Genomic DNA, 115343 nt, shown 5'->3' on the forward strand with positions numbered 1-115343 from the left:
AAAAAGCCCGCATTTCTGCGGGCTTCTTTAATATGGCGGAGGAACAGAGATTCGAACTCTGGGATGGTTTCCCATCGACGGTTTTCAAGACCGTTGCCTTAAGCCACTCGGCCATCCCTCCGGGGATTTTTTTGTTGCGTCACTCTGCAAGAGTGAATGGCGGAGGAGGAGAGATTCGAACTCTCGGATGGTTTCCCATCGACGGTTTTCAAGACCGTTGCCTTAAGCCACTCGGCCACCCCTCCGCAATGAGGCGCACTATAAACATCCCCCATAACGATGTAAAGCCTGCAATGAATCGTTCGGCTGAAAAACAGCCAAATTCTATTTTTTCGGCGTCAATTTCGCCATTCTGCTCAGCGAAACAGCAATTTATCGCGTAAAGATGGGTAAAACGCCTTTTCTGTCTTTCAGGCGCTGCGTATCCTCGTGCCATATTTGGTGTTTCTCTCTTTAAGGAGCGCATGATGGAAAGAATTTTTAGCTCGTCGCAGCAATCGTTAGTCAGCACCCACAAGGTGCTGCGCAATACTTATCTGTTACTTGGCTTTACGCTGGCCTTCTCGGCCGTCACAGCCACACTCAGCACCGTGTTTGCCTTGCCTTCACCGGGCCTGATTCTGATGCTGGTCGGCTTTTATGGCTTGATGTTCCTGACGCATAAACTGGCTAACAGCCCGGCAGGTATTCTGGCGGCCTTCGCTTTCACCGGCTTCCTCGGTTATTGCCTTGGCCCAATCCTGAGTTCGTTCCTCACTGCGGGCATGGGTGATGTGATCGCCATGGCATTAGGCGGCACAGCGCTGGTGTTCTTCGGTTGCTCAGCATATGTACTGACCACGCGCCGCGATATGTCATTCCTGAGTGGCATGATGATGGCCGGCTTTGTCGTGCTGCTGGTGGCGGTAGTTGCTAACATCTTCCTGCAACTGCCTGCGCTGCATCTGGCTATTAGCGCCCTGTTCATTCTGTTCTCTGCCGGTGCCATTCTGTGGGAAACCAGCAACATCATTCACGGCGGCGAAACTAACTACATTCGCGCCACCGTGAGCCTGTATGTTTCGCTGTATAACATCTTTGTTAGCCTGCTGAGCCTGCTGGGCTTCGCTAACCGCGATTAAGCTGCTGCAATAGTGATTAAACCCCGCTTCGGCGGGGTTTTTGCTTTTTATGGCCGGGCGAATTTACAATGTGTTGATTAACGCGATGAGGAATGACTGTGAATTTTGCCGGTAAAGAGATTGCCACCGATGCGGAAGGCTATCTGAAAAATAGCGCGGACTGGAGCGAGCCGCTGGCCGCCGCCATCGCAGAGCAAGAAGCGATCGTGATGAGTGACGCGCACTGGGAAGTGGTGCACTTTGTGCGCAACTTTTATCAGGAATTTAATACGTCGCCGGCGGTGCGCATGCTGGTAAAAGCCATGGCGCAAAAGTATGGCGAGGAGAAAGGCAACAGCCGCTATCTGTTCCGTCTGTTCCCGGAAGGCCCGGCAAAGCAAGCGACCAAAATTGCCGGATTGCCAAAACCGGCGAAATGCTTGTAATCAGCCGGTAGTGAATCGGGTCGGCATTTGCGTGGGCTGATGCGGCTCCACCAGCACTTTATCCACCCGCGCGCTACGCGGCCCACCCGCTTTTAACCAACTGATTAATGCATCGACCTGTTGCGCCTCACCGGACGCCAGCACTTCAACGCTGCCGTCCGCCAGATTGTGCGCATAACCGTTGAGATTCAACTCTCTGGCCTGCGCTTGCGTGTGGTAGCGAAACCCCACGCCCTGCACGATGCCGTGCACCCAAATTTTGCAGCATGTGGTTGCCATTGCGTTCTCCCATCACCTTGCGTTGCAATTTGCCGCCATCCGCCGGAAAATGGCGCCTCATTTTTTCAGGTAAGCATAGCAAACTATGACCGTTCGATTGATTCTCGCAAAGGGACGTGAAAAATCCCTGCTCCGCCGCCATCCGTGGGTGTTCTCTGGTGCCGTTGCACGTATGGAAGGTAAAGCCCAGTCTGGTGAAACCATTGATGTCTGTGACAGCAATGGCAAATGGCTGGCTCGCGCCGCGTATTCTCCGCAATCACAAATTCGCGCACGCGTCTGGAGCTGGCAACATGATGAGTCAATCGACATCACCTTCTTCGTGCGCCGCTTTGAGCAAGCCCAGGTGTGGCGTGACTGGCTGGCAAAACGTGATGGGCTGGACAGCTATCGCCTGATTGCTGGCGAGTCCGATGGCATGCCGGGCGTCACCATCGATCGCTTCGGCAACTTCCTGGTGATGCAGCTTTTGTCTGCCGGTGCCGAATATCAGCGTCCGGCCATCGTCTCCGCCTTACAGCAGTGTTTCCCGGATTGTGCTATTTACGATCGCTCAGACGTGGCGGTACGTAAAAAAGAGGGACTGGAGCTGGCGCAAGGCCCGGTTTCGGGTGAACTGCCGCCACCGTTGCTGCCGATTACTGAACACGGCATGAAGCTGCTGGTGGATATTCAGGGCGGTCATAAAACCGGTTATTACCTTGATCAGCGTGACAGCCGTTTTGCCACGCGTGGCTACTCAGAAAATGCACGCGTGCTGAACTGCTTCTCTTACACTGGTGGTTTTGCGGTTTCTGCCTTGATGGGCGGCTGCCGTGAAGTGATCAGCGTTGATACTTCGCAGGACGCACTCGACGTGGCGAAACAGAACGTTGAGCTTAATGGTCTTGATGTGTCGCGCGCCCAGTTCGTGCGTGATGATGTGTTCAAACTGCTGCGTCGTTATCGCGACAGCGGCGAAAAGTTCGACCTGATCGTCATGGATCCGCCGAAGTTCGTTGAGAACAAGAACCAGTTGATGGGCGCGTGTCGCGGCTATAAAGATATCAATATGCTGGCCATTCAGCTGTTGAATCCGGGCGGCGTGTTGCTGACATTCTCCTGTTCTGGCCTGATGCCAACCGATTTGTTCCAGAAAATCATCGCTGATGCCGCCGTGGATGCCGGTCGTGATGTACAATTTATAGAGCAGTTCCGTCAGGCAGCCGACCATCCAGTGATCGCCAGCTATCCTGAAGGGCTTTATCTGAAAGGTTTTGCCTGCCGCGTGCTGTGACTTGAAAACGCTGTCCCTGCCTCCATATTGGATGCAGGGCAGTCTTTTGGGAGGTCACAATGATTACGACTAAATTTGGAATTGGACAGCAGGTCCGACATCGTCTCTCCGGGGTGCTCGGCGTTATCGTGGATGTCGATCCGGAGTTTTCGCTTGATGAGCCAGAAGTTGATGATGTCGCTGCCAGCGAAACGCTGCGCGCCGCGCCCTGGTATCATGTGGTGATGGAAGATGAAGAAGGCGATCAGGTACATACCTATGTCGCTGAAGTTCAGCTGGCGGGGGAAACCTCCTTCGAACACCCCGAACAACCTTCAATGGATGAGCTGGCCGCGTCAATTCGGCAACAGCTGCAGGCACCCAGCCTGAGACATTAATCAAACGGCGACTCAGGTCGCCGTTTCTGTTTTAGTGCCTAATCCCCAGCCGAGGAATTTCAATTTTTGGACAGCGATCCATTATCACGGTCATACCCGCATCTTGTGCCAGCACCGCCGCCTGCTCATTAATCACGCCCAGCTGTAACCACAACGTATCCGCACCAATGGCGATCGCTTCCTGCGCTACGCCCCACGCCGCTTCGGCGTTGCGAAACACATCCACCATATCCACTTTTCCGGGTACATCCGCCAGCGTGGCATAGGCGGTTTGGCCAAGAAGTTGCTGTCCCGCCAATTTAGGACTCACCGGAATCACCTCGTATCCCTGATCGAGCAAGTATTTCATTACGCCATAGCTCGGGCGATCGGGACGATCGCTGGCGCCCACTAACGCGATACGTTTGGTTTTAGTCAGCACATCGCGAATCGTTTGATCATTCATCTTTTTTCTCCTGGTTCATTCGCTTAAGTGTAGATGGCATTGCGCATTAGGCTGCAACTGCCGGGCACCAGAACTTTGCGCAGGAGCACGAATAAATATGTAAAAATGTAAATTTACTGCCATAATGTAATACTTTGCTACACATAATCGATTTACCCCCTTCTGCCGGGAGTTGAAATGAAGCTGTCTTTAACTGCTACGGGTTTACTGCTGTTGCTCGTATCAGCCTCATGCCAGGCCATCACTCTCAAGCTCGATCCCGAGATCGAACTGCTGGTGCTGGACGGGCGTAAAATCTCTGGCTCACTGCTGAAAGGCGCTGGCAGCCTTGAGCTGGATCGTGGGCAGCATCAATTTCTGTTTCGTGTGGAAAAACCGGGCGCTGACGCCGCGCACTTTCAATCGGTGCCGATGATTGTCACTTTTAGCGCCAATGCTCATTCGGTGGCAATTCGCTTGCCTGCGCTCACTAATCGTCGTGAACGTACCACCTTCGACAAAACCCTCAACTTTCAACTGATTGATGAACGCGGCATAGAAATCACCAGCCTGCGCGACCATTTGCCGAAGCCAGGTGATAACGATTTCGAAAAGGCGATGGTGAATTATAATCGTGATGCCCACGCCGCTTCGGTTCCGCGTTTTGCCTTACATTCGCTGAACGCCAGCGAGGCGCAGTTGAATCTGGATTACGCCTGGCAGGATGTTAGCGATCTTCCCTCTTTACATGGCTGGTTCAAGCGTTTTGATGCCGCCACACGTCTGCGTTTTATTAGCTGGATGAAAACCTTACGCGCAAGTTGATAGTGATGAAACGCCAGGGGTAAACTCCTGCATTAACACATAATGCATGAGAAGAAACAGGAAGCCCTATGGAGCAGACCGTTCGTACCCTTCAGGTTCAGAAACATATCGCCCTCGTTGCACACGATCACTGTAAAGCCTCGCTGCTGGAGTGGGTGCAAACCAACCAAAGCACGCTGCAACAGCATGTGTTGTACGCTACCGGCACCACCGGCAATCTGATTAATCGTCATACCGGATTGGATGTTAACGCCATGCTAAGCGGCCCGATGGGCGGCGATCAGCAAGTGGGTGCGTTGATTTCGGAAGGTAAAATTGATGTGCTGATTTTCTTCTGGGATCCGCTGAATGCGGTGCCGCACGATCCAGATGTCAAAGCGCTGCTGCGCCTCGCCACGGTGTGGAATATCCCGGTGGCCAATAACCGCACCACCGCAGATTTTATTATCCAGTCACCGAAGTTTGCCCAACAGATTGAGATTCAGATTCCAGACTATCAGCGTTACCTCGCCGAACGCCTGAAACCTTAATCATCAGGCCTTACGGCTTTGTGGCACACCTAATTCGCGCAGGTGCTCGGCAAATACCGAAGGCCGATCTTTATCGAACATCAGCCACACCTGCTGGCGCGCACGCGTCATCGCCACATACGCCAGCCGTCGCTCCTCTGCATCCGGGAAATCTTCCGGCTGCGGCAGCAAACCCTCTTCCATGATGGATTCCCGCGCTTGTGCCGGGAAACCGTCGCGTCCCTGATGCAGCCCCAATACAATAACAAAATCCGCCTGTTGTCCTTTGCTGGCATGGATCGTCATGAAATCCAGCTTTAACTTTGGCCAGCGCGTTTTAGCTTTATCGAGGATTGCCGGCCGCAAATGGTGGTAACGCGCCAGCAGCAGTACGCGCTCTTCGGGTTTGGCATAACCGCTCAGCTTATCGAACAGCGCTTCCAGTTGATCCTGCGGCAGCAAAGTCACCGATTTTTTATTGCCTTTGCTCAAGCTGTTCAGCGGCTTGCGCAGCTGATGCGGGTTCTGTTGTACAAAGCGATTGGCTATCTCACCGATGCGATCGTTAAAGCGATAGGTGGTATCCAGCACGCAGCGATCGCCATCGCCGAAATAGTGATGGAACGCGGTGGTCAAACTCATTTCGGCACCGCTAAAGCGATAGATTGCCTGCCAGTCATCGCCCACCGCGTACAGGCTGGTTCGCTTGTTTTGCTGACGCAGCGCCGTCAGTAGTGCGGCTCGCTGCGGTGAGATGTCCTGAAACTCATCGACCAGAATATGCTTCCACGGGCTGATAAAACGCCCTTTCTCCAGAATGGCAATCGCCTGATGAATCAGCCCGGAGAAATCGACCGCGCCCTCCTCTTTCAGCGCGCTTTTCCATGCCTTTAACAGTGGCGCCATCAGTTTGACACGCTTGCTGAAATTATCGCGCTGCGCTTCTGCCACATCCGCGATCATTGCCGCCTGCGCGCCGCCGTGCATGCGCATCAAGCCCAGCCAGCGCTCCATGCGCGATGCGATGCGCTGCGCCAGTTTGTCATCTTGCCAAAAGGGACCTTCGGGAATCTCCCACTCCAGCTCATCCTGCAACCACTGACGCCAGCCGCTGGCCTGCGCTTTTTTGCTGTTACACTGCTCGCGCCAGGTCTCTATCAGCAACTGTCGCCGCGCCTTGCTGTCGCTTTCCAGCTTGCTGATCACCGGTTGTTTGTTACTGCCTTCGCGGATGATATGCATCGCCAACGCATGGAAGGTACGCGCCTGAATCGCGCTTTCACCAAGGCGCGTTTGAATACGGTCATTCATCTCTTCTGCCGCCTGACGACCAAACGCCAGCAACAGAATTTGATCCGCTTGCGCCAGCTTGCGTTTTAGTAGCCAACCGGCGCGCGCCACCAGCACCGAGGTTTTGCCACTGCCCGCCCCCGCCAGCACCAGCAGCGCGTCTTCGCCATTCACTACAGCTTCGCATTGCGATGGATTGAGCGGCGTGGTTTCAACGGTGGAGAAGAATTCGTGATAGTCGCTGAGGATCTTGCTGGTCCATTGGCGATTGCGTTGGCGGATCGCCGCTTCACCTTGCTCCAGCCATTGCTGGCAGAATTCCCAGCGCTCACGACAGTTATCAAACTCGGCAATACGCGCGAGAGGCAACGGCAAGGCAGAAAACTGGCGTGTAATGCTCTCTTTTACCGCGCTCAGCTCACTGCGTTTCAACCAGCGATCCTGCTGGGTGAAGGCGAGAATTTCCTGCTCCAGCGCGACCAGCACCTCCGCGCTCACCTCGCTCATCTCCTGGCTCCACTGCTGCCAGGCGTGCTGCAAGTAGTGGAAAAAGCGCTGCGTTTCCTGCCATTCGGTACCATGCAGGCGCACCACTTTCTCATCTGGCAGCAGAAACTCCAGTTCGCCCCATACCATGCCGCGTTTACAGGCAATGTTGAGCAACTGGTTAAACGGAATCAGATATTCATGGCGATCGCCACTGACTTCCACGCCGGCGGCCAGCAAGCGCACCCGATTATAGGGATGCTGTGCCAGACGTTTACCCATTGATGTTGCTTTCAGTTCCATGTCCGCACCGTCATGTGGAATTCGATATCGCGCAGTTTACCTGTCAGACTCTTGGCGCTCCAGCCTTAAAACAGGCTAAACTTGGCGCCACATATTGCGGATTGCAAAAGGAAAAACACGTTTATGCGTACCGTACTCAACATTCTTAATTTCATTCTCGGCGGCTTTTTCACCACCCTTAGCTGGTTGTTTGCCACGCTGGTGAGCATCGTGCTGATTTTTACGCTGCCGTTGACGCGTTCCTGCTGGGAAATTACCAAACTGTCTCTGCTTCCCTTTGGCAACGAAGCGGTGCATGTCGATGTGCTGCGTCCCGACAGTAAAAGCCATGTGATGAATACCGGCGGCACCTTCCTTAACATTTTCTGGCTGATACTGTTTGGCTGGTGGTTGTGTCTGGCGCATATCTCGGCCGGTATCGTGCAGTGTCTGACCATCATCGGCATTCCTGTTGGCATCGCCAACTTCAAAATTGCCGCGATTGCGCTGTGGCCGGTTGGCCGTCGCGTGGTCTCCGTTGAAGAAGCGCAGGCTGCGCGTGAAGCCAATGCGCGTCGCCGTTACTGAGGCCGTTCAATGATTCATGACGCCTTGCCAGGCTGGCGACGTTATCTGTTTAACAGCAGCCTACGCTATTTGCTGCGCATCTTCTTTGCCTTAACCGGATGCGCGGCGGTGCCGTGGTGGCTGCACCAAATCGAGTGGACCATTCCGCTGACGCTTGGCGTGGTCGCCGCGGCGCTGGCGGATCTCGACGATCGCTGGATTGGGCGCGTGCGCAACCTGTTGATCACGCTGGTATGTTTCTGTATCGCGTCGGTGTCGGTTGAACTGTTGTTCCCCCATCCGTGGGGATTTGGTTTGGGCCTGGCGCTTTCCAGCTGGGGCTTTATTTTGCTCGGTGCGCTGGGACAGCGTTATGCTACCATCGCCTTTGGTGCGCTGCTGATTGCGGTTTACACCATGCTGGGCATCGGCTTGTTCCCACAGTGGTGGATGCAGCCAGCGCTGCTGTTGATCGGTGCCCTTTGGTACAACTTGCTGACCTTTGTTGGTCATTTAATGTTTCCGGTGCGCCCGGTGCAGGAACAGCTGGCAGGCAGTTTTTCCCAGCTGGCGCGCTATCTTGAAGCCAAAGCAAACCTGTTTGATCCCGATGGCGACGATCAGGATGACGCTACGCTGGTTGCCACGGCGATGGTCAACAGCCAGTTGGTGGCCCAGCTCAATCTCACTAAAAGCACCATTCAAAGTCGTTTGCGTGGCGACCGCGGTTCACGCAGCACGCGTCGCAGCCTGCACTACTATTTTGTCGCGCAGGATATCCATGAACGCGCCAGCTCCTCGCATCTGCAATACCATTTGCTGCGTGATAACTGGCGTTACAACGAAGTGCTGTTCCGTTTCCAGCGTCTGATGAACATGCAAGCGCGCGCGTGTCGGCAACTGGCGGAGACCATTTTGCTGCGTCAGCCGTGGCATCACGACAGCCATTTTGAACGTACCTTTGAACGGCTGGAAACCGCGCTGCAACGCCTTCAGCAGAACGAGCCGCAGGATCCACACATTCATGCACTGTTTTGGCTGCTGCGTAATCTGCGTGCCATTGATGCGCAACTGGCATCGATTGAGTCAGAGCAGATGCTGGCCGAACCGTCCCCGCAGAGCGATCACCATCTGTCACGGGAAGGGCTCAGCGGCTGGGCGGATATCCGCTTACGCCTGAGTCGCCATCTCAGCCCACAATCTGCCCTCTTCCGCCATGCAGTGCGTATGTCGCTGGTGCTGTGTGTTGGCTACGCCTTCATTCAAATCACCGGCGTCGATCGCGGTTACTGGATCTTGCTGACCAGCCTGTTCGTCTGCCAGCCCAATTACAACGCCACCCGACGACGCCTAGCCTTGCGTATTGGCGGCACCTTAGCCGGCATCGCCATCGGCCTGCCGGTCTTGTGGTTGGTACCTTCGATTGAAGGTCAGCTGGTGCTGATTGTGCTGAGCGGCGTGCTGTTCTTCGCTTTCCGCCAGATTCAGTATGCGCAGGCCACGTTGTTTATCACCTTGCTGGTTCTGCTGTGCTTCAATTTGCTCGGCGAAGGGTTTGAAGTGGCGCTGCCGCGCGTGGTGGATACCTTGCTTGGCTGCGGCCTGGCGTGGCTGGCCGTGGCCTTTGTCTGGCCCGACTGGCGTTTTCGCAAAATCACCGCCGTTGCCGATCGCACACTGGATGCCAACTGCCGCTATCTGGATGCGATTATGGAGCAATACCACCAAGGCAAGGACAATCGTCTAGCTTATCGCGTGGCACGTCGCGATGCGCACAACGCCGATGCAGAGCTGGCGTCGGTGGTGTCCAACATCAGTGGCGAACTCAAGCTACAACAACCGCTGCGTGAGAATGCGTTTCGACTACTGTGCCTGAACCACTCTTTCCTCAGCTATATCTCGGCGCTGGGAGCGCATCGCGAACAGCTGGCAGATAGTACCTTGCTGACCTTACTGGATGACGCGGTCTGCTTCATAGAAGATGTGCTGCAGATCGATCAGGTTACGGATACGCAAGCCACAGAGATGCAGCAGGCGCTAATGCAGCGCATGAGCGAGATGAAAAACAGCCCGGATGCACGCGCACCATTAGTGATTCAGCAATTGGGATTGTTGGTCGCGCTGCTGCCCGAAATTGCCCGTCTACGCCGCACCCTCGTCAACGATTAAGGCTGCTGATGCTCCGCCGCCGCATGCTGGCGGAGCATTTTTAAATACCATGCGTAGAGCTCTTGCCGGATGGCGCTGGGTAATGCCGCCTCATGATGTCCTGATATTGCACCTTCCAGCGCCAGCAGCGTTTTTAACCCTATGTGCTTATTCACCGCGCGTAGTTTCAGCCAGCTTTGTCGCGATCCTGTTTCACACAGCAACCGCACCGAACTGATCCCCACCTTATGCAGCATCAGCTCAAGTCGCAGGCTTAAATTCGGCAGATCTTTCAATCGCAGCGAGACAAGTCTGGTAGCCGCTTCCTCCTGTGCGGCGCGCAATGAGCTAGCCGATAACTGCAATAATTGTTCGGGGTTTTGCCATAACTGTGTATCTACTTTGAAGTAGCTTAAGGTCACCGGCACACCACGCTTGCGGTAAATCAGCGGTTCCAGTGAACGCTGTGCGTTATAGACGTGAAGCGCCTCGCTGGCTCGGAGATAAAGCGCATCTTCATTGATATAAGCAAAAATCACCTTCTCAATAGTCAGCGCATACCCCCCAAATTGCGTGCGTGATTCAATTTTACCTAATGCCGCCAACTGCGCTTTCGATTGCTCAACTACCGGGTTATATCTCTTCATAACGCCCCCTCCAATGGATTCCATGCGCGGGAAATTTCCTATAAAAGCTCGCAGATTCATCTGGTTAGAAGATAAAAAAAACGATTTAGCTGTTCAATGAATAAAAGCAGGAGTGCGGGATCTTGTGCAGAAATTGCGAGGCGTTTTCAGAAATTGAGGTTGATCTTTATCCAGGAAGTCATTACTGTACATCCATACAGTTCATTACTGAGTGATTAAATTATGCGTACTCATTTCTCTGGCCCTGCTGATCGTTCACATCGTTTCGCTTCACCTGGCTTAGCGCAACCTTCGCTGGGTGGAATCACAGAACTGCGCTCCAGCGAACAACCCGAAATGATGCAACTTATGCTGCTCCCGGTACTAAAACAGCTGAGCGAGCAATCGCGCTGGCAGCTGTGGCTCACTCCGGCTCATAAGCTCAATCGTAGCTGGATGCAGCAGTCGGGATTACCGTTAGAAAAGAGTATGCATATCACCGAATCTGAGCGTTTTAACACCGTTGAAAGTATGGTGAAGGCATTACGTACAGGTAATTACAGCGTCGTTCTTGCCTGGATTCCGTACGAATTGAGCGATGAAGAGCGTTTAGAATTAGAACAAGCCGCGGCGGAAGGTGAAGCGCTCGGTCTGATTTTGCGTCCGCAGGGACGTCAATATGCTCATTCCAGACAACCCAATGCGACAAAAATTCCCTCAGATTTGTTTCATTAAGTAAATCCAGGAATTTTCTCAGCATTTTTTTTGCAAAAGTTGCATCTAAGCTACTGATTCTTTTCCCGCCAGCTATGACAATGGCTTAGACGCTTTTTTGTTTTCTAATACCGAAGATTTAGCCATATGATTTGTTAAAATGTGTGTATAAATCGCTGTTTTTTTGCTGCCCGGCGTCACATCATACTTGTAAGTTTCCAATCTCGTTGTAGACTTTAGCTCGCCAGGGTGCTCAATAACCTCCGTTTTTTCGGTAGAGTCAAAAGCGAGCGTTTAGACCCGGCGAAGGATTAACACAAAGAGCAACCTTTTTGCTCATTGCCTATTTGGATGATAACGAGGCGCAAAAATGAAAAAGACAGCTATCGCAATTGCAGTGGCACTGGCTGGCTTCGCTACCGTAGCGCAGGCCGCACCAAAAGATAACACCTGGTACACCGGTGCTAAACTGGGCTGGTCTCAGTATCATGATACTGGTTACTACGGTAACGACTACGTGAATAACGACGGTCCAACTCACGAATCTCAGCTGGGTGCTGGTGCTTTCCTGGGTTATCAGGCTAACCCGTATCTGGGCTTTGAGCTGGGCTACGACTGGTTGGGCCGTATGCCTAACAAAGGCAACGAAGTAAACGGCGCGTTCAAAGCACAAGGCGTTCAGCTGGCTGCTAAACTGAGCTACCCAATTACCGAAGACTTCGACGTCTACACCCGTCTGGGTGGTATGGTATGGCGTGCTGATTCTACCCAGTTTAACAGCAACACTGGCAATCGCATCAGCGACCACGACACCGGCGTTTCTCCGCTGGCTGCTGTTGGTGTTGAATACGCACTGACCAAAAACTGGGCAACTCGCCTGGACTACCAGTGGGTTAACAACATCGGTGACGCAGGTACCGTTGGTGCACGTCCAGACAACAGCATGCTGAGCGTAGGCCTGTCTTACCGTTTCGGTCAGGATGAAGATGCAGCGCCAGTTGTAGCTCCGGCTCCGGCCCCAGCTCCAGTTGTTGAAACCAAGCGTTTCACTCTGAAGTCTGACGTTCTGTTCACCTTCAACAAATCTACTCTGAAGCCAGAAGGTCAGCAGGCTCTTGATCAGCTGTACAGCCAGCTGAGCTCAATGGATCCGAAAGACGGCTCTGTTGTAGTACTGGGCTTCACCGATCGCATCGGTTCAGAGCAGTACAACCAGAAACTGTCTGAGAAGCGCGCGCAATCTGTAGTTGATTACCTGGTATCTAAAGGTATCCCTTCTAACAAGATCTCTGCACGCGGTATGGGCGAATCCAACCCAGTTACTGGCAACACCTGTGACAGCGTGAAAGGCCGCAATGCCCTGATCGACTGCCTGGCGCCAGACCGTCGCGTTGAAATCGACGTGAAAGGTATCAAAGACGTTGTAACTCAGCCACAGGCTTAAGTTATCACGCAGTAAAAAACCCCGCTAAGGCGGGGTTTTTTTATGGCTGAATGTAATGAGAACGAAAAGGATTCTACTCTTTTTCCGAGCCACCATTTCCGAGGATCGCCTGCAGATCTTGCTTCAGCGTAGACATCTGGCTGGCGTACTTCTCTTTGCGTTCAGCATCTTCAATTAACTGAACTATGGTTTCTGACAGCGTATTACTGCGACGCTGCGCCAATCCTGCCAGACGCTGCCACACCAGATATTCCAGATCGATCGATTTCTTACGCGTGTGCTGATGCTCAGCATTAAAGTGACGTTTACGACGTGCACGTATCGTCTGCTTGAGACGATTCTCCAAATCGGGATGAATGTGCTGGGCGATCCACTCGTTAACCTCAACCGGGCTGTTTTCCATCGACAACAATGTATCGACCGCAGCTTGCGCCGCACTAAGCTCAAGATGACGGGTGATCAGTTCACCCTCCCGATGCTTTTTCACCAGGTATTTCCACTTCCATCCACTTTCAAGATTTTCGAGTTGCTGGTATTTCATCGGAATCTCATCGTGATCACGTAACAAACTAAGAATAACAGCTTTTTTCCTGGATGCAGCAAGGAAAAACATGTTGCAGCCGTCACAATCCGGGCCGGAACTCCGCCGTGATTAACCAGGTTGATTCCTGTATAATCGCGCTTTTCCTAAATCAGACTAATGCGAATATTTTGACCAGCACTCAAATTACGTGGCAAGCCCTGCAGCCGGATAGCGACCGCTACCAATCCATTTTCTCGAACGTCTCACTGGAAGATTGCGATAGTCTTGCCGCGGTTCAGCCGCGTCTGCTGAATGCGCTGGCGCATTTGCATCATCAAACCCTGGGTTTTCCGCTGCTGCTGTTACGCAGTCAGGAAAACAGCGATTACCTGGCCTGCATCGCCGATGCGGCGCAACGTTTCCAGCCGGATGAGATTTCTCTTTACGGTGGCGACTATCATGTGATGGGCGATACCGTCAGTCTTCTACCGCCAACCGATATCAATCGCCCCTTCACCAGCCAGGGCGGCGTGCATTTCGCCGACTGGATTGAAGCTGAACAGTTGTTCGGTTGCGTACGTCAATATAAAGACCGTGTGCAGCCTGAACCGGGCTTACTGCATCGCGCCAATGGCGGTACGTTAATTCTTGCGGTCAACACTTTACTGGCACAGCCGCTGCTGTGGCTGCGTTTGCGTAAGTGTATTGAGCAAGGTCGCTTCGATTGGTATTCACAGGATGAGCGTCAACCATTGCCTGTCGCCATTCCCCCGCTACCGCTGCAACTGCGTCTGGTACTGTGTGGCGACCGTGATGCACTGGCCGCTTTCCAGGAAATGGACGTCGAAGTTCATGAGATGGCGCTGTATAGCGAATTCGAAGAGAGCTTACAAATTCTCGACGAAGATGACATGACGTCATGGTGCCAGTGGACGCTAACGCAAGCCGAACAAGCCGGATTAGCGCAGCCTGAAGCCGATTTCTGGCCATTGTTGATCACCGAAGCAGCACGCATGACCGGTGATCAAGACACGTTGCCGCTTTGCCCGCGCTGGCTTCGTCGCCAGCTGCAAGAAGCGGCGCTGCATGGCGACAGCATCAATGGCGAAGCGTTGAAAGAAGCGCTGGAAGCGCGCCAATGGCGTGAAGGCTTCCTCGCCGATCGCATGCGTGATGAAATCCTGCTTAATCAGATCATGATTGAAACCGAAGGCGAAGTGGTTGGGCAAATCAACGGCCTTTCGGTGGTTGAGTTCCCAGGCCATCCGCGTCCGTGGGGAGAACCTTCGCGCATTACCTGTGTGGTACATCCGGGCGATGGCGAGTTCACCGATGTGGAGCGCAAAGCCGAATTAGGTGGCAACATCCATGCGAAAGGCATGATGATTATGCAAGCGTACCTGATTGCCGAGCTGGAGCTAGAGCAACAGCTGCCCTTCTCCGCTTCACTGGTGTTTGAACAATCCTATTCCGAAGTGGATGGCGACAGCGCCTCGCTGGCCGAGCTCTGTGCGTTAATCAGTGCGCTGGCTAATCAGCCGGTTGACCAGCAGATTGCGGTGACCGGCTCAGTTGATCAGTTTGGTAACGTGCAGCCCGTCGGCGGCCTGAACGAAAAAATTGAAGGCTTCTTCCAAATCTGTCATTCACGTGAATTGACCGGCAAGCAAGGTGTCATTTTCCCTGCCAGTAACGCGCGTCATCTCAGTCTGAATCAGGATGTTGTGGAAGCGGTTAAGGCCGGACAATTCCATCTTTGGGCCATTGAGAGCGTAGATGAAGCGTTGCCGCTGCTGACCGGCATTGCCTGGCAGAGTGAAAGCGGCGAATCTCTGCTTAGCACCATTCAGGAACGTATTACCCAGCTGAACCAGCAGGAAGCTCGCCTGCGTCCGTGGCCACTACGTTGGCTCAACTGGTTCAACCACAGCTGATAACATTGCTCAGCGTACAACTGTTCGCTAATATTCGGGCTTCACTAAAAGAAGGCATATTGAGAACATGGTAGATAAACGCGAATCCTATAGTAAAGAAGACCTGATTGCCTCGGGTCGCGGCGAACTGTTTGGCGAAAATGGACCGCCGCTTCCATCCAACAACATGTTGATGATGGACCGCGTGGTCAAAATGACCGAAGACGGCGGTAAATTCGATAAAGGTTTCGTCGAAGCCGAACTGGATATCCGCCCTGACCTGTGGTTCTTTGACTGCCACTTCATTGGCGATCCGGTAATGCCGGGTTGCCTCGGCCTCGATGCGATGTGGCAGCTGGTAGGTTTCTACCTCGGCTGGCTGGGCGCAGAAGGTAAAGGCCGCGCGTTGGGCGTGGGTGAAGTGAAGTTCACTGGACAAGTCCTGCCTACCGCCAAAAAAGTGACCTATAAAATTCACTTCAAACGTGTGATTAACCGTAAACTGGTGATGGGCGTGGCAGATGGCGAAGTCTTCGTTGACGGGAACCTGATTTACTCTGCGACCGATTTGAAAGTGGGTCTGTTCAAAGACACCTCAGCTTTCTAATCCTTCCAAATGAAAACCTCCGCACGCAGCGGAGGTTTCTTCCATAATGTTAGACATCCAGCAGTGCTAGGCCACCGCTGACCTGTCCTCCATGGCTTGACGCCAACCTCCCAACCAGTGAGACCGTGCATCGATCAATTGATAAGGGCATATCTCTTTCGAGCGGCCCGTAATACCGGCTTGGTAGCCTCGTGAATGTGCTCGTTCCAGGCGGTCTCTCTTCTGTCTCTTCATGCCTCGTTTCCCTCATTTCAGGTCTGGTGGAATCTGGGTGGAAAGAAAGAGTGGCGATATAATGTTCAACCACAGTAATGTTCTAACCCGATGCAGAAGAAAGGTCAATGCGCAAAATTCACGCCAATGTCATGTTTTTGACGTTAAAGTGCCATGTAGAATTGTCAGTTGATTGTCTATCTGGCTGATTAGGCAATAAAAAAAGCCCCTGATTTGACTGCGATCACACTACATTAAATCAAGGACTTAGCATAAGCATCGAACAAATCTTAATTTAGCGAAACCACACTATTTGCGATTTGTTGTGCGGTTTGCTGCCAACCGAGAGCCAGAGTACGTACCAGCGCATCATAGCCATCTTCGGTTTGCGGCAGCGTCAGATTAAAGCCATGTTTGATTAGGCGTCCTTGATGCTGCAGTAACCATTCGCCACTCACCACCACTTGTCCATCGTAGCGTCCCTGGAAACCGGTAACGTTTACCGACAGCGTATCGTGCGTGTCGCCCAGCGGCGCACCGGCAACCAGGCGGCTAGGTAGCGCTTTACTGAGATTACTGATCAACGTTTGCTGCAACTGTTGATCGAGCGGACTGGCCCACAGGTTATTAGCTGCAATCACGTACTTCACATCGCTGGTCTGATAGACCAGGCCGTTGCCCGCCATGTAATCCGGTACCGTCACTTGCTCAACCCAAATCATCGGTTGGCCAGTGCCCGCGGCACTTTCAACGCGCGCCACATTGCTGCCCGCAGGCAGCTGATAATAGGTATTTTCAATGGTGCTGCTGCAGCCTGCCAGCAGCAACAGCGCCCCGATAATTAGCCCTTTTTTCACTGTTTCGCCCTCTTTGGCTGTGGATCCTGGCCCGGCTTGGCCTCAAACACCAGCGCATTACTTTTGCTATTCAGCGTTTTCAGCACTGGCTGCAGTTCTCGCAATACCTGATCAAGCCGCTGCATATCGCCCACCAGCTTGCTGTAAGCCGGTGAACCTGGCTGCAGCCCTTTCATGCTGCGGTTCAGTTCGCGCAGGGTTTGCTGCATGTCTGAAGGCAGGCTTTTCATCGCCGGATTCGCCGTGACCTGATTAAGGTTATCCAGCGTTTTCTGCAGCCGCTGCAGGGTGCGCTGGCTCTCTTTCAAGGTACCTGTGGCTTCATTCAGCACTGGATTAAGTGGCAAGCCGTTGATCTTATCCAGCGCCGCCATCAGTTTCTGCTGAATCTGCGCCAGGCCGCCGCTGACGGTTGGAATCACTTCCAGGCCAGCCACCTGATTCGGGCCTTGATACGCCGGTGCGTTATCGTAGAAATCGAGGTCGATAAATAGCGCGCCAGACAGCAGGTTGCCGGTTTTCAGCGTCGCACGCAGACCGCGTTTTTTGCCATCCTGCAGATGCTGCTCAAGATTGAAATCTCCGCCCAGGCGATTAACAAACCGATCCGGCTCAATGCGAATCAGCACCGGCACACGATAATCCGTATTCAGCGCCTGATTCACGCCCGGAATCATATAAGGCACTTGTGACACCGTACCCAAACGAATGCCGCGGAACTCAACCGGTGCGCCAACCTGCAAGCCGCGAATCGAATCGGTGAAGAACAGCAGGAAATCAGTATGAGCACTGTAGAGCGAATCCTGGATGCTGCGCTGATCGTCGTACAGATGGTATTCCGCCTTGTTCTCCGCCGCCCGGCCCAGCTCAGCGCCGTCCGGCACATCAAAGCTGACGCCGCCGCTGAAGAGCGTAGTGAGCGATCCCATCTCTACGCGCATGCCTGATGCAGACATATCGACAGCAATACCGCTGTCTTTCCAGAAACGCACGTTGGTGGTGATCAGGCGATCGTAAGGCGCCGAGATAAACAGCTGATAAGTCATCATGCGTTTATCGGTATCAAAGTTGCTGGTTTCCACTGAACCTACGCGATAACCGCGGAACAGCACCGGATCGCCCGCATTAAGCTGACCGGCTTTTTTGCTGTCGAGCGTTATGCGAATGCCTTTGGCATCCGGCGGCGCCAGCGGCGGTGCATCCAGCAGTTGATAACGTTCCGGCTTATCGCCCTTCGCGCCCGGCTGCAGCTCGATATAGGCACCGGAAAGCAGTGTGCCCAATCCGGTAATGCCTTCGCGACCAATTTGCGGTTTCACCACCCAAAATGCGCTGTCGCCCTGTAGCAACTTTTCCATGCCCGAATTAAGACGCGCTTTAATTTCTACATGGTGCAAATCGTCGGTCAGAACCGCGCTTTCCACCACACCGACGTTGACGCTGCGGCTCTTAATGGTGGTTTTACCGGCTTCGATGCCTTCCGCATTTTCGGTAATCAGCGTCACTTCCGGGCCCTGATGGCTGAAGTGATAAAAAAGAATCCATCCGCCGATTAACAGCGTGACGATAGGTACAATCCAGACCGGCGACCAGCGTTTAATCTGGTCGACCTTAGCAGTCCCGTGATGGTTGTCCGTCAAGACGCGGCTCCTTACGTTCAGTTTCTCGTTGTCGATCCCACAGCAGGCGCGGATCAAAGGTCATTGCGGCAAACATGGTGAGGATGACCACCATGGCAAACAGCAGCGCGCCCGGCGCAGGATACACACTCATCAGCCGCCCCATCCGCACCAGCGCAGAGAGAACGGCGATTACAAACACATCAATCATTGACCAACGGCCAACAAATTCAACCACCTCATAAACCACGTGCATCTTTTCATCATCGCGCCCACCGCGTCCGCTGCCGTGCCAGCACAGCCAGGCAATCGCCAGCATTTTCAGCGAAGGCACCATGATACTGGCGATGAAGATCACCAGCGCCACCGGCCACGAACCGTCGCTCCATAGCAAAATTACTCCGGCCATAATGTTCGAAGGATATTGCGAACCGAGCGTTTCGGTCACCATGATCGGCATGATATTTGAGGGAATGTAGAGCATCACCGAGGTGATCAGCAGCGCCAGCGTCCATTGCAAACTGTGCTTGCGGCGCGCATGCGCCTTCACACCACAACGCGGGCACGCCAGTTGGTCAGCGGGCAGAATCGCGGTACAACACGGACAGCTACGCAAACCTTGCTTCAGGCCGCTAACACCGGCCAGCGGCGTTTTCGGCAGCGGCGGTAACGGATTGATGCGGTGCCACACCCAACGGCGATCAACACACTGAAATGCGCGCAATTGCAACACGCAGAACAGACACCACGGCCAGAAACTGCTGCCGAGGCCAATCTCACCATACGCCATCAGCTTAACGAAACTGACCAGCACGCCAGCCATAAAAATTTCCGCCATGCCCCAGCTACGCAGCTGAAACAGCACGCGCGCCAACCCAAGCCGCAGGCTGTGCGGCATGCGGACGTTATTGACCAGCAGAATAATGGTGATCATGCAGAAGGCAGGAATGCCCTGCACAAACAGCAGAAACAGCGTTGCCAGGCTGCGGTAATCTTCGCGATCCATCACCTGGGGGATTTCGAGCAGCGATATCTGGCTGCTCAATCCCGCGACGTGCATATTGATGAAAGGAAACAGATTGGCCAGCACCAGCATGAACAGGGCCGAAAAGGCGTAGCCGGTCGGACGTCGACGCGGCTCCTGCCAGTTGGCTTGCAGCGTGGTGTGACAACGCGGGCAACGCGCACGGCTGCCAACCGGTACAGCGGGCAGCTTTACTGTTAAATCACACTGTGGACAAAGACTCCACTGATGCGCTTGATCCGCTGCACACATGCTGACTCCTTCCGATTACGCGCCGTTTTTCAGTGCTTCCAGCTCTTCCCAGCGTTCGAACGCCACTTCCAGCTCCTGCTCGGTTTGCGCTAACGCATCCAGAACCGGCTGGGTTTTATCGTGTGGCTGGCTGAAGAAATCTGGATGACTCATTTTAGCCTGCAACTCACCGATGCGGGTTTCCAGCTGCTCCAGTTTTTGTGGCAGCTGTTCCAGCTCACGTGCCAGGTTATAGCTTAGCTTGTTGGCCGGACGTTTGGCGGCGTCACTTTTCTCAGCGGTTTTCACCGGTGTAGCCGGTTTAGCCTGCGAGGCTTTGCCCTGCTTATAGGCTGCGCGCTGCTGCTGAGCATCGTGATAGCCACCGACAAAGGTGCCGATTTCGCCGTTGCCTTCAAAGATCCAGCACTCGGTCACGGTGTTGTCGACGAATTGACGGTCGTGGCTCACCAGCATCACAGTGCCCTGATAACCATCCACCAGCTCTTCCAGCAATTCCAGCGTTTCAACGTCGAGGTCGTTGGTCGGTTCATCGAGAATCAGCAGGTTGCTTGGCTTGAGGAACAGACGCGCCAGCAGCAGGCGGTTACGCTCACCGCCGGACAAGGCGCGCACCGGCGTCATGGCGCGTTTCGGATGGAACAGGAAGTCCTGCAGATAACCGAGCACGTGGCGCGGTTTGCCGTTAACCATCACTTCCTGTTTACCTTCAGCGAGGTTATCCATCACGGTACGATCCGGATCCAGCTCAGCGCGGTGCTGATCGAAGTAAGCGATTTCCAGCTTGGTACCGCAATGCACGCGGCCGCTGTCGGCTTTTAGCTGATCCAGCATCAGACGCAGCAAGGTGGTTTTACCACAACCGTTTGGGCCAATCAGGGCGATTTTGTCGCCGCGCTGCACCTGAGTGGAGAAGTCTTTCACCAGGGTTTTGCCACCCACGCTGTAATTGACATCTTCCATCTCAAACACGATTTTGCCTGAACGTGCAGCTTCGCCGACTTGCATATTGGCTTTGCCCATCACTTCACGACGTGCAGAGCGCTCGTTACGCAGCGCTTTCAAGGCACGTACACGGCCTTCGTTACGCGTGCGGCGCGCTTTGATGCCCTGACGGATCCACACTTCTTCCTGCGCCAGCTTGCGGTCAAACTCGGCGTTCTGCATCTCTTCGACACGCAGCGCTTCTTCTTTGCCGGTCAGGAACAAATCGTAGTTGCCCGGCCAGGAAACCAGCTTGCCGCGATCAAGATCGACAATGCGCGTCGCCATGTTGCGAATAAACGAACGGTCATGCGAAATGAAGATGATGCTGCCGGTGAATGTCTTGAGGAACGTTTCCAGCCAATCAATGGTTTCGATATCAAGGTGGTTGGTCGGTTCGTCGAGCATCAGTACGCGCGGGTTGCTCACCAGCGCGCGGCCCAACGCCGCTTTACGCAGCCAGCCGCCAGACAGCGAAGACAACTCGGTATCCGCATCCAGACCAATCTGCTGCAGCACGTCGTTGATGCGGCTATCCAGCTGCCACAGATTCTGATGGTCAAGGATGGTTTGCAAACGACCCATCTCGTTCAGGTTCTTCTCGCTCGGATCTTCCATCACCAGATGGGAAATCGCGTGATAAGCCTTGAGATGCTCCGCCTGCTCGGCCACGCCTTCGGCAACGAAGTCATAAACAGAACCGGTAATGTTGCGTGGCGGATCCTGTTGCAGACGCGCCACCACCAAATCCTGCTCATAAATGATGCGGCCGTCATCCAGCGGCTGTTCGCCGTTGATGATTTTCATCAGCGTCGATTTACCGGCGCCGTTACGGCCAACCAGACAGACGCGTTCGCCCTCTTCGATATGCAGTTCGGTGTTATCCAACAGCGGCGCATCGCTGAACGAGAGGTAAGCGCCATGGATACTAATCAGTGACATAAAACTTATTCCTTACCGGCGTGGCTAACCAGCCAGCAGTTGTGAATTTGACGGTTGCGCGCGAAATCCTGCGACAGCGTTTTTTGGGTAATTTCCTGCGCCTGCAGACCCAGACGTTCTAAGCCGTCGAGATCCATTTTGAAGCCGCGCTTGTTGTTGGAGAACATAATGGTGCCACCGCGACGCAGCAAACGTTTCAGGTTCTGCATCAGCATCATGTGATCGCGCTGCACGTCGAAATCGTCTTCCATGCGCTTAGAGTTAGAGAACGTCGGCGGATCGATAAAGATCAAATCAAACTGTTCGTCACTCTCACGCAACCAGCTCAGGCAATCGGCGTGCATCAGGCGATGATTACGGCCGGTTAAACCGTTAAGGCGCAGGTTGCGCTCGGCCCACTCCAGATAAGTACGCGACATATCCACCGTGGTGGTAGTTTTCGCGCCACCCAAACCGGCGTGTACGCTGGCGGTGCCGGTATACGCAAACAGATTGAGGAAATCTTTGCCTGCGCTCATTTTGCCCAGCATCTGGCGCGCGATACGGTGATCGAGGAACAAACCAGTATCCAGATAATCGGTGAGATTCACCAGCAGGCGCGCATCAAATTCCTGCACTTCGAAGAAATCGCCCTTCTCGCCCAGCTTTTGATACTGGCTTTTGCCTTTTTGGCGCTCGCGGGTCTTCATTACCAGACGATTGGCCGGGATCTCCAGCACGCTCAGCGTAGCGCTGATCACATCGAACAGACGCTGACGCGCTTTGTTAGCGTCCACGGTTTTCGGCGGCGCATACTCCTGAATCACCACCCAATCAGCGTAACGATCGACCGCTACGTTGTATTCAGGCAGATCGGCGTCATACAGACGATAGCAATCGATATTCGACTGACGCGCCCATTTCTCCAGCTTCTTCAGATTCTTGCGCAGGCGGTTAGCAAAATCTTCGGCGATCTGCGCGCCGCCTTCTGCGCTGGTCGCAGCCAGCTGATAGTTTTTCTGCACGCACTCCAGCGGACCATTTTTAGCTTTGAACTGGCGATCGGCACGCAGTTGCAAGCAGCTCAGCAGCTCTGGCGAGGCGCTGAACAGCGACAGATTCCAGCCGCCAAAGTTCTGCTTCATGATGCGGCCCAGCTGGCTGTGCAGCGCAATCAGCGCCGGTTCGCTTTCCAGACGCTCACCGTACGGCGGATTGCTCAATACCGTGCCGGTAATCTCTTTGCCCGCCAGCGGATTCTTCAGCTTAATCACATCCTGCTGCGCAAAGGTGAACAGCTCGAACACGCCTGCACGACGGGCGTTGGCGCGCGCTGATTCCAGCACGCGACTGTCATTATCGTAGCCAAAGAAACGGGCGGTCGCAGCGGCGGTACCCACGCGTGCGCGCTCTTTCGCGGCAGCATGAACTTCCTGCCACGCAGCCTGATTGTGTTTCTTCCAGCGATTGAAGCCCCAATGGGTACGCAGCAGGCCAGGCGCGCGATCGCAGGCAATCAACGCCGCTTCCAGCAGCAGCGTACCGGAACCACACATCGGATCGACCAGCGGCGTACTGCTCTGCCAACCGGAACGCATCACGATGGCTGCCGCTAAGGTTTCTTTTAACGGCGCTGCGCCGGTTTGCTGGCGATAGCCGCGCTGATGCAGTGAATCACCGCTTAGATCCAGCGCGATGCTGACGCGATCTTTGTTGAGCCACGCATTGATGCGGATGCCCGGTTGTTCACGATCAACGTTCGGGCGCTCCAGATTCTGGCGGGTAAAGCTATCGACGATGGCATCTTTAATGCGCAGCGCACCGAACTGGCTGTTGCGGATCACCTCGTTGGTGCCGCTAAAATGGATGGCAAAACTGGTGTTGCTGTCGAACATCTCGGTCCACGGGATACTTTGCGCACCCACGTAAAGATCGAGATCGCTCCAGACGCCAAATTCTCCCAGCGGCAGCAAAATGCGCGAAGCCAGACGGCTCCACAGCAGGCTTTGGTACATTACATGGTCGTCGGCCTGGAAGTGGACGCCGCCCTGCACCACCTGCAAATCCTGCGCACCCAGCGCGTCTAGCTCACTTTTCAACAGCTCTTCGAGCCCACGCGCCGTACTGGCAAACAGAGAATTCATATCGTCACTTTTTACTCTTGCTTAAATTGCTGCGCATTATAGCGAATCAGCGTGCTATGTCATAAAGTTAGCTTCTTTAAAACTTATGACCCCTTTTTTGGAGTGGTGATGATTACGCTTTCACGCCTTTACATCCATCCCGTTAAATCTATGCGCGGTCTGCAACTGTCACATGCGCAGGTGCTGGAAAGCGGTCTGGGCTTTGATCGCATCTTTATGGTGACCGAACGGGACGGCACGTTCGTGACCGCCCGCCAGTTTCCGGAAATGGTGCGCTTTACCCCGGCGCTGCTGCCGGACGGGCTGTTTCTGCAGGCACCGGATGGTTCGCAGGCGCTGATCCGCTTCGCTGATTTCACCGCTGAGCAGTCACCCACCGAAGTCTGGGGCAACCATTTCACCGCGTGCGTTGCACCTGACGCGATCAACAGCTGGTTAAGCACCTTCTTCCCACGTCCGGTGCAGCTGCGCTGGACCGGCGTGCAACCGACGCGCCGCGTGAAGCGTTTTGATCATGTGCCACTGAGTTTCGCCGACGGTTTTCCTTACCTGCTGGTGAATATGGCCTCGTTGCAGGATCTGCAACAGCGCTGTCCAGCCAGCGTGCGCGTTGAGCAGTTCCGTCCCAATTTGGTGGTGAGCGGCGCGGCCGCCTGGGAAGAAGATAGCTGGAAACGCCTGCAAATTGGCGAGATCACCTTTGAGATGCCGAAACCGTGCAGCCGCTGCGTGTTTACCACCGTCGGTACCGAAAGCGGCCGTAAGCATCCTGATGGCGAACCGCTCTCGACCTTGCAGGGTTTTCGCAGCGCGCAGGATGGCAGCGGCGATATCGATTTCGGCCTGAATTTGATCGCCCTTAATAGCGGCATTATTCGCGTCGGCGATGCGGTGACCATTCTCGAGAAGCAAACCCCACGCGCTTACGGTGCGGGCGCCGTGGTCGAAACGCTGGCGCCAGCCGCTAGCAGCCACAGCGCGGTGAGCATCGATTATCAGGGGACGAGCTTTAGCGGCGACAATCAGCAAGTGCTGCTGGAACAGTTGGAAATGCAGGGTTTCCGCATTCCCTACTCGTGCCGTGCCGGGATTTGTGGCAGCTGCAAAGTGACGTTGGTGGCGGGTGAAGTGAAAGCACTGAAGAAAAGCGCGGTGCGCGCCGATGGTACCATCTTAAGCTGCAGCTGTATTCCGGCAGGCGATATCGAACTGGCGTAAGCCGATTACACCGCCCGCGCAAAGTGGGCGGTTTGTTCCTGCTGCTGCGGACGCAGACGATCGTTCATGATCTTAATCGCATCACCCAACTGCATACCTTTACCCGCCACGGTTAGCGCGTTTTGCGCTAATAAGCACAGCGCGGCATTTTCACCGCTTTCAACCACAAACAGTTGCGCCTGTTCGCCGCTATCAGCCAGCGTCACCGCCACCATATCGCCCGCAGCGGGCTGCCAGCTGTGCGCGTGATTGGTGAAGTGCCAGCTTTTTGGCATCAGGGGTTTGAGAAAACGACTGGCCACCAGCGCGTTTAACACTAACTCCGCACGCTGATCGCCTTTTAATCCACTCTGACGGCAACGTTCTTCAAAGCTAAAATAGAGCGCGGCGTCATCAACGCAAAAACCGCTGACATTAAAGGCATCAGGCGTCAGCATTTTGCGCGAGAAGCGCGAGCGAAATAACATGCCGTCGGCTAAATCCAGCATCATGCGGTCATGATCAGCGTCGAAATACCAACGCCAGTTGTCATCAGGTTTGATTTTCATGATCTGCCCTGTGGTTTATCGCTGCGCTAAACGGCGCTTAATTAAAAAAATAAATCTGAGAAAAAGCTGAAAAATGCATCAGCAGGACAAAATATAAACGAGCCGAAGGGATAAATAAACCCCTCGGCGCAGTAAAGTGGGAAATGTCTTAGAGGTGGGTCACGATATCTTTAATTAAGCCCGGGCCTTTATAAATAAATCCAGAGTATATCTGCACTAATGTTGCGCCCGCGGTAATTTTCTCACGCGCAGAAACCAGCGAATCAATACCACCGACGCCGATAATAGGTAAGCGGCCCTGCAGCTCTTGCGCCAGGCGGCGAATCACTTCGGTGCTGCGTGACTGCACCGGACGACCACTTAATCCGCCCATTTCTTCGGCATATTTAAGGCCGGTCACCAGCGAACGATCAAGCGTGGTATTGGTGGCAATCACACCATCAATATTGTGACGCACCAAACTGTCGGCAACCTGGATCAATTCTTCTTCAGTCAGATCCGGCGCGATCTTTACCGCCACCGGCACATATTTAAGGTGCCTTGCCTGGAGTTCTTGCTGTTTTAATTTGATGGCAGAAAGAAGATCGTCCAGCGCTTCGCCATATTGCAACGTGCGTAATCCTGGCGTGTTGGGTGACGAAATATTGATGGCGATATAACCGGCGTGGGCATATACCTTTTCCATGCAGATCAGATAATCGTCTTTGCCTTTCTCGACCGGCGTATCTTTATTTTTGCCAATATTGATGCCGAGAATGCCCTTAAAGCGCGACTTTTTAACGTTGGCAATCAGATGATCAACGCCGAGATTATTAAACCCCATGCGGTTAATAATCCCTTCGGCAGGCACTAAGCGGAACATACGCGGTTTATCATTTCCCGGTTGCGCCAGCGGCGTTACCGTTCCCACTTCGACAAAACCAAAGCCCATCGCGCCGAAGGCATCAATGCACTCGGCATTCTTATCGAGACCGGCCGCTAAGCCGAGCGCATTAGGGAAGGTTAATCCCATGCAGGTTACCGGACGTGATGGCAGCGACTGGCGAATCAGCCCTTCCAGCGGGGTGCCGCTAATAAAACGCAGTTGTTGAAAGGTGAGTTCGTGCGCACGCTCAGGATCAAGCTTAAACAGCGCTGGCCGGACGATAGGATATAACATGCACTCTCCTCAATGACGGAAACCAGGGAAGTCGGGGTGCACGGGAAAATGTGCGCCAGAATGGTAAGGTGCGCTGGCGCAAAAGTAAATTGTTCTACTGCATCACAATTTGATCGTTATCAGCGTCGTGCAGAATAGCGGCCAAGCTGTTCGCGACACGCCTGCAAGCCACTGTAAATCGTCGGGCAATACCACATTAGCTTCAGACGCGCGCTATGCTGCAACACATTGCGCACCAGCTGATTCACCTGCGGCTGCCAATCCGTTGGGATCACCATGTGATTTTTGCGCATCTGCGCCAGGCAGCTGTGCATCACCGTTTGGTAATAGCTATCCAGCAACGCCGCATCCACTGGCAGTTGCCGATCGCGCAGGAACTGTTCGCTGCTTTCACGCGCAATAAAGTAATTTTTCACATAGGAAAAATCGCGCGTGCTTTGCGACAGCGACGTCAGCATAAAGCGTTTGTAGTAGTAGCTTTGGCTGGTGCAATAAATGTTACGCGCCTGCAGATAGAGCGCAAACATGTAAGGCGCATCTTCATGGTTTTGAATCGGCAGAAACTGCAGCGCCAGTTGATCAATCAAGCGACGCGAAATGATGCTGCTCCACACGACACGATGCGCCGACTGATGCTGCATCAGCGTACGTAAACTGGTGCTGCCGCCGGGCAGCAATCCACTGACATGACGCTGGTGAATGGTTTGATAGTGGCGCTGCGCGGCAGGCACATCAAAAAACATTTTCGCGCCAAAGCAGAACAGATCGATATCTTCATGGCGCGCCTGCACGCGACGAAAGTCGGCGAACAAATCGGTGGAGACAAAATCATCCGCATCCATGAAGTAAACAAAATCACCGGTTGCGACAGAGAGCCCTTTCATACGCGCGGCGCTGACGCCGCCGCGCTCACCGCTTAGCAGGATTACCTGCGGATGCTGAGCCGCAAACGCCGTGAGCCAGGCTACGCTGCTGTCACTGGAACCATCGTCGATAACAATGATCTGTTCCGGCGGCGATGACTGACGCAGCAATGAACCCATCGCTTCTGGCAGCCAGGGCGCGCAATTCCAGTTCGGTATGATGACCGAAACCGTAGGGATACGGTGAGATGACATCATGCTCATCCTCTTTCCTCAACGTTAAACAACGGAATTCTGAGACGCTTCAACACCACGCTATGCAGCAGACAGCAGACGCCAAGATTGAACGCGCCAATCAAGCCGAGCCACAGCAGGTTGAGCCAGCGATTTTGGTTCCACTCGATCGGCAGCAAGGTGCTCAACCAGGCGATAGCTGCGGAAACCGCCCAAATCAGCATCACATCGCGAGTTAACCAGGTGAAATGAATGCCCGGCGCAAAGCGGCGATGCACCAGCCACGCCCAGCCCACCAGATAGAAGATGTTCTGCCCCAGCCATAGCCAACCGGTACCCAGTGCGCCGTAGTGAATGGCGCACCAGATGTTGAGCGGCACCAGCAGCACGGCAAAACAGGTGAAGCCTTTCATGTGCAGCTTGAGGCTGCCGTTGATGTATTGCAGGTGATAGAGCAAACCGCAGATGGCCTGAATGCCGCTGCCCAACGCATACAGGCTGAGGACAAATGACATCTCATCAACGATTTGGCTCTTCTGCGTCCACGCCCACAGCAGCGGGCCGGCGTAACAGGCGATGGTAATACTGAGCGGCGCCATAAAGATCGCCACCGCCTGCGTGGTGTAGCGGTAAAGTTTCAGCGACTCTGCATCGCCCTCTTTACGGGTTTTCATGCCGGTCATACGTGGCACAATCGCCTGCATGATTGGGCTGCTGAGCAGCAGAATGCCGGTCGCGGCGGTTGCCACCACGGTAAACGAACCGTATTCGCTCAGCGGCAGCGTCTTGGAGAGCACCAGTCGGTCGATTTGCGAAATAAAGGTCCACACCGCACTGGAAAATGCTGCGCTGAGCGCAAAACGAATAAAGGGTTTCAGCACCTCTTTCAGATCGCCGCGCTTCTCTTTGCGCGCCGCTTTGGGGATCAGCTGGCAGGATTTGTAGATACAGCAGGCCGCTTCGGCAATCGACACCAGCAACTGCCAGACAAAAAACGCCAATACCGCATTAGAGAAGAATTGAATTACCAGCACCGCGCCAAAGGTGCGCAAGGTGGTGATAATCAGGTTGACGCCGTTCAGCCACACCTGATGTTCGAAGCCCACAATCACGCTGCGATACGGACTGGTGCGCCAGCGTATCGCCGCAGTGATCACCATAATCGCCACGGCAATCACCACATCGCCCGCCGGAAGATGACGCGCATCCAGCCAGTGCGTGGCAATCCATGGCGTCGCCAACCAACCCAACACCACCAGCACAATCGTGGAGAACAAGAAGAATTTGGTCAGCGTGGCAAACAGCGCCGGGAACCAGACAAATTCCGCCTGATTAGCACGATAGCGCGCCGCTTCCCGCATCAAGGTGGTCGAAACACCGGCATCGAGTAATTGCAGCCAGGTTAATAAAATCGAAAAGAAGCCCACTAAACCGTAGGCTTCCATACCTAAGTGTTGAATATAAAGTGGTACAACCAAAATACCTGACAGCGTCAGATAGATTTGACCAACATAGTTGGCAATCGCGTTACGTTTTATAGACATAGGTGTTTTGGCATCTGGGGATTATCTCAGTGGCCTTAAGCGTGACATAAAAGTATTCACGCGCACACCGGAGTTATTCTTAAAATTAACGTTGGTGCTAAGCGCCCAGCTTTTTTCTCATTTTCATCATGGCGAAATAGATGTCAGGTTGTTTCAACATGAGTTTTTCCATTGCACCTTTGGCCGGGAAGTTTTCCGCAAAGTAGGTTAATGCATGGCGGGTATTATCTGAGAATTTATCGGCACCACTTAACTCGTGCTGGACTAATTGTAATAAGCCGCTGCGTAAATAACTTTCCCGATAGCGGTTTCGCTCCGGAATATAGTGTGACAATCGTGTGAGTTTTTCATAATCGGTAATAAATTGCTGATAGGTTAAGCGCGGCGAGGCTTCTACCTGAGTGGTCAGCGACGCTTCACTGGCGTAATCGAGCACCCACGCCGTTTGCGTATGCAGTAATCCGGCCAGCATCACATCCTGAATACGCGTCAGCGGCCCACCCACGCGGGCCAGCCCAGCACGCAAGATCACCACAAAGCCGCCCTGCTGCCACCAGCGCTGCGCATGAAGTTGCTGAAACAGCTGCAGAGAAGAGTGTAAACCGTTCGCCAGCTCGCGCTTCGCCAGTGAGACCACAAAACAGTTTAGCTCGGGACGCTGGTCACTGAGCTTTGCCACGTCCTGCAGCAGGTTGGCCGGCAAGGCGCTGCGCTCCGCGCTGAACAGCAGGAAATCATCTTCAGCCGGCGTGCTGTGCGGAAAGGTCGGCAGCAATGAAGAGGTGAGATGCGATCCCGCAGCATCGGGTTGCAGCCAGTAACATATCAGCTCCTCTGCAGCGTTAGGCGAGGGTGAGATGCGATTGAAGGTGGCAGGCGCGACCCGCTGCTCAGTTAAATCCTGAGCAAATGAAGAACTACCCATATATATCTCCCTAAAAATAAATTGATTTGCCGCAACGGCAGTTCACGCCACAAAACGCGGGCGTAAATAAATAAGTGAAATATCGTTATCGTGTTCTAGCGGAAATTAGCTCAACCGATTATAAACAGGCCTGGAATTGTAATTCCAACCACGATTAGCATTAACATGTAACTGACGAAATTAATTGTTCAGCGCAGCTGCATGAAGTGTGATGTTGATCGGCGAAAATTTGCATGACTTGTAACAAGCGGGTTGAATGGTGCGTATTTTATTAACCTTTATTCGCGTTTAGACATAAATTTCGTGAAATAAAAACCACGGTAAATTAGGAAATAAACAACTGTTACTCAGTTTTATCCGATTCATGAGGGAGTGAATAGTGGAGAATTGTTTATCTTTTTCCATAACTTTCAATATCAAGCACTGCATGCAATCGGTAACTGCGCGGTCTGTATAAATATATTTCTCTGGTTACTACTCTGTTTTACCCATGCATCACGCTCTTTAATCATTAACGTCATTCACTGAGGCCGCAGGATTTATATAACCGCACCCTTGCAGCCTCGCTTTTCAGATTATACCTAAGCGCCTGAAATCTGCGTTTTCATCCCCTCTTTATATGCTACTGGCTATCCCATTTTGCGACTTAGGATTACCAGATAAATCATTTAAGCCTCGCTGCCTGCTCTGACAGTATTGAACACATCAGTTCTGAATATCAGATAATCAATAACTTTCAGTTATAAGGAGTGACCATGCGGGTTATTACGCTGGCGGGCAGCCCTCGCTTCCCTTCACGCTCTACTGCGCTGCTGAGCCTGTGCCAGCACGCGCTGGAAGCACGCGGTGTCGAAGTGATTCCGTGGAATATTCACAACTTCCAGCCTGAAGATTTGCTCTATGCACGCTTCGATTCTCCCGCGTTAGCCGCGTTGAAAGCCGATTTGGCGCTGGCGGATGGCGTGATTGTCGCCACACCTATTTATAAGGCTTCGTTTTCCGGCGCACTGAAAACCCTGCTCGATCTGCTGCCCGAGCGCGCGCTGGAACACAAAGTGGTGCTGCCACTGGCCAGCGGCGGCAGCGCTTCACATCTATTGGCGGTGGATTACGCGTTGAAGCCGGTACTTAACGCGCTGAAGGCGCAGGAAGTGTTGCACGGCGTGTTCGCCACTGACGGCCAGATTACGGATTACGATCGCCAGCCGCTGCTCGATCCGCTGCTGTCGCAACGCATTGATGAAGCGCTGGATACCTTCTGGCACGCGCTGCATCGTCGCCACCCACCTTACGCTCAAGCGGTATAAAGGAAGAGAGATGAAAAGGATATTGACGGGTTTACTCATGCCAGCCGTCGCGGCGCTGCTCACCTTGAGCGTGAGCGCGCAGGCCGCCGACGCACCAGAACAGTTGCGTATCGGTTACCAGAAAGGTTCGGTGAGCATGGTATTGGCGAAAACCCACAAGCTGCTGGAGCAGCGCTTCCCGCACACCAATATAAAGTGGGTGGAATTCCCGGCGGGCCCGCAGATGCTCGAGGCGCTTAACGTCGATAGCATCGATTTGGGCAGCACCGGCGACATCCCGCCGCTGTTTGCTCAGGCCGCAGGTGCCGATCTGCTGTATGTCGGCTCGGAGCCACCCAAGCCGCAAGCCGAAGTGATTTTAGTGCCGAAAGACAGCCCAATTCACAGCGTGGCCGAACTGAAAGGCCATAAAGTGGCGTTCCAGAAAGGCTCCAGCTCGCACAACCTGCTGCTGCGTGCGCTGGAACAGGCCGGACTGAGCTTTAAAGACATTCAGCCAACCTATCTGACGCCCGCCGATGCGCGCGCCGCATTTCAGCAAGGCGACGTTGATGCCTGGGCGATTTGGGATCCTTACTACTCTGCCGCGCTGCTGCAAGGCAACGTGCGCGTGCTGGCCGACGGCAGCAAACTCAATCAAACCGGCTCCTTCTATTTAGCCACGCGCAAATACACCGAGACGAACGGCGCCTTCGTGCAGCAGGTACTGAATACCTTCAGCGAAGCCGATGCGCTAACGCGCAGCCAGCGCGACCAGAGTATCGATCTGCTGGCGAATGCGATGGGCTTACCAAAACCGGTGATTGCCAGCTATCTCGACCATCGTCCACCAACCACCATTACGCCGGTCAGCGCCCATACCGCGCAGGCCCAACAGCAAACGGCCGATCTGTTTTATGCCAATCATCTGATGCCGGTAAAAGTGAATATTGCTGACCGCATCTGGCATCAACAATCCGCCCAGCCTAAAGGAAATTAATCATGAGCGTATCCGTATTTTGGTTTCTCCCGACGCACGGCGATGGCCACTATCTTGGCACCGCGGAAGGTTCGCGCCCGGTTGATCATGGTTATCTGCAACAGATTGCGCAGGCAGCGGATCGCCTTGGCTTCGGCGGCGTGCTGATCCCTACCGGCCGCTCCTGTGAAGATGCCTGGCTGGTGGCGGCGTCATTGATTCCGGTTACGCAGCGTCTGCGTTTCCTCGTCGCACTTCGTCCGGGCGTGATTTCACCGACGCAGGCGGCGCGTCAGGCCGCCACGCTGGATCGTCTGTCGAATGGTCGCGCGCTGTTTAATCTGGTCACCGGCGGCGATCCGGAAGAGTTAGCCGGCGATGGCGTGTTCCTCGATCACCGTGAACGCTATGAAGAGTCCGCTGAGTTTACCCGCGTCTGGCGGCGGGTGAGCGAAGGCGAAACCGTCGATTACGAAGGCAAGCATGTGAAGGTGCGCGGTGCGCGTCTGATGTTTAAAGCAGTGCAGGAACCGCGTCCGCCGCTGTGGTTTGGCGGATCGTCGGATGCCGCGCAGGATTTGGCCGCTGAACAGGTCGATGTCTATCTCACCTGGGGCGAACCGCCGGCGTTAGTTAAAGAGAAGATTGAGCAAGTGCGCGCCAAAGCGGCGGCACAAGGCCGCACCGTGCGCTTCGGGATTCGTCTGCATGTGATTGTGCGCGAAACCAATGAAGAAGCGTGGCAAGCGGCGGATCGCCTGATTGCCCATCTCGACGATGCCACCATTGCCAAAGCGCAGGCCGCGTTTGCGCGCACCGATTCGGTGGGCCAGCAGCGTATGGCCGCACTGCACGGTGGCCGTCGTGACAAGCTGGAGATCAGCCCGAATCTGTGGGCCGGCGTGGGTCTGGTGCGCGGCGGTGCAGGCACCGCGTTAGTGGGCGACGGCCCAACCGTGGCGGCACGCATGCAGGAGTATCAGGATCTCGGCATTGAGACCTTTATTCTTTCCGGCTATCCGCATCTGGAAGAGGCTTATCGCGTTGGCGAGTTGCTGTTCCCGCACCTCGATTTGGCGATTCCGAAAGTACCGAAGCCGCGCGTGGTACAAGCGCACGGTGAAGCGGTGGCCAACGATTTCACACCGCAAAAAGTGTCGCAGAGCTAAAGGAGCAGATGATGGCGAACGTTAAAAAACAGCTAACGAATGCTGTACTGCCCTGGGTTTTACCGGTGGTGCTGATTGCGCTGTGGCAACTGGCATCGCAAGTGGGTTGGCTGTCGACGCGCATTTTGCCATCGCCGGAAAACATCCTCATTACCTTCTGGAAGCTGACGGTGAGCGGTGAACTGTGGCAAAACCTGGCGATCAGCAGCTGGCGTGCCGCCATCGGTTTCTCCATCGGCGGCTCGATTGGTTTGATTCTGGGTTTGATTACCGGCACGTCGCGCGTCGGCGAACGCTTGCTGGATACCTCGGTGCAGATGCTGCGTAACGTGCCGCATCTGGCGCTGATTCCGCTGGTGATTTTGTGGTTCGGCATCGATGAATCCGCCAAGATTTTCCTCGTGGCGCTGGGCACCTTGTTCCCGATTTACCTCAATACTTATCACGGCATTCGTAACATTGATCGGGGTTTAGTCGAGATGGCGCGCAGCTACGGCTTGTCTGGCTGGAGTCTGTTCATTCAGGTGATTCTGCCGGGTGCGCTGCCTTCGATTATGGTTGGCGTACGTTTTGCCCTTGGCCTGATGTGGCTGACGCTGATTGTCGCCGAAACCATTTCCGCTAACTCTGGCATTGGTTATCTGGCGATGAACGCCCGTGAATTCCTGCAAACCGATGTGGTGGTGGTGGCCATCATTCTCTATGCCCTGCTCGGCAAACTGGCCGACGTCGCGGCACAACTGCTGGAGCGCGTCTGGCTGCGCTGGCATCCGGCCTACCAATTGAAGGAGAACGCATGAGCAACGTAACCCTAAATCCGGCGCGCTTAAATCGCGGTACGCCGGTTGGCGTGAATGGCGTCAGCAAGCAATATGGCGATCGCACCATCCTGAATAATATCGATCTGCATATTCCTTCCGGGCAGTTCGTCGCCGTGGTCGGCCGTAGCGGCTGCGGGAAAAGTACCTTGCTTCGTCTGCTGGCGGGTCTGGAATCCACCACGCGCGGGGCGTTGCTGGCGGGCAATGCGCCGTTATCTGAGGCACGCGAAGATACGCGTTTGATGTTCCAGGATTCACGCTTACTGCCGTGGAAAAAGGTGATTGATAACGTTGGGCTGGGACTGAAAGGCCGCGAATGGCGCACCGCCGCGCTGGAAGCGCTCGAAGCGGTGGGATTGGCGGATCGCGCCAACGAGTGGCCTGCCGCGTTGTCCGGCGGGCAGAAACAGCGTGTGGCGCTGGCGCGTGCGCTGATTCACCGCCCAGGTTTGCTGCTGCTCGATGAGCCGCTCGGTGCGCTGGATGCATTGACGCGTATCGAAATGCAGGGATTGATTGAGTCGCTGTGGCAGCAGCATAACTTCACTGTGCTGCTGGTGACGCACGATGTCAGCGAAGCGGTGGCGATTGCCGATCGCGTTTTGTTGATTGAGGAAGGCCTGATTGGCCTGGATTTAATCGTCGATTTACCGCGCCCACGTCGTCGCGGATCGGCACGTTTGGCAGAGCTGGAAGCGGAAGTGCTGGATCGGGTGATGAAGCGTGGTTCGTCGGAACAGCCGTTGAAGTTTGCGCAGCAGAGTTAATTAAAGACGCGCGATAAATCGCGCCGCTACGGATGTGTGCATTTATTCGTAGCGGCGCAATTTATTACGCATTGTTTTCTTACGCGTTCAACGCCTTGGTGATCTTCTCGTACAGATCGCCCGACAGCTTATCCAGCCCTTTCAACGATTCCAGCGCTTTACGCATCAGCGCCTGACGATCGGCATCGTAACGTTTCAGGCGAATCAGCGGCTCGATCATGCGTGCAGCCACTTGCGGGTTGCGCGTGTTGAGATCGGTCAACATCTCCACCAGGAACTGATAACCGCTGCCATCTTTGGCGTGGAACGCCGCGGGATTGCCTGAGGCAAAAGCACCAATCAGTGAACGGATGCGGTTCGGGTTGCCCATGGTGAACGAACGGTGATTCAGCAGCTCACGCACGTTGCTCAGCACGTCAGCCGCTGGGCTGGTGGCTTGCAGCACAAACCATTTATCCATTACCAGACCATCCTGATGCCAGCGCTCATCATAGGCCGCCAGCAGCGTATCGCGGCACGGCAGGTTCACCGCCACCGCTGCAGCCAGCGCGGCTAATGCATCGGTCATGTTGTTCGCCTGCTGATATTGCGCCTGCACCAGCTTGTCCGCCTGTGCCGCATCGGCGAAGGCCAGATAACCGAGGCAGACGTTTTTGAGCGTGCGCTTGCCAATCTCCACGTGCTCAATTTTGTATTCGCTGCTTTGGTTGGCCAGATAGAGCGCGAAGAATTCATCACTCAGCTCTTTAGCCAGCGTACGTACCAGCGCATCGCGCACCGCTGAGATCGCCAGCGGATCGATAACATCAAACAGTTCGGCGATTTCATTCTCAGACGGCAGCGAGAGAATCAACGCTTTCAGCGCCGGATCGCCCTGCTCATCCAGCAATACTGCGCGGAAGGCATCAGCCACATGCAGCGGCAGCGACAGCGGCTGGCCCTGCTGATGACGTGCGACGTTGAGGCGAATGTAGGTTGCCAGCAGGCTTTGTGCCGCATCCCAGCGCGCGAAGTCATTACGTGCGTGACGCATCAGGAAGGTGAGTTGCGCATCGCTCCATTTGTAGTCGAGCTTCACGGGCGCAGAGAATTCACGCAGCAGCGATGGCACCGGCTGGAAGTAAACGTTATCGAAAATAAAGGTCTGGAACTCTTCGGTGACGTTCAGCACGTGATGCACCGGATGACCGTTATGCTGCAGCGGGATCACCTTGCCTTCGTTATCGTACAGTTCGATATCCAGCGGAATGTGCAGCGGCAGCTTCTCTTTCTGCTCGGCGGTGGCCGGCGTGCGCTGAGTGACGTGCAGCGTGTACTGTTCCAGCTCTGGATTATAATCATCGCGCACCGTCAGGATCGGCGTGCCCGCCTGGCTGTACCAGCGGCGGAACTGCGACAGATCGACGTTCGAGGCATCTTCCATCGCCTGCACGAAATCATCGCAGGTGGCGGCGCTGCCATCGTGACGTTCGAAGTAGAGTTGCATGCCTTTCTGGAAATTCTCTTCGCCCAGCAAAGTGTGCATCATGCGGATCACTTCTGAACCTTTCTCATACACCGTTAAGGTGTAGAAGTTGTTCATTTCGATCACCTGATCCGGACGGATCGGGTGCGCCATTGGGCTGGCGTCTTCCGCGAACTGCGCGCCGCGCATCACGCGTACGTTATCGATACGGTTCACCGCGCGCGAACCGAGATCGGAGCTGAACTCCTGATCGCGGAACACCGTCAGACCCTCTTTCAGGCTGAGCTGGAACCAGTCGCGGCAGGTGACGCGGTTGCCGGTCCAGTTGTGGAAATATTCGTGACCGATAACCGCTTCAATGCCGAGGTAATCTTTGTCGGTGGCGGTTTCGGCTTTTGCCAGCACATATTTGGAGTTGAAGACGTTGAGGCCTTTGTTCTCCATCGCGCCCATATTGAAGAAATCCACCGCGACGATCATAAAGATGTCGAGGTCGTACTCAAGGTTAAAGCGCTCTTCATCCCACTTCATGCTGGCTTTCAGCGAGGTCATCGCCCAATCAGCACGATCGAGGTTGCCGCGATCGACAAAGATCTCCAGCGCCACATCGCGGCCAGAACGCGTGGTAAAACTATCGCGTAATACGTCGAAATCACCGGCCACCAACGCAAACAGATAGCAGGGTTTCGGGAACGGATCTTGCCACTTCACCCAATGGCGACCATCTTCATGGCGGCCGCTCTCCAGCTTGTTGCCGTTGGAGAGTAAATAAGGATAACGCGCGGCATCGGCAATAATGGTGGTGGTGAAGCGCGCCAGCACGTCCGGGCGATCGAGATACCACGTGATGTGGCGGAAACCTTCGGCTTCACATTGGGTACAAAGCGCATCGCCGGATTGGTATAACCCTTCCAGCGCGGTGTTTTTATCCGGGTGAATGTCATTAATGATGGTCAGAGTGAAGTTGTCCGGTAACTGGCTGATGAACAACGCGCCCTCTTCTTCTCGGTAATGCGACCACGGATTGCCATCCACCGCCAGCGATACCAGCGTGAGATCTTCGCCATCTAAACGCAGTTCCGCATCGGCAGCGCCAATACGCTTCACCTGACTGACCGCCGTGACGCGCGTCGAAGCTGCATCAAGATCAAAAGTCAGGTCGATATCGGTAATGGTGTAATCCGGCGCACGGTAATCGTGGCGATATTTAATTTGCGGCTGTTGCGTCATGAGTCCTTCTCGCATCGTTAAATCGTTAATATGTTGACCCGTCAAAGTCTAAGCGGGTTGTGCCTCTGTTGCCACGGTCAATGCGTGCGTTCGTTGAAAAGGCTACAATTCATTAACAATGGCACAAATGACCCTCGACCTGCCACCCGCAATTATGGTGTGATCGCGGTCATTACTGTTTTATACTCCTGCGTCTTTATGACTTTGTTGAACACCGGGCTCTGCTCCGCGGAAGAGGATGCTGAAACGCACCATGACTGGACATGCTTCCCCGATTTTGACTACGCTGCTTGATACCGATGCGTATAAGCTTCACATGCAGCAGGCCGTCTATCATCGCTATTATGATGTCCCGGTTACGGCGGAATTTCGCTGCCGTGGCGACGAACTGCTCGGTATTTATGCGGACGAGATCCGCGCACAAATTGAAACCCTGCAAACGCTCGCCCTGAGCGACGATGAGTATCACTACCTCAGCGGGCTGCCTTTCTTCCAACGCGATTACCTTGACTGGCTACGCCAGTTCCGCCTCGATCCCTCACAAGTCAACGTGCGTAACAACAACGGCCATCTGACGATTCAGATCAGCGGGCCGTGGCGTGAAGTGATTCTGTGGGAAGTGCCGTTGCTGGCGCTGATCAGTGAGGTGGTGCATCGCCACCGCACGCCGCAGATGGGTGTGGATCAGGCGGTTGCGCACTTGCAGCACAAGCTGGTCGATTTCCGTCAGCAGGTTGGTGATTTGGATATGTCGCGCTTCCAGCTGATGGATTTCGGCACGCGTCGCCGCTACTCCAAAGCGGTGCAGGAAGCGATCGTCGCTACGCTCAAAGCGGAGTTTCCGTGGCTGGTGGGCACCAGCAACTACGATTTGGCGCGTCGCCTGCAGCTTAATCCGGTGGGCACACAAGCGCATGAATGGTTCCAGGCACACCAGCAAATCAGCCCGGTATTGGCGAACAGTCAACGTGCGGCGCTGCAATCCTGGCTGGATGAGTATGACGATCAGTTAGGCATCGCTTTAACCGACTGCATTACCATGGATGCTTTCCTGCGCGACTTTGGTCCGGGCTTTGCGCATCGTTACCAAGGCCTGCGTCATGACTCCGGCGATCCGCTGGAATGGGGTGAAAAAGCCATTGCGCACTATCAGCGGCTGGATATCGATCCGAAAAGCAAAACGCTGGTTTTCTCGGATAACCTCAATCTGGACAAAGCGCTGGCGCTCTATCGTCACTTTGGCCAACGTGCCAACGTGGTGTTCGGTATCGGAACGCGCTTGTCCTGTGATATTCCGGGCGTTACGCCGCTGAATATCGTGATCAAACTGGTGAGCTGCAATGGCAAACCGGTGGCAAAACTTTCCGACAGTCCCGGCAAAACCATTTGCCAGGATAAAGCCTTCGTGCGCGCCTTACGCAAAGCCTTCGATCTGCCGCTGGTCAAAAGAGCCAGCTGATTCTTATTGCAGGGTGCTTGCACCCTGCTTTCACGCAACAAATCTCCGATTAACCCGGCAATTTTGCTTGTTTCCTGTGGGCTCGCAAGTAACATAGCAAAACCCTGAATAAGGGCTTTTATCCACCTTCTTTTATATATAGAGAGAACTTTATGAGCGTTGTGCCTGTAGCGGATGTACTGCACGGCCGTGTCGCGGTTGACAGTGAAGTCACCGTACGTGGTTGGGTGCGTACCCGAAGAGATTCCAAAGCTGGTCTTTCCTTTATCGCCGTTTACGACGGTTCCTGCTTTAATCCCGTTCAGGCCGTCGTCAATAACTCTCTGAATAATTATCAGGATGAAGTGCTGCGTCTGACCACCGGTTGCTCGGTAATCATTACCGGTAAAGTGGTCGAATCGCCGGGCGAAGGCCAGGCTTTCGAGCTGCAGGCGACTAACGTTGAAGTTACCGGTTGGGTTGACGATCCGGATACCTATCCGATGGCGGCGAAACGTCACAGCATCGAATATTTGCGAGAAGTGGCGCATCTGCGTCCGCGTACCAACCTTGTAGGCGCCGTGGCGCGCGTGCGTCATACGCTGGCGCAGGCGCTGCATCGCTTCTTCCACGAAAACGGTTATTTCTGGGTTTCGACTCCGCTGATCACCGCTTCGGATACCGAAGGTGCTGGCGAGATGTTCCGCGTTTCGACGCTGGACCTGGAAAACCTGCCGCGCGATCCGCAGGGCAAAATCGATTTCGATAAAGACTTCTTCGGTAAAGAAGCCTTCCTGACCGTATCGGGCCAGCTCAACGCCGAGACTTACGCCTGTGCGCTGTCTAAGGTGTATACCTTTGGTCCGACTTTCCGCGCCGAAAACTCCAACACCAGCCGTCACCTGGCGGAATTCTGGATGCTGGAGCCGGAAGTGGCGTTCGCGACGCTGGATGATGCGGCCGCTTTGGCAGAATCTATGCTGAAATACGTGTTCCAGGCCGTTCTCAACGAGCGTGCTGATGACATGGCCTTCTTTGCTGAGCGCGTGGATAAAGATGCGATTGCGCGTCTCGAGCGTTTCGTGACTACCGACTTTGCTCAGGTGGATTACACCGATGCGGTTGATATTCTGCTGAAAAGCGGGCAGAGCTTCGAGAACCCGGTTTCCTGGGGCGTGGACCTCTCATCCGAACACGAGCGTTATCTCGCAGAGCAGCACTTCAAAGCGCCGGTGGTGGTGAAAAACTACCCGAAAGACATTAAAGCCTTCTATATGCGCATGAACGAAGATGGCAAAACCGTGGCGGCGATGGATGTTCTCGCGCCGGGCATCGGCGAAATCATCGGGGGTTCACAGCGTGAAGAGCGTCTGGATGTGCTGGATGCACGTCTGGCAGAAATGGGCCTCAATAAAGAAGATTATTGGTGGTATCGTGACCTGCGTCGTTACGGCACCGTGCCACATGCCGGCTTTGGATTAGGTTTCGAACGATTAATCGCCTATGTCACTGGCGTACAAAATGTAAGGGATGTTATCCCCTTCCCACGTACGCCACGCAACGCGAATTTCTAAATTTAGCGATTAATTATAAGTAATTCATATATATAAAGAGGTCGGCCTAGCCGGCCTTTTTTTATTTTTGTAAATTTAGAGTTCTCTCACAAAGTTCCCAATATTTTACATTTTGTAATACATATTTTCCTTTTGATACTTAATCGAGAGATTTGAATCATTTTCGGGCTAGAATTAGCAACCCTGTGATGGAAAGATGCGTGCAGACACAGGAGACATCAAACTTCTTTCAAGGTTCTGTAAAGATTTCTTGGCAGCAGTGGCAGATGTCCAAATAACTCCAATGAGGGTAATAAAAAATGATGAAGCGCAACATTCTTGCAGTGGTTATCCCAGCTCTGTTGGCTGCTGGTGCAGCAAACGCAGCAGAAATTTATAATAAAGACGGCAACAAGCTGGACCTGTACGGTAAAGTCGATGCGCGTCATCAGTTCTCTGATAACTCAGGTTCAGACGGCGACCAGACTTATGTGCGTTTCGGCTTCAAGGGTGAAACTCAAATTAATGACCAACTGACCGGTTACGGCCAGTGGGAATACAACATTCAGGCTAACAACTCTGAAGGCTCTAGCGATGCACAGAATGGCAACAAAACCCGTCTGGGCTTTGCCGGTCTGAAAATTGCTAATGTCGGTTCGTTCGACTACGGTCGTAACTATGGTGTGGGTTATGATCCGCTGGCATGGACCGACGTTCTGCCAGTATTCGGTGGTGACTCTGGTTATTCTGATAACTTCATGGTTGGTCGTTCTAATGGCCTGGCGACCTACCGTAACAATGATTTCTTCGGTTTGGTTGATGGACTGGCATTTGCTGTTCAGTATCAGGGCAAAAATGAAGAAGGCACTAATGCTAACAGCCGTAGCCTGAGCCGCGCCAATGGCGACGGTTGGGGTACTTCTCTGACTTATACCTCTGACATCGGTGTTGGCGTTTCTGCTGCCTATACCTCTTCAGATCGTACTAACGGCCAGGAAGCGTCCTTCTATGGTAACGGCAGCAAGAAAGCTGACGCATGGTCGACTGCTCTGAAATATGATGCAAACAACTTGTACCTGGCAGCAATGTACGGTGAAACCCGTAATTCGACCTGGATTTCAACTGAAGCAAATGATACTACCCCTGCACTTGGTGGTGCTATTAATAAAGAACAGAAGTTCGAAGCTGTTGCTCAGTACCAGTTCGACTTCGGTCTGCGTCCATCCCTGGCATACGTCCAGTCTAAAGGTAAGGACATCGAGACTTGGGGTGATCAAGACATCTACAAATACGTTTCTGTTGGCGCGTACTACTACTTCAACAAAAACATGTCTACCTATGTTGATTATCAAATCAACCTGATGGATGAAAACGACTTCACCCGCGCGGCTGGCATCTCTACTGATGACACCGTTGGTGTTGGCCTGGTTTACCAGTTCTAATCACCCGATTAGCGTTGCGTAATACCTAAAAACGGAGCCTTCGGGCTCCGTTTTGCATTTCAGTGATCGGCTTCGCAATTAGCTTTTCTACTTTATCTCACCGACATATTTCTTTTTTATATCAGCGGTTGGCAAGCGTGCCGACTGACGTTAACCTGATAGCTCATTTCGCTAAAGTTCACCTAAACGGAACTGACTCATGTTTGAATCGATCTCTGCCGCACCCGCCGATCCTATTCTGGGACTGGCTGACCTTTTTCGTGCCGATGACCGGCCGAATAAAATCAATCTTGGCATTGGTGTTTATAAAGATGAAACCGGTAAAACGCCGGTGCTCACCAGTGTTAAAAAAGCTGAACAGTATTTGCTGGAAAATGAAACCACCAAGAACTACCTGAGCATTGATGGTCTGGCGGATTTCGCACGATGCACGCAGGAGTTGCTGTTCGGCAAAGAGAGCGCGCTGATTTCTGCGGGTCGTGCCTGCACCGCACAAACGCCAGGCGGCACCGGCGCCCTGCGCGTAGCGGCAGATTTTCTGGCAAACCAGACCAGCGTCAAGCGCGTTTGGGTGAGCAACCCAAGCTGGCCCAACCATAACAACGTGTTCAACGCTGCTGGCCTTGAAGTGTGTGATTACGATTATTACGATGCCGCAAGCCACAGCCTGGATTTCGACGCCATGGTGGCATCGCTGCAGGAAGCCAAAGCAGGCGATGTAGTGCTGTTCCACGGCTGCTGCCACAACCCAACTGGCGTTGATCCGTCTGCAGAGCAATGGCAACAGCTGGCGCAACTGTCGCTAGAGAAAGGATGGTTGCCGCTGTTTGATTTCGCCTATCAGGGCTTTGCTCGCGGTCTGGATGAAGATGCGCAAGGGCTGCGTATTTTTGCCGCTTCACATCAGGAACTGATTGTTGCCAGCTCTTACTCGAAGAACTTCGGTTTGTATAATGAGCGTGTAGGTGCATTAACGCTGGTTGCAGCGAGCAGCGACGTGGCCAAAACTGCGTTTAGCCAGGTGAAATACACCATTCGCGCCAACTACTCTAACCCGCCGTCACACGGCGCGGCGGTCGTCGCCACCATCCTCAGCAATGACGCGCTGCGCACCATCTGGATTCAGGAGCTGGCCGATATGCGTCAGCGCATCCAGCGCATGCGTCAGCTGTTTGTGAACACACTGGCGGAGAAAGGCGCTAATCAAGACTTTAGCTTCATCATCAAGCAGAACGGCATGTTCTCATTCAGCGGCCTGACCAAAGATCAGGTAGTGCGTCTGCGTGAGGAGTTTGGCGTATATGCGGTGAACTCGGGTCGCGTTAATGTGGCAGGCATGACGCCAGATAATATGTCGGCGCTGTGTGAGGCGATTGTCGCAGTTTTATAAATCAGGCGGCAAATAACGACAAATGGGCCAAAAGGGCCCATTTTTTTATTCTTGCAGGAACGGATTGCTGATGCGTTCGCGGCCTAGCGTAGAGATAGGACCGTGACCCGGCACGAAAGTCACATCACCGCCTAGCGGCAACAGCTTGGTTTTAATCGCATCGATCAGGTCGCTGTGGCTGCCCTGCGGGAAATCGGTGCGTCCAACGCCACCGTTGAAAATCACATCTCCCGAAATCAGAAGACGCCCAGCCCGATCAAAGAACACGATATGTCCCGGCGTATGGCCCGGACAAAGCAGCACTTCCAGCGTGACATTGCCAACCTGCACAGTTTCACCCTCTTCCAGCCAGCGATCGGGCGTGAGCGGCGCACACTCGGGCAAACCGAACATACGGCTTTGTGTGGGCAGATTATCTAACCAGAAAGCATCGAGCGGATGCGGACCGACAATGGGCACCTGATAATGTGCCGCAAGTTCCGCAGCGGCACCAACGTGATCAAGATGTCCATGCGTGAGCAGGATCTGCGACGGCGTTAGACCACGCTCTGCCAGTACGGCTTTGATGGTTTCCGCATCGCCGCCGGGATCGACCAGTGCGGCTTGTTGAGTTTCGTCATCCCAAATAACTGAACAGTTTTGGGAAAAAGCCGTAACCGGAATAATTTGGTAGTTCATAGCGCTCCATGACCGACACACGCAGCGCTGCCGGTATCAGGACCAGTGCCTTGCGGGCCCGGTATCTATGTGTACGAAGTTGCTGCGCGGGTAATATCCTACACCACCGGCGCGCATAGATAACGCCGCTTTGCGAACATTGCTCAACGAAATTCCCTCAATGTGGAAATCCATCGCTTGTCCTTTAGTGTGATAGCTTTTTTTCGCCACGCCCGGGCCCGATTCACGCAGCATGGTGTTGGTGGCTAAGGTGCGGTAACCCGAGATCAACTGCACCGGCTTACGCGTATCCAGCAATGTTTGCAGGCGGTAAAGCTGGTCAAAAAGATGGGGATCGATGGTCTTCACCTGATTGGCGCGGTAATCACGGAAGAAGTGATTTAAGCGGGCTAACTCATCCTTGTCATAACGCTTACCGTTAAAAAACTCCGTTTTAAGGGTTTCACCGGTGTGAAGGTTACTAAGCGTCAATACTCGTGGGCGGGCGGTGGAAAGCGAAGCCAGAGCGGAGCCAGGAAGCAGTGATAATCCTGCTGCTGCGCCTCCAATCAAGAGTAATCGACGACGTTGAGAATCAATATTAGCCATGAAGCGAGGTTACCTAATCTAAAGCGGATAAAATATGTGCGAAAAGTACACAAGGCCGAACATTAACGTCCGCCTAAGACTCAGTCAACCCAGAATATGTTGCAGAAGACCAAAACCAGCTCAAAATCAAATTTTCGAGACTGGTCTTGGTTAAATTCATGTGAAGAGAAAACAGCCAAATCAATTACTAGAGTAACAACTGACCGGCTTTATGCAGTACCTGACTACCGGAACGGGCGGGATTATCATAATTGTAAATATCTGTACGATATTGCGGCTGGCCGTCATCTGCGACCCATGCGGTTAAATAGTAAAGGTTCACAGGAATACGATGGCGAATCGGCACGTAACGGGTATTTCCCTCTTTCAAGGTGTCTGAGATACGGCCGTCGTTCCAGCCCACATCCTGCAACAGCAGATCGGCCAGTTCTGAGGCTTTATTCACGCGCACACAGCCCGAACTGAGCGCACGAATATCGCGCTGGAACAGGTTATGGTTCGGCGTATCGTGCAGATAAATCGCATCCGAACTCGGCATGTTGAATTTGTAGCGACCCAGTGAGTTGGTTGCGCCCGGCGCCTGTCGAATGCGATACGGGAAGCTCGCGGCCGACACCATACGCCAGTCAATCATCGAAGGATCGATCACTTCCGCATCCGCACTCCAGCCCGACAACAGCGTATAACCGTGCTTATACAGATAAGTCGGATCCTGTTTCACCTTCGGCACAATATCCTGGCGCACCAGCGTGGTTGGCACGTTCCACGGTGGATTGAGCACCACATTATTCAGCGCGCTACGCATCAGCGGCGTTTTGCGGTCAGGACGACCCACAATCACGCGTGATGACAAAATGGTTGCGCCGTTGTTGTAGTAAGTCAGCGAATAGTTGGGAATGTTCACCATGATGCCGTTATGCATATCATCCGGTAGCAGACGCAGGCGCTGTATGTTGAGCGCCAGCAGCGAAGCACGCATCTGCGGTGGCACATTCAGCCATTCACGGGTACGCGGACCAATTGCGCCGTCATCGGCCAGTCCCTGCCAGTGCTGGAAGCGTTTAACGCCCTCCACCAGCGCAGCGTCATACACGTTGGGTCCGGTTGCCGTCGGATTAGTAGCCACATTATTGGCCACTTCAGGCGTCGCAGCGAGTGCCGGAGCCGCATCAATATCATCAAAGTTTGCCGCAGACGGGCTCACCGCCACCGGCTGATTGCTTTGGCTCACCGGAACCGGCGCAGTTGGCACCGCGTCTTCCGCCGGCGTTGGCGTAGTACTATGGCTGGCGGTCAACATGCCGGTGCGTTGCAGAATCTCACGCAGCGCAGGCACATCATTACTGATCTGCCCTGGGCGTAGCGTAACGGTATCACGCAGCTGTGGCCACGGGCGATCGTCGGTGAGTAGCGTTTTCAGCGCATTATGCATTGGCGCATATTGCGGATGCTGCGGTTGCAACGAGACCACAAAAGTCCGGCTGCCGCCGCCGTTCACCGCATTTTGCCACTGATTGATGGCCGTGAGAGATGGCATGGTCAGCTTGTAAGGCACATTGCTGTAGAGCCAGGTTTCGCCCTGTGTCGGCACATTGGCAACAAACTGCAGATAGCCAAGCATCGCATCACTGAGCACGATGTCGCGCGCCAGGCCTTTGATGTTCGGATTGGTCAGACGCTCAACCCAGCGGGTGAATTGCGGCTGCACGCCAGAGAGCGCCACTTCCGCCAATTGCTGCTGGAAAGCCTGCACCGCTTGCGGGTCTTGCCATAGCGGAGCCATATCGCGCGACGCATAAATACCGGCTAAACCGGGCAAATAGAAAGGTTGTTCAGTGGCGCTGAACGCCTGCTGAATCTGCTGCTGGCTGGCAGCAACCGACATCGAACTGTGGTGCGTTGAATTGGGTAGCGTGGAGGTGATGGCCGCATGGCTCACAGCCAGCGGCGATAGTACCAGTGACAAACCGAGTGCTACTGCAGCACGACTCATTTTGCTCTTATTGTTTAGCAACATCCCTGCCCCCTTCTCACCAATGACATAGCGCCCTGTGATCGCCATGTACAGCCATACTCATAATGTTGAGTATACGAATAAAAAACGGCATCTGCCTCTCAGTGCAGATGCCGCATACAGATTAAACGTAGTGCTGTTTTTTAACCAGATTAAGCGCTATGAATTCTCATATTCAAGACCGACCTTAGGACTTTGATCCTTGCTCGGTGCAGGATCTGCCGAGAAGCCGCGCAGCCCAACCACATGCACATGTTCGGTGTTATTGAACATTTTACGCACCAGTTTGTAGGTGGTGCCTTTTTCCGGGCTGATGTTCTCTGGCGCCGCGATGATCAGCTGCATCTCCAGACGTTCGCACAGCTCAAACAGTGTGGCGATCGAACGCGCATCAAGACGTGCCGCTTCATCAAGGAACAGCAGACGACACGGCGAAATATCTTTGCCGCGCAGACGACGTGATTCCTCTTCCCAGCTCTGTACCACCATCACCAGAATCGACATCCCGGTACCGATCGCTTCACCCGTCGAAAGCGCGCCACTCTCCGCACGCAGCCAGCCGTCAGTACCACGGTTCACTTCCACTTCCATCTCAAGATAGTTGCGGTAGTCGAGCAGCTCTTCACCGATGGTTTGCGGCGTGCGCTGGCCCATATCGATCTGCGGATTCAGGCGCTGATAGAGTTTCGCCAGCGCTTCCGAGAAGGTTAAGCGGTTGCTGGTAAACAGATCCTGATGCTGTTCATGCTCTTCCGACAGCGTATCCAGCAGCGTTGAGTGCGCTTCACGCACGTTCACGTTAAGGCGCACGCTGCGCACCTGACCAAAGCTCACCGCCTGCAAACCCTGGTTCAGCTGGCGAATACGGTTCTGCTCGCGCTGGATGGTTTTGCGAATGATGTTCGCCGCACTGCGCGAGCTGATTGCCAGCGTCTGTTCACGCGCCGTCAGCTCTTCGGTCAGACGATTCAGCTCAATCTCCATCTGTTCGATGGCTTCAACCGGATCGTCGGTACGAATGATGTCCTGGCGGATACGTTCGCGCAGATGCTGATACACCGCGATAAAGAACTGAATCTTACGTTCCGGACGTTTCGGATCTTCGGACATACGCAGCACATCGCGCAGATGCTCGTTATCCGCTACCGCCAGACGCAGCGCACCCAGCGCCTTATCCGACATGGAACGCAGCTCATCGCCGCTGAGATAGGCCAGCTCGCGACGATGCAGACGACGCTCGACGCCATTCTCTCTAACCAGGCGCAACACCGTGCACCAGCCCGCTTTCGCGCTGACCACCTGCTCACGAATCTGATGATAATCGCGCTCCAGCTTGCGCAGTTTCTTCTGCAGGCTGTCCATTTCGGCTTCACAGAAGGTGATCTGTTTTTCCAGCTGGTTGCGACGCGCACGGTTGTGGCTTAGCGCGCTATACAGCTCGTCACGACGAATGCGCGCGCGCTCTTCTGCGCTGGCATCGGCATGCACGCCGATATCCTGCATCTCTTGCTGCAACTCTTTCAGCATGTCGCGTTTGGCATCGTAAGAACTTTTCAGCGAAGCCAACACCTGCGAATACTGCGTCAGCTGCGCCTGATGTCCACGAAGACGTTCGCGCGCGCGGCTGCGCTCGCCTTCCGCCTGCTCCAGACGCTGACGCAACTGCTCATTGAGATCGCTGTTGCCACCCAACATGCCAGCCGAACTTTCATAGTTGAAGTGCGCGCGGCGCTGCACCACTTCGGTCAGTGCAAAGGCTTGCTGACGCGCATCACGCTGCTGCTGCTGTGCCTGCTGATAGTCGCGCTGCAGCTGATCGTGCTGCTGCGGATCGCTTTGCAGTACCGCAATCAGCGGTTCCAGCTTGCTGAGTTTGCTGCCGTGCTGATGCAGGAAACGCGCGGCTTCCTGTGCTTCTTCAACGCGCTCGCGGATCTCTTCACAGCGATCGCCGAGCGTGTCGTCGAGCAGCAGATTAACGCGTGGCAACAGGCGGTTCAGCTGGCTGACGCCCTCTTTTGCCTGCTCAAACTGCGCGCGCTGCTGCTGATTGTCATTCTCATGCTGCGCCAGCTCCCGCTCAAGCTCGCCACGACGGCTATTAAGCTGACGAATCTGCGCTTCTGGATCTTCATCAAACGCCACCGCTAAATGGCTGCCGATGAAGCGGCTAAAGGATTGATGCAGACGCTGAGTTTTCTGCACATCAAACGACAGCGTGGCATAACGTTCAGCCAGCTGTTCACGTTCGTTGTTCAGCAACTCAAGCTGGTTTTCACGCGCCGCGCGACCAAACAGCGGCACTTTTGGGAAGCGGGAGTAGCGCCACTGACGCTCAGCCACTTTCACCACCACCGCTTTTTCCAGCTCTTCAACGCTAAATACGCTGTCGTCAAAGGCTTGCGGATCGCCTTCAATCAGATAGAGATCTTCCGGGCACTCGTCTAAACCGTCGAGCAGGTCGCGCACCAGCGACAGATCCGGCACCACGATGGCGTGACGCGATGGACCGTATAACGCTGAGAAGTACGGCGCGTCATCCAGCGTAACGTCATCATAAATTTCCGACAGCAGCACGCCGCCAAAACGTTCCGCCAGCTGCGTCAGGCGCGCATCTTCCGCGCCGCCCGGTTGGCTCAGACGTTCAATCTGCTGCTCAACTTCGCGTTTACGCGCGGCCAGCTCGTCGCGCTCAACGGTGGTTTCACGCTCGCGCTCCAGCAGTTGCTGCATAAATTCGGTGATTTGCTGGCTGCTGGTCAGCGCCTGACCAGTTTGCTCGCTCAGCTGCGTCAGGATTTCCTGCGCCGCCAGCCAGTGTGGCGCACGCGCGGTCAGCGCAGTGATGCGTTCACGCAGCTGCTCCAGCTCCTGACGCATCAACATGCGGCGTTCACCGGCATCGGCAACGCTGCTATTCAGTTGCTCAATCTGCGCTTCGAGTTCTCGCTGCAAGCCGTCCAGCGCATCCGCATCGTATTGCTGGCCCTGACGTTTGCAGAAATCCGCCAGCAAACGCTCAGCATCATGCTGCTCACGCAGACGGGTTTCTAATTCATTGAGGCGCAGACGCAGCGAGGAAAGCTGTTCGGCCTGGTGGCGCTGATTGCCAGCGTCGCGCAGTAATTCGCGCCCCACTTGCCACGCATCCTGACGACTGACGTCACCGGCGATGCTGGTAACTAACGCTAACGCTTGCTCAAACTGGCTGTGTGCCGCTTCGGCGACGCTCAGTTTCTGTTCCAGACGCAGCAGGCGCTCGGTGGCTTCCTCTTCACGCGCCTGGAAGGTTTCCTGCCATTCGGCCGCGTTATCGATAGTTAAATCAGGCAGCTGACACTGCGTACGCGCCTTTTCCAACGCCTGCAAGGCTTGCTGATACTGGATTGCCCGCGTCTGTTGCACGTCGAGCGCCTGCTGGAAATCGGCGAGTTGGCTTTTCAGCTCATCGACTTCCACCTCAGCTGCTTCGGCACGTGCTTCATTCTCTTCCTGCACTTCGCGCGCTTCGGCAACCACTTCGTTCTGCTCTTCGAGGCGATAGGTCAGCTCTTCCAGATCGGCATCGTAACGCTCGATTTTTTCCTGCTGGCGCATGGCGGTTTGCACCAGATTCAGATGGTCGCTGGCGCCCTGATAATCGCTTTCCAGATCGCTCTCAGCACCGCTGTGCTCGGACAACTCGCGCGCCATTTCAATGTGGCGATACTGTTCGGAAATCAGTTGGTTGCGGCTGGTAAACAGCTCATTACGCAGCTGCAGCGCGCCGTCGAGGTGAATACGACGCTCGTTGGCGTGGCGCATGTAGTCAGCGGAAACGTAGTTGGTAGCTTCCGAGATCAGATGCTTAAACAGGTCGCGATCGGATTGGGTGACGCGAATCGCTTCCAGCGTCATGCGGTTTTCCCGCAGCGCGGCTTCCATATCCTGGAAGGCTTTACGCACACCGCCGTTTTCTGGCAGCAGGTAATCGCGCAGTGAACGGGTGATAGCGCTAGAGATACCGCCGTACAGCGAAGCTTCAATCAGGCGATAAAACTTACTGCGATCGCTGGCGTTACGCAGACGACGCGGCACCACGCCGAGCTCGAACAGCACCGCATGGTAATCGGTGACCGAGTTGTACTGTTTGAATTGCACGCCTTCCTGCGCTTCCACACGCTCCTTCACTTCCGTCAGCGGCAACACGCGCGCCTGACGGTTATTAAGGATTTCGGTCAGCATATCGGTCGCCTGTGAATCGCTCGGCAAGCCGTGAATACTGAATGGTTTGATATCGACCTTTTTATCGCGTCCCGCCACCTGCTGCAGACGTACACCAACGATCACGCGCTGATGGCGTGAGTTGACCACATCCAGCACCGAATAACAGACGCCGGCGCGTAGCTTGCCGTGCAAACCTTTATCACGCGAACCGGAAGTTGCACCGGCTTCGGTGGTGTTACGGAAGTGCAGCAAGGTTAAGTCAGGGATCATCGCCGTCACGAAGGCGGCCATGGTGGTGGATTTACCCGCACCGTTACCGCCCGAAAGCGTGGTGACCAGTTCATCAAGATCAAAAGTACGGGCAAAGAAGCCGTTCCAGTTGATCAGCGTTAGCGAACGAAATTTACCGCGTTCAATCATGCTTGTTCATCCTCCGCGTTATCACTCGCGTCGCTTTCAGCGTCAATATCGTTATCTGCTTCATCGTTCTCAGTCGCAGCCGGCGCACTTTCCAGCGTCATCGCTTCACCGTCACGTATCAGGCGCAGCTGCGCTTCACGCGCATCGTCACCGCTGCGCACGTCGGCGCCAAAGCGGAACACTGATTCGGTGATGCGGAATTTGCTGCTGTCGTTGCCCATAAACCACACCATGCCGAGACGGCGCAGGCGGCTCAGCGACGCACGCATTTTTTCCTGCAGCTTGGCGCGATCAAGATCGGAACCGGTGGAACGCTGATTGACCAGCTTGAGCAGCTTGCTCTCATCGGCCAGCGACAGCAGTTCGTCGTACAGCTCTTGCTGGGTAAAAATCCCTTCATTCGCCAGACGTTCCGGGCTGAGATAGAGATAGCAAAGAATTTTGCCCACCATCATATCCAGCTCGGACAACACCGAGCGCGGAATCAAAGTGGTTGAACGCGGACGCAGATAGAAGAAGCCTTCCGGCGCGCGGATCAGCTCAACGTTGTAGCGCGCGTAAAACTCTTCGAGATATTCCTGGTAATCCATCAGGAAGGCGTGATTATCCAGCTCTTCAATGCCAACGTGGCGACCCGCGCGTAACTGGCTATCGAGCGCCGGGAAAATCGGGTTTGCCAGAGCCAATGCCAGTTTGACTGGCATCACTTGTTCAATATTTGTCGATGACATGTGCCTGCACCTTGGCTCCGTAATCATTAATGGCCTGCCATTGCGCAGGCAGACCGGCTAAATCAGCTTCGGCCACGCCGAGTCGCACCGCTTGATCGATGACGATACGCGCCAGATCAAAGTGGCGCGCGCGCGGATACTGCGACAGATAGTCGCGCATCACCGTGGCCAGATGGAGCGGCTTCTGCTCCTGCTTATAAATCTGCAGCGCCTCTTCGATCATCGCGGCCAGCTGCTCGCGAATCTCATTAAACTCTTCGTATTCCATTTCCGGCGGCAGCTCGCCCATCACCTCGTCATTACGCAGCGTCATCTCTTCATCGCGCATATCGTAAAGACGATCGGCATTGGCGTAGGTCAGCGCCCACGGCTGATCGAAATAGTTTTGCACCGACAGGCGTAAACGCTGCGCAAACACGCGGTTCTTATCCATGTCGATGGCGGTACGAATAAACTTGTGTACGTGGCGGTCGTAGCCGATCCACAGATCGATAGCCTGCTGGCCCCAACTGATGATGCGATCGAGCTTGTTTTGCAGGTCAAACACCAGCTTATCGACAAAGCCCAGATCCGGGCTGCTCAGCGTCGCATCCTGGATGCGCAGCAGGTTGGCCTGCAGCTTATCGCCGGCCGCCTCCAGCGTATCCTGCAGTTCACGCAGCGTACCGGACGTTTCCGACAGCAACATTTCACAGCTGGAGATCGCCGCGCGCCAGTCTTTGTTAAGCAGATCGGCAATATCGGTTTTCACCGCTTGCTGCTGCTCATCCATCAGACGCTGCGTCATGTCGATGCTATCGAAGATTTCCGCCACCGAATATTTCAGCGGCGCAAACACGTTACGATGCCAGTGGAATTCATCACCGTCTTCTTCGGCGGCATCTGCGGCACGTTTCAACTCCTGCGCCACAATCGACAGCTGCATCGACAGGCGCAGCGTGGAGAACTCGCGCTGGCGGATGTAATAGTCGGTAATGCCGATGGCGAGTGGCGTCAGGCGATAGATGGCGTGCCCTTCCGTCAGCTCGCTGGTAAAGCGGTTCAGCAAGCGCTGACGCACCATGTCATTAATGGCGTTATTGGCACGGACCTGCACGGTTTCGTGGGTTTGTTCGAATGCTTTGCTAACGTGACGAAACGCGTCAATCAGCTCGCCTTCACTCATCTCGCCGTCCATGCGCTCACCGTTTAAGGTGGCGATGGCCAGCAAAAAGGCCAGACGTTCTACCGGCAGCGCAAGCGAAAAATCGTTCTTGCGCGCCCATGCCACCAATTCGGGGACCGTCTGGGAAAATTCGCTCATAGTTGATCCTTCTGGCTGGGTTTGCGCGCGGTCACGTGGATATAGCGCCCTAAGCTTAAAAAGGGCTCCTGGCGACAGAAACGCCGTTCCATCTCAATGATTTCCTCAACGCTCTTCCCTGCGCCGGGTTGCGGCTTCATGTAATCACAGAAGACGCGAATACCCGCACGCCGTTCAATTTCAAATCCGCAGTTTGTCAGCCAACGCGTCACATCATCCGGATCACGCGGGAAATCGGGCGACAGCGTGCGCTTTTTACGTTTGCTCATATTGGCGCGCATATAGCCGAAGTTGCCAAGCGTCAGGGTGCGGAAGGTTAAGCCGTGCGCGTTGTAAAACATCAACGACAGCACGCCGCCGGGCTTGAGCGTGTGCCACAGCGCTTGCAGCACCTCTTCCGGATGCGCGACCCATTCCAACACCGCGTGAAACAATACCAGATCAACCTGCGTATCCAAATGTTCGCCCACCTGCTGGGCGCTAATTTGTTTGAATTGCATGTTGTGGCTCACACCCGCGGCAAGCGCATGGGCTTCCGCCAGCTTCAGCATCTCAGTAGAGAGATCGCACAGCACAACCTGATGACCGCGCGCCGCCAGGCCGCTTGAGACTTGTCCCACGCCGCCGCCGGCATCCAGCACCTTCAAGGATCCGGCAGGCAATGTCGGTAACAGAGCTTCCAGTTCGTCCCAGACAATTGCCTGGCGCACTTGCCCTTTGCGCGTGCCATAAATGTTCTGTGAGAATTTGTCCGCCAGATCGTCAAAGTTACGATCCTGCATGATGATGGCTCCGCTTTGCTGCATTCAACTTGTGCTATTTTGTCACAGGCTCAACAAGAATGAACCTTTCATGCCGCAGTAACCGTCTGGCAGCTGTTTTTTTGGACAAAAGAGGCCATATTCGATGTTTTTCGCATTTAAAAAAGTCATTGGCGGGATGTTGCTTCCCTTGCCGCTGCTGTTATTACTGATGGCGGCAGGACTTTTGCTGCTCTGGTTCAGCCGCTGGCAAAAAAGCGGCAAAATCCTCATCTCTTGCAGCTGGCTGCTGCTGCTGATTTTGAGCCTGCAGCCGGTTGCCGATCGCCTGCTGTCACCGCTGGAAAATCATTATCCCACCTGGAGCGGTAACGAGCCGGTCGATTATATCGTGGTGCTCGGCGGCGGCTATACCTTCAATCCGAATTGGGCACCGAGTTCAAACTTGATTAATAACAGTCTGCCGCGCGTGGCCGAAGGTGTGCGTCAGTGGCGGCGCTATCCGCAGGCCAAAATGATCTTTACTGGCGCAGCAGCCGGCGAAAACCCACGCAGCAGCGCCAGCGTGGCGGCCGAAGTGGCGGAAAGTCTGGGCGTGCCATCAGCAGCGATTATTCAGTTGGATCAACCAAGGGATACGATTGGCGAAGCTCGCGCGGTGAAACAGACGATTGGCGAACATCCGTTTTTACTGGTGACTTCCGCCAACCATCTGCCGCGGGCCATGCATTTCTTTCAAAGTGCCGGCATGAATCCGCTGGCCGCACCGGCGAATCAGTTGGCGGTGACCTCGCCGCTAAACTGGTGGGAACGCGCTATTCCGTCACCGCTGTGGCTGGCACACAGTGAGCGCGCGATCTATGAAACGCTGGGACAAACCTGGCAGAAGCTGCGCGGTGACGATCTCACCTCAACCCAGCCAGGGGAGTAATTGCGCGCGGGCGTGATCGAAGCGCGGACGGTCAAACTGTCCGCTGCTGACCAACGTGTCGACGCAATCCCACAGCTGATACAACCAGCGCCGCCAGAGGAAACCTTCCGCCACGGGCGCGCGCTGTAGATAGTGCTGCAGCAGTGAAGCTTCTGCGCCGCTATCCGCCAGGCGCATCAGATCGTATTCGCGCGGAGCCCAGAGAATGTTACCCGGCTGCATCATGGCAATAAGCTGATCGCTGTGCGCATCTTTTAACATACTGGCTAAGCGCAGGTTGCCGTGCATCAATACGCAGGGATCGTCAAAACCGTTGAACAGACGCGGTAATAGCTGACGGCTGCGAAACAGAATCTGACGATCTTCCAGTGTAAAAAACGGCGGTGACAAATAACCCAGCGTTGACCACAACACATCCACTCGCTGGCGATACCATGCGGGCCAGTTATTTTCCTGCACGCTGTCCACGCTGCCGACTAAGCCATGGCTGTCGATACGATGCCACGCTAGCACGCCTTCGACGATCTGTTCGCACAGCTGTTCCCAGCGTGCTGCGCTGCGGGCCGGAGCTTCCGCAGAAACACCGTTAAAGCGTGCCATCAGCAACATTTCATGTACCGGCTTTTGCTGGCTAAGCACCAGACCAAACACGGCGGGCACGGCGATCAAGCCATCATGACCGAGCATGGTAAGTTTTTTGGCTTCCAGCGCAGCGCGTCCCTGATGGCGAAAATATTTCGCCACCAGCGGCATCGGTTTACCGGCGTTATCGTAAAGCGCATACAGCCGCGTGTGCGCCTGCTCGCTAATGGTTTCGAGACGACTGATGCTTTCACCAAGCACCAACGCGAGTTCTGAACGGAGCTGTTCCATGCAATATCCTCCGAAGTCAAAGGGCTGGAATATGCTGGAGGTGATGGCGGCGCAAAGCTTAGCGCCAGATCAAACTTTAAGGCCAGCGAGAGCCGCTGGCCGGTCGGAGATTAACCCTGCATAGCGAGACGAACCCGCTCAAGGTCTTCCGGCGTATCCACCCCAACACTTGGGATAGTTTTTGCCACCGCGACGTGAATCTTTTCACCGTACCACAGCACGCGCAGCTGTTCGAGCAACTCAATGTGCTCCAGCGGGCAAGGTTCCCACGCAATGTAGCGACGGATGAAACCGGCGCGATAGGCGTAGATACCAATGTGGCGGAGCAGCGTGTCGCCAATCTGCTCGCGCGAACGCGCATAACGCTCGCGATCCCAGGGAATGGTGGCGCGTGAGAAGTAGAGCGCATAACCTTTGGCGTCCATCACCACTTTCACCGCGTTCGGGTTAAAGGCTTCTTCTGCATCGGTGATCGGCACCGCCAGCGTCGCCATCCCGGCTTCAGATTGCGCCAGATTACCTGCCACCTGACGTACAATCTCCGCCGGGATCATCGGCTCGTCGCCCTGCACGTTAACGATGATGGTGTCGTCGGCAAACTGATACTTTTCGATCACTTCGGCCAAACGCTCAGTACCGGACTGATGATCGACCCGCGTCATGCACACTTCGCCGCCAGCCGCCGTTACCGCCGCAGCCACATCCGGATGATCGGTGGCGACAATTACGCGATCGGCACCCGATTCACGGGCGCGTTCCATAACGTGCAGCACCATCGGTTTACCCTGAATATCCACCAGCGGTTTGCCGGGCAGACGGGTTGAAGCATAACGTGCAGGAATAATGGCAACAAAACTCATGGATGGATCTCTTCAACAGACAGCGTACGCGCTTCCACTTCCAGCAGCACTGGAATACCGTCACGTACCGGGTAAGCCAGGCCATCCGGTTTACAGATCAGCTCTTGCTGCTCTTTGTTGAAATAGAGTTTTCCGTTGCATACCGGGCAGGCAACGATTTCGAGTAAACGGTGATCCATAATCTTCTCCATTCAGGACCGCTTCAGGCGGTTAGCATATCATAATAGCGTGCGCGTGAATGGCGCACTCAAGCCAGAAAAATGGCGGCTTTATTCACCAATCGACCAGCGATTTGACCAGGCAGCCAGCAGTTCTGCCGGCGCATTTTCGATAATCACTTCATTGGCACCTTGCCACGCAGCAAAGCGATTAATGGCTTTTTGAACGTCACTAAGGAAAGCGTTACTGACGCGTGTGCTTTCTTCCAGCCAGAATGCACGAATCACTAATTGCTGCGCCTGACGCTCCATTTTGGCGTCGATGCGCGCTTTCAATAAGCCGCGATGTAGGACAGGCAGGACAAAGTAACCATATTTGCGCTTCTCCGCTGGCGTGTAGCACTCAATACGATAATCAAAATTAAACAGCTCCAGCGCGCGACGACGATCCCATACCACCGGATCAAAGGGTGACAACAGCACGGTATGCGTGGCCGAGAGTGGCTTTTCCAGCAGCGGCAATAATGCGTGGTGTAACCACATTTCGCCCAGTTGCTCGACCTCAACACGCACAATTTCTCCGCGCGCAGCCGCATCCTCAAGCCATGACTTGAGCGGTGCGCGTTTGAGCCGGTAATAATCGGCTAACCAACTGCCACGGAAAATGCCGAGGCTGCGCGCGCTGTGACTCAACATCTGTATCACCGCTTCGTCTTCACTCAGCGCATGCTGTTCATCAATCCATTCTGGCATTACACGGCTGTGCAGATCGTAAACCCGCTGGAAGTTACGCCGCTCCACCACCATCAACTGACCGGCGCTGAACAAATTCTCTAGATGACGCTTATGCGGTTTCCACGCCCACCAGCCCGGTTTGGTCTGTTTATCATTACTGAAATCAGCGGCTCGCACCGGACCATTGGCGGAGATGTGTTGCAGCAGGTCAGTGATTTCCTGTTGATGTTCCTCGACCCACTGTTGGTTGTATTTCCAACCAAGTCGCTGCGGTTCCAGCATGCGATGGCGCAGCAACGGGTAATCTTCGAAGGGAATAAAACAGGCTTCATGTGCCCAATATTCAAATAACGCGCCCGAGGCCAACGCCTCTTCCAGCCAATTGGCCTGATATGCGCCAAGGCGGCTAAACAGCACCAGATAAGGACTGCGTGCCACCACATTAATGGTATCGATTTGCAGCAAAGACATCTGACGCACAGTCGCGTGAATATCGGCAAAGCGCGCCCGGCGGCCCAAAGGACGTAACAGTCCCTGAGCAGCCAGATGCAGATGACGAGCAGTTTGCAACGAGAGGGAAGCGACGAGGTTCATGGCTCCATTCCCTTTTCGGTGGTTAGCGCGAACGGGCGTCGCGCGCGGTAGTGCAGAGATGGGTGATATCGTCTAACAAGGTTGCCACCGCTGCGCCTTGCAGATGCGCATCAACCGGCAGATACCACCAGTTTGGGCGAGCGAAGCTACGACATTTCACAGCATCTTTTTCCGTCATCAGCAAGCACTGATCTGCCTGAGTTAGACGACGCAATTCGTCTTCGCTGTAAGCGTGGTGATCGGCGAAGGCAATTTCAGCCACTGGCTTAATGCCTTGCTGTTTAAGCGTGTTGAAGAAGCGCGGTGGATGACCAATGCCGGCCATCGCGACAATTTCCGGCAATTGCGCTAACGCCACGCTTGCACCGTTGATCAGGTTGACCGCCAGACCGGGCTGCAATGACATCGCAATTTCGCCCGCCTGCGCATCGCCGCCGTTAACGATCACCCCATTTACGGTGCTAAGTCGTGAGGCGCGTTCACGCATCGGCCCAGCCGGTAACCACCAGCCATTGCCAAAACGACGCATTCCATCCACCACCACGATTTCGCGATCGCGCTGCAGCGCGTAATGCTGCAGGCCATCATCGGTGATAATCACATCCAGATCGTGCGCAGCGAGCAAGCCTTCTACCGCCAGACGCCGCTGTGGCGCAACGGCGACCGGCACCTGCGTGCGTTGAGCGATCAGCACAGGCTCATCGCCAGCCTGCGCCGTGGGCGTTTCAGCGGTAACCAGCAGCGGATAACGTTCAGCTTTTCCGCCGTAACCCCGCGACACCACGCCAGCACGTACTCCACGTTGTTGCAGCGCCTGCACCAACCAAATCACTACGGGCGTTTTACCATTCCCACCTGCGGTGAGGTTCCCCACCACAATCACAGGGCAAGGCGCGCGCCAACTTTTTCGCCAACCGCGCTGGAAGCTGAGGCGAATCAATAGGGTGATCGCCCCATAAAGCAGACTCAGTGGCCATAGCAGCAGCCATAACGGCGAGCGCCCGCTCCAGATGCGTTCGATCATTGACCGAACTGCAGTTTGTGAAGCTGCGCATAGGCGCCCTTCTGTTCAAGCAGCACGCTGTGAGTACCGCGTTCGACAATGCGACCATCTTCAACTACGACGATCTCATCGGCTTTCTCAATGGTCGACAGACGGTGCGCAATCACCAGTGAGGTGCGATTTTTCTGCAGCTCATCAAGTGCGGCCTGAATCGCCCGCTCAGATTCGGTATCGAGCGCTGATGTGGCTTCATCGAGAATCAAAATCGGGCAGTCGCGTAGTAACGCACGCGCAATCGCAATACGCTGACGCTGACCACCGGAAAGCAGCACGCCATTCTCACCTATCACGGTATCAAGGCCATTATCCATCTTCTGGATGAAGTCCATTGCATGCGCCATGGTCGCAGCCTGCTCGATTTGCTCGCGCGTGTATTGACCATTACGGGCATAAGAAATGTTGTTGGCGACGGTGTCGTTGAAGAGATGAACGTTCTGGGAAACCAATGCCACTTGATTACGCAGTGAACGCAGGGTGTATTCGCGCAGATCGTGGCCATCCAGCAGAATTTCACCGCTATCAATGTCGTAGAAGCGCGTCAGCAAGCTGGCCATAGTGGATTTACCAGAGCCAGAACGGCCGACCAGTGCAACGGTTTTACCGGCAGGCAGCGACAGGTTGATATCACGCAGCGCAGGAATTTCACGGCCTGGATAGGTAAAAGTCACGTTGCGGAATTCCACATCACCCTTAGCACGATCCATTTCACGCTTGCCGTTATCCACTTCCTGCTCACTGTCAAGAATCGAGAACAGCGTCTGACAAGCCGCCATACCACGCTGGAACTGCGCATTCACGTTGGTCAGTGACTTGAGCGGACGCATCAGGGCGATCATTGATGAGAACACCACGGTGATGGTACCGGCTGTCAGCGTTTCCATCACGCTTGGGAAACTGGCGGCATAAAGCACAAATGCCAGTGCCAGCGAGGCAATCAACTGGATTACCGGATCAGAGATTGAAGATGCTGACACCAGTTTCATGCCTTGTTGGCGCATCCTGTTACTGACCTGAGAAAAACGCTTGGCCTCCACTTCCTGGCCACCAAAGATCAGCACTTCTTTATGCCCTTTTAGCATCTGTTCGGCGCTGGTGGTGACCTGTCCCATGGTGTTCTGCATGTTCTTACTGATGCTGCGGAAACGTTTGGAAACAGTACGAATAGCAAAGGAGACGATCGGTGCCAGCACAATGAGAATCAAAGACAGCTGCCAGCTGTAATAGAACATCATGATGAACAGGCCAATGATTGAGGCCCCTTCACGCACCACCGTAACCAGTGCACTGGAAGAGGAAGAGGCCACCTGTTCAGAATCGTAGGTGATGCGTGACAGCAGCGTCCCCGTTGATTGCTGATCAAAGAAGGTTACCGGCATGCCCATCATATGGCCGAACAGGCGGCGACGCATGTTCATGACCACGTTGCCGGACACCCATGAGATGCAGTAACTGGAGATATAGCTGGTCACGCCACGTACCAGCATCAGGCCTATTACCACCAGCGGCATCCACAGCATTACGGATCTGTCTGCTTTACCGAAGCCATCATCCAGTAAAGGTTTCAACAGAGAGAGCATCAGGGTATCGCCTGCCGCATTGAGTATCAGCGCCACCGCTGACACATACAAGCCAGCCTTGTGGGGCGCAATCATCGGCCAGAGTCGACGGAATGTCTGCCACGTTGAGAGATCTTTATCTTGATGCATTATTTATTCACGCTGTTTGAAATAGCCGCTCATTCTACCTGGAATCGCGTTTGACGCCAAACCACTGATGGTACCATCGAGGCATTATTTGCTCTCTTAAGCCCTTAATTTGCCAATGACCTTGTCTGATACCCACATGAATCTGACCCGATTGTGCCGTGTCGTACCACATATAGCCTTGCTGACGATAGCGTTGCACCACGGCTGGCGCAGGCATACGCCAGGCGTTATACCGCGCCACCGAAGCAAATGCTGCTTTCCCAGCAACATTACGTAACAGTAATGCGCCTGATGAAGTCCGACTACCATGGTGCGGAACCTGCAAAATTGTCGCGTTCAGAGCCTCTTTTTCCAGCGCGACAATTTTTCTCTCGGCTTCTAACTCAATATCCCCGGTGAGTAACACGCTAAAGAGCCCGTCATCGACTCGCACCACACAGGAATCGTTATTTTGTCCCTGGGTCTGATTCTCCGGCGGCCACAAAGCGGTAAATTGCAATTTGCCCCACAGCCATCGCTGACCACGGAAGCATGGCAGGTGTCCGTCTTCCGCCAGGGCACTACGAATTGCTACCGCTGGATTAACTTTGAGCAATGAGTGTAGCCCACCACGGTGATCAAGATGCTTGTGGCTTAATATCAAAGAATGGAGGCTTCTGCCGTGATACTGCAACCATGGCAGAATGACGCGCGAACCGGCATCATCCTGTTTCCAACCCGGTCCAACGTCATACATCACCACTTCATTGCCCTGTGTAATGGCAATCGCCAGGCCATGCCCCACATCAATCATGTCGATTTGCCAGTCATCACGCTGTGAAGCGCTGCGCCAAAGGATGATTGCGAGTATCAGGCTAAAGCACGGCATCACACTGCGATAAATCAGCTTGCTGCGCCAGAGAACTAATCCTACCCACAGCAGCACGATAGCAGGTAACGTATCGCTCCATGCCCACCAGCCAGCGGGTAACCACTGCAGCAGGAGCATGACCTGGCTTATGGAAAGATCCGCCAGAGACCATAATCCCGTTGAAATCAGCGGCACTGGCAATAGCATTGCCAGCAATATCAGTGGCACCGTGACAAAAGACACAACCGGCACCGCGATCAGATTTGCTAATAACGCACTCAGGCTTATTCCCTGAAACAGGAAGATTTGTAGTGGAGCCATGAGGATCATCATTCCTAACTGCAGATGTAGCAATTGCAATAACAGCCATCGACGCTTTGCGCGAAAGCGATGTGGTAATGGAAACCATTGATACCAGGCAATCAGCATCGCGACCGCCAGTGCCGACAACCAAAAGCTTTCTGACAGCACAGTTAATGGATCCAGTACCAGCAAAGCGCCGATACATAACGTCCAGACTTGCCAGCCACTGAGCTGCCAACCGACGCTGCGCATCCCTATCCATAATATGAGCGCGATCATCGCGCGCTGGGCCGGTGCATGACTGCCAGAAACCCACGTGTAAGTCGCTGCGGTCATAACACTAACCAGCAGCGGAAATAAATGACCAATCAAATGACCCGGCAAAATTACCTGGATAGCACGCGCCAACAGCCATCCAACGCTGGCAGCTAATGCAATATGCATTCCCGAGATTGCCATCAAGTGGGCAGTACCTGTTTCCCGCAGCAACTGTCGCTGCTCTTCAGTCATGTTGATACGTATACCAAACGCTAAAGCCTGCATAATTGCCGGTTGTTTGAGCGTATCGAATGCGGGTAGATGATGATTGATTAAACGCGTCCGCCAGTTGCAAGTAAGCGATTCCACCTGCTGACTGATGATGCGCCCTTGCAGCGGCGTGTGATTAGACAAGGCAAAGCGCTGCAGATCGAACTCGCCTTGATTTAATCTGCCGTGGACGGCACGCAGTCGCAGTTTCATCTGCCAGCGCTGACCGGCACAGTACGGTTGCTCCATCGAAGCATTATTGAGCGTGACAAAGAGAGGTGGAAACTGATAACGCTGACCGACACGCAAGATTTGCACGGTTAATTGCTGCTTCTGTTCACGAACTTCAGTCACCCGTACAGTGGCTTCAATTGTGGCGGCAGTCAGATCCCCGATGGCATTGACCATCTGGCGGGCTTCAGTCAATGTCCAGGCCAACATTAAGAGAGCAATCCCTGCAAGCCGTAGCAACGTGATTGGCATCAACCCAAGCGCCACAGCGAATACAACCATGATGACTATTCCGTTGGCTGCGGGTATGTGCGGCAATATGCCCAACGGCAATGCCGAGGCAATCATCAATCTGGCCAGAACAATCCAGTTCATATGCATCATTACTCTCCCTCATTGGCGGAAGAGTGTGCCGAGAAAAGCAGGGATTTACTTCATTGAAAAGAGAGTGTGTCGCGATGGATTCCGAGACTTTTGCAGAGATTACATTGATGAGACTTCATTTTGGAAAGCAGGTCTCAATTCCGCATACTTTAAACAAAAAAAAACGACACCCTAAAGTGTCGTTTTTATCGTTCGGTAACGGCTTAGCCGTAGATGTTCGCACGGTCACGCAATTCTTTGCCCGGCTTAAAGTGGGGAACGTATTTACCTTCCAGATCCACTTTGTCGCCCGTTTTCGGGTTACGACCCGTACGCGGTGCACGGTAATGCAAAGAAAAGCTGCCGAATCCCCGGATTTCAATGCGCTCGCCCTGGGCCAACGTAGTGGCCATGTGCTCAAGCATCTCTTTGACCGCATCCTCAACGACTTTCGCCGGAATATGAGTATGCTGGCCAGCAAGTCTCTCAATTAGTTCTGACTTGGTCATGTAACCTCCGGTTAATCCTTATTTGGAAAGGTATGACAGCTTTTACCGAAACCGGACGATTTTCATCGTCCGGTGCCTTAGGTCGATTACTCGCCTTTAGCCGCTTTGAACGCTTCAGCCATCGCGCTAGAGAAGTTGCTGCCTTCATCCTGTTTGGTGTTAACAGTGTTGATAGCTTCTTTCTCATCAGCCTGGTCTTTAGCACGAACAGACAGGCTCACAACGCGGTTCTTACGGTCAACGCCGGTGAATTTAGCTTCAACGTCGTCACCAACACTCAGAACCAGAGTTGCGTCTTCGATGCGGTCCAGAGAAGCTTCAGAAGCGCGCAGGTAACCCTCTACGCCGTCAGCTAATTCTACTGTAGCACCTTTCGCGTCAACTGCAGTGACTTTACCAGTCACGATAGCGCCTTTCTTGTTCAGGGTGATGTAGTTGTTGAATGGATCTTCAGCCAACTGCTTCACGCCCAGAGAGATGCGCTCGCGCTCTGCATCAACCTGCAGTACAACGGCAGCGATTTCGTCGCCTTTTTTGTACTCACGAACGGCTTCTTCGCCAGTCGCGTTCCAGGAGATGTCAGACAGGTGAACCAGACCGTCGATGCCACCGTCCAGGCCGATGAAGATACCAAAGTCAGTGATTGACTTGATTTTACCTTCAACGCGATCGCCTTTGTTGTGGGTCTCAGCGAACAGCTGCCATGGGTTAGATTTGCACTGCTTCAGACCCAGGGAGATACGACGACGCTCTTCATCGATGTCCAGAACCATTACTTCAACCACATCGCCTACGTTTACAACTTTAGACGGATGGATGTTTTTGTTGGTCCAGTCCATTTCTGAAACGTGTACCAGACCTTCAACGCCTTCTTCGATTTCTACGAAGCAGCCGTAATCAGTCAGGTTGGTTACACGACCAGTCAGGCGAGTGCCTTCTGGATAGCGCTTAGCGATAGCAACCCAAGGATCTTCGCCCAGCTGTTTCAGGCCCAGAGATACACGGGTACGCTCGCGGTCGAACTTCAGCACTTTAACAGTGATTTCGTCGCCCACGTTGACGATTTCGCTCGGATGCTTAACGCGTTTCCAAGCCATATCGGTAATGTGCAACAGGCCGTCAACGCCGCCCAGATCCACGAATGCACCGTAGTCAGTGAGGTTCTTAACGATACCTTTAACTTCCATGCCTTCCTGCAGGTTTTCCAGCAGCTGATCGCGCTCAGCGCTGTTCTCAGATTCGATAACTGCACGGCGTGAAACTACGACGTTGTTACGTTTCTGATCAAGCTTGATTACTTTGAATTCAAGCTCTTTGCCTTCCAGGTGCAGAGTATCGCGAACCGGACGAACGTCTACCAGTGAACCTGGCAGGAACGCACGAATACCGTTCAGCTCAACTGTGAAGCCACCTTTAACTTTGCCGTTGATAACACCGGTAACAGTTTCAGCGTCTTCGTAAGCTTTTTCCAGCGTGATCCAAGCTTCGTGACGTTTAGCTTTCTCACGGGACAGCAGGGTTTCACCGAAGCCGTCTTCTACTGCGTCCAGCGCAACGTCAACTTCGTCGCCTACCTGGATTTCCAGTTCGCCGGCTGCGTTCTTGAACTGCTCTGCAGGAATTGCAGATTCAGATTTCAGACCCGCATCAACCAGAACTACGTCTTTGTCGATAGAGACAACAACGCCACGAACGATGGAACCCGGACGGGTTTCGATTTCTTTCAGGGACTCTTCAAAGAGTTGAGCAAAAGATTCAGTCATATTGATAATCTTAGGATTCTTCAATTTAACGTCCACCTGACTTCATTGTCGGATGGGGTTGTTTCACATGCCCTGCACCGGGTCCTTGGTACAGGGTTACAGCAATTCGGTTGCCGAAAGATTAAATGCCCAACTTACGCTTAGCATAATCAAGCGCCTTTTCAATCACTTGCTCAATCGACATACTGGTTGAATCCAGTACCAGAGCATCTGTGGCAGGCACTAAAGGGGCGATGGCACGATTACGATCGCGGTCGTCGCGTTCCCTTATCTCGGATAAAAGGCGATCAAAGTTAACATTAAAGCCTTTATCCTGCAACTGTAGCATACGGCGATGCGCACGCTCTTCTGAGCTGGCGTCGAGGAATATTTTCACTGGCGCATCAGGGAAAACCACGGTTCCCATATCGCGTCCATCGGCGATTAAACCGGGCTCTTCGCGGAATGCACGTTGGCGTCGAAGCAATGCCTCACGCACCCGCGGGAAAGCGGCAACGCGCGATGCGGTGTTGCTGACTTCTTGCGTGCGGATTTCACCGGTGACATCTTCACCTTCAAGAACCACCTGCATTTCACCGTCAACCGATAGAAAACGCACATCAAGATGCGCAGCCATCGGTACTAATGCTTCCTCGGACTCAATATCCACCTGATGGTGAAGTGCGGCCAATGCTAAAACGCGATAAATAGCGCCAGAATCCAGTAAGTGCCACTGCAACGACTCCGCCATCGCTTTACATAAAGTCCCTTTACCCGCGCCACTTGGCCCATCGATGGTAATAACCGGGGCGATTGCCGTCATTGTTCTCTCCTGTTGCTGCGTGCTTATTGTCAGCCCTTCCAGGCCGCCTGGATTGCGCGGCATTATACGCTGCCTGCGTCGGGTTAGTACCCTTTAGCGTAGACAGCGCTAGAAATATAGACAGATTCAGAAGAATTTCCGCCTGATAAGGCCAGAAGAGAGCAAAGAAACCCGGCGCTGAGCACCGGGTTAGACGATCAGGAAGTATGACTGATTTTCGCCAACTGCTGGAAATAGCTCGGGAAGGTTTTCGCAGTGCAGCCTGGATCAAGGATGGTTACCGGCGTATCGGACAGAGCCACCAGTGCGAAGCACATTGCCATACGGTGATCGTTGTAAGTACCGATGTCCGCATGTTGCAACTGAGCCGGCGGTGTGACACGAATAAAGTCTTGCCCTTCTTCTACTTCCGCCCCCACTTTGCGTAACTCAGTCGCCATCGCAGCAAGACGGTCGGTCTCTTTTACGCGCCAGTTATAGATGTTGCGCATCAACGTGGTGCCTTGAGCGAAAAGGGCAGTAGTTGCAATTGTCATTGCCGCATCGGGAATATGGTTCATATCCATATCGATTGCCGTCAGCGATCCGCGTGTGCAAGAGATATAGTCATCTCCCCACTCAATCACTGCGCCCATCTTTTCCAGCACATCAGCAAAACGGATGTCGCCCTGCACGCTGTTGCGGCCAATACCGGTTACACGTACGGTACCCCCTTTAATGGCAGCGGCAGCGAGGAAGTATGATGCAGAAGACGCATCACCTTCCACCAGATAATCGCCCGGAGACTGGTACTGTTGCTGCCCTTTAACCACAAAACGCTGATAGTCCTGATTATCAACATCCACACCAAAGCAGCGCATCAGGTGCAAGGTGATATCAATGTAAGGCTTAGAAACCAGATCGCCTTTTATGGTGATGATGGTGTCTTGCTGCGCCAGTGGCGCGGTCATTAGCAATGCCGTGAGGAACTGGCTGGATACACTGCCATCGACGCTGACTTCCCCACCAACAAAACCACCATTAAGACGCACTGGCGGGTAATCGGTCTGTTCGAGATAGTCAATCTTTGCTCCGCCCTGACGCAGTGCATCAACCAGATGACCAATCGGACGCTCTTTCATGCGTGGCTCGCCAGTCAGAACGATTGACTGCTCGCCCAAACAGAGCGCGGCAGCCAAAGGTCGCATCGCTGTACCTGCGTTACCGAGAAACAGCTCAAGCGGTTTTTCAGCATGTAAAGGGCCCGCGTTACCTACTACTTCGCATACGGTGCGATCGTCTGAGAGCGTATAGCTGACACCCAGCGCTTTGAGGGCATTCAGCATGTGCTTAACGTCATCGCTATCAAGCAAGTTAGTCAGGCGGGTGGTGCCCTTTGCCAGCGCGGCCAGCAAGAGTGCGCGGTTCGAGACGCTTTTTGAACCCGGTAAGTTTACCGTGCCGTCAACGCGAGCAATCGGTTGTAGAGTCAGGGAGTCCTGCATGTGAAACCAAATCTCCAGAAAATACGAGACCCCATCATGTGACGGGGTCTGATACCAGACAAGCTGGCATGAAAAAGCAATTAGCCGTGGCGACGTTCGAAGTCGACCATGAACTCAGTGAGCGTTTTAACCCCTTCCAGCGGCATCGCATTGTAGATCGATGCACGCATACCGCCAACCACGCGATGACCTTTCAGCGCGTGCAGGCCAGCCTTGAGGGACTCTTCCAGGAATACTTTATCCAATGAAGAATCGGCTAACTGGAATGGCACGTTCATACGTGAACGGTTTTCGCTTGCGACATCGTTGCGATAAAACGCACTGTTATCAATCACGCCATACAATAAGTCGGCTTTTGCCTGATTCAGCTTGTCCATCTCAGCCACGCCGCCCTTCTCTTTCAGCCATTTGAATACCAGGCCAGAGAGATACCATGCGAAAGTCGGCGGAGTGTTGAACATCGATTCATTTTCGGCCAACACCTTGTAATCAAGGATAGAAGGCACATAACGTTGTGCTTTGCCTAGCAGATCTTCGCGCACAACCACTAAGGTTAAGCCCGCCGGGCCGATATTTTTTTGCGCGCCAGCGTAGATCACGCCATAGCGACTTACATCGATTGGACGAGACAGAATAGTAGAAGAGAGATCGGCAACTACGACTTTATCGCCAAAATCCGGCTCTTCATCGATAGCAATGCCATCAATCGTTTCGTTCGGGCAGAAATGGACATAAGCCGCATCATCATTTAACTGCCATTCACGCATTGGTAATAAAGCACGCTTACCATCACGCGTAGTTTTAATATCAATGGTATTTGGCGAGCAGAATTTCTCGGCTTCTTTAATTGCGCTGTGAGCCCAGTAACCGCCGTCAATATAATCCGCGTTTTTTGCATCACCCAGCAAGTTGCCGGGAATGGCCGCGAACTGCGCACGCGCACCGCCATGGCAGAATAAAACTTTGTAGTTGGCTGGGATCTTCAGCAGATCGCGAAAATCTTGTTCTGCCGCTTCTGCAACAGCAATAAACTCTTTACTGCGGTGACTGATCTCCATCACCGAGGTGCCTAATCCGTGCCAGTTTGTCAGTTCTTGTTCTGCGCGACGGAGCACTTCTACCGGCAGCATAGCCGGGCCAGAGCTAAAATTATAAACCTGAGTCATTTCCCCTCACCACTGTCATATCGAACGGTTATGAATACCCAACCGGTTTTATCATTGCCTCCAGATGGCTGCAATCATTAATCCGGCAGCGATCACATTTCCAGAGCCAGCTTCACCGCAGCTTATGTCATAAATGCATTCAGTCATGGAATTTTGTGAGGTTGTTCCAGAAAGAAAAATCGGCAAGCGGAATGGCGTAACAACCTTAACCAGGTTGAGATAAATTTGGCTGACTGAATAGCGAAGCACGCATAAAACCCGTATTATTGCCCGCTTTATGCCCACCCCATTGACTTAAGAGAGCGCCACCATGACGCAAACGTTTATCCCCGGAAAAGACGCCGCACTGGAAGATTCCATTGCTCGCTTTCAGCAGAAACTGAAAGACCTTGGTTTCAATATTGAAGAAGCTTCCTGGCTGAATCCGGTGCCACACGTCTGGTCAGTACACATTCGCGATCGCGACTGCCCGCTGTGCTTTACAAATGGCAAAGGTGCTAGCAAAAAAGCCGCTCTGGCTTCAGCGTTGGGCGAATATTTTGAACGCCTCTCTACTAACTACTTCTTCGCCGATTTCTGGTTGGGTGAATCCATCGCTAATGGCGATTTTGTTCACTATCCAAATGAAAAATGGTTCCCGCTCACCGAGGACGACAGCCTGCCAGAAGGCATTTTGGATGCGCGCCTGCGCAAGTTCTATGATCCTGATGAGAGCCTGGGTGCTTCTGAGCTGATTGATCTGCAATCCGGCAATGACGAGCGTGGAATTTGTGGCCTGCCATTTACCCGTCAATCTGACCAGCAAACAGTGTATATCCCGATGAACATCATCGGTAATCTGTACGTTTCGAATGGTATGTCTGCCGGTAACACTGCGAACGAAGCGCGTGTACAGGGTCTTTCTGAAGTGTTTGAGCGTCATATTAAGAATCGCATCATCGCCGAATCCATCAGCCTGCCAGAAATTCCAGCAGAGGTGATGCAGCGTTATCCTGGCGTAATTGAAGCAATTGAACGTCTGGAAGCAGAAGGTTTCCCAATCTTCTCATACGATGCGTCACTCGGCGGCAAATACCCGGTTATCTGCGTTGTGCTGTTCAATCCAGCAAATGGTACCTGCTTCGCTTCGTTTGGCGCACATCCGGACTTTGGCGTCGCACTTGAGCGAACCGTTACTGAGCTGCTGCAGGGCCGTGGTCTGAAAGATCTCGACGTGTTCACACCGCCGACGTTCGATGATGAAGAGGTAGCGGAACACGCTAACCTGGAAACGCATTTCATCGATTCAAGCGGTCTGATTTCATGGGATATGTTTAAAGACGATGCCGATTATCCTTTCGTCGACTGGAGCTTTGCGGGTACCACTCACGAAGAGTTTGATACGCTAATGGCGATCTTCCGTGCGGAAGATAAAGAAGTCTATATCGCTGACTATGAACATCTGAGTGTTTACGCTTGCCGCATTATCGTGCCGGGCATGTCTGATATTTATCCAGCAGAAGATCTGCTGCTGGCAAATAACAGCATGGGCGCACCACTGCGCAAAACCCTGCTGGCGCTGCCAGACAGCCAATGGGAACCCGAAGCCTATCTCGAGCTGATTGTGCAACTGGATGAGGAAGGTCATGATGACTTTACTCGCGTGCGCGAGCTGCTGGGTCTGGCATCAGGCAAAGATAATGGCTGGTACACGCTACGTATTGGCGAGCTGAAAGCCATGCTAGCGCTGGCCGGCGGCGACCTGGATCAGGCTCTGATCTGGACTGAATGGACGATGGAGTTTAATCAGTCCATCTTTAGTGAAGAGCGCGCAAACTACTACCGCTGTCTGCAAACCTTGCTGCTGCTGGCAATGGAAGAGGAACGCGATCCGCTACAATATCATCGCGCCTTTATTCGTATGTACGGCCAGGCTGCTGTTGAGGCTGCTTCAGCGGCAATCAGTGGCGAAGCGCCCTTCTATGGATTGCAAGCGGTCGATCTGGATCTGAAAGCTTTCCCTGCGCATCAATCATTACTCGCTGCCTATGAAAAGCTGCAGACAGCTAAACGTGGTTATTGGTCACAAAAATAGCCTTAACGCTTAAATTTCCATTTATAGAAATTAGGGTATTGGTCAATGGCACTGAAAAAATCAGTGCCATTTTTTTATATTGATCATACAAAGAGATTTAAGTGCATTATTAAATAACAATTCAGCTTTAATCGTTAATGATATTTAACAAAATCTAGTCTTGCCCGCAGCCACCTTCAACTTATTTTGCATAAATTAAAAATTATTTATTACAATAAATTCAATAGTTTAATCAGAAATCAGACGCATTTACGCTTCGCTTATCAGCGACCTTCCGGTCAAATATGATCCACATCAATTTCTGACCTATACTCCTTTGTTAATATCTTTACAGGCAATTTTTGGAGAGCGTTAGTGTGAAAGCTGACAACCCTTTTAATTCATTATTACCGGCGGCAATGGCGAAAGTTGCAGAAGAAGCCGGCATATATAAAGCTACTAAACGTCCTTTAACCACCTTCTTCCTTGCCATCACTGCTGGCGTATTTATCTCAATCGCATTTGTCTTCTATATCACTGCGACCACCGGAAGTGGAGCAATGCCCTACGGCATAGCAAAACTGATCGGCGGTATCTGTTTCTCGCTCGGTTTAATGTTAGTCGTGGTGTGCGGTGCTGACCTGTTCACCTCAACTGTTTTGATCGTGGTGGCAAAAGCCAGCGGCCGTATCACCTGGCTGCAACTCGGTCGACACTGGTTGACGGTCTATATCGGTAACCTGTTTGGTGCGCTGTTCTTTGTCGCGCTGATCTGGTTAGCCGGTGAACACATGGTGGCGAATGGTGCCTGGGGTTTGAATGTCCTGCAAACCGCTGACCATAAAATGCATCACACCTTTATTGAAGCAGTGAGTCTCGGCACGCTCGCCAACCTGATGGTTTGCCTGGCGGTATGGATGAGTTATTCCGGCCGCAGTCTGATGGACAAAATGTTTGCGATGATCCTACCGGTGGCGATGTTTGTTGCCTGCGGTTTTGAACATAGTATTGCCAACATGTTCCTTATCCCGATGGCCATCGTTATCCGTGATTTTTCCAGCCCGGAATTCTGGCAAATGGCTGGTTCAAGCGCAGCACAGTTCCCATCACTAAGCGTTAGTGACTTTATTGTTAACAACCTGATTCCCGTGACCATCGGCAACATTATTGGCGGCGGATTATTAGTCGGTTTGACCTACTGGGTAATCTATCTGCGTGGCGATGAGCCGGTGCATTAATGAATTGGTACGGGCGTGCTGAGTCAGCGCGCCATACGTCAAAGTCTCCCTAAATAAGGCAGGTATATTATGTCCGAACTGAATGAAAAAATGGCGTCAGCCTGGGAAGGATTTAGCGCCGGCGAATGGCAGAACAGCGTCAACGTCCGTGACTTTATCCAGAAAAACTACACACCGTATGAAGGCGACGAATCCTTCCTCGCTGGCGCGACGCCGGCCACAACTAAGCTGTGGGACAGCGTACTTGAAGGCATCAAAATCGAGAACCGCACCCACGCGCCGGTAGATTTTGACACCGATCTGGCTTCAACCATCACCTCTCACGATGCCGGCTACATCAGCAAATCGCTGGAAAAAATCGTTGGCCTGCAAACTGAAGCACCTCTGAAACGTGCCATCATCCCGTTTGGCGGCATCAAAATGGTTGAGGGTTCTTGCAAGGTTTATGGCCGCGAACTTGATCCCGCGCTGAAAAAAGTCTTCACTGATTACCGCAAAACCCATAACCAGGGCGTGTTCGATGTTTACACCCCTGACATCATGCGCTGCCGTAAATCAGGTGTGTTGACGGGTTTACCGGATGCCTATGGCCGCGGTCGCATCATCGGTGACTATCGCCGCGTTGCGCTGTACGGCATCGATTTTCTGATGAAAGACAAAGTTGCGCAGTTCAATTCTCTGCAGAGCGATATGGAGAATGGCGTTGACCTCGAAGCCACCATTCGCCTGCGTGAAGAGATCTCTGAACAGCACCGCGCACTGGGTCAGATCAAAGAGATGGCTGCGAAGTATGGTTCAGATATCTCGCTGCCCGCTACCAATGCTCAAGAAGCCGTTCAGTGGACTTACTATGGCTATCTCGCGGCGGTGAAATCTCAGAACGGTGCGGCAATGTCCTTTGGTCGCGTATCCACCTTCCTTGATGTGTATATCGAGCGCGATATTCAGGCCGGAAAACTGACTGAAGAAGAAGCACAGGAACTGATTGACCATCTGGTGATGAAACTGCGTATGGTGCGCTTCCTGCGTACGCCTGAATACGATGAGCTGTTCTCCGGTGACCCAATCTGGGCAACAGAATCACTGGCGGGTATGGGCGTCGATGGTCGTACTCTGGTGACTAAAAGCACCTTCCGTTTCCTGAATACGCTTTACACCATGGGGCCATCTCCGGAGCCAAATATGACCATCCTGTGGTCAGAAAAACTGCCGGTTAACTTTAAGAAATACGCCGCAAAAGTGTCTATCGATACATCCTCATTGCAGTATGAGAATGATGACCTGATGCGTCCTGACTTCGACAACGATGACTATGCTATCGCCTGCTGCGTTAGCCCAATGATTGTCGGTAAGCAGATGCAGTTCTTCGGTGCGCGTGCCAACCTGGCAAAAACCCTGCTGTACGCAATCAACGGTGGCGTTGATGAAAAACTGAAAATGCAGGTGGGTCCGAAAGAAGCACCAATCACTGACGAGATTCTTGATTACGACATCGTGATGGAGCGCCTGGATCACTTCATGGATTGGCTGGCTAAGCAGTACGTCACCTCCCTGAATATCATTCACTACATGCACGATAAGTACAGCTACGAAGCTTCACTGATGGCGCTTCACGATCGTGACGTTTATCGCACCATGGCCTGTGGTATCGCGGGTCTGTCTGTTGCGGCTGACTCACTTTCTGCCATCAAATACGCCAAAGTGAAAACCATCCGTGATGAAGATGGTCTAGCGGTAGACTTTGAAATTGAAGGCGAATATCCGCAGTTTGGTAATAACGACTCTCGCGTTGATGACATGGCGTGCGATTTGGTTGAACGTTTCATGAAGAAAATTCAGAAACTGCAAACCTACCGTAACGCGGTGCCAACTCAGTCAGTGCTGACCATCACTTCTAACGTGGTTTACGGTAAGAAAACCGGTAATACGCCAGACGGACGTCGTGCGGGTGCGCCATTCGGTCCGGGTGCTAACCCAATGCACGGCCGTGATCAGAAAGGTGCGGTGGCTTCACTGACCTCCGTCGCGAAACTGCCCTTTGCTTACGCGAAAGACGGCATCTCTTATACTTTCTCCATCGTGCCAAATGCACTGGGTAAAGATGATAACGTGCGTAAAACCAATCTTGCTGGCCTGATGGATGGATATTTCCACCATGAAGCCAACATTGAGGGCGGTCAGCATCTGAACGTTAACGTGATGAACCGTGAGATGTTGCTGGATGCGATGGAACATCCTGAGAAGTATCCGCAGCTGACCATTCGCGTATCCGGTTATGCTGTGCGCTTCAACTCGCTCACCAAAGAGCAGCAGAAGGATGTAATTACCCGTACGTTCACTCAGTCGCTGTAATCGTAGTTCACTGAGATTGAAAGGCTCCTGCGGGAGCCTTTTCTCCACAAGTCCGTTTTGCCAGTTTGCTGGTGCTGGCGACCTGGCAAAATCGACTTTCACTTTTAGAGCACAACATAGATTGTGCTGCCTGATATTCAGGCCCACCTGGAGAACTCATCGCAATGTCAACCATCGGTCGTATCCACTCCTTTGAATCCTGCGGCACCGTTGACGGCCCAGGCATCCGCTTCATTACCTTTTTTCAGGGCTGCCTCATGCGCTGCTTGTATTGCCATAACCGCGATACATGGGACACGCATGGCGGTAAAGAAGTTACCGTTGAAGAGTTGATGAAGGATGCGCTCTCATATCGTCACTTCATGAATGCATCTGGCGGTGGCGTGACGGCGTCGGGTGGCGAAGCGATCTTACAAGCGGAGTTCGTACGTGACTGGTTCCGCGCTTGCCAGGCAGAAGGCATTCATACCTGTCTCGACACCAACGGCTTTGTTCGTCGCTACGATCCGGTGATCGATGAATTGCTTGATGCCACTGATTTGGTAATGCTCGATTTAAAACAGATTAACGATGATGTGCATCAGATTCTGGTGGGCGTTTCCAATCATCGTACGCTGGACTTTGCGCGCTATCTGCAGAAGAGAGGCAAACGCACCTGGATCCGCTTTGTAGTGGTGCCTGGCTACTCCGATGATGATGACTCCGTTCATCGCTTGGGTGAGTTTACCAAAGATATGGATAACATAGAGAAGATCGAATTGCTGCCTTACCACGAGTTAGGCAAACACAAATGGATCGCCATGGGCGAAGAGTACAAGCTGGATGGTGTTAAGCCGCCGAGCAAGGAAACCATGGAGCGAGTGAAGAATATCCTCGCCAGCTACGGCCATGAAGTGATGTATTAACCGCAAACAAAAGGGGAACCACCGGCTCCCCTTTTTACTATTTCATGGGAATGCGTTAAGCATGTGCGACAGGAGTAGCCTGATGATCGGCTTTGCGCAGTAACATCACCAGATAAACCAGTGCAACTGCAGCAATCATCACAAACAGCAGGCGGTCAGAGTAATTCTGCATCAGCATTGACGTCATTCCCGGCCCCACCAAACTGCCCACGGTATAGCTAAACAGTAACGCCTGATTCATTGCCACTAACTCATGATGCGCGACGGTTTCGCACGCCCAGGACATCGCCACCGGATAGAGTGTAAAACCCGCCAGACCCAGCACAAACAGCGCTGGCGCCATCGCAGCATCACCCAGCATGGCAATCGCACCCATGATAACCACGAACACTTGTACACGCAGCACCATCAGGCGACCGAAGCGATCGGCCAAACGTCCTACCGGCCACTGACCGACAATGCCTGAGCTGACCAGTAACGCCATCCAGTAACCGACGTTTGCATCACTCATAACCTGATGTGACAGATACAACGGCATCAAGCCATAAAGTGAGCCGAGAACGATACCGGAAATGATGCAGCCATTGATGCCGAGACGAGAACTACGACGACGCAACATCACCCAAAGGCGACCCGTTGAAGCTTCTTCCGTCGCAGTGCTGGTATTGACATGCACAAACACTACCGGCAATACCGCACAGATAATCAGTGCAGTCACCCATGGAATCACGTGGAGCAGTTCGGTTGACACGCGGCTCACCAGCAACTGGCCAGCAACCGTGCCGAGGTAATAGATAATCATGTAAGCCGCCAGCAACTGACCGCGATTACGCACGGTACCGCTGCATAACAAGGCGCTCTCAACCACCACCCAAATCAGTGCACAACCGACACCTGCGGTGAAGCGCAGTATTGTCCAGCTATAGAAACCATCCAGCATCACCATGCCCATGGTCGCCACGGCAAAAAGCACGCTGGCGAGGTAGAAACAGCGATTAAAACCGTAACGCGTGATCAACCAACCCGCGAGCAAGGTGCCCAGCAAGTTACCGGTGTAATACGATGAGCTGGCCATACCCACTTGCCAGGTTGGCAGTTGATCATGGGTAAGCCATAGCGGTACCAGCGTATTAAGCACAGCAATAGACACCGTCATAAGCATTAAGCCGCAAAGCAGCAAAACGACGGGGCGCGACCAGGTTGACATAGGGAATAAAACCAAAAGAGATGACGATAATTGCGCGCAGTTTGCCATCCACTATTTTAAAGTCAATGTGCAAAAATTCGTCGTCGCACGATTTGCTGCGGAACAATTTATTTTTTTTATCTTCAGCGGGTTAGAAGCATAATGAAGGATACAAGGCAGGCATCTATCTATTTGAATTTACGATTTTTAATCGTTAACAGCCATTTATTGTCGATAACGTTTATTTCTGATTAATTCCGACTAAAAAATAATTATTTTACCGCTTAAGAAACAAAAAAACCCGGCATTGCCGGGCTTTTATAATTGCGCATTGATTAGCCAACAAATTCCAGTCCGCCCATATAAGGACGTAACACTTCTGGAACTTCAATGCGGCCATCTGCTTGCTGGTAGTTTTCAAGTACAGCCACCAGAGTACGACCCACCGCCAGACCAGAACCGTTCAGCGTGTGCACCAAGCGTGGTTTCTTGTCGGTTTTGCTACGGCAGCGCGCCTGCATACGACGAGCCTGGAAATCACCCATGTTGGAGCAAGAGGAGATTTCACGATAGGTGTCCTGTGCTGGCAGCCAAACTTCAAGGTCATAAGTCTTGGCAGAGCCGAAGCCCATATCGCCGGTACAAAGCAGCACTTTACGGTATGGCAGGTTGAGCAATTGCAGCACTTTCTCTGCATGGCCGACCAACTCTTCAAGAGCATCCATCGAGGTTTCAGGCGCCACAATCTGCACCATTTCCACTTTGTCGAACTGGTGCATACGGATTAAACCGCGCGTATCGCGTCCGTACGAACCGGCTTCAGAACGGAAACATGGTGTGTGCGCAGCGAGTTTGAGCGGCAAAGATTCTTCTTCAACGATCTCATCACGCACCAGATTGGTCAGCGGCACTTCAGCGGTTGGGATCAGCGCATAGTTGCTGCTACCCGCTTCCTCGCCCAGCGGCTTGGTATGGAACAGATCTTCACCAAACTTCGGCAGCTGTCCGGTACCATACAGCGTATCCTGATTCACCAGATACGGAACATAGGTTTCAAGATAACCGTGCTGCTGCGTGTGCAGGTCAAGCATAAACTGGCTAAGCGCACGGTGCAGACGCGCAACCTGGCCCTGCATCACAATGAAACGTGAACCTGTCAGTTTCACCGCGGCGGCAAAATCCAGACCTTTGGCGGCTTCACCCAGCTCAACATGGTCTTTTACCGGGAAATCAAACTGGCGCGGCTGTCCCCAGCGGCTGACTTCCTGGTTCTCGCTGTCATCTTTACCCAACGGGACTTCGTCAACCGGGAGGTTTGGCAACGCGAGGGCAAAGTCACGAATTTCGTTCTGCAGGGCATCCAGTTCTGCTTTAGCCGCATCCAGGCGTTCGCCCAGAGCGTTCACTTCCTGACGCAGCGGCTCGATGTCTTCCCCACGTGCTTTGGCCTGACCGATGGATTTGGATCGGGAATTACGCTCAGCTTGCAGATTCTCAGTTTCTACCTGCAAGACTTTACGACGCTCTTCAAGCGAACGTAAGGTTTCCACATCCAGTTTAAATCCTCGGCGTGCCAGTTTTTCTGCGACTGCGTCTGGCTCGTTACGCAGCAGGTTGGGATCGAGCATGCTAATCCTGTGTAATAAAAGGTTTATTGAACGAATGGCGGGACTTGCATCCCTATGGAATGCAATGAAATCCTTGCTCACCTTACAGTAAGGTGTTTATCAGCGGTAGCGTTTTATCGGGCTATTTTGATCCTGCTCAGCCAGCCAGGCCAGTTTTTCGCCAATTTTCCCTTCAAGCCCGCGATTAGTCGGTTGATAGTAGCGCGTCTGCGCCATTTCCGGCGGGAAATAGACTTCACCAGCGGCGTAGGCGTTAATCTCGTCGTGCGCATAACGATACTCTTTGCCCAGCCCCATCTCTTTCATCAATTTGGTCGGAGCGTTGCGTAAATGTTCCGGCACATCGTAATCAGGAAATTCGCGCGCATCGCGCATCGCGGCCTTGAAAGCGGTGTAAACGGCATTACTTTTGGGTGCGCTGGCAAGGTAGACAATCGCCTGCGCAATCGCCCTTTCGCCTTCGGCTGGACCGACGCGCGTAAAGCAATCCCAGGCCGCTAGCGCAACCTGCATGCCGCGCGGATCGGCGTTACCCACATCTTCCGAGGCGATAGCCAGCAAACGGCGTGCGACATAAAGCGGATCGCCGCCTGCAGTGATGATTCTTGCATACCAGTAAAGCGCCGCATCGGGTGCTGAACCGCGTACAGATTTGTGCAGAGCGGAGATCAGATCGTAGAAACGATCGCCTTTATTATCAAAACGCGCTGCCCTTTCACCGGAAACTTCATTGAGCAATTGTGGCGTTAATTCACGCTGGCCTTCGGCGTTGCTTTCGGCCATATCCGCCATCATTTCCAGCGTATTCAATGCCCGACGCGCATCACCGTTCACCAGTTCCGCAATCATACGGCGCGTATTATCCGGCAGTACAATATCGCTTTTGCCATAACCGCGTTCGTCATCCTGCATCGCCTGCAACAGAACCTGTTCAATATCTGCAGTGGTAAGAGACTTGAGTAAATATACGCGGGCACGGGATAGCAGCGCCGAGTTGAGTTCAAACGAGGGATTTTCTGTGGTGGCACCAATAAACGTAATGGTGCCATCTTCAATATGCGGCAGGAAAGCATCCTGCTGACTTTTGTTAAAGCGATGGACTTCGTCGACAAACAGGATGGTGCGTCGACCCACCTGACGATTTTGTCGGGCACGCTCGATCGCTTCACGAATCTCTTTCACGCCAGAAGTGACAGCAGAAATGCGCTCAACATTAGCTTTACCGTAATGGGCGATAATCTCGGCTAATGTCGTTTTCCCTGTCCCAGGCGGTCCCCATAAAATCATCGAATGCAGATGCCCGGCCTCAATGGCGCGCGGCAGCGGTTTACCGGGCGCCAGCAAATGCTGTTGCCCAATGTAGTGTTGCAGCGTCGCCGGCCGCATACGCGCCGCCAGCGGCTGAAACTCATTCGATGGAGCGAAATCCAGAGACAGGTTACTCACCGTGACCTCACTGACGTTGATCGTCCACCGTTACCCCTTTTGGCGGCGTAAAGGTGAATTTGTCTGGGCTAATAGCGCCGTTGTTTTGGCTCTTCAGCTGATAATCGCTGTGCTGGCCATCTTGCTCAATCGCGCTGAACTTATTGATGGTGCCAGACGATGTCACATTGATGGTGAACTGCTTGAGGTTGCCGTCACTGCTCTTCGGCGTTAGCTCGAAATTATCGCCCTGCTGCTTGATGTTGTACTGTTTCCAGTCACTTGGCTGGTTACGCGCAATCAGCATAAACGGTGTGTTGCTGGCAGCATTTTGCAGCAGGCTAACGCTGGCTTGTTCAACGAAGGGATTGTAGAACCACAGATTTTTGCCATCAGAAATAATCACGCTTTCGTCCGGCGCGGTCATGTGCCAGTTGAACAAGCTTGGGCGCTTCACCCACAGCTCGCCTTCACCATCCTGCACGTTGGCGCCGCTGCCATCGGTCACTTTCTGACTGAAGCTGGCGTGGAAGCTGTTCACTTTATTGAGACGCTGCTGCAGATCGCTGGACGCATCCGCCAATACTGATGCGGAAACAAAACTGGCCAACAGGCCACAGGCAATAACGCGTAATTTCATCTGATTCGATTCCTTATTCATTGTTTCCCGACACTTACAGCATTAAACGTAGTTGCCATCCTGTCTCTTCGACAGGAGAAAAAGCCGAAAGCTCCCGAAGATATGGGGATCGACCAACAGATAAACAATGGGCCAGTGTTAACTGGCCCATAAGCAGACAACTGCACGCGATAAATTACATCTCGTGTGGCGGCGGCGAAAGCACTTCGCGGTTGCCGTTATGTCCCGGTTCAGAAACGATGCCCTGCGCTTCCATCTGCTCGATGATACGTGCGGCACGGTTATATCCGATACGGAACTGGCGTTGAACCCCAGAAATGGAGGCACGACGTTTTTCCACCACGAAAGAAACCGCCTGATCAAACAGCGGATCCAGCTCTTCATCGCCCATCATTCCGCCAGCTGCGCTCTCGCTCTCTTCACCAGCAGTAATGCTTTCGATGTATTGCGGGCGACCGCGTGCTTTCCAGTCCTGAACCACCGCATGCACTTCCTGATCGCGCACGAATGCACCGTGTACACGTACCGGCATTGAGGAGTTTGGCGGCATGTACAGCATGTCACCCATCCCCAGCAGCGATTCTGCACCGCCCTGATCGAGGATGGTACGTGAGTCGATCTTGCTGGAAACGGTGAAGGCGATACGCGTCGGGATGTTGGCTTTGATCAGACCGGTAATCACATCAACCGACGGGCGCTGTGTCGCCAGCACCAGGTGAATACCCGCCGCTCGCGCTTTCTGAGCCAGACGAGCAATCAACTCTTCGACTTTCTTACCGACCGCCATCATCAGATCGGCAAATTCATCGACCAGCACCACGATATAAGGCAGTTTTTCCAGCACCGGCGGTGTGATGTCCATGCTGTCGCCCGGCTTCCAGAACGGATCGGGAATTGGTCGGCCCATCGCCGCAGCCTGCTCAATCTTCTCGTTATAGCCGGCCAGATTACGCACGCCCAGCGCAGACATCAGTTTATAGCGACGCTCCATTTCACCAACACTCCAGCGCAGCGCATTGGCCGCATCTTTCATGTCTGTAACCACTTCGGTCAGCAAGTGAGGGATGCCTTCGTAGACTGACAGCTCGAGCATTTTCGGGTCGATCATGATAAAGCGCACTTCTTCCGGCGTGGCTTTATACAGCATGCTAATGATCATGGTGTTAACGCCCACTGATTTACCGGAACCGGTGGTACCGGCAACCAGCAAGTGCGGCATTTTCGCCAAATCAGCCACCACCGGCTGGCCAGCAATGTCTTTACCCAACACCACTGCAAGCGGTGACGGGTTTTCACGAAATTTAGGGCAATCCAGTACTTCGCGCAGATAAACGGTTTGACGATGTTTATTTGGCAGTTCAAGCCCGACGTAAGGCTTGCCTGGAATCACTTCCACCACGCGCACGGCAACCGCAGACAGAGAACGCGCCAGGTCACGCGACAAGTTAGAAATACGGGAAGCTTTAACGCCTGGCGCTAAATCGAGCTCGAAGCGGGTAATGACCGGACCAGGTGAAATACCTACAACCTCCGCCTTCACTCGATAATCAGCCAGGCGTGCTTCAACCAGCCGCGCGGTTTGCTCCAGCGCAAACATATCCACCGGCTCTTCTTCTGCCGGTGGTGACGTGAGCAGATCCAGCGTGGGCAGCGGCGTAGAAGGTTTTTCCAGCGGCTGTTCATGGCGAACCAGGAACGGATGGAACAAGCTGTCCTGCACAGGCGCAGCAGGTTTCACTGGTGCAGGCGGCGCAGAATAAGCTTCCTGTTCCGGCGACGACCATGGGCTGGATTCAGCACTCAACGACGGCATTGCCGCTGACTCCGGCGCAGCAGGTTGTTGCCACGGCGCGGGCTCTTCCGGCTCTGGCGATGCAGAAATAGTGAACAGTGGCTCGCTCGGGCTATCGTCGACCAAATCTTTCATTGGTGAAAAATCAAAAGCAGACGACGTATCCAGATTAAATACCGGTGCTTCCTTCACTTCAGGTTCGGTATAGCGTTGCTGCTGCTGATCGGCGAACTGGCGTGCAAGTTGAGCCTGCTGCAATGCATCCTCATCATCAGGCTCAGACGCTTCCTGCCAGCTTTCACCGTAACGATTCTGCTGCTGCGACGCGAAGGCTTCACGCAACTGCGCCTCTTGCAGCTCAACATCCTGTTCCTGTGGAGGAACGCTGTAAGACGCAGTGACTTCTGGCTGTTGCTGCTCAGCATCTTTAGCCTGCTCTTCCGCCATACGCTGCGAAGGCAACTTAATGCCGTACGAAGCTAACTCACGTCGTGTTGGCAACTTAACTTTGTTTGGACGCGGCAACTCTGGACCAATGCCCTGCTTCACCTGCGGGTTGTAATCACGCTCGGGTACGATATCGAAGGCAGGTGAATAAGCAGCAGGTGATGTCGCTGCTTTGACTGCTCCAGCGGCAAGTGAAGCGGCGGCGAGACTGTTTAAAGGTGCAGAAGATGAAGCGGCATCCTGCCAGTTGCCCATGCTCGGGCCCTCATCATCATCAGCCGGCGAAAACGGTGAAGGTGCTGCTTGACCTGGCATCTCGAAACGATAGAGCGGAGCAGAAGGCTGCGCGATTGGTTGTTGCGCTGCAGCAACAGGCTGAGGAGCCGGAATCGACTGAGCCGTGGTTTCGGCAACGCGTGGCATTGCGTCGGGTTCGGCAGATGCGGCTGGAGCAGGCTGCATAGTAGCTGGAGTTTGCTGTGCGGCTTGCGTAGTAACCGCAATCGCAGCGGCAGTTGCCGCACTCGCCTTCGCCAGCAGCGGATCGTCGCTCAACTCCGCAGCAACCGGTTCGCTCACCTTGCGCGGTTTAGCTAACAACACATCATCGTCTTCATTAACGGAGTGTGCAGCATGCATCGGAGGCGACACCTCATCAGCAAACTCTTCGTCGTCGTATTCTTCTTCCTGCCAGGGTTCGTCATGTCGTGAACGGTTGCTGGCAAAGGTCAGAATACCCATCACCACGCCGCCGATCTTCTCGGCAATCGTCAGCCATGACCATCCGGTGTAAAGCGTGATGCCGGCAGCCCAGACGCACAGCAGCGTCAAGGTGCCGCCAGCCGAACTGAACCACGGTGCCATCGCATTGCTGACCAGGCTGCCGATTACGCCGCCGGAAGCAAAATACCAGATGTCATCTACGTTGAGCGCCGCCAGACCACAGGTCGTTACCACCAAGGCCAGCACACCAATCAGGCGTAAACCAACGGCAAAGTAGTCGATGTAATCCTGACGATCACGTTGGCGGAAGGTGATCCAACACAGACCAATAATGACGGGAGGAATGGCGTAGGCCATCACGCCAAAGATGAACAATAGCGTATCGGCCAGCCATGCGCCGACGCTACCACCCAGATTATGGATAGGTTCGTGCCATGCGGTTTGTGACCAGCTTGGATCTGACGGGTTAAAACTAACCAGCGACACCATCAAATAGATGGCGAACAAGGCCACAAGAATGAGCAACGCTTCCAGCAGACGACGTCCACTGCTCAGCGGTTGTAACGAAACATCTTTATCTTCTGTATATTCCTGGCTCAAGAGAACTCTCCAGGTGCCTGTAAATTAAGAAGGCAACAACGTCGGGCATGCCCGACGCTGGTCCTGTATGAATTCACAGGAGTGTACCGAAATCCTGCAAGCTTTGCACCTGCCCTGCACTACCGGGTTTTGATCACCAGACGATTGCTCTGTTTGACCTCTTCCATCACCACGTAAGTACGGGTGTCGTTTACGCCCGGCAGACGCAGCAAGGTCTCACCCAGTAGTTTACGATAAGCGGACATATCCGGTACGCGGGTTTTCAGCAGGTAGTCAAAATCACCGGAAACGAGGTGACATTCTTGAGTTTCCTCAAGTTTTTGCACGGCGGCGTTAAATTGTTCAAACACATCTGGCGCACCACGATTCAGAGTAATCTCAACGAAAACCAGCAGTGAAGCATCCAGATAATGCGGGTTGAGCTGCGCGGTGTAGCCCAGAATGAAGCCTTGACGCTCGAGGCGGCGCACGCGCTCAAGACATGGAGTTGGCGATAATCCAACACGTTTGGAAAGCTCGACATTAGAAATTCGACCGTCTTTCTGCAGTTCATTCAGAATATTTCTGTCGATACGATCTAAATCTTTTCCGGGGCGTTTCTTATTGTCTACCATTATTATTGTCTCTCTTAATTCCTTCCCTTTACCTGCCACACCCTGAAAACGCTCATTGTTCAGGGCCTTACTGAAGTGAAGACCATAAGCCTGTGCAGTAACGCGTCCATCCGTATGACGCATGTTGTCTGTCCACATCATGCGTCACTACCAATGTCAGGCTGAGTTTATTCGGCTAAACAGCCCAAAACAGAAATGAAATTCTGTTTTGAATCGCTAAATATTCTCTGCTTCTCCCAATGTTTTCGCAAAAGCGCAGGCGATTGTCAAAGTAAAACATCCAAATTCAGTACAAGATGCCAGATAGAGTTCTGGGTTGCTGTTTTTAAATGAGAATTTTTATGCTGCTGCACCACTAATTGCCGAGCATTGCCCCCTTTTGGCGCAACGCGCGTGCAAAAGTTGCACTCATCGTCTACGCCGCTCGCAGTGATTGTTAACAAAATTGCTGGAGCCTTTTTTTGCAGCGTTAATTTCCCTACAATCAAAAACTATGTTGTCAGAGAAAAAATTGAGGAACGCATGAGTACGGCCAAACACAGTAAGCTGCTCATTCTGGGCTCGGGCCCTGCCGGTTACACTGCAGCAGTATATGCAGCGCGCGCTAACCTGAATCCGGTGTTAATTACCGGACTGGAGAAAGGAGGTCAGCTCACCACCACCACCGAAGTGGAGAACTGGCCAGGCGATGCAAACGATCTGACCGGTCCAGCGTTGATGGAGCGCATGCAAGAGCATGCCGAGAAATTCAACACCGAGATCATTTTTGACCACATTCATACCGTCGATTTGCAGAACCGTCCGTTCCGTCTGGTCGGCGACAGCGGTGAATACACTGCTGATGCGTTGATCATCGCCACTGGCGCATCGGCACGTTATCTCGGATTGCCATCAGAAGAAGCGTTCAAAGGCAAAGGCGTCTCTGCTTGTGCGACCTGCGACGGCTTCTTCTACCGCAATCAGAAAGTTGCCGTCATTGGTGGCGGTAACACTGCCGTTGAAGAAGCGCTTTATCTGGCTAATATTGCTGCAGAAGTGCATCTGATTCACCGTCGCGACAGTTTCCGCGCTGAGAAAATCCTTATTGACCGTCTGATGGAAAAAGTGCGCAATGGCAACATCGTGCTGCACACCGACCGCACGCTGGATGAAGTGGTTGGCGATCAAATGGGCGTGACGGGCTTGAAACTGCTGTCTACCAAAGGTGAAGCGGCTGAATTACTGGACGTCGCTGGTTTGTTTGTCGCCATCGGCCACAGTCCAAATACCGCAATTTTTAATGGTCAGCTGGATTTGGAGAATGGCTACATCAAAGTGCAGTCTGGTTTGCACGGCAACGCCACGCAAACCAGCATCCCAGGCGTGTTCGCTGCCGGCGATGTGATGGATCATATTTATCGTCAGGCCATTACCTCTGCCGGTACCGGCTGTATGGCGGCGTTGGATGCGGAACGCTTCCTCGATGGACTGGTTAAAAACGATAAGTAAGTTGTTAATAACCTGATCATAATCGCTAAAAGGCGGCCAGTTTTGGTCGCCTTTTTTGTTACCTGCGTGCTACAGTTCACGCGCCCGATATTGCTGGGTTTTCATCCGGGATTCACATCTCTTTTGAGTTACCAAACGGCATCGCATGAACAAATCACGGCAACAAGAACTTCTCCGCTGGCTCCGTCAGCAACGTCATCACGGTGCGCGCAACTTACGTGCGGCTTCGCTGCTGGGTTTTGCTGGCGCATTGGTCATTATCGCCCAAGCCTGGTTACTGGCTTCGCTGCTGCAAAATCTGCTTGTCGCACAGCAACCGCGCGCATCACTGCTCACCGATTTTCTGTTGCTGCTGCTGTGCTTTGTTTTGCGCGCCGGATTGCATTACGCCCGCGAAATGGCAGGACATCGCGCCGGCGTTGCCATTCGCCGTGCGCTGCGTCAGCAGGTTCTGGATCGACTCAATGTGCTCGGTCCCGCCTGGATTCGAGGTAAGCCAGCAGGCAGTTGGGCTACGCTACTGCTCGAACAAATCGAAGAGATGCAGGAATACTACGCGCGTTATCTGCCTCAGATGTCGCTGGCACTCTTTATTCCGTTAGCCATATTGATCGCCATTTTTCCAATTAACTGGGCGGCGGGATTGATTCTGCTGGTCACCGCGCCACTGATTCCCCTATTTATGGCGATGGTTGGCATGGGCGCTGCAGATGCCAATCGCCGCAACTTTGTTGCTCTCGCCCGGCTAAGTGGTGATTTTTACGATCGTCTGCGTGGACGTGAAACGCTGCGCCTGTTCTATCGCGCTGCGGCAGAGCAAGAAGCGATTGCCGCCAGCACCACCGATTTTCGGCAACGCACTATGGAAGTGTTGCGCCTGGCGTTTCTCTCATCTGCCGTGCTGGAATTTTTTGCCTCACTGGCGATTGCTGTCGTCGCGGTCTATTTCGGTTTCTCTTATCTCGGCGAACTGAATTTTGGTCATTACAGCACCGGTGTAACGCTGTTTGCTGGTTTCCTGGCACTTATTCTGGCGCCTGAATTTTTCCAGCCGTTGCGCGACTTAGGCACCTTTTATCACGCCAAAGCGCAAGCGATTGGCGGAGCTGATGCGCTGGACCAGTTTCTACGCGAAAGTCCCGATCCACACGAAGAGCACGCTTCTCGCGAGCTTTCTCTCACTACACCGCTGCATATTCAGGCTCAGAATTTGGTGGTCATGACTGCTGGCGGTGAAGCGCTCTCTCAATCGCTCAATTTCACTCTCGATACTGGTAAACGTGTAGCGCTGGTAGGACAAAGCGGTGCAGGCAAAACAGCGCTGATGAACGTCTTGCTGGGTTTCCTGCCCTATCAAGGTTCACTGCAGGTTAACGGGCAGGAAATGCGTGATATCAGCCGCGATAGCTGGCAACAATACATTGCCTGGGTTGGCCAAAATCCGCATTTACCCGCGCAAACGCTACGCGAAAACCTGCTGCTTAATAGCCCCATTGATGACGCGACGCTCATGTCGGTTCTGCAGCGCGCGGGCGTTGACGAATTTTTAGATCGTCTGCCAAACGGATTAGATACTCTTTTAGGTGATGGCGGCGTGGGGCTTTCCGTCGGTCAAGCGCAGCGTATTGCCGTGGCGCGAGCCCTGCTCAAACCGGCACAACTGCTACTGCTTGATGAGCCCGGTTCTGGGCTGGATAGCCAAAGTGAGCAACATGTTATCCGCGCACTGCAGCAGGCGGCCACCCAGCAAACCACGCTAATGATCACGCATCAACTCAACGAGCTCGCTAGCTGGGATGAAGTGTGGGTGATGCAGGCCGGGCAACTGGTGCAACAAGGTCCCTGGCAGCAGCTGATTGAACAAGATGGACCTTTGCGTGAAATGGCGCAGCATCGTCGGAAGGAGATCGCATAATGAATAATTTATTGCCTTTCCTGCGTTTGTTTAGCCGTCATCCATGGCGTTTGGGACTTGGCATCATTCTCGCCATTATCACTTTGCTTGCCAGCATCGGATTGCTGACTTTATCCGGCTGGTTCCTTGCCGCCTCTTCGCTGGCGGGCGTAGCGGGACTTTATACGTTCAATTACATGTTGCCCGCTGCCGGCGTGCGCGGCGCGGCGATCACGCGCACGGCTGCACGTTATTTTGAGCGCCTGGTGAGCCACGATGCCACCTTCCGCGTGCTGCAACATTTACGCGTATTCACCTTTAGCAAACTTATCGCCCTATCGCCGGAACAGCTGGCTCGTTTTCGTCATGGCGAATTGCTCAACCGTTTTGTCAGCGACGTGGATACACTCGATCATCTTTACCTGCGTGTGATCTCGCCGTTAATCGGTGCAGCGGTGGTGATTGTGGTGGTCACCTGCGGTTTGGCGCTGCTGGATGTACCGTTAGCTTTGCTGCTCGGCGGTATGATGCTTTTGACGCTGTTGCTCATGCCTCCGCTGTTCTGGCGGCTTGGCACCTCAGCCGGACATCAAATCGCCCAGCATCAGGCCAGCTGGCGCATGCAGTTGACGCACTGGATTACTGGCCTGTCTGAGCTGAAAATTTATGGTGCAGCACAACAGTGGCGCGACCAACTTGATAGCGATGAACAGAAGTGGCAACAGGCGCAACGCAGACAACATTGCCTGCAGGCGCTGGCGCAAAGTCTGTTGCTGGTCATCAGCGGCGCGACGGTTACGCTGTTGCTATGGATTTCCGCGAATGGCGTGGGTGGAAACAGTTCGCCGGGCGCATTGATCGCGCTGTTTGTGTTCTGCGGACTGGCGGCGTTTGAAGCGCTGGCCCCGGTTGCCGGAGCGTTTCTGCCGCTGTCGCAGGTGACCAGCGCCGCTAAGCGGGTACAGGAAATCATTGAACAGCCCGCCGCGATCCGTTTTCCCAGCGCAAAAATTAGTAGCCCATCAGGTATCAGCCTGAAAATGGAAAACATCCGCTTCAGCTATCCGCAGCGCCCCGAACCGGTGTTGCAGAATTTTTCCCTATCGTTAAATGCAGGTGAGCATTTGGCGCTGCTCGGTCCAACCGGCTGCGGCAAATCCAGTCTGCTGTCGCTGATTACCCGCGGTTGGGAAGCGCAGCAAGGTTCAATTAGCCTCAACGATAGCGATCTTGCCGCCTGGGATGAAGCTTCATTGCGTAGCCGCATTAGCGTGGTAACACAGCGCGTGCATCTGTTCAGCCAAACGCTGCGCGACAATCTCCTGCTGGCAAAACCCGATGCCAGCGATGAGCAACTGGTTAAGACGTTGAACAAGGTGGGTCTGGCCCATCTCGCCGAACACAAAGAAGGATTGAATGCGTGGATGGGCGACGGCGGTCGACCGTTGTCCGGCGGCGAACTGCGTCGTCTGGCGATAGCACGCGCCCTGCTGCATGATGGCGATTTGTGGCTGCTGGATGAACCTACCGAAGGTTTGGATGCCAGCACCGAACAGCAAATTCTGGCGTTATTGCAACACGTCACCCGCGGCAAAACGCTGATTATGGTGACGCATCGCTTAAGTGGTTTAGACGCCATGGACCGCATTTGCGTTATGGATCAGGGACAAATTATCGAATCCGGTTCGCACGCCGAATTAATCTCAAAAGCAGGCCGCTACTGGCGTTTCCATCAGCGCTTTACGCTATAGTCTTAGCCAACAGCCCTGAGTGTGATTGATGCAATGAGACTGATACAGCTTTCACGAGATTCATTAAATTTCCCACCACCGGAAATGGCGCTGCGCGAGCCCAATGGATTATTGGCGATGGGCGGCGATCTCTCCCCTGCCCGCCTGATGAATGCTTATCAGCAAGGCATTTTTCCGTGGTTTTCTCCTGGCGATCCGATTCTCTGGTGGTCGCCGGATCCCCGCGCGGTCATGCTGCCAGAGTCTTTCCATCTCAGCCGCAGTATGGCGCGCTTCCATAAGCGCTCACCGTATCGCGTCACCATGAATCATGCGTTTCCGCAGGTGCTGGAAGGCTGCGCCAGCGGCCGTCAGGAAGGGACATGGATCACTTTCGAAGTGAAACGTGCGTGGTTGCGGTTGTACGAACTGGGCCATGCACATTCGATTGAAGTCTGGTGCGAGCAGCAACTGGTCGGCGGGATGTATGGCCTGGCGCTGGGGCAAATTTTTTGCGGTGAATCGATGTTCAGCCGTCAAGAAAATGCCTCGAAAACCGCGATCTGGGTATTCGCACAACATTTTCAGGCGCATCAGGGCCGGCTGATTGATTGTCAGGTGCTGAATCCGCATACCGCTTCCCTCGGTGCGGTGGAAATTCCTCGCGTTGATTATCTGCAGTACGTGCAAACGCTGGCGTGGCAACCGGTTTCCGAGAGTTGCTGGCACACACAAACCCTTTTTTGACATCGGTCACCGATGTTTTGCACACAATTCCCGACAAAAGTGATACAATAAGCGAGTTTGGTATGTCGTCCGCGCTTCGCTGTGGCGAGCCGGAATTGCCAGGTTGGGAATCTCACACATTTCCCGAAGCTGTTTTGATTGTGCAACTGATGCCGATTGCTACAGATTCTTAGCCCGCTAATCCCCCGCAGACGTCAAAAAACACCCTAATTTATCCGTACTGCACGCGCAACGGCGCGACGCACGGCGAAGCGTTGGCAAAATCATCAACGGTTCTTTACATAAATCATGGAATTCGGCATTATCTTGCCGGTTCAACAGTTTGGTAGTACACCCAGAGGATTCGATGGCCAAAGAAGACAATATTGAAATGCAAGGTACCGTACTGGATACGTTACCGAACACCATGTTCCGCGTAGAGCTTGAAAACGGGCACGTGGTTACCGCTCATATCTCCGGTAAAATGCGCAAAAACTATATCCGCATCCTGACGGGCGACAAAGTGACTGTCGAGTTGACCCCGTACGACCTGAGCAAAGGCCGCATTGTCTTCCGTAGTCGCTAAGTAGATATTTCTATCTCGCGCTGATGGCACAAACTCAGCGCAAAAAAAAGGCCGGATTCGCATCCGGCCTTTTTCATATCTGCAAAACGCTTAGTGTACTGTACCTTCGGTTTTACGTTTTTCCGCACTCAGGAAGTGGTAAGTCAGCTGGTTTTTATCTTTATCCAGCGCTACTGATACCGATCCACCATCAACCAGCGAACCAAACAGCAGTTCATTCGCCAACGGTTTCTTCAGATTTTCCTGTACGGCACGTGCCATCGGACGCGCACCCATCGCTTTATCGTAGCCTTTATCAGCCAGCCAATCGCGCGCATCATCGCTAACTTCCAGCGATACGCCCTTCGCATCCAGCTGAGCCTGCAACTCGACGATAAACTTATCCACTACCTGATGAATCACTTCCTGAGACAGGTGACGGAACCAGATAATGTTATCGAGACGGTTACGGAACTCTGGGGTGAAGATCTTTTTGATCTCTTCCATTGCGTCTGTGCTGTTGTCCTGATGAATCAGGCCAATCGACTTACGTTCAGTCTCACGCACACCGGCGTTGGTGGTCATCACCAGCACCACATTGCGGAAATCTGCTTTACGGCCGTTGTTATCGGTCAGCATACCGTTGTCCATTACCTGCAGCAGCAGGTTGAAGACATCCGGGTGCGCTTTCTCGATCTCATCCAGCAGCACCACAGCGTGCGGATGTTTAATTACCGCATCAGTCAGCAAACCGCCCTGATCGAAGCCAACGTAGCCCGGAGGCGCACCAATCAAACGGCTAACGGTGTGACGCTCCATATATTCGGACATATCAAAACGCAGCAGCTCGATACCCAGCGCTTTTGCCAACTGGACGGTAACCTCTGTTTTACCGACACCGGTTGGGCCCGCAAACAGGAAGGAACCGACCGGTTTACGATCCTGGCCCAAACCTGCACGGCTCATTTTGATCGCTTCAGTCAGTGCTTCAATCGCATTATCCTGACCAAACACCAGCATCTTCAGACGATCGCCGAGATTTTTCAGCGTATCACGATCGGTTTGTGACACGCTCTGCTCAGGAATACGCGCAATACGTGCCACCACCGTTTCAATATCCGAAACGTTGACAGTTTTCTTACGCTTACTGACGGGCACCAGACGCGCACGCGCACCGGCTTCGTCAATCACGTCAATCGCTTTATCCGGCAGATGACGATCGTTGATGTACTTCACCGCCAGCTCCACCGCCGCACGCACCGCTTTGGCGGTATAACGCACGTCATGGTGCGCTTCGTACTTCGGTTTCAAGCCGTTAAGAATTTGCACGGTCTCTTCCACAGAAGGCTCGGTGATATCGATCTTCTGGAAACGACGCGCCAACGCACGATCTTTCTCAAAAATGTTGCTGAATTCCTGATAGGTCGTTGAACCCATCACGCGAATTTTGCCGCTGGAGAGCAACGGTTTGATCAGGTTCGCCGCATCCACCTGGCCACCCGATGCCGCACCGGCACCGATAATGGTATGAATTTCATCAATAAACAGGATGCTGTTACTGTCCTGCTCCAGCTGTTTCAGCAGCGCTTTGAAGCGTTTTTCAAAATCACCACGGTATTTGGTACCCGCCAGCAGCGAACCGATGTCGAGTGAATAGATGGTGCACTCTTTCATCACTTCCGGTACGTCGCCCTGCACAATTCGCCAGGCAAGCCCTTCGGCAATCGCGGTTTTACCCACGCCCGATTCCCCCACCAGCAGCGGGTTATTCTTACGACGACGGCATAACACCTGAACAGTACGTTCCAGCTCTTTATCGCGGCCGATCAGCGGATCGATTCCGCCGACACGAGCAAGCTGATTAAGATTGGTGGTGAAGTTTTCCATACGATCCTCCCCGCCTGCTTGCTCTTCGTTAACCGGATTCTCCGCATTGTTCTGCGGCTGGCCGGGTTCGTCTTTACGCGTACCATGGGAGATGAAGTTCACCACATCGAGACGGCTCACTTCGTGTTTGCGCAGCAGATAAGCCGCTTGCGACTCCTGCTCGCTGAAAATCGCGACCAGCACGTTCGCGCCTGCGACTTCACTGCGACCGGAAGACTGGACGTGGAATACCGCGCGCTGCAGCACACGCTGGAAGCTGAGCGTAGGTTGGGTATCGCGCTCCTCTTCACTGGCAGGCAGCACCGGCGTGGTTTGTTCGATGAAGGCTTCGAGTTCCTGACGCAGAGCCACGATATCCACCGAACAGGCTTCCAGTGCCTCTCTGGCCGACGGGTTACTGAGCAATGCCAGCAACAGATGCTCGACGGTCATAAACTCATGACGGTGCTCGCGCGCTCTGGCGAAAGCCATGTTTAAACTGAGTTCCAGTTCTTGATTGAGCATTTGGCACCTCCCCCAATTATCGCTCTGACAACCTATCTCCTATATGGAGATGGCTTCAGGCTTTTTCTAGCGTACACAGCAACGGATGTTCATTATCTCGTGCGTAATTGTTCACCTGGGCTACTTTGGTCTCCGCCACTTCTGCAGTGAATACACCACAGATTGCTTTTCCATGGTAGTGAACTTTCAACATCAGCTGCGTTGCACGTTCAATATCATAAGAAAAGAACTTTTGCAGAACGTCAATAACAAATTCCATAGGTGTATAATCGTCATTATTCAGAATGACTTTATACATTGAAGGCGGCTTTAACCCTTCGCGTACTTTATCTTCGGCTAGATGTTCAAAATTAAGCCAGTCGTTTGTGTTTGCCATAATGTTCCGTCGAAATTCTGCGTTACGGTTGTGCACATCTCTGCGCCCATTCCTAAAGTTTAACATGCCTGTCAAGCCGGTTTTCAGTTGATAAAAACTGGCCCTAAAAGCACATGCGCGACCTGTATCACAAAATTTGCAATAGCGTTAACTGCCTCAAATTTTGATGAATTTATCCCCGTCCGCCAGGGCCGTTTGCTTGACGGTAAGGTCCGTTTCTCTACATTCTACTAACACAAGCTGATTGAGTTTTAAACAAACTCGACTCACAGCTTCGATGACCTCACCTACTTATCAAAATGTCTTGCGAGGGAAGTAAAAGCATGGAGACGGGTACAGTAAAATGGTTCAATAACGCCAAAGGCTTCGGGTTTATCTGTCCGATTAGCGGCGGCGACGATATCTTCGCACACTACTCCACGATTCAGATGGAGGGATACAGAACGCTGAAAGCTGGCCAGCAGGTTCAGTTTGATGTCCATGAAGGACCAAAAGGCAATCATGCCAGCCTGATCGTGCCCTGTGAAGCCACGCAAGCTGCGGTCGCTTAACGCGCATGCTGTTTCACGTATTCTGACCACTCCCGAAAAAAAATGCCAGCCGCAGACGCTGGCATTTTTATTTGGCGCATCTCACCCTTTCCTCAATCCGCCCGGCCGCGAGCCAACCACATCACGCGCGCAAACAGCTGATCCAGTAACGGCGGAATCGCCTGTGGCCCGCGTTCAGCCGCAGCCATCGCGACGGCAATCGCCAGCTCAGGTTTCGAGCTGTGCTGAATGGCTTTACTAATAATACGCCGCGTATTCATCGGCGCGTTTAACGGCAGGTGCGCCGTCTGGTGATAAACATCGCTGAAACCCTGCTTATAGAGAAAATGTTCGATATCCGGTGCCGGAAACTGCGTGAGATGATCGCTTTCCCGTGCCGCCGACGGCAGCTGGCTGCGAGCAGTAGCCGCATATTTGCTGCCCGCCTGGTCGCCGTCGGTCAGCACATGCCAGGCGATGCCCATGCGTTGGGCAAACTTCAGCAGCGGTTTCAAACCCGATTGCGCAAACTCAATCACTTTCACCCCTTCCGCCGCGAAGTGATAGCCACGCTGGCGCGCCAGTTCATTGATAATCCACACTTCGGTCTCGCCTTCCACCAGCAGCCAGCAGCGGGCAAACAGCGCCGAAGGACGATTCACGCGGATGTGGAAACCGATACGGCGACTCTCTTCAGCACTTAAACCTTCGGGCCCAATACGCCATGCCGCCACGCGCGCGGGTTCACGCACCAGCCGACACATATTTTCCAGCGGCACTTGCGATAACAATTCGCCCGAGTTGCTGGTGGCGATTTTTTGCAGCGGCATCAGTTCCAGTAAATTCCACGCCACCGACAGCATAATCGGATGCAGCCGCGTCTCCGGATCTTCCACAAGCAGCAGCGGATGCGCCCCCGCCGGCAACGGTTCGTTGCCGTGCGCCTGAATCAACAGCGAGAACATGCGCAGCAGAATCACCTGACGACTGCGTGATTCGGTGCCAGCAATCAGGTGATTAAGTTTATCCAGCGATCGCCAGCCTTCGCTGCCATCGCGAACTTCCGGTGCCACGCGCGGCGCGCTGCTGCCTGACTGCTGCACCAGAAAATAGTGTTCCAGCAGCTGCTGCATAGTATGCAATCCCTGACGCAGCAGATCGTCACTCAGCGTTTGCGGGCGCACTACCAAATCGCGCGTCAGCTTTTCCACTTCCTGCGCCAATGCCGTCAGCGTCGTCTTGCGCCGCTCCGCATCGTTGTCAGCATGGCGGTTACGACGGCCAAAACGCGCATCGCGTAAACGCAATACCGGATAATAAGCGCGCAGGTATGCCAACGCTGCGTCAGTGCCTGCCGCTGGCAACACATCGTTATGCTGATCGATGAAACGCCAGCTGGTTTTTACACCCTGATCCTGACGTTTAGCACGCGTGCTGAAACGGATATAGCGGCCATGCTCATCGTGCTGCCAGAAGGGCTGAAACAACGCACTCTCATCATCGCTCTGGGCACGAAAACGAAATACCAGCTGCAACTGGCGCATGCGGGCATCAATGTCGCCGGGCGGGAAGTGAAAGTCGTGTTCGCTAAACTGATAAGGCTCGGCGGCGGGCGCCAGCAACAGCGTCAATGCATCGAGCAGGCTCGATTTACCCCAGGCATTTTCCCCAATCAACACATTGGTGTTGGTCAACGGCAATGACAGCCGATTAATGCCGCGAAAACCGTGAATATCGATATGTTCCAGAATCATCATACATTCCATCTGCTGCTTTGCCTGAGCATGGTCCGCCACGCTGCGTTGGTCAAGTCAGCGCCGGGGGAAAAGGTTTACACTTCAACCGTTTTTCGCTAGCGTGGCAGCCCGCAAATCATGGATAGAAACCTCACATGTACGGATTGATTATCATCCTTTTGCCGCTGGTTTTCGGCTATCTGCTGCCGCTGCGCCACACCACGCTTTTACAGGCGGTTGCCCGCACGCTGAGCGCGCTGGTCTACATCATTCTGTTCTTTATGGGCACCAGCCTGGCATTCCTCGATAACCTGAGCAGCAATTTGCTGGCCATTTTCCACATCGCGCTGGTGAGCATGCTGAGCATTCTTGCCTGCTCGCTGCTGGCGCTGTGGCTGCTGGAGCGACGCTGGCCGTGGCGTCATCAGCACAAGCCACAAGCGCTGCCGTCGCGTCTGCATATGGCGCTGGAGTCGCTCAGGCTGTGCGGTTCTGTGCTGGCGGGCTTTCTGCTCGGTTTGAGTCAATGGGCGCCGCTGCGTCACGCCTCGACCATCAGTGAATACGCCTTGATGCTGATGCTATTGCTGGTCGGTATTCAGCTGCGCAGCAGCGGCATGACGCTGCGTCAAATCACCATCAACCGTCGCGGCATGCTGGTGGCGCTGGTATCGCTGTGCAGTGCGCTGGTGGGCGGCGTAATGGCCGCGCTGCTGCTGGATCTGCCGATCAAAACCGGCCTGGCGTTAGCCAGCGGTTTCGGCTGGTATTCGCTCTCCGGCATTCTGATGAGCGAATCGTTCGGCCCGGTGATAGGCAGCGCCGCCTTCTTCAACGACCTGCTGCGTGAGCTGATCACCATTATGCTGATCCCGCTGCTGATCACCCGTCAACGCAGCATGACGCTGGGCTTGAGCGGCGCAACCTCGATGGATTTCACGCTGCCAATCCTGCAACGCACCGGCGGCATGGAGATCGTGCCCGCTGCGATTGTGCACGGTTTTATTATGAGTTTGCTGGCGCCAATCCTTATCGCCCTGTTCTCGGCATAACGCATTTTTTCACGCCTGCACGCCAGCTTCATCGTCTACGCTTTCTGACTGACACGTTTTCGCCATCGGCATGGATGGCTCAACACCAGAAAGGAGCATAACGATGAAGCAAACTGTGGCGGCAATGCTGGCAAAAACTTTGGAAAACGCCGGCGTGAAACGTATTTGGGGCGTCACCGGTGACTCTCTCAACGGGCTGAGCGACAGCCTGAATCGCATGGGCACCATCGAATGGATGCCGACGCGCCATGAAGAAGTGGCAGCCTTCGCGGCCGGCGCTGAAGCACAAATCAGCGGCGAATTGGCGGTATGCGCCGGTTCCTGTGGACCGGGCAACCTGCATCTCATCAACGGCTTGTTTGATTGCCACCGCAATCACGTTCCGGTTTTGGCCATCGCCGCCCACATTCCTTCCAGCGAAATTGGCAGCGGCTATTTTCAGGAAACCCACCCACAAGAATTATTTCGCGAATGCAGCCACTATTGCGAGCTGGTTTCCAATCCGGAGCAGCTGCCGCAGGTGCTAGGCATTGCGATGCGTAAAGCGATTCTCAATCGTGGCGTATCAGTGATTGTGATCCCCGGCGACGTGGCATTGCAGCCGGCCCCGGAAAGCGCACGCAGCGAATGGTATCCGCCGCAGTTGCCGCACGTCGTGCCAACCGCCCGCGAAGTGGCCGCATTAGCTGAAACGCTGAATGCAGCGAAAAATATCACCCTGCTGTGCGGCAGCGGTTGCGCTGGCGCGCATGACGAAGTGGTGAAGCTGGCAGAAACGCTGAAAGCGCCGATTGTGCACGCGATGCGCGGTAAAGAGCACATCGAATATGATAACCCTTACGATGTCGGCATGACCGGATTGATTGGCTTCTCCTCTGGTTTCCACGCCATGATGAATGCCGATACCTTAGTGCTGCTGGGGACGCAATTCCCCTATCGCGCCTTCTATCCGGCCGATGCCAAAATCATTCAGATCGACATCAATCCGGGCAGCCTTGGCTCACACAGCCATGTGGATATGGCGCTGGTGGGTGACATCAAAACCACCTTGCATGCGCTGCAGCCGCAGCTCACCAGCAAAACCGATCGTCAGCATTTGGATAAAGCGCTGGAGCATTATGTCGATGCGCGCAAAGGGCTGGACGAACTGGCCACCGCCAACGATAAGCTGGCGATTCACCCGCAATATCTGGCCCAGCAAATCAGTGAATACGCCGATAACGACGCCATCTTTACCTGCGACGTCGGCACGCCAACCGTGTGGGCAGCGCGCTATCTGAAGATGAACGGCAAACGTCGTTTGATCGGCTCGTTCAATCACGGTTCGATGGCCAACGCCATGCCGCAGGCGTTGGGCGCGCAGTCGCTGGACAAGCAGCGTCAGGTGGTGGCGCTGTGTGGCGACGGCGGTTTTAGCATGTTGATGGGCGATTTCATTTCGGTGGCGCAGCTCAAGCTGCCGGTGAAACTGGTGATCTTCAATAACAGCGTGCTGGGCTTTGTGGCGATGGAGATGAAAGCCGGTGGCTATCTGACCGACGGCACCGACCTCGAAAACCCGGATTTCGCCGCCATCGCCGCCGCCTGTGGCATCAAAGGCATTCGCGTTGAGAAAGCCTCCGATCTTAACGGCGCGCTGCAGGAAGCCTTTGCGCATGATGGCCCGGTGTTGCTTGACGTGATTACTGCCAAAGAAGAGTTGTCGATGCCGCCGCAGATCAAAGCCGAGCAGGCCAAAGGTTTCAGCCTCTACATGATGCGCGCCATTCTGAATGGACGCGGTGATGAGATCGTAGAGCTGGCGAAAACCAATTGGCTGAGGTAAAACAATTCAGGCCAGACATGATGATAACGCGGGCGCTTCGCCCGCTTTTTTATTTCAGGAGAGCGACGTGATCGATCTACGCAGTGATACCGTAACCCGCCCGAGTGCTGCCATGCTCGATGCCATGATGGCAGCCGAAACCGGCGATGATGTCTACCGCGATGACCCCACCGTATACGCACTGGAAGTCGAAGCCGCACGCTTAAGCGGCAAAGCCGCCGCCCTGTTCTTCCCCACCGGCACGCAAGCTAATCTGGTTGCGCTGCTCTGTCACTGCCAGCGCGGCGATGAATATATCGTGGGTCAGCAGGCGCACAACTACAAATATGAAGCCGGCGGCGCAGCGGTGCTTGGCAGCATTCAGCCACAGCCAATTCTGCATGCGGAAGATGGTTCCCTGCCGCTGGCGGAGGTGGCCGCCGCCATCAAACCCGACGATTTCCACTTCGCCCGCACCCGTCTGTTGAGCCTGGAAAACACCCATCACGGTAAAGTGCTGCCGCTGAGCTATCTGGAGCAAGCGTGGATATTCACCCGCGAGCATAAGCTGGCGCTGCACATTGATGGCGCACGTATTTTTAACGCCGTGGTGGCACAGAATGTGGAGCTGGAAGCGATTGCGCGTTACTGCGACACCTTAACCATCTGCCTGTCAAAAGGCCTCGGTACGCCGATTGGTTCACTGCTGTGTGGCGATGAAGCCTACATTGAGCAAGCGCGTCGCTGGCGCAAAATGACCGGCGGCGGCATGCGTCAGTCGGGCATTCTGGCCGCGGCAGGACTGTATGCGTTGAAGCACAATGTCGCGCGTCTCAAAGACGACCACGATAATGCGGCATGGTTAGGCGAGCAGCTCAGCGCCATCGGTGTTGAAGTGCTTAATCAGCACACCAACATGCTATTTGTGAAGGTGCCAACAGAGAAAGTTGACGCGCTGAAAAGCTGGATGCAGTCGGGCGATGTGCTAATTAGCGTTGGGCCCGTAACGCGTATTGTCACGCATCTGGATGTCAGCCGTCAGGATCTGCAACGGCTGGTGGCGCACTGGCAGGCATTCCTGCAGCAGTAAATCCTGGTGCGCATTCATACTTTGTAGGGTCGCCATTTATGGTGACCACTGCTAGTCCGTCAAGCCAACGATGAGTGCGCTGGCCGAAGTCACTTTTGGTCCGGCAGTCCTCGCGCCGCTTGCGCGGTACCTTCACTGCGCTCGTCTGCCTTACGGACCGGCAAAGACGGGACTTCCCTGTCCCGGCTTCGCCTTTCGCCCGCGTCCTGCGGGCTCTCCTGGCTTCCTCGCTTCGTTCAGCGTTGCGGATAGCCTGCCCAAAAGCGCCCCCGGCCTGCGTCGAAACTTCAGTGCGTGTTGTTCAAAAGAGGTCAAGTACATGATGCTTTATTAATAACAAGCATCACTGCGCCGCACCGTATTTCGCTGATAACGCGCGGGCAATCGCCAGGGTTTCCGCATCGGCGATGCCGCGATAATCACGCGGGCGGAAATGCATTTGAAACGCCGCAATCAGCTTGCGCTGCATCTGCGGCGTGGTTGCCGCCGCCACGTCGTAGCCATAGCGCTGCAGCGCATCCAGCAGTTCTGCCTGATCCACGCCTTCATCCGCCGCGCGTCCGTTAAGATAGCGCTGCACCGTTGCCTGCTCGGGCCACGCGCCTAAACCGTGCTCTGCCAGCTGCTGCCAGGGAAACAGCGGACCGGGATCCTGCTTACGCTGCGGTGCGATATCGCTGTGTCCGACCACATTTTCCGGCGCGATGCCGTAGCGCTGAGTGATATCTTCGACCAGCGCCATCAGCGCGCTGATCTGCTGCGGCGTAAAGGGCTGCCACTGCAAACCCGTTAAGGTTCGACGATAGCCGCTGTTAACGATTTCAATACCAATCGAAGTGTCATTGATGCGCGTTGCGCCGCGCCAGAAACTCGGGCCCGCGTGCCACGCGAGCTGGCTTTCCGGCACCAATTGCCACACCACGCCCTTGCCGTTTTTCTGCGGCGGATGCTGCGGAATCAGGTAGTGCGCGCTAACTTCCCGATCGGTCAGTGTCGCCAGCGAACTGGAAAAATCCTCGGCGGTGTAGTGAATCACCACCACCTTAATGCGCGGTCGCGCGCCCTGCGCCGGATGTGCGGTATCCACCCAGTAACCGTGGCGCGCTTCAATTGATGACTGACAAGCGCTAAGTAACAGCGCCATCGCCAGCAGGACAACCACGCGCATTAGCGAATAATCACGGCGGTGCCGGTGACGCTCACCATCAACATGCTGCCCTCTTTGCCGACAGTTTCGTAGTCGATATCGATGCCCACCACCGCGTTGGCGCCGAGCGCTTTCGCCTGCTCTTCCAGCTCTTTAAAGGCGATCTGGCGCGCTTTGCGTAACTCTTTTTCGTAGGCGCCAGAGCGGCCACCGACGATATCGCGGATACCGGCGAAGAAATCGCGGAAAATATTGGCGCCGAGAATCGCTTCACCGGCGACCACGCCGCAATATTCACTGATGCTGTGTCCTTCCAGCGTGGGCGTTGTAGAAAATTTCATGGTGTTCTCCTTTTCTGAATCAGCGGGTTATAACTCGTAAGGCGTAAAAGCAAGGCTATACTCTATGCTAAAAATGGCGCTTTGCCAGTGAACAATAAGGAAATCGAGATGAGAAACAATGCCTTTGCGCTGCTTATTCCCGCGGCGTTGCTGCTAAGTGCTTGTACCACCGTTGAGCCAGTGATTAAGGATAATGGCCCGCGCACCGCTGCCTGTGTAGAGGGTGGTCCGGACAGCGTGGCGCAACAGTTCTATGATTTACGCGTCAGCCAGCCGACGAAAGGTTTGCCAGACAGCAACACGCTAGCGAAATACCGTCCTTACCTCAGCGATCATCTGTATCAGAAGCTGCTGAGAGCCAGCAGCCAGAACCCGAAACCGGCGGCGTGGACCAGCGGCGATCTCTTTTCCAGCCTGGCGCAAGGCCCAACTTCAGCGGACGTGGCCAGCGCATCCACCATTCCTAACCGCGACGCGCGCAATATTCCGCTGCGGGTTGAGCTGAGCCGCGACAGCAAAGCCTGGCAAGATGAAGTGCTGATGATCCACGAAGGCACCTGCTGGGTGGTTGATGATGTGCGTTATGTCGGCCAGGTGCCCCACGCTGGCGGCGGTTCGCTGACGCAGCTGCTGGAAGCGAAAAAGTAACCGTTCACTTTTACCGCCGTTAATACCATTGTTTAGCGCGCCGCATCCTTGCGGCGCTTTTTGTTGATATTTTGTGAACAAAATAGGGCTCGCCAGCCCTCATCCACCTTGAGTTGCGCGATTTTGTGCTACGCTTTGGAGGTTTCACTGCTCTTTAATAAATATTAACCCACCACAATTGCATAACTATTCTGGTGACGTTAAAATCCGCGACACTAATTACTATTCATTTTTTGCGCATGAGTATTCAACTAAACGCCATAAACTGTTTTTACGGTACCCATCAGGCCCTGTTCGATATCAACCTGGCTTGTCCGCAGGGTGAAACGCTGGTGTTGCTCGGCCCGAGTGGCGCGGGTAAAAGTTCGCTCCTGCGCGTCCTCAACTTGCTGGAGCAACCGCGCTCCGGCAGCCTGCAGATTGCCGGCAACCAGTTTGATTTCACCAAAGCCCCTTCCGACAGCGCGATTCGCGAGCTGCGGCAGAACGTGGGCATGGTATTCCAGCAATACAATCTGTGGCCGCACCTGAGCGTGCTGCAAAACCTGATTGAAGCGCCGTGCCGCGTGCTCGGCCTCAGCAAGGACGCCGCGCGTGCGCGTGCTGAAAAGCTGCTGGACCGTCTGCGCCTGACGCCTTACGCCGATCGCTTCCCGCTGCATCTTTCCGGCGGCCAGCAGCAGCGCGTAGCGATTGCCCGTGCGCTGATGATGGAGCCGCAGGTGCTGCTGTTTGATGAACCGACCGCCGCGCTCGATCCCGAAATCACCGCCCAGATCGTCAGCATTATTCGTGAGCTGGCACAGACCAACATCACACAAGTGATCGTGACGCATGAAGTGGAAGTGGCGCGTAAAACCGCCAGCCGCGTGGTGTATATGGAAAACGGTCACATTGTTGAGCAAGGCGATGCCAGCCACTTTACACAGCCGCAAACCGACGCGTTTGCTAATTATCTTTCGCATTAAGTCAGGATGCTTCTAATGAAAAAAGTTGTAATTGCTGCCCTCCTTGCTGGCCTGAGCCTGAGCGCTTCAGCGGCACAGACATTGCGTTTTGCTACCGAGGCTTCTTATCCTCCGTTTGAATTCGTCGACTCTGATAACAAAATTCAGGGCTTTGATGTCGATCTGGCTAACGCGCTGTGTAAAGAGATGGATGCGACCTGCACCTTCACTAATCAGGCGTTCGATAGCCTGATCCCCAGTCTGAAGTTCCGTCGTTTTGACGCGGTTATGGCAGGCATGGACATCACGCCAGATCGTGAGAAGCAAGTGCTGTTCTCCAAGCCGTACTACGACAACTCTGCCATCTTCATCGCGCAGAAAGGCAAAATGGCTGACGTGGCCGCGCTGAAAGGCAAACGTGTAGGCGTGCAGAACGGCACCACACACCAGAAATACCTCTCTGACAAACACAGCGACATCACCGTTGTGCCTTACGACAGCTACCAGAACGCGGTGCTGGATCTGAAAAATGGTCGTATCGATGCGGTATTCGGTGACACCGCGGTAGTGAACGAGTGGCTGAAGCAGAACGCCAACCTCGCACCGCTGGGTGAGAAAGTGACGGACAAAGATTACTTCGGTACCGGTTTGGGTATTGCTGTGCGTCAGGGCAACAGCGAGCTGCAGGGCAAGTTCAATGCGGCGCTGGAGAAGATCAAAGCTGACGGCACCTACAAAACCATCTACAGCAAATGGTTCCAGCAGTAATTTCTGATGAATGAAATGATTCCACTCGCAAGCGCCGCCGGTATGACCGTCGGCCTTGCCGTTTGTGCACTGATCGCCGGCCTTGTGCTGGCGATGATTTTTGCTGGCTGGGAATCGCTGCGCTGGAGACCGCTGGCGTGGCTCGGTACCGCGCTGGTCACGCTGATTCGCGGCCTGCCGGAAATTCTGGTGGTGCTGTTTATCTATTTCGGCGCCTCACAGCTGCTGCTGACGCTCTCCGATGGCTTCCACATCAATCTCGGCCTGTTATCTATTCTGGTGCAGGTGCAGATTGAAAACTTCGACGTCAGTCCCTTCCTGTGTGGTGTGATTGCGCTGGCGATGCTCTATTCCGCCTATGCGTCACAAACCCTGCGCGGCGCGCTGAAAGCGGTGCCGGTGGGTCAATGGGAATCGGGCCAGGCGCTGGGCATGAAGAAGTCGGCGATTTTCCTACGCCTGATCATGCCGCAGATGTGGCGTCACGCGCTGCCCGGTTTGGGTAACCAATGGCTGGTGCTGCTGAAGGATACTGCGCTGGTATCGTTGATCAGCGTGAATGACCTGATGCTGCAAACCAAAAGTATCGCTACGCGCACGCAAGAGCCGTTTACCTGGTATCTGGTGGCGGCGGCGATCTATCTGATTATCACGCTGTTCAGTCAGTTCGTGCTGCGCCGCATTGAATTGCGCACCACGCGTTTCGAGCGAGGGGCTTAAGCATGCTGGATTACTTACCCGAGCTGCTGAAAGGGCTTCACACCAGCCTGACGCTGACCGTGGCATCGCTGATTGCGGCATTGGTGCTCTCTGTACTTTGCACCATCGTGCTGGCGCTCAAAGTGCCGGTGCTCAATTGGCTAGTGAAAGGCTATATCACGCTGTTCACCGGCACGCCGCTGCTGGTGCAGATCTTCCTGATCTATTACGGTCCCGGCCAGTTCCCCAGCATCCAGAACATTCCTTGGTTGTGGCATCTGCTGTCGCAGCCGTGGCTGTGTGCGCTGCTGGCGCTGTCGCTCAACAGTGCGGCTTATACCACGCAGCTGTTTTACGGTGCGGTGCGCGCCATTCCGTCCGGTCAATGGCAATCCTGCGCGGCGCTCGGCATGAACCGCAAAGATACGCTGCGCATTCTGCTGCCGTACGCCTTCAAGCGCGCCCTGTCGTCCTACTCCAACGAAGTGGTGCTTGTCTTCAAAAGTACCTCGCTGGCTTACACCATTACGTTGATGGAAGTGATGGGGCACGGACAGCTGCTGTATGGCCGCACTTACGATATCTCGGTGTACGCCGCCGCTGGCCTGATCTATCTGGTGGTTAATGGCTTGCTGACGCTGATGATGCGTTTGGTTGAGAAGCGGGCGCTGGCATTTGAGCGCCGTAACTGATGTCACCCCAGCGGGCGCCCGAAAAGCGCCCGCTGTTCATTTAAATTAATAAGCAAAAATATTGCATATAAATTCATTAACTGGCATCGTGTAACCCGTTCCGTCTCTGGCATGGTTTACAGGAGTTACATAATGAAAAAATGGATCGTTGCTGCTGCGCTGGCAACTCTGGCAATGAATGCTTATGCGGCGGAAAAAATCCGCTTCGCCTCTTCCGCCACTTATCCCCCGTTCGAATCCCTTGATCACGACAACCAAATCGTGGGCTTCGATATCGATCTGGCAAAAGCACTGTGTCAGCAGATGAAAGCGGATTGCACCTTTACCAACAACGCCTTCGATAGCCTGATTCCGTCGCTGAAATTCCGTCGCTATGACGCAGTGATTTCCGGCATGGATATCACCGCCGATCGCAGCAAGCAGGTCGATTTCACCCAACCTTATTACGCTAACTCGGCGATTGTGATTGCGCATAAAGGCCAGTTCACCGACTTCAGCCAGCTGAAAGGCAAACGTGTTGGCGTTGAGAACGGCACCACACATCAGAAATACCTGCTGGAGAAACATCCGGAGGTGATTGCGGTGGCGTATGACAGCTACCAGAACGCGATTCTCGACCTGAAAAACGGTCGCCTGAACGGCGTGTTTGGTGACACGGCGGTGGTGAATCAGTGGCTCAAGGCCAATGACGATCTGAGCGCGGTAGGCGAGCACATCACCGATACCGACTTCTTCGGCACCGGTTTAGGTATCGCGGTACGCAAAGGCAATGCGCCGCTGCTGAACGAGCTGAACAGCGCGTTAGTGGCATTGAAGGCCAACGGGACCTGGCAGCAAATCAATCAGAAGTGGTTCCCGGAATAAGCATTATGGGATGGCGGAGCGTGCTGCCTGCCAGGTTCTGCACGTCCTCCGTGCAGGTGAACGTTACGCCGTCCCACCCTTCTTGCTCAGCAAACACAGCACTTCAAAATGCGCGGTATGCGGGAACATGTCGAACAGCTGCACGCGGCTCACGTCATAATCAGCCAGACGCGCGATATCCTGCGCCATGCTGCTGGGATTGCAGCTGGAATAGAGAATGTAATCCGGCGCCATCTCACTGAGATAAGCACACAACTCTGCGCCAATACCGCGACGCGGCGGATTCACCAGCACCAGCTGCGGCACCGCTTCACGCGAAGTGGCGAACTGCGTGGAATCCAGCGCGGCAAAACTCACTTTGTCTAACCCCAGCTGCTGTGCTGACTGCTGCGCACAGGCGATGGCTTCAGCATTGATTTCGATGCCGGTCAGCTGCATCTCGGGCGTTGCGCAGTGCAGGCCAAATCCCCCAACGCCACAAAACAGATCCCACATGCTGCTAACCGGCAACTGCGCGACCCAATCGCGCGCGGTGGCGTAGAGATCGGCCGCAACCTGTGGGTTGGTCTGGAAGAAGCTTTGCGGGCGGATATAGAGCGGCACCTGATTAAAGCGCTCCGCCAGCGCCTGATCCGGCGTCAGCGCAATCTCTTCGTCGCCTTCAAGAATCGCCATATGCACCGGCTGGATGTTGGCGGAGATCACCTTCAGCTGCGGCAGCTGCTGTTGCAGCCACGGCAAGGCATCGCGCAGCTGCTGCAGCTTGCTGGTGGAACGCAGCACAAAACGCAGCATCATGCCGCCCTGCGTACTCTCCGTCAGCAGCAGAAACTTCAGCTCACCGCGTTTGCGCGCCACGTTGTAAGGCGTTAAACCGGCGCGGGCGATGAAGGGTTTGAGTAGCGCGAACACTGCACTGAAGCTGTCGGGATAGAGCGGGCAAGCGCAGAGATCGACCGGTTCACCGTCGCGCGCCACCATGCCCAAAATCGGCCGCTCCACGCTCCCGCTGACTACCATTTTGGCCTTATTGCGAAACCCTTGCTGCGCGGATTGCACCGGCGGCAGCCATTCGCCCACCGGCTTCTCAGCCAGTAGTTGTTCCAGCAGCGACTGCTTGTCGTTGAGCTGTTGCGGATAGGGTTTTTCCAGCCACTGACACGAACGACAGCGACCGGCATCATAAAGCGCGCAATGCATGCAAATGCCTGTATTCAGAATCGGGAGAAAAAATGGGGGGCGATTGTATCACCGGCGCCGGAAAAAAGCGCGACTGCTGGCGGGCACAAACAGCAGCCCTAATACCAACACATCCGGGAGCTTTTGCAGCAGCGTGTGATGAATGATTTGGGCATTACTCTCACCGGGAATGCTAAAAATTTCCGGGTAGATCCAGCCCACCGATGCCATCAACATGTAGATCAGCACAATGATTTGCGTCGCCACATAGCCCCAGCGCCCACGATTGTTGCCGCGCATCAGAACAAAAGCGCAGCGCAGTTCAAACAGGAAAATCAGCTGGCTGGCGATAAAGATCAGGGTGGAATCCCAGGCTTGCGCGCTGCGATGCACGAAGTTGGCGAGTTCGTCGTAACCCAGTTCGTTGGCCAGCATCAACACGCTGAGGCAACGCGTAATAATGATAGCGCTGCCCGCCACCATCACGGGCACCGGTGTAGCGTTAATCATTGAACCGTGTTTCAGGGTTTCCGACATGGTGTAGCTCCGTAACCATAATAAAACGGGCCGATAAAATCAGCCCGTTCTTATAGTGACAAATGTTACGGCTTTCAGCCACGTTTTGCTTTCTGAATATCGCGTAAACGCTGCTTTTCTTCGTGCGCCATAAAGCGCCAGGCGATAAAACCCACTAAACCGACGACAAACAGAATCAGTGAGGCTAAGGCGTTGATCTCCGGGTTGACGCCACGACGCACGGTGGCGAAAATCGCCATCGGCAAGGTGGTTGCGCCTGGGCCGGTCACGAAGCTGGCAATCACCAAATCATCCAGCGACAAGGTAAACGCCAGCAGCCAGCCGGTAACGATCGCCGGCGCGATCATCGGTACGGTGATCACAAAGAACACTTTCACCGGCGTTGCGCCGAGATCCATCGCCGCCTCTTCAATCGAGCGGTCCAGTTCACGCAGACGCGAATTGATCACCACCGCCACGTAAGCAGTACAGAAGGTCACGTGCGCCAGCCAGATGGTCAGCATGCCGCGATCGCTCGGCCAGCCAAAGGTGTTACCCATCGCCACGAACAGCAGCAGCAAGGATAAACCGGTGATCACATCAGGCATTACCAGCGGCGCTGTCAGCATAAAGGCGAAGCCGTTATGTCCCCGGAAGCGGCCAAAGCGCACAATCACCACCGCCGCCATGGTGCCAAGCACCACCGCCATGGTGGCTGAGAGCGCGGCGATGGTCAGGCTGAGCCCCACCGCATCCAGCATCGCCTGATCCTGGAACAGCACTTTGTACCAGTGGAACGAGAAGCTCTCCCATACCGTGACCAGCGGCGAACTGTTGAAGGAGTAAACCACCAGCAGCAGCATCGGCGCATAGAGGAACATAAAGCACAGCAGCAGAATTACAGTGCGCCACGAAGAGCGAATAGTCGGTAACTGGCTCATTCTTTCTCTCCCACTTCACGGTTCTGATGCTTGTGGAACCAGATAATCGGCAATATCAGAATCAGCAGAATGATCACCGCCAGCGCGGACGCTACCGGCCAGTCACGGTTGTTAAAGAACTCCTGCCATAAAATACGCCCAATCATGATGCTGTCCGGACCGCCGAGCAGTTCCGGGATCACGTACTCGCCGACCGCCGGAATAAACACCAGCATTGAGCCGGCAATAATCCCGCCTTTGGTCAGCGGCACAATCACGCTGAAGAAGGTCTTCAGCGGACGTGCACCGAGATCCAGCGAAGCCTCCACCAGCGAATAATCAATACGCGTCAGCGCGGTATAAATTGGCAGCACCATAAACGGCAGATAGCAGTAAACGATACCGATATACACCGCCGTGTTGGTGTAGAGGATCACCAGCGGATGATCGATGACGCCGAGCCACATCAGGAAGCGGTTGAGAATGCCGTTGTTGTTGAGCAGGCCCATCCACGCGTAAACGCGCACCAGGAACGAGGTCCACGATGGCAGGATCACCAGCAGCAGTAAAATGGTGCGCATTGACGGCTTGCTGTGCGCCACCGCCCACGCCAGCGGATAACCGATCATCAGGCAGATAATGGTGGAGATGCCCGCCACTTTCAGCGACGTCAGGTACGCATCGGCATACAGCGGATCGTCGGTCAGCGTGAAGTAGTTACCGAGATTGAGCACCAGATTGAGCTGACCATCGGCCCAGGTGACCAAATCGGTGTACGGCGGAATGGCGCGCGCAATGTCGGCAAAGCTGATCTTCAGCACGATCAGGAACGGCAGCAGGAACAGCAAGATCAGCCACAGATACGGCAAGGCAATTACCAGCTTGCGGCCGTGCTGCATCTTGATGCGCGTCGCCCAGCGCTGCAGCGGCGTGCCCACCACTTCGGGCTCGCTGCGTTGAGAAATCTGGCTCATATCGCCCCCTTAAACCGTCAGAACCACACAGCTGTCGGCGTCCCAGCAGAGACGCACTTCATCGCCCCACGTTGGCGCGCCTTTGCGGTAGCGATGGGCGTTTTGCAACTGTGCGCTGATCATCTGGCCGCTGCGCAGACGCACGTGATAAATCGACAGGTCGCCGAGATAGGCGATGTGAACCACTTCACCCACGGCAAAGTTGCAGCCATCGGCAGGTACCTCTTCGCACAGCATCACTTTTTCCGGACGCAGCGCCACGTGGACCGGCACGTTATCGACCACGGAAACATCAGTCTGCACTTTCAGCGGATGCACTAAGCCCGGCGCATCAATGATCAGCGCCTCTTCGCCGCGTTCGCGCAGTAAACCTTCAAACACATTCACCGAACCGATGAACTCGGCGCTGTAGCGGCTGGTGGGATGCTCGTAGATCTCTTCCGGCTCACCAATCTGCACAAATTTACCGCGGTTCATGATGGCGATGCGGCCCGCCATGGTCATCGCTTCTTCCTGATCGTGCGTCACCATTACGCAGGTGGCGCCGACACGTTCAAGAATATCGACCACTTCGTGCTGCATGCGGTCACGCAGTTTTTTATCCAGCGCGCCCATCGGCTCGTCGAGCAGCAGCAGTTTGGGACGCTTCGCCAGGCTACGCGCCAGCGCCACACGCTGACGCTGACCGCCAGAGAGCTGATGCGGCTTACGCTTCGCGAACTCCTGCATGTGCACCAGCGACAGCATCTCTTCGACGCGGCTGCTGATTTCGCCTTTCGGCAGTTTGTCCTGTTTCAGGCCAAAGGCAATGTTCTGCTCCACCGTCATGTGCGGGAACAGTGCGTAGGACTGGAACATCATGTTGATTGGGCGCTGATACGGCGGAACGTGGGAGAGATCCTGACCATCCAGCACAATCTGGCCGCTGGTGGGCGGTTCGAATCCCGCCAGCATGCGCAGCAAGGTCGATTTACCACAGCCGGATGCGCCCAGCAGCGCAAAAATCTCACCTTTGTAAATGGTCAGACTGACATCATCCACGGCGTGCTGGCCGTCAAAAGATTTAGTCAGGTTGCGAATTTCCAGCAGCGGCGTCATCGCCTTAGCCGTTTTATTTGGGGGGCGGGGAATCGCGTCGTTCACTAACATTTCTCCGGCGCTAAAATCGCGCGGCACAGCCAGCCGCTAAAAATGGCACAACAGAGGCCATTACTGCGCCTCTGCTGTCGTCTTCAGGCAATAATCGTTCAGAACGAATTACTTACCACTTTTTACTTTAGTCCATGCACGGGTACGCACACGATCCAGTTTCGGATCCTGGACCTTGAGCACAAACAATTTGGCCATGGCATCCGGCGTTGGGAAGATGCCCGGATTGTTACGCACGTCCGCATTGATCAGCGGCAGCGAGGCTTTGTTACCGTTGGCATAGTTCATGTTGTTGGAAACATCAGCGATGACTTTTGGATCCATCATGTAGTTAAGGAATTGGTAGGCGCCTTCCACATTTTTCGCGTCTTTTGGAATCGCAAACATGTCGAAGAATGCCAGTGCGCCCTGCTTCGGCACGATATAGCCAAGATGCACGCCGTTGTTGGCTTTGTCCGCACGATCTTTTGCCTGCAGGATATCGCCCGACCAGCCAATCGCCACGCAGATGTTGCCGTTCGCCAGGTCGTTAATGTACTGCGACGAATGGAAGTAACGGATGTTCGGGCGCAGTTTCAGCAGCAAATCAGTGGCTGCGCCAGAGTAATCTTTCGCGTCAGAGCTGTTTGGATCTTTGCCAAGGTAGTTCAGTACGGTGGCGAAAATCTCTTCCGGCGCATCAAGGAAGGACACCCCGCAGCCTTTCAGTTTTTCCAGATTTTCCGGTTTCAGCACCAGATCCCAGCTATCCAGCGGCACATCTTTGCCCAGTGCGGCTTTCACTTTATCGACGTTATAGCCGATGCCGGTGGTGCCCCACAGATAAGGAATGGCGTATTTGTTACCCGGATCGTGCTGAGCCACTTTCGCCATCAGATCGGGATCGAGGTTTTTGTAGTTCGGCAGCTTGCTCTTATCCAGCTCCTGGAACACGCCGGATTGCAGCTGACGCGCGAGGAAGCTCGATGACGGCACCACCACGTCATAACCGGTGCTACCGGCCATCAGTTTGCCTTCCAACACTTCGTTGGAATCAAAGACGTCATACACCACTTTATCGCCGGTCTGCTTTTCGAAGTTGGGCACGGTATCCGCCGCGATATAATCGGACCAGTTATACACATGTACCGTACTGCCTTCGGCCTGCACACCGCCGGCCGCAGCCATCAATGCACCAGCAACCACACCTGACAACCATGTTTTACGTTGGTTGAACATGTTTTACTTCCTCCTGAGCGGGTCATCACAACGCTGCATACACGGCGATCCGGACGTTGCGTTTTCTGTTAAATCACAGGCACACAATGAATCAATATTCAGCGGGAGTTTAATAGCAAAAACCTATACCTGCGCTGAGGTTGCACGTCTCAAGCAGCCCCGCAAGAATAGCCCCCCCGCACCACCTTCACCAGATCTCAGCTTAAAAAACGCCTTTTTGCGATGAGTTATGCATGTTTCTGCTATGGGGTTTGGCACTAGTGGCATAAAGCACGACTAATATCTGGCAATAAAGGGCAAAGTGCAGAATAAAAAGTGGTGGGGCAAAAATGAAAACTGCCGCAAAAAGCGGCAGTTAGCGAGGCGGGGAACTCAGTGCAGCATCGCGTGGCTGCTGGAGCTCGGCTGTCGCTCCTCTTCTTCTTCAACCACCAGCAGGTGGTTAGCAAAGGCTTCCATGATTACCATAGAAACGCCCTCTTCACTCTGCTTCATAAAGTGGGAGAACTGCCCGAAGGTTAATCCGGCGCTGGTACTGATCGACTGGCAGACAATCAGCTTCGGCAGATTGTCGTCCTGAATATCAACAAAGGCTTTAATCGTTAGCGAACTGGCATTGATCTGCGAGAGATCGCCCACCAGCGGAATCAGCGCCGTAGGTTTTACTTCTGCCAGCGCGGAGAAGAGGATAACGTTATCCACCAGGTCAATTTTTGCATCAAACACCCCGTCAAAATTCTGCATGTGCGGCAGGTGCAGTGCCTGACAGGCATCGCATTCGAACCAGGTGATATTTTGTTGATCCAGCCAGCGACGCAGCACGTCAATGTCCGGAACGACCAGTGAATCCATCGTAATATCCTGTGGGGTGAAGAAATAAGCGCCTTAGCTTACGGAAAAACCGATCTGGATGCCACGAAAACCGCTGAAAAGCGCCGGTTAGCCGCCGGTTTTAGGACGATAGCCGGGACAAGCGTGCTGCTCAATCCACGTGATCATCATGGTGGCGATATCTAAACCGGTAATGCCCTCAATCCCTTCCAGTCCCGGCGAGGCGTTCACTTCCATAACCAGCGGACCACGCTGGGCGCGCAGGATATCCACACCGGCCACTTCCAGCCCCAGCGTACTGGCGGCTTTCACCGCGATTTCGCGCTCCTGTTCAGTGATCTCCACCGCACGCGCTTTGCCGCCGCGATGCAGATTGGAGCGAAAATCGCCCTCTTTCGCCTCGCGCTCAATCGCTGCCACCACTTCATTGCCAATCACCAGGCAGCGAATATCGCGTCCTTGCGCTTCCTTGATGAACTCCTGCACCAGAATATGGGCATTGAGGCCACGAAAAGCGTCAATCACGCTCTCCGCTGCCTGCCGCGTTTCCGCCAGCACCACACCGATGCCCTGTGTGCCCTCCACCAGTTTCACCACCAGCGGCGCACCGCCCACCATCGCGATCAAATCATCAGTATCATCCGGCGAAGAAGCAAAACCGGTGATCGGCATATCAATGCCCTCACGCGCCAGCAGCTGCAGCGAACGCAGTTTGTCGCGCGCGCGGGTAATGGCCACCGATTCATTGAGTGGATAGCTGCCGCGCACTTCGAACTGACGCAGCACCGCGGTGCCGTAAAAAGTGGTAGCGGTGCCGATGCGCGGGATCACCGCATCAAAATGCCCCAGCGCCTCGCCGCGATAGTGCACCGCAGGCGAATCGGAATTGATGTTCATGTAGCAGGAGAGCGGATCGATCATCTGCACTTGATGGCCACGCTCCTCCGCGGCGTCGCGCAGACGCTTACACGAATAGATCGATCCATCGCGAGTGAGAATGGCCATTTTCATTACAGAGTTCCTTGTGCTTAGCGCGTCGCCCAGCCCTGCTGATGCAGGTAATCCAGTATGAAGGGACGCGTTTCTTTAATAATCAGACGCTGAATCAGCTGACTCCAGGTTTCGGAACGCTGGTTGCTATCACGCTGCTGATAATAGGCGGTAATTTGCTCATCGTATTGCGCCAACAGATTTTTATCGACTGCATGATAGCGGTTTTCATGTACCAGCATCGCGTGCGGCATGCGGGGTTTAACATCGGGTGTATCAGCCGGATGGCCGATGCAGAAGCCGAACAGCGGCAGCACAAACTTCGGCAGTTCAAGCAGCTCGGTCACTTCAGCTATGCTGTTGCGAATCCCGCCAATAAATACGCCGCCAAGGCCCAGCGATTCCGCCGCCACCATGGCATTTTGCGCCATCAGCGCGGTATCAACGCAACCGAGCAGCAGCTGTTCAGCACGCCCCAGTTGCGCATCCGGGCAGATCTGTTGATGACGATTGAAATCCGCGCAGAACACCCAAAACTCCGCCGCTGCGCTGACCCAAGGCTGGCCGCCGGTCAGCTGGACCAGCTGCTCGCGCTTAGCGGGATCGGTGATACGAATAATTGAGGAGCACTGTAAAAAGCTGGAGGTCGAAGCCGCTTGTGCCGCTGCAATGATGGCGCTGCGTTGCGCCTCGTCAATGCCCTGTTCGGTAAAAGCGCGAATGGAACGGTGGCTGCACAGTAAATCGATAGTCGGCGTCATAAATTCTCTCCGGTGGTTACTTCTTTTTGTTGGAATGATTGAACAATTGCGGGGCCATCGCCTTCGCCGTGCGCCACATCATCATCCATGCCGCAGGCAGCATCAGCGCGATGCCAAGAAAAAACAGCAGCGTCGCCAGCGGCTTTTGGGCGATAAAATCAGGTGCGCTCACCCAATCGTTGGTAAGCAACAAGGCGCCAATGACGGCAAGCA

General features: G+C 54.0%; 99 protein-coding genes and 2 tRNA genes (1 of these 101 cut by a window edge). 42 read left to right on the forward strand and 59 right to left on the reverse strand.

Translation table 11 applies throughout. The features are described from left to right. Nucleotides 1–33 precede the first annotated feature (33 nt). Nucleotides 34–121 (reverse strand) — tRNA-Ser (locus K5Y30_RS05220). Nucleotides 122–157: 36 nt separating this feature from the next. After that, nucleotides 158–245: transfer RNA gene (locus tag K5Y30_RS05225), tRNA-Ser, on the reverse strand. 222 nt (nucleotides 246–467) lie between these two features. Here K5Y30_RS05225 and yccA point away from each other — a divergent pair. Together yccA and tusE are read left to right on the forward strand one after the other, a co-directional pair. Continuing rightward, complete coding sequence (gene yccA, locus K5Y30_RS05230) at nucleotides 468–1121, forward strand: FtsH protease modulator YccA (RefSeq protein ID WP_007887332.1); 654 nt, start codon at nucleotides 468–470, stop codon at nucleotides 1119–1121. 98 nt (nucleotides 1122–1219) lie between these two features. Continuing rightward, nucleotides 1220–1546, forward strand: a complete 327-nt coding sequence (gene tusE, locus K5Y30_RS05235) for a sulfurtransferase TusE (protein ID WP_101761038.1) — start codon at nucleotides 1220–1222, stop codon at nucleotides 1544–1546. Here the strand turns inward: tusE and yccX are convergent, their stop codons facing one another. After that, nucleotides 1547–1825, reverse strand: a complete 279-nt coding sequence (yccX, locus tag K5Y30_RS05240; RefSeq protein ID WP_176970837.1) for an acylphosphatase — start codon at nucleotides 1823–1825, stop codon at nucleotides 1547–1549. Between the two features lie 85 nt (nucleotides 1826–1910). On the opposite strand from yccX, the gene rlmI reads away from it, so the two are divergent. Both rlmI and hspQ read left to right on the forward strand, forming a co-directional pair. Next, nucleotides 1911–3101, forward strand: a complete 1191-nt coding sequence (rlmI, locus tag K5Y30_RS05245) for a 23S rRNA (cytosine(1962)-C(5))-methyltransferase RlmI (protein WP_222181760.1) — start codon at nucleotides 1911–1913, stop codon at nucleotides 3099–3101. Between the two features lie 59 nt (nucleotides 3102–3160). Next, nucleotides 3161–3478, forward strand: coding sequence for a heat shock protein HspQ (gene hspQ, locus K5Y30_RS05250; protein ID WP_008101422.1), 318 nt, complete (start codon nucleotides 3161–3163; stop codon nucleotides 3476–3478). A gap of 31 nt (nucleotides 3479–3509) precedes the next feature. Here hspQ and K5Y30_RS05255 read toward each other — a convergent pair whose 3' ends face one another. Next, nucleotides 3510–3923 carry a CoA-binding protein gene (locus K5Y30_RS05255; RefSeq protein ID WP_101760915.1) on the reverse strand — a complete coding sequence of 138 codons (414 nt, stop codon included), beginning with the start codon at nucleotides 3921–3923 and terminating at the stop codon, nucleotides 3510–3512. A 177-nt stretch (nucleotides 3924–4100) separates the two neighbouring features. Between K5Y30_RS05255 and K5Y30_RS05260 the strand changes: the two genes are divergently transcribed. Both K5Y30_RS05260 and K5Y30_RS05265 read left to right on the forward strand, forming a co-directional pair. Beyond that, nucleotides 4101–4727, forward strand: a complete 627-nt coding sequence (locus tag K5Y30_RS05260; RefSeq protein ID WP_222210640.1) for a DUF2057 family protein — start codon at nucleotides 4101–4103, stop codon at nucleotides 4725–4727. A 68-nt stretch (nucleotides 4728–4795) separates the two neighbouring features. Beyond that, nucleotides 4796–5257, forward strand: a complete 462-nt coding sequence (locus K5Y30_RS05265; RefSeq protein WP_101760917.1) for a methylglyoxal synthase — start codon at nucleotides 4796–4798, stop codon at nucleotides 5255–5257. 3 nt (nucleotides 5258–5260) lie between these two features. Here the strand turns inward: K5Y30_RS05265 and helD are convergent, their stop codons facing one another. Then, nucleotides 5261–7315, reverse strand: coding sequence for a DNA helicase IV (helD, locus tag K5Y30_RS05270; protein ID WP_222210641.1), 2055 nt, complete (start codon nucleotides 7313–7315; stop codon nucleotides 5261–5263). A gap of 123 nt (nucleotides 7316–7438) precedes the next feature. Between helD and K5Y30_RS05275 the strand changes: the two genes are divergently transcribed. Further along, on the forward strand, nucleotides 7439–7882 hold the full coding sequence (locus K5Y30_RS05275) for a YccF domain-containing protein (RefSeq protein WP_008101434.1): 444 nt from the start codon (nucleotides 7439–7441) through the stop codon (nucleotides 7880–7882). Nucleotides 7883–7891: 9 nt separating this feature from the next. Continuing rightward, entirely contained in the window at nucleotides 7892–10030 is a 2139-nt protein-coding gene (gene yccS / locus K5Y30_RS05280; RefSeq protein WP_222210642.1) for a YccS family putative transporter, read from the forward strand. Here the strand turns inward: yccS and K5Y30_RS05285 are convergent. Next, on the reverse strand, nucleotides 10027–10656 hold the full coding sequence (locus K5Y30_RS05285; RefSeq protein WP_101760920.1) for a TfoX/Sxy family DNA transformation protein: 630 nt from the start codon (nucleotides 10654–10656) through the stop codon (nucleotides 10027–10029). The two genes, yccS and K5Y30_RS05285, sit on opposite strands and share 4 nt — an antisense overlap. Nucleotides 10657–10878: 222 nt before the next feature. Between K5Y30_RS05285 and sulA the strand changes: the two genes are divergently transcribed. Together sulA and ompA are read left to right on the forward strand one after the other, a co-directional pair. Continuing rightward, nucleotides 10879–11370, forward strand: coding sequence for an SOS-induced cell division inhibitor SulA (gene sulA, locus K5Y30_RS05290; protein WP_176970844.1), 492 nt, complete (start codon nucleotides 10879–10881; stop codon nucleotides 11368–11370). Nucleotides 11371–11719: 349 nt separating this feature from the next. Next, nucleotides 11720–12793 (forward strand): porin OmpA, encoded by a 1074-nt coding sequence (gene ompA, locus K5Y30_RS05295; protein WP_222181755.1) that lies wholly within the window; start codon nucleotides 11720–11722, stop codon nucleotides 12791–12793. Nucleotides 12794–12866: 73 nt separating this feature from the next. Here ompA and matP read toward each other — a convergent pair whose 3' ends face one another. Next, nucleotides 12867–13334, reverse strand: a complete 468-nt coding sequence (matP, locus tag K5Y30_RS05300; RefSeq protein ID WP_008101445.1) for a macrodomain Ter protein MatP — start codon at nucleotides 13332–13334, stop codon at nucleotides 12867–12869. 53 nt (nucleotides 13335–13387) lie between these two features. Here matP and K5Y30_RS05305 point away from each other — a divergent pair, with 53 nt between their 5' ends. Next, nucleotides 13388–15250 (forward strand): Lon protease family protein, encoded by a 1863-nt coding sequence (locus tag K5Y30_RS05305; protein WP_222210643.1) that lies wholly within the window; start codon nucleotides 13388–13390, stop codon nucleotides 15248–15250. Nucleotides 15251–15317: 67 nt separating this feature from the next. Next, nucleotides 15318–15836 (forward strand): bifunctional 3-hydroxydecanoyl-ACP dehydratase/trans-2-decenoyl-ACP isomerase, encoded by a 519-nt coding sequence (gene fabA / locus K5Y30_RS05310; protein ID WP_101760924.1) that lies wholly within the window; start codon nucleotides 15318–15320, stop codon nucleotides 15834–15836. Nucleotides 15837–15902: 66 nt separating this feature from the next. Here fabA and rmf read toward each other — a convergent pair whose 3' ends face one another. From rmf to rlmKL, 6 genes are all read right to left on the reverse strand, one after another. Continuing rightward, nucleotides 15903–16070 carry a ribosome modulation factor gene (gene rmf / locus K5Y30_RS05315; protein WP_071531634.1) on the reverse strand — a complete coding sequence of 56 codons (168 nt, stop codon included), beginning with the start codon at nucleotides 16068–16070 and terminating at the stop codon, nucleotides 15903–15905. Between the two features lie 269 nt (nucleotides 16071–16339). Further along, nucleotides 16340–16906, reverse strand: coding sequence for a membrane integrity-associated transporter subunit PqiC (gene pqiC / locus K5Y30_RS05320; RefSeq protein ID WP_222210644.1), 567 nt, complete (start codon nucleotides 16904–16906; stop codon nucleotides 16340–16342). Further along, nucleotides 16903–18546 (reverse strand): intermembrane transport protein PqiB, encoded by a 1644-nt coding sequence (gene pqiB / locus K5Y30_RS05325; protein ID WP_222181754.1) that lies wholly within the window; start codon nucleotides 18544–18546, stop codon nucleotides 16903–16905. The genes pqiC and pqiB overlap by 4 nt, the downstream gene beginning before the upstream one ends. Continuing rightward, on the reverse strand, nucleotides 18518–19801 hold the full coding sequence (pqiA, locus tag K5Y30_RS05330) for a membrane integrity-associated transporter subunit PqiA (RefSeq protein ID WP_192413834.1): 1284 nt from the start codon (nucleotides 19799–19801) through the stop codon (nucleotides 18518–18520). The genes pqiB and pqiA overlap by 29 nt, the downstream gene beginning before the upstream one ends. Before the next feature lie 15 nt (nucleotides 19802–19816). Continuing rightward, nucleotides 19817–21727: an ABC transporter ATP-binding protein gene (locus K5Y30_RS05335; RefSeq protein WP_137385513.1), complete on the reverse strand. Its 1911-nt coding sequence runs from the start codon at nucleotides 21725–21727 to the stop codon at nucleotides 19817–19819. Nucleotides 21728–21732: 5 nt separating this feature from the next. Next, the gene (rlmKL, locus tag K5Y30_RS05340) at nucleotides 21733–23850 is read right to left on the reverse strand and encodes a bifunctional 23S rRNA (guanine(2069)-N(7))-methyltransferase RlmK/23S rRNA (guanine(2445)-N(2))-methyltransferase RlmL (RefSeq protein WP_222210645.1); all 2118 of its coding nucleotides are present in this window, start codon (nucleotides 23848–23850) and stop codon (nucleotides 21733–21735) included. 108 nt (nucleotides 23851–23958) lie between these two features. Between rlmKL and K5Y30_RS05345 the strand changes: the two genes are divergently transcribed. After that, a complete protein-coding gene (locus K5Y30_RS05345) occupies nucleotides 23959–25068 on the forward strand; it encodes a YcbX family protein (protein ID WP_222210646.1) in 1110 nt (369 codons plus the stop codon). Between the two features lie 5 nt (nucleotides 25069–25073). Here K5Y30_RS05345 and K5Y30_RS05350 read toward each other — a convergent pair whose 3' ends face one another. The 5 genes from K5Y30_RS05350 to K5Y30_RS05370 all read right to left on the reverse strand — a co-directional run bounded on the left by K5Y30_RS05350 (nucleotide 25074) and on the right by K5Y30_RS05370 (nucleotide 30341). After that, nucleotides 25074–25616, reverse strand: coding sequence for a cell division protein ZapC (locus K5Y30_RS05350; RefSeq protein ID WP_101760931.1), 543 nt, complete (start codon nucleotides 25614–25616; stop codon nucleotides 25074–25076). Between the two features lie 148 nt (nucleotides 25617–25764). Further along, on the reverse strand, nucleotides 25765–26775 hold the full coding sequence (pyrD, locus tag K5Y30_RS05355; protein WP_210080565.1) for a quinone-dependent dihydroorotate dehydrogenase: 1011 nt from the start codon (nucleotides 26773–26775) through the stop codon (nucleotides 25765–25767). 119 nt (nucleotides 26776–26894) lie between these two features. Further along, on the reverse strand, nucleotides 26895–27896 hold the full coding sequence (locus K5Y30_RS05360; RefSeq protein ID WP_225614528.1) for a glycosyltransferase: 1002 nt from the start codon (nucleotides 27894–27896) through the stop codon (nucleotides 26895–26897). 2 nt (nucleotides 27897–27898) lie between these two features. After that, nucleotides 27899–29416, reverse strand: coding sequence for a lipopolysaccharide biosynthesis protein (locus tag K5Y30_RS05365; protein ID WP_222210647.1), 1518 nt, complete (start codon nucleotides 29414–29416; stop codon nucleotides 27899–27901). Nucleotides 29417–29513: 97 nt separating this feature from the next. Beyond that, a complete protein-coding gene (locus K5Y30_RS05370) occupies nucleotides 29514–30341 on the reverse strand; it encodes a hypothetical protein (protein WP_222210648.1) in 828 nt (275 codons plus the stop codon). A 755-nt stretch (nucleotides 30342–31096) separates the two neighbouring features. On the opposite strand from K5Y30_RS05370, the gene ssuE reads away from it, so the two are divergent. From ssuE to ssuB, 5 genes are read left to right on the forward strand one after another with little or no spacing between them, the layout of a single operon-like run. Further along, a complete protein-coding gene (gene ssuE / locus K5Y30_RS05375) occupies nucleotides 31097–31648 on the forward strand; it encodes an NADPH-dependent FMN reductase (RefSeq protein WP_110865858.1) in 552 nt (183 codons plus the stop codon). A gap of 10 nt (nucleotides 31649–31658) precedes the next feature. Continuing rightward, on the forward strand, nucleotides 31659–32627 hold the full coding sequence (locus K5Y30_RS05380; protein ID WP_304623896.1) for a sulfonate ABC transporter substrate-binding protein: 969 nt from the start codon (nucleotides 31659–31661) through the stop codon (nucleotides 32625–32627). 2 nt (nucleotides 32628–32629) lie between these two features. After that, a complete protein-coding gene (gene ssuD / locus K5Y30_RS05385) occupies nucleotides 32630–33775 on the forward strand; it encodes an FMNH2-dependent alkanesulfonate monooxygenase (protein WP_222210649.1) in 1146 nt (381 codons plus the stop codon). Nucleotides 33776–33786: 11 nt separating this feature from the next. Then, nucleotides 33787–34575, forward strand: a complete 789-nt coding sequence (gene ssuC, locus K5Y30_RS05390; protein ID WP_176970861.1) for an aliphatic sulfonate ABC transporter permease SsuC — start codon at nucleotides 33787–33789, stop codon at nucleotides 34573–34575. Further along, entirely contained in the window at nucleotides 34572–35363 is a 792-nt protein-coding gene (gene ssuB / locus K5Y30_RS05395) for an aliphatic sulfonates ABC transporter ATP-binding protein (RefSeq protein WP_222210650.1), read from the forward strand. Before ssuC ends, ssuB begins: the two co-directional genes overlap by 4 nt. 79 nt (nucleotides 35364–35442) lie before the next feature. Here ssuB and pepN read toward each other — a convergent pair whose 3' ends face one another. Beyond that, nucleotides 35443–38058 (reverse strand): aminopeptidase N, encoded by a 2616-nt coding sequence (pepN, locus tag K5Y30_RS05400; RefSeq protein WP_222210651.1) that lies wholly within the window; start codon nucleotides 38056–38058, stop codon nucleotides 35443–35445. A gap of 253 nt (nucleotides 38059–38311) precedes the next feature. Here pepN and pncB point away from each other — a divergent pair, with 253 nt between their 5' ends. The 4 genes from pncB to K5Y30_RS05420 all read left to right on the forward strand — a co-directional run bounded on the left by pncB (nucleotide 38312) and on the right by K5Y30_RS05420 (nucleotide 43881). Beyond that, nucleotides 38312–39517 (forward strand): nicotinate phosphoribosyltransferase, encoded by a 1206-nt coding sequence (gene pncB, locus K5Y30_RS05405; RefSeq protein ID WP_222210652.1) that lies wholly within the window; start codon nucleotides 38312–38314, stop codon nucleotides 39515–39517. Between the two features lie 152 nt (nucleotides 39518–39669). Further along, nucleotides 39670–41070 carry an asparagine--tRNA ligase gene (asnS, locus tag K5Y30_RS05410; RefSeq protein ID WP_137385501.1) on the forward strand — a complete coding sequence of 467 codons (1401 nt, stop codon included), beginning with the start codon at nucleotides 39670–39672 and terminating at the stop codon, nucleotides 41068–41070. A gap of 299 nt (nucleotides 41071–41369) precedes the next feature. Further along, nucleotides 41370–42491, forward strand: a complete 1122-nt coding sequence (gene ompC / locus K5Y30_RS05415) for a porin OmpC (RefSeq protein ID WP_304623897.1) — start codon at nucleotides 41370–41372, stop codon at nucleotides 42489–42491. A 199-nt stretch (nucleotides 42492–42690) separates the two neighbouring features. Further along, a complete protein-coding gene (locus K5Y30_RS05420; protein WP_192413848.1) occupies nucleotides 42691–43881 on the forward strand; it encodes an amino acid aminotransferase in 1191 nt (396 codons plus the stop codon). A gap of 45 nt (nucleotides 43882–43926) precedes the next feature. Here K5Y30_RS05420 and K5Y30_RS05425 read toward each other — a convergent pair whose 3' ends face one another. From K5Y30_RS05425 to cmoM, 7 genes are all read right to left on the reverse strand, one after another. Next, nucleotides 43927–44559 (reverse strand): MBL fold metallo-hydrolase, encoded by a 633-nt coding sequence (locus tag K5Y30_RS05425; RefSeq protein ID WP_222210653.1) that lies wholly within the window; start codon nucleotides 44557–44559, stop codon nucleotides 43927–43929. Nucleotides 44560–44595: 36 nt separating this feature from the next. Further along, a complete protein-coding gene (locus K5Y30_RS05430) occupies nucleotides 44596–45147 on the reverse strand; it encodes a YcbK family protein (RefSeq protein WP_101760946.1) in 552 nt (183 codons plus the stop codon). 187 nt (nucleotides 45148–45334) lie between these two features. Further along, nucleotides 45335–47164 carry a L,D-transpeptidase gene (gene ldtD / locus K5Y30_RS05435; RefSeq protein WP_222210654.1) on the reverse strand — a complete coding sequence of 610 codons (1830 nt, stop codon included), beginning with the start codon at nucleotides 47162–47164 and terminating at the stop codon, nucleotides 45335–45337. Between the two features lie 156 nt (nucleotides 47165–47320). Further along, the gene (mukB, locus tag K5Y30_RS05440; protein ID WP_222181746.1) at nucleotides 47321–51787 is read right to left on the reverse strand and encodes a chromosome partition protein MukB; all 4467 of its coding nucleotides are present in this window, start codon (nucleotides 51785–51787) and stop codon (nucleotides 47321–47323) included. After that, on the reverse strand, nucleotides 51784–52518 hold the full coding sequence (mukE, locus tag K5Y30_RS05445) for a chromosome partition protein MukE (protein ID WP_222181745.1): 735 nt from the start codon (nucleotides 52516–52518) through the stop codon (nucleotides 51784–51786). Before mukE ends, mukB begins: the two co-directional genes overlap by 4 nt. Continuing rightward, the gene (gene mukF / locus K5Y30_RS05450; RefSeq protein WP_007887410.1) at nucleotides 52499–53821 is read right to left on the reverse strand and encodes a chromosome partition protein MukF; all 1323 of its coding nucleotides are present in this window, start codon (nucleotides 53819–53821) and stop codon (nucleotides 52499–52501) included. Before mukF ends, mukE begins: the two co-directional genes overlap by 20 nt. Continuing rightward, nucleotides 53818–54603: a tRNA uridine 5-oxyacetic acid(34) methyltransferase CmoM gene (gene cmoM, locus K5Y30_RS05455; RefSeq protein ID WP_222181743.1), complete on the reverse strand. Its 786-nt coding sequence runs from the start codon at nucleotides 54601–54603 to the stop codon at nucleotides 53818–53820. The genes mukF and cmoM overlap by 4 nt, the downstream gene beginning before the upstream one ends. Nucleotides 54604–54727: 124 nt before the next feature. Between cmoM and elyC the strand changes: the two genes are divergently transcribed. After that, the gene (gene elyC, locus K5Y30_RS05460; protein WP_222181742.1) at nucleotides 54728–55513 is read left to right on the forward strand and encodes an envelope biogenesis factor ElyC; all 786 of its coding nucleotides are present in this window, start codon (nucleotides 54728–54730) and stop codon (nucleotides 55511–55513) included. Here elyC and K5Y30_RS05465 read toward each other — a convergent pair. The 12 genes from K5Y30_RS05465 to serC all read right to left on the reverse strand — a co-directional run bounded on the left by K5Y30_RS05465 (nucleotide 55493) and on the right by serC (nucleotide 69501). Next, nucleotides 55493–56386 (reverse strand): YcbJ family phosphotransferase, encoded by an 894-nt coding sequence (locus K5Y30_RS05465; RefSeq protein WP_101760952.1) that lies wholly within the window; start codon nucleotides 56384–56386, stop codon nucleotides 55493–55495. The genes elyC and K5Y30_RS05465 overlap by 21 nt on opposite strands. Nucleotides 56387–56496: 110 nt before the next feature. Beyond that, nucleotides 56497–57246 (reverse strand): 3-deoxy-manno-octulosonate cytidylyltransferase, encoded by a 750-nt coding sequence (kdsB, locus tag K5Y30_RS05470; RefSeq protein ID WP_049851021.1) that lies wholly within the window; start codon nucleotides 57244–57246, stop codon nucleotides 56497–56499. Beyond that, on the reverse strand, nucleotides 57243–57425 hold the full coding sequence (locus tag K5Y30_RS05475) for a Trm112 family protein (RefSeq protein WP_007887424.1): 183 nt from the start codon (nucleotides 57423–57425) through the stop codon (nucleotides 57243–57245). Before K5Y30_RS05475 ends, kdsB begins: the two co-directional genes overlap by 4 nt. Nucleotides 57426–57515: 90 nt before the next feature. Continuing rightward, nucleotides 57516–58733 (reverse strand): winged helix-turn-helix domain-containing protein, encoded by a 1218-nt coding sequence (locus tag K5Y30_RS05480; protein WP_222181740.1) that lies wholly within the window; start codon nucleotides 58731–58733, stop codon nucleotides 57516–57518. 22 nt (nucleotides 58734–58755) lie between these two features. After that, a complete protein-coding gene (lpxK, locus tag K5Y30_RS05485) occupies nucleotides 58756–59757 on the reverse strand; it encodes a tetraacyldisaccharide 4'-kinase (protein ID WP_222181739.1) in 1002 nt (333 codons plus the stop codon). Then, nucleotides 59754–61502: a lipid A ABC transporter ATP-binding protein/permease MsbA gene (gene msbA / locus K5Y30_RS05490; RefSeq protein ID WP_101760956.1), complete on the reverse strand. Its 1749-nt coding sequence runs from the start codon at nucleotides 61500–61502 to the stop codon at nucleotides 59754–59756. Before msbA ends, lpxK begins: the two co-directional genes overlap by 4 nt. A gap of 34 nt (nucleotides 61503–61536) precedes the next feature. Continuing rightward, the gene (locus K5Y30_RS05495) at nucleotides 61537–63795 is read right to left on the reverse strand and encodes a DNA internalization-related competence protein ComEC/Rec2 (RefSeq protein ID WP_222210931.1); all 2259 of its coding nucleotides are present in this window, start codon (nucleotides 63793–63795) and stop codon (nucleotides 61537–61539) included. Between the two features lie 206 nt (nucleotides 63796–64001). Then, the gene (gene ihfB, locus K5Y30_RS05500) at nucleotides 64002–64286 is read right to left on the reverse strand and encodes an integration host factor subunit beta (RefSeq protein ID WP_003849360.1); all 285 of its coding nucleotides are present in this window, start codon (nucleotides 64284–64286) and stop codon (nucleotides 64002–64004) included. Nucleotides 64287–64372: 86 nt separating this feature from the next. Continuing rightward, nucleotides 64373–66049, reverse strand: a complete 1677-nt coding sequence (gene rpsA / locus K5Y30_RS05505; RefSeq protein ID WP_052025984.1) for a 30S ribosomal protein S1 — start codon at nucleotides 66047–66049, stop codon at nucleotides 64373–64375. Between the two features lie 121 nt (nucleotides 66050–66170). Next, nucleotides 66171–66851, reverse strand: a complete 681-nt coding sequence (gene cmk, locus K5Y30_RS05510) for a (d)CMP kinase (RefSeq protein ID WP_222210655.1) — start codon at nucleotides 66849–66851, stop codon at nucleotides 66171–66173. A gap of 197 nt (nucleotides 66852–67048) precedes the next feature. Continuing rightward, a complete protein-coding gene (aroA, locus tag K5Y30_RS05515; protein ID WP_222181737.1) occupies nucleotides 67049–68335 on the reverse strand; it encodes a 3-phosphoshikimate 1-carboxyvinyltransferase in 1287 nt (428 codons plus the stop codon). Nucleotides 68336–68415: 80 nt separating this feature from the next. Beyond that, nucleotides 68416–69501: a 3-phosphoserine/phosphohydroxythreonine transaminase gene (gene serC, locus K5Y30_RS05520; protein WP_192413866.1), complete on the reverse strand. Its 1086-nt coding sequence runs from the start codon at nucleotides 69499–69501 to the stop codon at nucleotides 68416–68418. Between the two features lie 310 nt (nucleotides 69502–69811). On the opposite strand from serC, the gene ycaO reads away from it, so the two are divergent. The 4 genes from ycaO (at nucleotide 69812) to pflA (ending at nucleotide 76049) form a co-directional block, all read left to right on the forward strand. Further along, complete coding sequence (ycaO, locus tag K5Y30_RS05525) at nucleotides 69812–71575, forward strand: 30S ribosomal protein S12 methylthiotransferase accessory factor YcaO (protein ID WP_222210656.1); 1764 nt, start codon at nucleotides 69812–69814, stop codon at nucleotides 71573–71575. 356 nt (nucleotides 71576–71931) lie between these two features. Beyond that, entirely contained in the window at nucleotides 71932–72792 is an 861-nt protein-coding gene (focA, locus tag K5Y30_RS05530) for a formate transporter FocA (protein WP_222210657.1), read from the forward strand. Between the two features lie 69 nt (nucleotides 72793–72861). Beyond that, the gene (gene pflB / locus K5Y30_RS05535; RefSeq protein ID WP_101760962.1) at nucleotides 72862–75144 is read left to right on the forward strand and encodes a formate C-acetyltransferase; all 2283 of its coding nucleotides are present in this window, start codon (nucleotides 72862–72864) and stop codon (nucleotides 75142–75144) included. Nucleotides 75145–75308: 164 nt separating this feature from the next. Further along, complete coding sequence (gene pflA / locus K5Y30_RS05540) at nucleotides 75309–76049, forward strand: pyruvate formate lyase 1-activating protein (RefSeq protein ID WP_101760963.1); 741 nt, start codon at nucleotides 75309–75311, stop codon at nucleotides 76047–76049. Nucleotides 76050–76104: 55 nt separating this feature from the next. On the opposite strand, the gene K5Y30_RS05545 is transcribed toward pflA, so the two are convergent. From K5Y30_RS05545 to lrp, 6 genes are all read right to left on the reverse strand, one after another. Continuing rightward, nucleotides 76105–77256, reverse strand: coding sequence for an MFS transporter (locus K5Y30_RS05545; protein WP_222210658.1), 1152 nt, complete (start codon nucleotides 77254–77256; stop codon nucleotides 76105–76107). 314 nt (nucleotides 77257–77570) lie between these two features. Then, a complete protein-coding gene (gene serS, locus K5Y30_RS05550) occupies nucleotides 77571–78863 on the reverse strand; it encodes a serine--tRNA ligase (protein ID WP_222210659.1) in 1293 nt (430 codons plus the stop codon). A 99-nt stretch (nucleotides 78864–78962) separates the two neighbouring features. Next, on the reverse strand, nucleotides 78963–80309 hold the full coding sequence (locus K5Y30_RS05555; protein WP_222210660.1) for a replication-associated recombination protein A: 1347 nt from the start codon (nucleotides 80307–80309) through the stop codon (nucleotides 78963–78965). A gap of 7 nt (nucleotides 80310–80316) precedes the next feature. Then, entirely contained in the window at nucleotides 80317–80928 is a 612-nt protein-coding gene (gene lolA, locus K5Y30_RS05560; RefSeq protein ID WP_008102417.1) for an outer membrane lipoprotein chaperone LolA, read from the reverse strand. Between the two features lie 175 nt (nucleotides 80929–81103). Further along, nucleotides 81104–84490 carry a DNA translocase FtsK 4TM domain-containing protein gene (locus K5Y30_RS05565; RefSeq protein ID WP_222210661.1) on the reverse strand — a complete coding sequence of 1129 codons (3387 nt, stop codon included), beginning with the start codon at nucleotides 84488–84490 and terminating at the stop codon, nucleotides 81104–81106. Between the two features lie 119 nt (nucleotides 84491–84609). Continuing rightward, the gene (lrp, locus tag K5Y30_RS05570) at nucleotides 84610–85104 is read right to left on the reverse strand and encodes a leucine-responsive transcriptional regulator Lrp (protein WP_006118610.1); all 495 of its coding nucleotides are present in this window, start codon (nucleotides 85102–85104) and stop codon (nucleotides 84610–84612) included. 522 nt (nucleotides 85105–85626) lie between these two features. On the opposite strand from lrp, the gene trxB reads away from it, so the two are divergent. The 5 genes from trxB (at nucleotide 85627) to infA (ending at nucleotide 91528) form a co-directional block, all read left to right on the forward strand. After that, nucleotides 85627–86592 (forward strand): thioredoxin-disulfide reductase, encoded by a 966-nt coding sequence (trxB, locus tag K5Y30_RS05575; protein ID WP_222210662.1) that lies wholly within the window; start codon nucleotides 85627–85629, stop codon nucleotides 86590–86592. A 145-nt stretch (nucleotides 86593–86737) separates the two neighbouring features. After that, nucleotides 86738–88507 (forward strand): cysteine/glutathione ABC transporter permease/ATP-binding protein CydD, encoded by a 1770-nt coding sequence (gene cydD / locus K5Y30_RS05580; protein WP_222210663.1) that lies wholly within the window; start codon nucleotides 86738–86740, stop codon nucleotides 88505–88507. Then, a complete protein-coding gene (cydC, locus tag K5Y30_RS05585; RefSeq protein ID WP_222210664.1) occupies nucleotides 88507–90237 on the forward strand; it encodes a cysteine/glutathione ABC transporter ATP-binding protein/permease CydC in 1731 nt (576 codons plus the stop codon). The genes cydD and cydC overlap by 1 nt, the downstream gene beginning before the upstream one ends. A gap of 33 nt (nucleotides 90238–90270) precedes the next feature. Then, nucleotides 90271–90963: a leucyl/phenylalanyl-tRNA--protein transferase gene (gene aat / locus K5Y30_RS05590; protein ID WP_222210665.1), complete on the forward strand. Its 693-nt coding sequence runs from the start codon at nucleotides 90271–90273 to the stop codon at nucleotides 90961–90963. Nucleotides 90964–91309: 346 nt separating this feature from the next. Next, the gene (infA, locus tag K5Y30_RS05595) at nucleotides 91310–91528 is read left to right on the forward strand and encodes a translation initiation factor IF-1 (protein WP_002211347.1); all 219 of its coding nucleotides are present in this window, start codon (nucleotides 91310–91312) and stop codon (nucleotides 91526–91528) included. Nucleotides 91529–91618: 90 nt separating this feature from the next. Here the strand turns inward: infA and clpA are convergent, their stop codons facing one another. Beyond that, nucleotides 91619–93898 (reverse strand): ATP-dependent Clp protease ATP-binding subunit ClpA, encoded by a 2280-nt coding sequence (clpA, locus tag K5Y30_RS05600; RefSeq protein ID WP_064740732.1) that lies wholly within the window; start codon nucleotides 93896–93898, stop codon nucleotides 91619–91621. A gap of 55 nt (nucleotides 93899–93953) precedes the next feature. After that, a complete protein-coding gene (gene clpS / locus K5Y30_RS05605; RefSeq protein WP_007887621.1) occupies nucleotides 93954–94274 on the reverse strand; it encodes an ATP-dependent Clp protease adapter ClpS in 321 nt (106 codons plus the stop codon). Nucleotides 94275–94597: 323 nt separating this feature from the next. Here clpS and cspD point away from each other — a divergent pair, with 323 nt between their 5' ends. Next, nucleotides 94598–94825 carry a cold shock-like protein CspD gene (cspD, locus tag K5Y30_RS05610; protein ID WP_007887624.1) on the forward strand — a complete coding sequence of 76 codons (228 nt, stop codon included), beginning with the start codon at nucleotides 94598–94600 and terminating at the stop codon, nucleotides 94823–94825. A gap of 92 nt (nucleotides 94826–94917) precedes the next feature. On the opposite strand, the gene K5Y30_RS05615 is transcribed toward cspD, so the two are convergent. After that, the gene (locus tag K5Y30_RS05615; protein WP_222210933.1) at nucleotides 94918–96558 is read right to left on the reverse strand and encodes an ATP-dependent endonuclease; all 1641 of its coding nucleotides are present in this window, start codon (nucleotides 96556–96558) and stop codon (nucleotides 94918–94920) included. Between the two features lie 137 nt (nucleotides 96559–96695). Here K5Y30_RS05615 and K5Y30_RS05620 point away from each other — a divergent pair, with 137 nt between their 5' ends. From K5Y30_RS05620 to ltaE, 3 genes are all read left to right on the forward strand, one after another. Next, a complete protein-coding gene (locus K5Y30_RS05620; RefSeq protein ID WP_222210666.1) occupies nucleotides 96696–97592 on the forward strand; it encodes a lysine exporter LysO family protein in 897 nt (298 codons plus the stop codon). A gap of 103 nt (nucleotides 97593–97695) precedes the next feature. Further along, complete coding sequence (poxB, locus tag K5Y30_RS05625) at nucleotides 97696–99417, forward strand: ubiquinone-dependent pyruvate dehydrogenase (protein ID WP_222210667.1); 1722 nt, start codon at nucleotides 97696–97698, stop codon at nucleotides 99415–99417. A 67-nt stretch (nucleotides 99418–99484) separates the two neighbouring features. Continuing rightward, on the forward strand, nucleotides 99485–100486 hold the full coding sequence (gene ltaE / locus K5Y30_RS05630; RefSeq protein ID WP_222210668.1) for a low-specificity L-threonine aldolase: 1002 nt from the start codon (nucleotides 99485–99487) through the stop codon (nucleotides 100484–100486). 343 nt (nucleotides 100487–100829) lie between these two features. Here ltaE and K5Y30_RS05635 read toward each other — a convergent pair whose 3' ends face one another. Beyond that, entirely contained in the window at nucleotides 100830–101654 is an 825-nt protein-coding gene (locus tag K5Y30_RS05635; protein WP_222210669.1) for an N-acetylmuramoyl-L-alanine amidase, read from the reverse strand. After that, nucleotides 101654–101974, reverse strand: coding sequence for a heavy metal-binding domain-containing protein (locus K5Y30_RS05640; RefSeq protein ID WP_007887640.1), 321 nt, complete (start codon nucleotides 101972–101974; stop codon nucleotides 101654–101656). Before K5Y30_RS05640 ends, K5Y30_RS05635 begins: the two co-directional genes overlap by 1 nt. Before the next feature lie 108 nt (nucleotides 101975–102082). Between K5Y30_RS05640 and K5Y30_RS05645 the strand changes: the two genes are divergently transcribed. The 6 genes from K5Y30_RS05645 to artJ (K5Y30_RS05670) all read left to right on the forward strand — a co-directional run bounded on the left by K5Y30_RS05645 (nucleotide 102083) and on the right by artJ (K5Y30_RS05670) (nucleotide 106592). Further along, complete coding sequence (locus K5Y30_RS05645) at nucleotides 102083–102622, forward strand: lipoprotein (RefSeq protein WP_222210670.1); 540 nt, start codon at nucleotides 102083–102085, stop codon at nucleotides 102620–102622. A gap of 239 nt (nucleotides 102623–102861) precedes the next feature. After that, complete coding sequence (artP, locus tag K5Y30_RS05650) at nucleotides 102862–103590, forward strand: arginine ABC transporter ATP-binding protein ArtP (protein WP_101760978.1); 729 nt, start codon at nucleotides 102862–102864, stop codon at nucleotides 103588–103590. A gap of 15 nt (nucleotides 103591–103605) precedes the next feature. Further along, the gene (gene artJ, locus K5Y30_RS05655) at nucleotides 103606–104337 is read left to right on the forward strand and encodes an arginine ABC transporter substrate-binding protein (protein ID WP_008102446.1); all 732 of its coding nucleotides are present in this window, start codon (nucleotides 103606–103608) and stop codon (nucleotides 104335–104337) included. Between the two features lie 6 nt (nucleotides 104338–104343). Beyond that, a complete protein-coding gene (gene artQ / locus K5Y30_RS05660) occupies nucleotides 104344–105057 on the forward strand; it encodes an arginine ABC transporter permease ArtQ (RefSeq protein WP_222181720.1) in 714 nt (237 codons plus the stop codon). A 2-nt stretch (nucleotides 105058–105059) separates the two neighbouring features. Beyond that, entirely contained in the window at nucleotides 105060–105728 is a 669-nt protein-coding gene (artM, locus tag K5Y30_RS05665) for an arginine ABC transporter permease ArtM (RefSeq protein ID WP_008102451.1), read from the forward strand. 132 nt (nucleotides 105729–105860) lie between these two features. After that, nucleotides 105861–106592: an arginine ABC transporter substrate-binding protein gene (gene artJ, locus K5Y30_RS05670; RefSeq protein ID WP_101760980.1), complete on the forward strand. Its 732-nt coding sequence runs from the start codon at nucleotides 105861–105863 to the stop codon at nucleotides 106590–106592. A gap of 63 nt (nucleotides 106593–106655) precedes the next feature. On the opposite strand, the gene rlmC is transcribed toward artJ (K5Y30_RS05670), so the two are convergent. The 10 genes from rlmC to K5Y30_RS05720 form a co-directional block, all read right to left on the reverse strand. Next, on the reverse strand, nucleotides 106656–107792 hold the full coding sequence (rlmC, locus tag K5Y30_RS05675; protein ID WP_222210671.1) for a 23S rRNA (uracil(747)-C(5))-methyltransferase RlmC: 1137 nt from the start codon (nucleotides 107790–107792) through the stop codon (nucleotides 106656–106658). A 48-nt stretch (nucleotides 107793–107840) separates the two neighbouring features. Beyond that, nucleotides 107841–108308 carry a YbjO family protein gene (locus K5Y30_RS05680; RefSeq protein ID WP_222181717.1) on the reverse strand — a complete coding sequence of 156 codons (468 nt, stop codon included), beginning with the start codon at nucleotides 108306–108308 and terminating at the stop codon, nucleotides 107841–107843. A gap of 74 nt (nucleotides 108309–108382) precedes the next feature. After that, a complete protein-coding gene (gene potI / locus K5Y30_RS05685) occupies nucleotides 108383–109228 on the reverse strand; it encodes a putrescine ABC transporter permease PotI (RefSeq protein WP_222181716.1) in 846 nt (281 codons plus the stop codon). Next, a complete protein-coding gene (potH, locus tag K5Y30_RS05690; protein WP_176970900.1) occupies nucleotides 109225–110181 on the reverse strand; it encodes a putrescine ABC transporter permease PotH in 957 nt (318 codons plus the stop codon). Before potH ends, potI begins: the two co-directional genes overlap by 4 nt. 9 nt (nucleotides 110182–110190) lie before the next feature. Then, nucleotides 110191–111324, reverse strand: coding sequence for a putrescine ABC transporter ATP-binding subunit PotG (gene potG, locus K5Y30_RS05695; RefSeq protein WP_222210935.1), 1134 nt, complete (start codon nucleotides 111322–111324; stop codon nucleotides 110191–110193). Between the two features lie 114 nt (nucleotides 111325–111438). Further along, a complete protein-coding gene (gene potF / locus K5Y30_RS05700; RefSeq protein WP_222210672.1) occupies nucleotides 111439–112548 on the reverse strand; it encodes a spermidine/putrescine ABC transporter substrate-binding protein PotF in 1110 nt (369 codons plus the stop codon). A gap of 372 nt (nucleotides 112549–112920) precedes the next feature. Continuing rightward, entirely contained in the window at nucleotides 112921–113400 is a 480-nt protein-coding gene (locus K5Y30_RS05705; RefSeq protein WP_008102469.1) for a YbjN domain-containing protein, read from the reverse strand. A gap of 87 nt (nucleotides 113401–113487) precedes the next feature. Next, nucleotides 113488–114390 carry a 30S ribosomal protein S6--L-glutamate ligase gene (rimK, locus tag K5Y30_RS05710; protein ID WP_137385472.1) on the reverse strand — a complete coding sequence of 301 codons (903 nt, stop codon included), beginning with the start codon at nucleotides 114388–114390 and terminating at the stop codon, nucleotides 113488–113490. Nucleotides 114391–114407: 17 nt separating this feature from the next. Beyond that, the gene (nfsA, locus tag K5Y30_RS05715) at nucleotides 114408–115130 is read right to left on the reverse strand and encodes an oxygen-insensitive NADPH nitroreductase (protein ID WP_101760988.1); all 723 of its coding nucleotides are present in this window, start codon (nucleotides 115128–115130) and stop codon (nucleotides 114408–114410) included. Nucleotides 115131–115146: 16 nt separating this feature from the next. Further along, nucleotides 115147–115343, reverse strand: the 3' portion of a protein-coding gene (locus K5Y30_RS05720) for a DUF1418 family protein (protein ID WP_222210673.1). The gene runs 55 nt beyond the window's last position; only the last 197 of its 252 coding nucleotides appear in the window; its start codon lies off the right edge, out of view — the gene reads right to left on this strand; the stop codon is at nucleotides 115147–115149.

The organism is Pantoea sp. DY-5, from assembly GCF_019795955.1.
In the GTDB taxonomy this organism is placed as follows: domain Bacteria; phylum Pseudomonadota; class Gammaproteobacteria; order Enterobacterales; family Enterobacteriaceae; genus Pantoea; species Pantoea leporis.

What these genes read in the sequence shown, in the direction of transcription:
- yccA (WP_007887332.1), top strand. Translation starts at nt 468, where the DNA reads ATGGAAAGAATTTTTAGCTCGTCGCAGCAATCGTTAGTCAGCACCCAC.
- yccX (WP_176970837.1), bottom strand. Translation starts at nt 1,825, where the DNA reads ATGGCAACCACATGCTGCAAAATTTGGGTGCACGGCATCGTGCAGGGC.
- rlmI (WP_222181760.1), top strand. Translation starts at nt 1,911, where the DNA reads ATGACCGTTCGATTGATTCTCGCAAAGGGACGTGAAAAATCCCTGCTC.
- hspQ (WP_008101422.1), top strand. Translation starts at nt 3,161, where the DNA reads ATGATTACGACTAAATTTGGAATTGGACAGCAGGTCCGACATCGTCTC.
- K5Y30_RS05255 (WP_101760915.1), bottom strand. Translation starts at nt 3,923, where the DNA reads ATGAATGATCAAACGATTCGCGATGTGCTGACTAAAACCAAACGTATC.
- K5Y30_RS05260 (WP_222210640.1), top strand. Translation starts at nt 4,101, where the DNA reads ATGAAGCTGTCTTTAACTGCTACGGGTTTACTGCTGTTGCTCGTATCA.
- K5Y30_RS05265 (WP_101760917.1), top strand. Translation starts at nt 4,796, where the DNA reads ATGGAGCAGACCGTTCGTACCCTTCAGGTTCAGAAACATATCGCCCTC.
- helD (WP_222210641.1), bottom strand. Translation starts at nt 7,315, where the DNA reads ATGGAACTGAAAGCAACATCAATGGGTAAACGTCTGGCACAGCATCCC.
- K5Y30_RS05275 (WP_008101434.1), top strand. Translation starts at nt 7,439, where the DNA reads ATGCGTACCGTACTCAACATTCTTAATTTCATTCTCGGCGGCTTTTTC.
- yccS (WP_222210642.1), top strand. Translation starts at nt 7,892, where the DNA reads ATGATTCATGACGCCTTGCCAGGCTGGCGACGTTATCTGTTTAACAGC.
- K5Y30_RS05285 (WP_101760920.1), bottom strand. Translation starts at nt 10,656, where the DNA reads ATGAAGAGATATAACCCGGTAGTTGAGCAATCGAAAGCGCAGTTGGCG.
- sulA (WP_176970844.1), top strand. Translation starts at nt 10,879, where the DNA reads ATGCGTACTCATTTCTCTGGCCCTGCTGATCGTTCACATCGTTTCGCT.
- ompA (WP_222181755.1), top strand. Translation starts at nt 11,720, where the DNA reads ATGAAAAAGACAGCTATCGCAATTGCAGTGGCACTGGCTGGCTTCGCT.
- matP (WP_008101445.1), bottom strand. Translation starts at nt 13,334, where the DNA reads ATGAAATACCAGCAACTCGAAAATCTTGAAAGTGGATGGAAGTGGAAA.
- K5Y30_RS05305 (WP_222210643.1), top strand. Translation starts at nt 13,388, where the DNA reads ATGCAGCAAGGAAAAACATGTTGCAGCCGTCACAATCCGGGCCGGAAC.
- fabA (WP_101760924.1), top strand. Translation starts at nt 15,318, where the DNA reads ATGGTAGATAAACGCGAATCCTATAGTAAAGAAGACCTGATTGCCTCG.
- rmf (WP_071531634.1), bottom strand. Translation starts at nt 16,070, where the DNA reads ATGAAGAGACAGAAGAGAGACCGCCTGGAACGAGCACATTCACGAGGC.
- pqiA (WP_192413834.1), bottom strand. Translation starts at nt 19,801, where the DNA reads ATGTGTGCAGCGGATCAAGCGCATCAGTGGAGTCTTTGTCCACAGTGT.
- K5Y30_RS05335 (WP_137385513.1), bottom strand. Translation starts at nt 21,727, where the DNA reads ATGTCACTGATTAGTATCCATGGCGCTTACCTCTCGTTCAGCGATGCG.
- rlmKL (WP_222210645.1), bottom strand. Translation starts at nt 23,850, where the DNA reads ATGAATTCTCTGTTTGCCAGTACGGCGCGTGGGCTCGAAGAGCTGTTG.
- K5Y30_RS05345 (WP_222210646.1), top strand. Translation starts at nt 23,959, where the DNA reads ATGATTACGCTTTCACGCCTTTACATCCATCCCGTTAAATCTATGCGC.
- K5Y30_RS05350 (WP_101760931.1), bottom strand. Translation starts at nt 25,616, where the DNA reads ATGAAAATCAAACCTGATGACAACTGGCGTTGGTATTTCGACGCTGAT.
- pyrD (WP_210080565.1), bottom strand. Translation starts at nt 26,775, where the DNA reads ATGTTATATCCTATCGTCCGGCCAGCGCTGTTTAAGCTTGATCCTGAG.
- K5Y30_RS05360 (WP_225614528.1), bottom strand. Translation starts at nt 27,896, where the DNA reads ATGATGTCATCTCACCGTATCCCTACGGTTTCGGTCATCATACCGAAC.
- K5Y30_RS05365 (WP_222210647.1), bottom strand. Translation starts at nt 29,416, where the DNA reads ATGTCTATAAAACGTAACGCGATTGCCAACTATGTTGGTCAAATCTAT.
- K5Y30_RS05370 (WP_222210648.1), bottom strand. Translation starts at nt 30,341, where the DNA reads ATGGGTAGTTCTTCATTTGCTCAGGATTTAACTGAGCAGCGGGTCGCG.
- ssuE (WP_110865858.1), top strand. Translation starts at nt 31,097, where the DNA reads ATGCGGGTTATTACGCTGGCGGGCAGCCCTCGCTTCCCTTCACGCTCT.
- K5Y30_RS05380 (WP_304623896.1), top strand. Translation starts at nt 31,659, where the DNA reads ATGAAAAGGATATTGACGGGTTTACTCATGCCAGCCGTCGCGGCGCTG.
- ssuD (WP_222210649.1), top strand. Translation starts at nt 32,630, where the DNA reads ATGAGCGTATCCGTATTTTGGTTTCTCCCGACGCACGGCGATGGCCAC.
- ssuC (WP_176970861.1), top strand. Translation starts at nt 33,787, where the DNA reads ATGGCGAACGTTAAAAAACAGCTAACGAATGCTGTACTGCCCTGGGTT.
- ssuB (WP_222210650.1), top strand. Translation starts at nt 34,572, where the DNA reads ATGAGCAACGTAACCCTAAATCCGGCGCGCTTAAATCGCGGTACGCCG.
- pepN (WP_222210651.1), bottom strand. Translation starts at nt 38,058, where the DNA reads ATGACGCAACAGCCGCAAATTAAATATCGCCACGATTACCGTGCGCCG.
- pncB (WP_222210652.1), top strand. Translation starts at nt 38,312, where the DNA reads ATGACTGGACATGCTTCCCCGATTTTGACTACGCTGCTTGATACCGAT.
- asnS (WP_137385501.1), top strand. Translation starts at nt 39,670, where the DNA reads ATGAGCGTTGTGCCTGTAGCGGATGTACTGCACGGCCGTGTCGCGGTT.
- ompC (WP_304623897.1), top strand. Translation starts at nt 41,370, where the DNA reads ATGATGAAGCGCAACATTCTTGCAGTGGTTATCCCAGCTCTGTTGGCT.
- K5Y30_RS05420 (WP_192413848.1), top strand. Translation starts at nt 42,691, where the DNA reads ATGTTTGAATCGATCTCTGCCGCACCCGCCGATCCTATTCTGGGACTG.
- K5Y30_RS05425 (WP_222210653.1), bottom strand. Translation starts at nt 44,559, where the DNA reads ATGAACTACCAAATTATTCCGGTTACGGCTTTTTCCCAAAACTGTTCA.
- K5Y30_RS05430 (WP_101760946.1), bottom strand. Translation starts at nt 45,147, where the DNA reads ATGGCTAATATTGATTCTCAACGTCGTCGATTACTCTTGATTGGAGGC.
- ldtD (WP_222210654.1), bottom strand. Translation starts at nt 47,164, where the DNA reads ATGTTGCTAAACAATAAGAGCAAAATGAGTCGTGCTGCAGTAGCACTC.
- mukB (WP_222181746.1), bottom strand. Translation starts at nt 51,787, where the DNA reads ATGATTGAACGCGGTAAATTTCGTTCGCTAACGCTGATCAACTGGAAC.
- mukE (WP_222181745.1), bottom strand. Translation starts at nt 52,518, where the DNA reads ATGTCATCGACAAATATTGAACAAGTGATGCCAGTCAAACTGGCATTG.
- mukF (WP_007887410.1), bottom strand. Translation starts at nt 53,821, where the DNA reads ATGAGCGAATTTTCCCAGACGGTCCCCGAATTGGTGGCATGGGCGCGC.
- cmoM (WP_222181743.1), bottom strand. Translation starts at nt 54,603, where the DNA reads ATGCAGGATCGTAACTTTGACGATCTGGCGGACAAATTCTCACAGAAC.
- elyC (WP_222181742.1), top strand. Translation starts at nt 54,728, where the DNA reads ATGTTTTTCGCATTTAAAAAAGTCATTGGCGGGATGTTGCTTCCCTTG.
- K5Y30_RS05465 (WP_101760952.1), bottom strand. Translation starts at nt 56,386, where the DNA reads ATGGAACAGCTCCGTTCAGAACTCGCGTTGGTGCTTGGTGAAAGCATC.
- kdsB (WP_049851021.1), bottom strand. Translation starts at nt 57,246, where the DNA reads ATGAGTTTTGTTGCCATTATTCCTGCACGTTATGCTTCAACCCGTCTG.
- K5Y30_RS05475 (WP_007887424.1), bottom strand. Translation starts at nt 57,425, where the DNA reads ATGGATCACCGTTTACTCGAAATCGTTGCCTGCCCGGTATGCAACGGA.
- K5Y30_RS05480 (WP_222181740.1), bottom strand. Translation starts at nt 58,733, where the DNA reads ATGAACCTCGTCGCTTCCCTCTCGTTGCAAACTGCTCGTCATCTGCAT.
- lpxK (WP_222181739.1), bottom strand. Translation starts at nt 59,757, where the DNA reads ATGATCGAACGCATCTGGAGCGGGCGCTCGCCGTTATGGCTGCTGCTA.
- msbA (WP_101760956.1), bottom strand. Translation starts at nt 61,502, where the DNA reads ATGCATCAAGATAAAGATCTCTCAACGTGGCAGACATTCCGTCGACTC.
- K5Y30_RS05495 (WP_222210931.1), bottom strand. Translation starts at nt 63,795, where the DNA reads ATGCATATGAACTGGATTGTTCTGGCCAGATTGATGATTGCCTCGGCA.
- ihfB (WP_003849360.1), bottom strand. Translation starts at nt 64,286, where the DNA reads ATGACCAAGTCAGAACTAATTGAGAGACTTGCTGGCCAGCATACTCAT.
- rpsA (WP_052025984.1), bottom strand. Translation starts at nt 66,049, where the DNA reads ATGACTGAATCTTTTGCTCAACTCTTTGAAGAGTCCCTGAAAGAAATC.
- cmk (WP_222210655.1), bottom strand. Translation starts at nt 66,851, where the DNA reads ATGACGGCAATCGCCCCGGTTATTACCATCGATGGGCCAAGTGGCGCG.
- aroA (WP_222181737.1), bottom strand. Translation starts at nt 68,335, where the DNA reads ATGCAGGACTCCCTGACTCTACAACCGATTGCTCGCGTTGACGGCACG.
- serC (WP_192413866.1), bottom strand. Translation starts at nt 69,501, where the DNA reads ATGACTCAGGTTTATAATTTTAGCTCTGGCCCGGCTATGCTGCCGGTA.
- ycaO (WP_222210656.1), top strand. Translation starts at nt 69,812, where the DNA reads ATGACGCAAACGTTTATCCCCGGAAAAGACGCCGCACTGGAAGATTCC.
- pflB (WP_101760962.1), top strand. Translation starts at nt 72,862, where the DNA reads ATGTCCGAACTGAATGAAAAAATGGCGTCAGCCTGGGAAGGATTTAGC.
- pflA (WP_101760963.1), top strand. Translation starts at nt 75,309, where the DNA reads ATGTCAACCATCGGTCGTATCCACTCCTTTGAATCCTGCGGCACCGTT.
- K5Y30_RS05545 (WP_222210658.1), bottom strand. Translation starts at nt 77,256, where the DNA reads ATGTCAACCTGGTCGCGCCCCGTCGTTTTGCTGCTTTGCGGCTTAATG.
- serS (WP_222210659.1), bottom strand. Translation starts at nt 78,863, where the DNA reads ATGCTCGATCCCAACCTGCTGCGTAACGAGCCAGACGCAGTCGCAGAA.
- lolA (WP_008102417.1), bottom strand. Translation starts at nt 80,928, where the DNA reads ATGAAATTACGCGTTATTGCCTGTGGCCTGTTGGCCAGTTTTGTTTCC.
- lrp (WP_006118610.1), bottom strand. Translation starts at nt 85,104, where the DNA reads ATGGTAGACAATAAGAAACGCCCCGGAAAAGATTTAGATCGTATCGAC.
- trxB (WP_222210662.1), top strand. Translation starts at nt 85,627, where the DNA reads ATGAGTACGGCCAAACACAGTAAGCTGCTCATTCTGGGCTCGGGCCCT.
- cydD (WP_222210663.1), top strand. Translation starts at nt 86,738, where the DNA reads ATGAACAAATCACGGCAACAAGAACTTCTCCGCTGGCTCCGTCAGCAA.
- cydC (WP_222210664.1), top strand. Translation starts at nt 88,507, where the DNA reads ATGAATAATTTATTGCCTTTCCTGCGTTTGTTTAGCCGTCATCCATGG.
- aat (WP_222210665.1), top strand. Translation starts at nt 90,271, where the DNA reads ATGAGACTGATACAGCTTTCACGAGATTCATTAAATTTCCCACCACCG.
- infA (WP_002211347.1), top strand. Translation starts at nt 91,310, where the DNA reads ATGGCCAAAGAAGACAATATTGAAATGCAAGGTACCGTACTGGATACG.
- clpA (WP_064740732.1), bottom strand. Translation starts at nt 93,898, where the DNA reads ATGCTCAATCAAGAACTGGAACTCAGTTTAAACATGGCTTTCGCCAGA.
- clpS (WP_007887621.1), bottom strand. Translation starts at nt 94,274, where the DNA reads ATGGCAAACACAAACGACTGGCTTAATTTTGAACATCTAGCCGAAGAT.
- cspD (WP_007887624.1), top strand. Translation starts at nt 94,598, where the DNA reads ATGGAGACGGGTACAGTAAAATGGTTCAATAACGCCAAAGGCTTCGGG.
- K5Y30_RS05615 (WP_222210933.1), bottom strand. Translation starts at nt 96,558, where the DNA reads ATGATTCTGGAACATATCGATATTCACGGTTTTCGCGGCATTAATCGG.
- K5Y30_RS05620 (WP_222210666.1), top strand. Translation starts at nt 96,696, where the DNA reads ATGTACGGATTGATTATCATCCTTTTGCCGCTGGTTTTCGGCTATCTG.
- poxB (WP_222210667.1), top strand. Translation starts at nt 97,696, where the DNA reads ATGAAGCAAACTGTGGCGGCAATGCTGGCAAAAACTTTGGAAAACGCC.
- K5Y30_RS05635 (WP_222210669.1), bottom strand. Translation starts at nt 101,654, where the DNA reads ATGCGCGTGGTTGTCCTGCTGGCGATGGCGCTGTTACTTAGCGCTTGT.
- K5Y30_RS05640 (WP_007887640.1), bottom strand. Translation starts at nt 101,974, where the DNA reads ATGAAATTTTCTACAACGCCCACGCTGGAAGGACACAGCATCAGTGAA.
- K5Y30_RS05645 (WP_222210670.1), top strand. Translation starts at nt 102,083, where the DNA reads ATGAGAAACAATGCCTTTGCGCTGCTTATTCCCGCGGCGTTGCTGCTA.
- artP (WP_101760978.1), top strand. Translation starts at nt 102,862, where the DNA reads ATGAGTATTCAACTAAACGCCATAAACTGTTTTTACGGTACCCATCAG.
- artJ (WP_008102446.1), top strand. Translation starts at nt 103,606, where the DNA reads ATGAAAAAAGTTGTAATTGCTGCCCTCCTTGCTGGCCTGAGCCTGAGC.
- artQ (WP_222181720.1), top strand. Translation starts at nt 104,344, where the DNA reads ATGAATGAAATGATTCCACTCGCAAGCGCCGCCGGTATGACCGTCGGC.
- artM (WP_008102451.1), top strand. Translation starts at nt 105,060, where the DNA reads ATGCTGGATTACTTACCCGAGCTGCTGAAAGGGCTTCACACCAGCCTG.
- artJ (WP_101760980.1), top strand. Translation starts at nt 105,861, where the DNA reads ATGAAAAAATGGATCGTTGCTGCTGCGCTGGCAACTCTGGCAATGAAT.
- rlmC (WP_222210671.1), bottom strand. Translation starts at nt 107,792, where the DNA reads ATGCATTGCGCGCTTTATGATGCCGGTCGCTGTCGTTCGTGTCAGTGG.
- K5Y30_RS05680 (WP_222181717.1), bottom strand. Translation starts at nt 108,308, where the DNA reads ATGTCGGAAACCCTGAAACACGGTTCAATGATTAACGCTACACCGGTG.
- potI (WP_222181716.1), bottom strand. Translation starts at nt 109,228, where the DNA reads ATGAGCCAGTTACCGACTATTCGCTCTTCGTGGCGCACTGTAATTCTG.
- potH (WP_176970900.1), bottom strand. Translation starts at nt 110,181, where the DNA reads ATGAGCCAGATTTCTCAACGCAGCGAGCCCGAAGTGGTGGGCACGCCG.
- potF (WP_222210672.1), bottom strand. Translation starts at nt 112,548, where the DNA reads ATGTTCAACCAACGTAAAACATGGTTGTCAGGTGTGGTTGCTGGTGCA.
- K5Y30_RS05705 (WP_008102469.1), bottom strand. Translation starts at nt 113,400, where the DNA reads ATGGATTCACTGGTCGTTCCGGACATTGACGTGCTGCGTCGCTGGCTG.
- rimK (WP_137385472.1), bottom strand. Translation starts at nt 114,390, where the DNA reads ATGAAAATGGCCATTCTCACTCGCGATGGATCGATCTATTCGTGTAAG.
- nfsA (WP_101760988.1), bottom strand. Translation starts at nt 115,130, where the DNA reads ATGACGCCGACTATCGATTTACTGTGCAGCCACCGTTCCATTCGCGCT.